At 59.0% G+C, this 89,579-nt stretch carries 68 protein-coding genes, 1 pseudogene, 1 riboswitch and 1 other annotated feature; of the genes and pseudogenes, 41 read left to right on the forward strand and 28 right to left on the reverse strand.

Features of this window, described 5'->3' with window-relative positions; genetic code table 11:
* Nucleotides 1-126 precede the first annotated feature (126 nt).
* The 4 genes from EKD03_RS06295 to ileS form a co-directional block, all read right to left on the reverse strand.
* Nucleotides 127-3,495, reverse strand: a complete 3,369-nt coding sequence (locus tag EKD03_RS06295; protein ID WP_129628725.1) for a CHAT domain-containing protein — start codon at nucleotides 3,493-3,495, stop codon at nucleotides 127-129.
* Complete coding sequence (locus EKD03_RS06300; RefSeq protein WP_129628727.1) at nucleotides 3,492-5,876, reverse strand: NACHT domain-containing protein; 2,385 nt, start codon at nucleotides 5,874-5,876, stop codon at nucleotides 3,492-3,494. The genes EKD03_RS06295 and EKD03_RS06300 overlap by 4 nt, the downstream gene beginning before the upstream one ends.
* Nucleotides 5,877-6,437: 561 nt before the next feature.
* Complete coding sequence (locus EKD03_RS06305; protein ID WP_129628729.1) at nucleotides 6,438-7,199, reverse strand: hypothetical protein; 762 nt, start codon at nucleotides 7,197-7,199, stop codon at nucleotides 6,438-6,440.
* Between the two features lie 385 nt (nucleotides 7,200-7,584).
* A complete protein-coding gene (ileS, locus tag EKD03_RS06310) occupies nucleotides 7,585-10,791 on the reverse strand; it encodes an isoleucine--tRNA ligase (RefSeq protein ID WP_129628731.1) in 3,207 nt (1,068 codons plus the stop codon).
* Between the two features lie 69 nt (nucleotides 10,792-10,860).
* Nucleotides 10,861-11,125 (reverse strand) — a binding site (T-box leader).
* 352 nt (nucleotides 11,126-11,477) lie between these two features.
* On the opposite strand from ileS, the gene EKD03_RS06315 reads away from it, so the two are divergent.
* The 16 genes from EKD03_RS06315 to EKD03_RS06390 all read left to right on the forward strand — a co-directional run bounded on the left by EKD03_RS06315 (nucleotide 11,478) and on the right by EKD03_RS06390 (nucleotide 27,239).
* The gene (locus EKD03_RS06315; RefSeq protein WP_129628733.1) at nucleotides 11,478-12,239 is read left to right on the forward strand and encodes a glycosyltransferase family 2 protein; all 762 of its coding nucleotides are present in this window, start codon (nucleotides 11,478-11,480) and stop codon (nucleotides 12,237-12,239) included.
* A complete protein-coding gene (locus tag EKD03_RS06320) occupies nucleotides 12,239-13,174 on the forward strand; it encodes a hypothetical protein (RefSeq protein ID WP_129628735.1) in 936 nt (311 codons plus the stop codon). The genes EKD03_RS06315 and EKD03_RS06320 overlap by 1 nt, the downstream gene beginning before the upstream one ends.
* A 60-nt stretch (nucleotides 13,175-13,234) precedes the next feature.
* Nucleotides 13,235-13,783 (forward strand): TrmH family RNA methyltransferase, encoded by a 549-nt coding sequence (locus EKD03_RS06325; protein WP_129628737.1) that lies wholly within the window; start codon nucleotides 13,235-13,237, stop codon nucleotides 13,781-13,783.
* Nucleotides 13,764-14,444 carry a tetratricopeptide repeat protein gene (locus tag EKD03_RS06330; RefSeq protein WP_129628739.1) on the forward strand — a complete coding sequence of 227 codons (681 nt, stop codon included), beginning with the start codon at nucleotides 13,764-13,766 and terminating at the stop codon, nucleotides 14,442-14,444. Before EKD03_RS06325 ends, EKD03_RS06330 begins: the two co-directional genes overlap by 20 nt.
* Nucleotides 14,445-14,486: 42 nt before the next feature.
* Entirely contained in the window at nucleotides 14,487-15,197 is a 711-nt protein-coding gene (locus EKD03_RS06335) for a DUF3800 domain-containing protein (RefSeq protein ID WP_129628741.1), read from the forward strand.
* A complete protein-coding gene (locus tag EKD03_RS06340) occupies nucleotides 15,194-15,685 on the forward strand; it encodes a hypothetical protein (RefSeq protein ID WP_129628743.1) in 492 nt (163 codons plus the stop codon). The genes EKD03_RS06335 and EKD03_RS06340 overlap by 4 nt, the downstream gene beginning before the upstream one ends.
* Nucleotides 15,686-15,784: 99 nt before the next feature.
* Nucleotides 15,785-18,073, forward strand: coding sequence for a formylglycine-generating enzyme family protein (locus EKD03_RS06345; protein ID WP_129628745.1), 2,289 nt, complete (start codon nucleotides 15,785-15,787; stop codon nucleotides 18,071-18,073).
* Between the two features lie 3 nt (nucleotides 18,074-18,076).
* Nucleotides 18,077-19,879 (forward strand): ATP-binding protein, encoded by a 1,803-nt coding sequence (locus EKD03_RS06350; RefSeq protein WP_129628747.1) that lies wholly within the window; start codon nucleotides 18,077-18,079, stop codon nucleotides 19,877-19,879.
* Nucleotides 19,880-20,035: 156 nt separating this feature from the next.
* The gene (locus tag EKD03_RS06355; protein ID WP_202976770.1) at nucleotides 20,036-20,431 is read left to right on the forward strand and encodes a GxxExxY protein; all 396 of its coding nucleotides are present in this window, start codon (nucleotides 20,036-20,038) and stop codon (nucleotides 20,429-20,431) included.
* Between the two features lie 133 nt (nucleotides 20,432-20,564).
* Nucleotides 20,565-21,758, forward strand: a complete 1,194-nt coding sequence (locus EKD03_RS06360; protein WP_129628751.1) for an AAA family ATPase — start codon at nucleotides 20,565-20,567, stop codon at nucleotides 21,756-21,758.
* The gene (locus tag EKD03_RS06365; RefSeq protein ID WP_129628753.1) at nucleotides 21,758-23,452 is read left to right on the forward strand and encodes a hypothetical protein; all 1,695 of its coding nucleotides are present in this window, start codon (nucleotides 21,758-21,760) and stop codon (nucleotides 23,450-23,452) included. Before EKD03_RS06360 ends, EKD03_RS06365 begins: the two co-directional genes overlap by 1 nt.
* Before the next feature lie 159 nt (nucleotides 23,453-23,611).
* Nucleotides 23,612-24,247, forward strand: a complete 636-nt coding sequence (locus tag EKD03_RS06370) for a biotin transporter BioY (RefSeq protein WP_129628755.1) — start codon at nucleotides 23,612-23,614, stop codon at nucleotides 24,245-24,247.
* 159 nt (nucleotides 24,248-24,406) lie between these two features.
* Nucleotides 24,407-25,360 (forward strand): ABC transporter ATP-binding protein, encoded by a 954-nt coding sequence (locus EKD03_RS06375; protein WP_129628757.1) that lies wholly within the window; start codon nucleotides 24,407-24,409, stop codon nucleotides 25,358-25,360.
* 1 nt (nucleotide 25,361) lies between these two features.
* Complete coding sequence (locus tag EKD03_RS06380; RefSeq protein WP_129628759.1) at nucleotides 25,362-25,982, forward strand: ABC transporter permease; 621 nt, start codon at nucleotides 25,362-25,364, stop codon at nucleotides 25,980-25,982.
* A 2-nt stretch (nucleotides 25,983-25,984) separates the two neighbouring features.
* Entirely contained in the window at nucleotides 25,985-26,419 is a 435-nt protein-coding gene (locus tag EKD03_RS06385; protein WP_129628761.1) for an arsenate reductase/protein-tyrosine-phosphatase family protein, read from the forward strand.
* Between the two features lie 82 nt (nucleotides 26,420-26,501).
* Nucleotides 26,502-27,239 carry an FkbM family methyltransferase gene (locus EKD03_RS06390; RefSeq protein WP_129628763.1) on the forward strand — a complete coding sequence of 246 codons (738 nt, stop codon included), beginning with the start codon at nucleotides 26,502-26,504 and terminating at the stop codon, nucleotides 27,237-27,239.
* Nucleotides 27,240-27,481: 242 nt separating this feature from the next.
* Here the strand turns inward: EKD03_RS06390 and crcB are convergent, their stop codons facing one another.
* The 5 genes from crcB to EKD03_RS06415 all read right to left on the reverse strand — a co-directional run bounded on the left by crcB (nucleotide 27,482) and on the right by EKD03_RS06415 (nucleotide 32,717).
* Entirely contained in the window at nucleotides 27,482-27,856 is a 375-nt protein-coding gene (gene crcB, locus EKD03_RS06395; protein ID WP_129628765.1) for a fluoride efflux transporter CrcB, read from the reverse strand.
* A gap of 9 nt (nucleotides 27,857-27,865) precedes the next feature.
* Nucleotides 27,866-28,303: a hypothetical protein gene (locus tag EKD03_RS06400; protein ID WP_129628767.1), complete on the reverse strand. Its 438-nt coding sequence runs from the start codon at nucleotides 28,301-28,303 to the stop codon at nucleotides 27,866-27,868.
* A gap of 229 nt (nucleotides 28,304-28,532) precedes the next feature.
* Nucleotides 28,533-29,741 (reverse strand): tRNA guanosine(34) transglycosylase Tgt, encoded by a 1,209-nt coding sequence (gene tgt, locus EKD03_RS06405; protein WP_129628769.1) that lies wholly within the window; start codon nucleotides 29,739-29,741, stop codon nucleotides 28,533-28,535.
* 10 nt (nucleotides 29,742-29,751) lie between these two features.
* On the reverse strand, nucleotides 29,752-31,461 hold the full coding sequence (locus tag EKD03_RS06410; protein WP_129628771.1) for an McrB family protein: 1,710 nt from the start codon (nucleotides 31,459-31,461) through the stop codon (nucleotides 29,752-29,754).
* Nucleotides 31,462-31,577: 116 nt separating this feature from the next.
* Nucleotides 31,578-32,717 (reverse strand): acyl-CoA dehydrogenase, encoded by a 1,140-nt coding sequence (locus EKD03_RS06415; RefSeq protein WP_129628773.1) that lies wholly within the window; start codon nucleotides 32,715-32,717, stop codon nucleotides 31,578-31,580.
* Nucleotides 32,718-33,281: 564 nt separating this feature from the next.
* On the opposite strand from EKD03_RS06415, the gene EKD03_RS06420 reads away from it, so the two are divergent.
* Nucleotides 33,282-34,127 (forward strand): GNAT family N-acetyltransferase, encoded by an 846-nt coding sequence (locus EKD03_RS06420; RefSeq protein ID WP_129628775.1) that lies wholly within the window; start codon nucleotides 33,282-33,284, stop codon nucleotides 34,125-34,127.
* A gap of 70 nt (nucleotides 34,128-34,197) precedes the next feature.
* Here EKD03_RS06420 and EKD03_RS06425 read toward each other — a convergent pair whose 3' ends face one another.
* Nucleotides 34,198-34,383, reverse strand: coding sequence for a toxin-antitoxin system HicB family antitoxin (locus EKD03_RS06425; protein WP_129628777.1), 186 nt, complete (start codon nucleotides 34,381-34,383; stop codon nucleotides 34,198-34,200).
* Between the two features lie 58 nt (nucleotides 34,384-34,441).
* Between EKD03_RS06425 and EKD03_RS18780 the strand changes: the two genes are divergently transcribed.
* A complete protein-coding gene (locus EKD03_RS18780; RefSeq protein ID WP_238613418.1) occupies nucleotides 34,442-34,612 on the forward strand; it encodes a helix-turn-helix domain-containing protein in 171 nt (56 codons plus the stop codon).
* A 30-nt stretch (nucleotides 34,613-34,642) separates the two neighbouring features.
* Nucleotides 34,643-35,572 (forward strand): annotated as a pseudogene (locus tag EKD03_RS06430) (RNA-guided endonuclease InsQ/TnpB family protein); the annotation flags it as partial.
* A gap of 107 nt (nucleotides 35,573-35,679) precedes the next feature.
* Here the strand turns inward: EKD03_RS06430 and EKD03_RS18365 are convergent.
* The 5 genes from EKD03_RS18365 to EKD03_RS06455 all read right to left on the reverse strand — a co-directional run bounded on the left by EKD03_RS18365 (nucleotide 35,680) and on the right by EKD03_RS06455 (nucleotide 41,729).
* Nucleotides 35,680-37,893 (reverse strand): tetratricopeptide repeat protein, encoded by a 2,214-nt coding sequence (locus EKD03_RS18365; RefSeq protein ID WP_161569195.1) that lies wholly within the window; start codon nucleotides 37,891-37,893, stop codon nucleotides 35,680-35,682.
* A gap of 9 nt (nucleotides 37,894-37,902) precedes the next feature.
* On the reverse strand, nucleotides 37,903-38,697 hold the full coding sequence (locus EKD03_RS06440) for a cation efflux transmembrane domain-containing protein (RefSeq protein WP_129628779.1): 795 nt from the start codon (nucleotides 38,695-38,697) through the stop codon (nucleotides 37,903-37,905).
* A 95-nt stretch (nucleotides 38,698-38,792) separates the two neighbouring features.
* Complete coding sequence (locus EKD03_RS06445) at nucleotides 38,793-39,620, reverse strand: metal ABC transporter permease (protein ID WP_129628781.1); 828 nt, start codon at nucleotides 39,618-39,620, stop codon at nucleotides 38,793-38,795.
* Nucleotides 39,617-40,357, reverse strand: coding sequence for a metal ABC transporter ATP-binding protein (locus EKD03_RS06450; RefSeq protein ID WP_129628783.1), 741 nt, complete (start codon nucleotides 40,355-40,357; stop codon nucleotides 39,617-39,619). The genes EKD03_RS06445 and EKD03_RS06450 overlap by 4 nt, the downstream gene beginning before the upstream one ends.
* Nucleotides 40,358-40,364: 7 nt before the next feature.
* Nucleotides 40,365-41,729 carry a metal ABC transporter solute-binding protein, Zn/Mn family gene (locus EKD03_RS06455; RefSeq protein WP_129628785.1) on the reverse strand — a complete coding sequence of 455 codons (1,365 nt, stop codon included), beginning with the start codon at nucleotides 41,727-41,729 and terminating at the stop codon, nucleotides 40,365-40,367.
* Nucleotides 41,730-41,961: 232 nt separating this feature from the next.
* On the opposite strand from EKD03_RS06455, the gene EKD03_RS06460 reads away from it, so the two are divergent.
* Nucleotides 41,962-42,429 carry a Fur family transcriptional regulator gene (locus tag EKD03_RS06460; protein ID WP_129628787.1) on the forward strand — a complete coding sequence of 156 codons (468 nt, stop codon included), beginning with the start codon at nucleotides 41,962-41,964 and terminating at the stop codon, nucleotides 42,427-42,429.
* A gap of 70 nt (nucleotides 42,430-42,499) precedes the next feature.
* On the opposite strand, the gene EKD03_RS06465 is transcribed toward EKD03_RS06460, so the two are convergent.
* Nucleotides 42,500-43,300 (reverse strand): SDR family NAD(P)-dependent oxidoreductase, encoded by an 801-nt coding sequence (locus tag EKD03_RS06465; protein ID WP_129628790.1) that lies wholly within the window; start codon nucleotides 43,298-43,300, stop codon nucleotides 42,500-42,502.
* Nucleotides 43,301-43,415: 115 nt separating this feature from the next.
* Between EKD03_RS06465 and EKD03_RS06470 the strand changes: the two genes are divergently transcribed.
* Nucleotides 43,416-44,327 (forward strand): hypothetical protein, encoded by a 912-nt coding sequence (locus EKD03_RS06470; RefSeq protein WP_129628792.1) that lies wholly within the window; start codon nucleotides 43,416-43,418, stop codon nucleotides 44,325-44,327.
* A gap of 6 nt (nucleotides 44,328-44,333) precedes the next feature.
* Here the strand turns inward: EKD03_RS06470 and EKD03_RS06475 are convergent, their stop codons facing one another.
* Nucleotides 44,334-45,884: a P-loop NTPase family protein gene (locus tag EKD03_RS06475; protein WP_129628794.1), complete on the reverse strand. Its 1,551-nt coding sequence runs from the start codon at nucleotides 45,882-45,884 to the stop codon at nucleotides 44,334-44,336.
* Between the two features lie 47 nt (nucleotides 45,885-45,931).
* On the reverse strand, nucleotides 45,932-48,085 hold the full coding sequence (locus tag EKD03_RS06480; protein WP_129628796.1) for a clostripain-related cysteine peptidase: 2,154 nt from the start codon (nucleotides 48,083-48,085) through the stop codon (nucleotides 45,932-45,934).
* Nucleotides 48,086-48,501: 416 nt separating this feature from the next.
* Here EKD03_RS06480 and EKD03_RS06485 point away from each other — a divergent pair, with 416 nt between their 5' ends.
* The gene (locus tag EKD03_RS06485; RefSeq protein WP_129628798.1) at nucleotides 48,502-48,750 is read left to right on the forward strand and encodes a hypothetical protein; all 249 of its coding nucleotides are present in this window, start codon (nucleotides 48,502-48,504) and stop codon (nucleotides 48,748-48,750) included.
* A 270-nt stretch (nucleotides 48,751-49,020) separates the two neighbouring features.
* Here EKD03_RS06485 and EKD03_RS06490 read toward each other — a convergent pair whose 3' ends face one another.
* Genes EKD03_RS06490 through hoxE form a run of 5 tightly spaced genes read right to left on the reverse strand, consistent with a single transcriptional unit; the run spans nucleotide 49,021 to nucleotide 53,858 of the window.
* Complete coding sequence (locus tag EKD03_RS06490) at nucleotides 49,021-50,442, reverse strand: Ni/Fe hydrogenase subunit alpha (protein ID WP_129628800.1); 1,422 nt, start codon at nucleotides 50,440-50,442, stop codon at nucleotides 49,021-49,023.
* Nucleotides 50,443-50,457: 15 nt separating this feature from the next.
* Nucleotides 50,458-51,009 (reverse strand): NADH-quinone oxidoreductase subunit B family protein, encoded by a 552-nt coding sequence (locus tag EKD03_RS06495; protein WP_238613420.1) that lies wholly within the window; start codon nucleotides 51,007-51,009, stop codon nucleotides 50,458-50,460.
* A gap of 9 nt (nucleotides 51,010-51,018) precedes the next feature.
* Nucleotides 51,019-51,720, reverse strand: a complete 702-nt coding sequence (hoxU, locus tag EKD03_RS06500; RefSeq protein ID WP_129628802.1) for a bidirectional hydrogenase complex protein HoxU — start codon at nucleotides 51,718-51,720, stop codon at nucleotides 51,019-51,021.
* 8 nt (nucleotides 51,721-51,728) lie between these two features.
* Nucleotides 51,729-53,318, reverse strand: coding sequence for an NADH-quinone oxidoreductase subunit NuoF (nuoF, locus tag EKD03_RS06505; RefSeq protein WP_129628804.1), 1,590 nt, complete (start codon nucleotides 53,316-53,318; stop codon nucleotides 51,729-51,731).
* Nucleotides 53,319-53,333: 15 nt separating this feature from the next.
* Nucleotides 53,334-53,858 carry a bidirectional hydrogenase complex protein HoxE gene (hoxE, locus tag EKD03_RS06510; RefSeq protein WP_129628806.1) on the reverse strand — a complete coding sequence of 175 codons (525 nt, stop codon included), beginning with the start codon at nucleotides 53,856-53,858 and terminating at the stop codon, nucleotides 53,334-53,336.
* 303 nt (nucleotides 53,859-54,161) lie between these two features.
* Between hoxE and EKD03_RS06515 the strand changes: the two genes are divergently transcribed.
* The 18 genes from EKD03_RS06515 (at nucleotide 54,162) to EKD03_RS06600 (ending at nucleotide 78,794) form a co-directional block, all read left to right on the forward strand.
* Nucleotides 54,162-55,871 carry an AMP-binding protein gene (locus EKD03_RS06515; RefSeq protein WP_129628808.1) on the forward strand — a complete coding sequence of 570 codons (1,710 nt, stop codon included), beginning with the start codon at nucleotides 54,162-54,164 and terminating at the stop codon, nucleotides 55,869-55,871.
* A gap of 207 nt (nucleotides 55,872-56,078) precedes the next feature.
* Nucleotides 56,079-56,819, forward strand: a complete 741-nt coding sequence (locus tag EKD03_RS06520; RefSeq protein WP_161569196.1) for a GGDEF domain-containing protein — start codon at nucleotides 56,079-56,081, stop codon at nucleotides 56,817-56,819.
* A 91-nt stretch (nucleotides 56,820-56,910) separates the two neighbouring features.
* Nucleotides 56,911-57,061, forward strand: a riboswitch (cobalamin riboswitch).
* A 156-nt stretch (nucleotides 57,062-57,217) separates the two neighbouring features.
* On the forward strand, nucleotides 57,218-57,421 hold the full coding sequence (locus EKD03_RS06525) for a hypothetical protein (RefSeq protein ID WP_129628812.1): 204 nt from the start codon (nucleotides 57,218-57,220) through the stop codon (nucleotides 57,419-57,421).
* A gap of 115 nt (nucleotides 57,422-57,536) precedes the next feature.
* On the forward strand, nucleotides 57,537-58,802 hold the full coding sequence (locus EKD03_RS06530; protein WP_129628814.1) for an ABC transporter substrate-binding protein: 1,266 nt from the start codon (nucleotides 57,537-57,539) through the stop codon (nucleotides 58,800-58,802).
* 38 nt (nucleotides 58,803-58,840) lie between these two features.
* Nucleotides 58,841-59,926 (forward strand): iron ABC transporter permease, encoded by a 1,086-nt coding sequence (locus EKD03_RS06535; protein WP_129628817.1) that lies wholly within the window; start codon nucleotides 58,841-58,843, stop codon nucleotides 59,924-59,926.
* Nucleotides 59,923-60,942, forward strand: a complete 1,020-nt coding sequence (locus EKD03_RS06540) for an ABC transporter ATP-binding protein (RefSeq protein WP_129628819.1) — start codon at nucleotides 59,923-59,925, stop codon at nucleotides 60,940-60,942. Before EKD03_RS06535 ends, EKD03_RS06540 begins: the two co-directional genes overlap by 4 nt.
* Nucleotides 60,939-62,816: a VWA domain-containing protein gene (locus EKD03_RS06545; RefSeq protein WP_129628821.1), complete on the forward strand. Its 1,878-nt coding sequence runs from the start codon at nucleotides 60,939-60,941 to the stop codon at nucleotides 62,814-62,816. The genes EKD03_RS06540 and EKD03_RS06545 overlap by 4 nt, the downstream gene beginning before the upstream one ends.
* 2 nt (nucleotides 62,817-62,818) lie before the next feature.
* Complete coding sequence (locus EKD03_RS06550; RefSeq protein WP_129628823.1) at nucleotides 62,819-63,793, forward strand: magnesium chelatase ATPase subunit I; 975 nt, start codon at nucleotides 62,819-62,821, stop codon at nucleotides 63,791-63,793.
* Entirely contained in the window at nucleotides 63,790-67,515 is a 3,726-nt protein-coding gene (cobN, locus tag EKD03_RS06555; RefSeq protein WP_129628825.1) for a cobaltochelatase subunit CobN, read from the forward strand. The genes EKD03_RS06550 and cobN overlap by 4 nt, the downstream gene beginning before the upstream one ends.
* 51 nt (nucleotides 67,516-67,566) lie before the next feature.
* Nucleotides 67,567-68,712 carry an adenosylcobinamide amidohydrolase gene (locus tag EKD03_RS06560; protein ID WP_129628827.1) on the forward strand — a complete coding sequence of 382 codons (1,146 nt, stop codon included), beginning with the start codon at nucleotides 67,567-67,569 and terminating at the stop codon, nucleotides 68,710-68,712.
* Between the two features lie 8 nt (nucleotides 68,713-68,720).
* The gene (locus EKD03_RS06565) at nucleotides 68,721-70,040 is read left to right on the forward strand and encodes an MFS transporter (RefSeq protein ID WP_129628829.1); all 1,320 of its coding nucleotides are present in this window, start codon (nucleotides 68,721-68,723) and stop codon (nucleotides 70,038-70,040) included.
* A 383-nt stretch (nucleotides 70,041-70,423) separates the two neighbouring features.
* Complete coding sequence (locus EKD03_RS06570; RefSeq protein WP_129628831.1) at nucleotides 70,424-71,341, forward strand: hypothetical protein; 918 nt, start codon at nucleotides 70,424-70,426, stop codon at nucleotides 71,339-71,341.
* A 101-nt stretch (nucleotides 71,342-71,442) separates the two neighbouring features.
* The gene (locus EKD03_RS06575; RefSeq protein ID WP_129628833.1) at nucleotides 71,443-72,891 is read left to right on the forward strand and encodes a serine/threonine-protein kinase; all 1,449 of its coding nucleotides are present in this window, start codon (nucleotides 71,443-71,445) and stop codon (nucleotides 72,889-72,891) included.
* Nucleotides 72,892-72,905: 14 nt separating this feature from the next.
* Nucleotides 72,906-73,874, forward strand: a complete 969-nt coding sequence (locus tag EKD03_RS06580) for a serine/threonine-protein kinase (RefSeq protein WP_129628835.1) — start codon at nucleotides 72,906-72,908, stop codon at nucleotides 73,872-73,874.
* Between the two features lie 72 nt (nucleotides 73,875-73,946).
* Complete coding sequence (locus tag EKD03_RS06585) at nucleotides 73,947-77,351, forward strand: tetratricopeptide repeat protein (RefSeq protein ID WP_129628837.1); 3,405 nt, start codon at nucleotides 73,947-73,949, stop codon at nucleotides 77,349-77,351.
* A 2-nt stretch (nucleotides 77,352-77,353) separates the two neighbouring features.
* Complete coding sequence (locus tag EKD03_RS06590; protein ID WP_129628839.1) at nucleotides 77,354-77,743, forward strand: nuclear transport factor 2 family protein; 390 nt, start codon at nucleotides 77,354-77,356, stop codon at nucleotides 77,741-77,743.
* A gap of 241 nt (nucleotides 77,744-77,984) precedes the next feature.
* Nucleotides 77,985-78,338 (forward strand): rhodanese-like domain-containing protein, encoded by a 354-nt coding sequence (locus EKD03_RS06595; RefSeq protein WP_129628842.1) that lies wholly within the window; start codon nucleotides 77,985-77,987, stop codon nucleotides 78,336-78,338.
* A gap of 21 nt (nucleotides 78,339-78,359) precedes the next feature.
* Nucleotides 78,360-78,794 (forward strand): rhodanese-like domain-containing protein, encoded by a 435-nt coding sequence (locus EKD03_RS06600; RefSeq protein ID WP_174842823.1) that lies wholly within the window; start codon nucleotides 78,360-78,362, stop codon nucleotides 78,792-78,794.
* Nucleotides 78,795-78,863: 69 nt separating this feature from the next.
* Here the strand turns inward: EKD03_RS06600 and EKD03_RS06605 are convergent, their stop codons facing one another.
* Entirely contained in the window at nucleotides 78,864-80,504 is a 1,641-nt protein-coding gene (locus tag EKD03_RS06605; protein ID WP_129628844.1) for an aspartate:alanine exchanger family transporter, read from the reverse strand.
* Nucleotides 80,505-80,721: 217 nt separating this feature from the next.
* On the opposite strand from EKD03_RS06605, the gene EKD03_RS06610 reads away from it, so the two are divergent.
* The gene (locus tag EKD03_RS06610; protein WP_129628846.1) at nucleotides 80,722-81,039 is read left to right on the forward strand and encodes a metal-sulfur cluster assembly factor; all 318 of its coding nucleotides are present in this window, start codon (nucleotides 80,722-80,724) and stop codon (nucleotides 81,037-81,039) included.
* A gap of 336 nt (nucleotides 81,040-81,375) precedes the next feature.
* Here EKD03_RS06610 and EKD03_RS06615 read toward each other — a convergent pair whose 3' ends face one another.
* From EKD03_RS06615 to EKD03_RS18370, 4 genes are read right to left on the reverse strand one after another with little or no spacing between them, the layout of a single operon-like run.
* A complete protein-coding gene (locus tag EKD03_RS06615) occupies nucleotides 81,376-85,479 on the reverse strand; it encodes an AAA domain-containing protein (protein WP_129628848.1) in 4,104 nt (1,367 codons plus the stop codon).
* 41 nt (nucleotides 85,480-85,520) lie between these two features.
* Complete coding sequence (locus EKD03_RS06620; RefSeq protein ID WP_129628850.1) at nucleotides 85,521-85,862, reverse strand: M48 metallopeptidase family protein; 342 nt, start codon at nucleotides 85,860-85,862, stop codon at nucleotides 85,521-85,523.
* Nucleotides 85,859-88,729, reverse strand: a complete 2,871-nt coding sequence (locus EKD03_RS06625) for a type I restriction endonuclease subunit R (RefSeq protein WP_129628852.1) — start codon at nucleotides 88,727-88,729, stop codon at nucleotides 85,859-85,861. Before EKD03_RS06625 ends, EKD03_RS06620 begins: the two co-directional genes overlap by 4 nt.
* Complete coding sequence (locus EKD03_RS18370; RefSeq protein ID WP_161569197.1) at nucleotides 88,726-89,100, reverse strand: 3'-5' exonuclease; 375 nt, start codon at nucleotides 89,098-89,100, stop codon at nucleotides 88,726-88,728. The genes EKD03_RS06625 and EKD03_RS18370 overlap by 4 nt, the downstream gene beginning before the upstream one ends.
* Between the last annotated feature and the right edge of the window lie 479 nt (nucleotides 89,101-89,579).

Consider the following 89,579-nt stretch of genomic DNA (forward strand, 5'->3'; position numbering starts at 1 on the left):
GGTGAGGTGCTGTTTTTTCATGCCACCAGTCTAAGTGACGTGGCGATAGAACACAAGAGGTCTTAATTTACGGACTAATAATCTGCGTAATCTGCGTAATCTGCGGATACATACCTGCGGACACCCCTACCCCCCCACCAACTCCCACCACGCCTGGCGCAGCGCCACGGGCCACGAGGTGATCGCCGGGGGCGGCGTGCCGTCGCCGGTTACCCCTAGCCAGACCAGGGTCTGGATGGCGAGGCGGCGTAGGGTGGCAACCATGGGCACCTCGGCGCTGATGGGGGTTTCGATCATGTGGCGGGCGGCCTGTTCGAGTTGGCTGCGCAGGGCGTCGTCTTGTGGGCCAGGGTTGCTCACGGCGCGTGCCAGCGCCATCTGGGCGAGGCTGGCCACCAAGGGGATGCGCGGTTTCTGGCTGCGCTCGGCGAGCCAGGTGCGTAGGGCGGGGCGGTGTCCGGCGCAGGCTCCGACGATGTTGAGCATGAGGATCTCGGTGCGCAGATCGAGATCGGCTTGGGCGAGCAGGGCCGGTTCGAGCAGATCGGCGAGGCGCTCGTCGGCCTCTAGGATGAGCGCGTCGGCGATGGCCGCCTGGGTGGCCTGCCACTCCTTCTTGGCCCCTTCCCCCTCGCCGTGGAGCAGCAGATCGAGCAGGCGCTCCTGCACTCCCGGTTGGTCGCTCATGTCGCTCAGGGCGAAGGCCGCCAAGGCGCGTTCATCGCTCTGGTAGTCGGGGGCGGTGAGGGCGGTGACGAGCGCTTCGTGCTGGGTGCGTCGCCACGCTTGCAGCAGACTTGTGAAGTGGCCGTTCTCCTCGCTACTCCCCGGCATGTCGCGTAGCGCCCGCGCCGCAGCGGCGCGCACCAGGGGGCGATCATACTGCCATGCATCATCCACGAGCAGGACGCGCTCCGCCAGTTGCCTCCGCAGGGCGCTGCGTACCTGCGGGTAGGCAAGTTGCCCCAACGCCTCAGCCAGCATCGCCCGCAGCGCCGCGCTGGGTTCAAAACGCGGATCGAGTTGGATGAGCAGCCGATCAATCAGGCTGTTCAGGTGGCGCTCTTCAGCGGCGCTGGGACGCCGCACCAGCAGGCTCGAACTTTGCCGCTGCGCCTGGAAGAAGGCTCCGATACAGCGGGCGGCCACGACTGCTTGTGCGCCACTCAATTCTTGGGCGATGGCCGTCCAGATGGGCGTGAGCAGATCGAGGCGCTCGCTGCGCTGGGCCAACCCGATCAATACCGGGTTCCACCAGTCCATCCGTTGCGGCAACCCGGCCTGCACCATGATCTCGGTCAACTGGGTGGCCAGATCGGCCCGTTCTTGCAGCGCCAAGGCAGCGGCGTAGCTCTGAAGGGCCAGGTGGGGCATCTGCACCAGCGCCCCCCCGATTTCAACCAGCGCTCCGGCTTGACACAGTGCGGTGTAGAGATCCGCCTCCGGCTCATACTCGCGCAAGAGCGCACGGGCCACAGTGATCGTCATACTGCTACGCAGACTGCTATGCAGTGCCCAGGCCAGCGCGAGCATTCCCGCCCGCGCCCCCGCACGAGTGACACCGGCACTGGCTGCCCGTTCCACCAACCGATCAAGCAGTCCACTCAGCAACTCATCGCGGGTGAGCGTGCGGCTGCGCGTATCCTCAATCAGCCGCTCGGCAATCGCCGTGAGCATCTGCGGGTCATTCGCCAGATCACGCAACCCGCCGCGCATAATCGCCCGCAGGTGTGAGAGGGCACGTGGGGGATCGCGGTAGCGCAGGTAGGCGCGGATCTGGCGTTCGCTGAGCGGAGTCAGGAGTAGCCAGAAGGTGTCGGACTGGCGTAACAGATCGGGGGCTTCGGCCTCTTCCACACTGATAACGATGCGCTGTGCGGGCCAGCGGCGGGCCAGGGTGGCGAGCAGTTCGGCCAACAGCATGCGGCGGGAAGGTTCGAGGCTCTCCAGGCCATCAATCAGCAGCACAAAACGCGCTGCACCGCCATCCTTGCCCTCGGCCAGCAGATTCATCAGCGCTACCCCGTGGGCCGGATCGAGCAGACTGGCGGCTTCGATCAAACGATCCTCAATGCGCATTCCGGCTTGCAGGTGGCGATCCTCGGCTAACGCAAGGTAGACCGCGACCATCTGCGCAGTCGTATCCCGATTCTGCTTCCAGGCCCACTGCTGGAGTAGGAGCGAACGGCTAATCCGCGAACCACCACTCACCACCAGCGGCGCGGGGGTGGTCTGGCTCTGCCCCAGGGCGAGCAGATCATCGAGCAAGAGCCGCGCCTCACGCGGGTTGGGCTGTTCATCGGGGGTGGTTTTGAGCAGATTGAGGCGCGCTCCGGCGGGTGCGGCGATGGCGGCGGGGCTAATCTGGGGGTCGTTACTGAGCAGACGGGCAAATTCGAGTTGGGCATTGGGAACAAAGAGCCGCCCATCGCGGCTGCGCAGATAGAGTACCGGGGTCGTCCAGTTGGCGCTCTGCGGGTCAAAGACTTGGCGGCGCGCAGCGACCATCGCACGGTCAATCATGCCATAGCGCAGCAGATAATCGCACAGGTACTGGGTGAAGGCGCGTGCCAGATCAATCTCGACCAGATCGCGCATGGCCACGACCGCCGGTACACCGCCATCACGCACGATCTGGATGCCCAGGTTGTCGAGAGCCGGATCGGCGCGCTGGGGGGCCGTATTGCATGAGATGAGCACAAAGAGGGCCGGGCGGGTACCATTACGTCGCAGCGCGGCCACCAGATCATTGCCCGATAGCAACTGCCCCGCCCCATCAGCACGTTGCAGCATCAGGCTGGTACCGAGGCGTGGCGTATAGAGGCCATGGCCATAGAAGATGACCATCTGGTATCCATCCTCCATAGCTCGCAGCAGCGCCTCCGGGGTGGCGGGTTGTAAGAAACGGTACTCGATCTGGCCAGCGCTACTCACGGCATCCAACACCGCCGCGAGGCGGGATCGTTCCTCCACGAAATCCACCGGGGTCAAGCCGCCCCAGCGTGTTGCTAGGTCGTTGGGCGCACCAATCGCGATCAGCACCCGCAGCGGCCAGCGTTCCAGTGGAGCCACAAACGGGTTCGGGCTATCCACATAGCGTGAGAAGGCCACCAGCGGGTTCGCGGCGAGTGGCACCGGAGCGCCGGTCGCTTCCTGCACATAGAGCATCTCCCAGGGGATCGTCTGAAGTTCGGGGGCGTTACTCTTGATCCAGAGTTGCAGATGCAGCACACCGCGCCCGCGCTGGGCGGCGATCCAGGCTTGGCGAAAGAGCGCCAAGAGTGAGTCGGGGAAGAGGCGTTCAAAGAGCAACAGCCCGTAGGCCGCCAAATCACTGCCCCGCGCACGCGGCGCGGGCGGTGGGGGCAGATCAGCGAGAATCAGCCAATCACTTGCGGCACTGCCATCGGCCAACGTCAGCCGTAAGGGAAAGGCATGGCGCATGGAGTCACGGTCGGCGATCTCAAGCACCAGGAGATTGAGGGGTTCGGTCATGATTTGTCTCCCAACGCCCGTCGCAGATCGAGCGGCCAAGTGGGGGCTTCAGCCGCTATGTCACTAAGATCGGCATCCTGAGCGAGCCAACGTAGCGCTTCGAGGGCCGTGCGGCGCAGATAGAGCCACCCAGTATCATCGGTGGGGAGATGGTGCAGTGTGAGGGCGGCGAGCGGCGTGGGCAGGTTGAGGTCGCTCCGTAGGCCGCGCCCAATCGCCAGGGCTGCCGCCAGCAAGGCCGGAGCAAGCGGCAGATCGCGGTGGGTACCCACAATCCACGCCAGCGAACGCAGCGCCTTGGCCTTGATCAGCGGATCGGGGTGCGCGACCAACTGCTGCACCAGCCAGTCCACACTGACCGGATCGTGCGTCCGTACCCGCCCGGCCAAATAGATCACCTGCCCCGCAGCCTCAGTACTGAGTTGCGGGCGACGACGAAGGATCGCGGTGATCAGGGTAGCGACGCTGGCAGCATCGGCGAGGGTGAGCGCGTCAGCGGCAGTGCGCGCCATCGCCGCATAGTCGTTGGGGTTGCCTAGCGGTGCCACGAGGATCATGCGCAACAGGAAGAAGAGATCGTGGGTACTGCTTGCCAGATCGGCCAGCGCGACCAGCGCCAGCATGCGCGCCTCAATCGGTGTACTCGCATCGTTACTGTATTGGCGCAGGCTGGCCTGATCACCCTCGCCTGCCGCCACCCATGCCCGCAGCACCGCAATACTGCGCGGCTCTTGGTTAACCCACAGCGCCGCCCCGGCGCTGTGGGTAGGTGGGCGGAAGAGCATCAGGTTGCGCAACCCCAGCGCTGCATGCAGGCGCACACTCGTATACTCATAATCGAGCCGCTGCCCCACCGCTGGGCGCACGCGCTCAGTAGCGAGACGCAGCAACGCCCGCACACTCGTCGGGTCGGGCAGGCAACCGAGAGCATCAGCAATCTGAGCGCGGCGGGCCGCCGACGGCTCGCGGGCGGGGTCGGCCCAAGCCGCGCAGGCATCAAGCAGCGCTCCGCGTGTCGTGGGTGGCAGCGATTCAAACCGGTCGCCGGGCAATGCCTGAAGACAACGCGCCAGCAGGAGCATATAGAGGCCGTTATTACTCTGCAAGGCAGATCGGCGAATGGGGGCGAGGAGATCGGTGCTACGCTCCAGCATCCCGGCCAGACTGATCAACACCGTCGCCCAGCGCTCGTGGCGATCCGTCACCCCACACTGGGGTAGCAGATCGGCCAGGGTGGTCATCTGATCACTACGCTGCATCAACGCTAGGGCCGCGCAGTAGGCACGCTGTCCAGGGCGTTGGAAGGCGGTGCGCCAACGATCCACATCGTGCAGCATTCCCACCACACAGAGCTGATCATACAACTCTTCAAGGCTATAACTGCGCTCGCCACGTACCGCATTGAGCAACTGAAACGCCCGTTGTAGATCGAGCGCCTCATCGGGCTGCCAACTCATCTCCCAGGCTAGTGCGATCAGGCTCTGGCGGGCGACATCGCCGCGTTTGAGGTGGGTGGGCAGCGCGGAAATCTGAGCCTCCAGGCCATCCTGCAAAAGCTGATTACGGCTCAAACCCTCGGCATAACGCCCCTCCAAGCGGCGCAACATATCGGCGAGGAGCGGCGGCAGCGCAGCCAGATCGAGCAGGTGCGTCTCAAGGATCTGGGCAAAGCGCGTATTGGCCTGAGCCAGACTGCCCCGCCGCTGGCGTAGGTAGGCCAGCACCTCGCGCCCACTGAGGTACTGGAGCAAAAAGCGCTGCGCCAAGCCCTCTAAGTTAGCGGGCATAGCCTCACGGCGGCAACTGAGGATAAAACGTTGCGCTGTCAAACGACGATCTAGCACCAACTGGCGCAGTTCACGGCTCAGATCGGGACGCAGTTCCAACTGCACCGCCTCCAAGCCATCCAGAATGATCACCAACCGAGTGGGGGAGGGGGCTGTGCGCACCAAGATCTCCGCCACCTCCTCGGCAAACTCGGGCACATAGCCCCCCGCCGCCTCAGCAATCGTCGCCACTAAACGGCGCACCCCACCGGGTTGAGTTGCATAACGCGCCAGATCAACCAAGATCGGCACCGTCTGAGCAGGTTGATCGGCCAACTGCCACGCCAAGCGGCGCAGCGCACTCGTCTGGCCAATGAAGGCCGGGCCAAGCACCGCCACTAAGCGCTGCTCTGCCTGATTCAGCGCCGCACTCAGCGCCGCCACCACCTCCACATCGGGTGGTGCAGCGTCAATCTGATCCAACACGGCATCCCATGCCAGCCCCGGTGCCAACCGCAGCGCTCGCAACGGGACATAGTCGCTCGTGCCCCAACGGGCAAACGCGGGATCAGCACGGAGGGCGTGGCAGTGGCGCAACGCGAGATCTGTGGGCATGGAGTCTTCTCCACAAGCAGGATCTGGGAGGTATTATAACCCGTGTTGGCGTCATTCCCCGATTATCAAGCCCCACTTCCGTGCTGCATCCGCACTGGTTGGCATAGGGGTCAAAGCTCAGCCCGAATGTAACTGTTCACACTTCTCCTAGCTTCCGGTTTTTGACGCAAAGACGCAGAGGCGCAAAGCCTGCAATAAAACCTTTGCGTCCTTGCGCCTTTGCGTCAATACGAGATTTCTTTTACCCCAAGTGTGAATAGTTACGCCCGAATGGCATTTTGCGCTCCGTGAAAGACGATGATGAGTGGCAGGGGGGAGGCACTGACGGCGGGTGGGACGTGCAGAATATAGGTGCGTCCCATATTGTACGATAATCTAGCGAATAGTAATCCCATGCAGCGCATTGGTAATCAGTGGTGTCTGGTTTGGATGTGGAACGACACCAAAGTTGGCGGACGCAATCCGTGGCCATGGCTCATCCTGACGTTGGCCACAGGCTCCATCGGAGCATTGATATACCTGATGAAGTACAAAAATGCCCGTAGGGGCGATGCGTTGCCCCTACCCGAACGATAGATCGCTCGTCTCCAACCACTGCTCCTCTGGCGCATCCAACAAGCCCCAACCAAAACGGCCCTGCGGCGTCACCACCAGATACTGGTTGTCTACCCAGGCCACAAAGCAGAGCGGCCCACGAGGTGAGGGTACCTGATCAAGTACCGCAACTCCATCCACCAAGAGGCTGCTGACCCGTTCACCCCACACGATTTCATAGTCGTGCCAGTCGGTCATGCTGCTGTGGAGTTGTGCCTCCTGTACCCCCACGCAGCGCTGGATTCCCGGCCAGAGCATGCGGTAGCCCGCGTAGCTGCGCATAAGCGGCACGGCCAGTGGTGCGAACGGGAGCAGCGTCAGTGCTTGGGGCCGCCCGGTATCCATCGTCGCGGCCTTCCAGCCATGCCCCGGCACCCCTAGCGCCAGCTCCATCGCGGCGGGTGGCGAGGCGAAGAAGAACCAGAGTGTCTGGGGGAGCACCGGATGGGTCAGGTTGGGGTAGTTCCACAACCCGAACCCGGCTGTGCCACGCAGTGCGTGGGCCGGGTGCGAGAAGCGCGCCCGCAGGCTGATGCGCAGCGGCGGCCTGCGCGGGAGGTGCAGCCCGCGCAGGCGATAGTCGTGGATCTGGGCGTCGCTGTAGCAACGCGCTGTGACGTTGCGGGTGGTCATGCGCAGCCCCGCCGCGCTGGCCGCCACCCGCCCCTCTCCCGCCTCGTAGATGCCCCAGGGGGCTTGGCGGTCTAAGATGTCACGGATCGTACTCATCTTCGCATCCCGGTTTTGACGCCAAGACGCCAAGGCGCAAAGCGTTCAATAAACCCTTTGCGCTTTGGCGTCAAGAAGAACATTCTGCCTTCTCCTGGCATCCCAGTTTTGACGCCAAGACGCAGAGGCGCAAAGCGTTCAATAAACCCTTTGCGTCTTTGCGCCTTTGCGTCAAGAAGAACATTTTGTTTCCTCCAACCCTTTGCGTCTTTGCGCCTTTGCGTCAACACGAGATTTCTTTTACCCCAAGGGTGAATAGTTACCTGGCATCCCAGATTTTGACGCTAAGACGCAGAGGCGCAAAGCGTTCAATAAACCCTTTGCGTCTTTGCGCCTTTGCGTCAAGAAGAACATTTTGTTTCCTCCAACCCTTTGCGTCTTTGCGTCAACATTCGGCGCGCACGATACCCATCTGCACCGTCCCTTCACCCAACTCCACCGCCTCCACATGCGCCTCGGCGGGCATCGCCCCCACCACCAGGCTGGTGGCGAGTGTCTCGCTACCCACATACTCACCCCACACCGCCAGGGTCTGGCTGAGCATTTCGGCGGTGGCCGCGTCGCTCGCCTCCAGACTCAGGCTGATCCGATCCGAGATCGCCAACCCGGCCTGTTTGCGCGCATCCTGCACGCTGCGCACCAGATCGCGCGCCGCCCCTTCCATGCGCAACTCATCCGTCACGCTGGTATTGAGTGCCACCAACATACCATCCGCATCGGCGACCGCGTAGCCCTCTGGGGCGCTGCTCTCAACGAGCAACTCTTCGGGGAGGATGCTCAACTCCTGGCCCTCCACGTTCAGCACCACTGGCTGCCCGGCTTCGACTGCATGCGCGGCTGCGCGTGCCGCCACACCATCCAGTGCCTTGAGTGCGGCGGTAAGCGCGGGTACCTGCTTGCCGTACTTCTTGCCCACTAGGCGCAGGTTGGGCTTGAAGCGGTATTCGACAATCTCCGATCCGGCTTCCAGGTAGCGCACCGCCTTGACGTTCAGTTCATCACGCAGATCCGACTCGAAGCGCCGCACGCCCTCGGTGGCTGCCGGGGTCTGGCCGCGCACCCACAGTTCGCTCAGTGGCTGGCGCACCTTCAGGTTGGCATTCTTGCGTGCCGCTCGTCCCAGCGAGACCGCCGCCAGGAGCGCTTCGGTATCGGCGACGAGTTGGTCATCAAGGAGCGCCGCATCCACCTGCGGCCACGCCGCCAAGTGGACGCTCTCGGCAGCATCGGGCTGGCCGCTGCTCAGGTTGCGGTAGATCGCCTCGGCCATGAAGGGCGCGAAGGGCGACATCAGTTTGGAGACGGTGAGTAGCGCGGTGTAGAGCGTCTGGTAGGCGGCCTGCTTATCCGCATCGGTCTCGCTCTTCCAGAAGCGCCGCCGGTTGCGCCGCACATACCAGTTGGAGAGTTCGTCTACAAAATGCTCAATGGCACGCCCTGCCGGGTAGACCTCATACTCCTCCAAACTCGCGGTGACATCGCGCACCAGGCCATTGAGCCGCGCCAAAGCCCAGCGGTCAATCGGCTGGAGCGCCGCACTCTCCGCCATCCCCGGCTTCCAATCATCCAGATTGGCATAGGTGACAAAGAAGCTATAGGTATTCCAGAGCGTCAGCATGAACTTGCGCAGACTCTCATTCACCAGCGCCCCACTGAAGCGGCGCGGGTTGCCGGGAGGGGCAGCGGTGAAGAGATACCAGCGCAGCGCATCTACCCCGTACTGCGTGATCACCTCCTGGGGCGTGATCACATTGCCCCGGCTCTTACTCATCTTCAAGCCCTGCTCATCCAGAATATGACCCAGACAGATCACATTATTGAAGGCCGGGCGGTCGAAGAGCAGCGTACTCACCGCGTGCAGCGTATAGAACCACCCTCGCGTCTGATCCACCGCCTCGCAGATATAGTCGGCGGGGTGTGCGGCCTCAAAGACCTCCTGGTTCTCGAAGGGGTAGTGCCACTGCGCTACCGGCATTGAGCCACTATCGTACCAACAGTCGGCCACATCGGAGATGCGGCGCATGGTGCCGTGCTGTGGGTGCTCCCAGGTCAGATCATCCACGTATGGGCGGTGCAGATCGAGATCCTGGAGCGAGCGCCCCACCTTCTGCTCCAACTCTTCGAGCGAGCCGATACACTCCATGTGGTTGCCATCGGCACTGACCCAGATCGGCAGCGGGGTGCCCCAGTAGCGCTCACGGCTGATTGCCCAGTCAATGTTATTCTCCAGCCAATTGCCGAAGCGACCATCACGGATATGCTCCGGCACCCAGTGGATCTGCTGGTTATTCGCAACCAGATCGGGCTTAAAGGCGGTCGTCTTGATGTACCACGAACGCTTGGCATAGAAGAGCAGCGGCGAGTCACAGCGCCAGCAGAAGGGGTAGTAGTGGCGCACGCGCCCACTCTTCAGCAGCAGCCCGCGCTCGCGCAGGTTGCGCGTGATGTCGGGATCGGCCTGCTTGAAGAACTTACCCGCAAAGCCCAACTCGGCAAACTCCGGCATCACCATGCCATTCAGATCAACCGAGAAGAGCGTCGGTAGGCCGTGCTTCTTCCCCACCTCCAAGTCGCCATAGGCCGGGGCGATATGCACAATCCCGGTACCATCATCGAGCGACACCATCTCATCGGCGATGACGCGGTAGGCCGTCTCCAGATCGACCGTATCCCCCGCACCGGGCACACCCGTAAAGAGCTTCTCGTAGCGCAACCCCACCAGATCATTGCCGTTGAAGGTGCGCAGAACGGTATACTCCTCACCCAAGACCGCATGTAGCAGCGCCTCGGCCAGCACCAGCCGCTCGCCCTGATACTCGACCTCTGCGTAGGTTGCCTCGTGCTTCACCGCTAGGGCCACATTTGCCGGGAGCGTCCAGGGTGTCGTCGTCCAGGCCACGAGGAACGCCCCGACTAGCGTCTCCCCATTCGCGCCAGCGCGAGGCACCCCATCGCCACAGACGCGAAACTTAATAAAGACACTCGGATCATCCACATCGTCACGCGCGCCCAGACTGACCTCGTGGTCACTCAGGCCGGTGCCACAGCGCGGACAGTGCATCGTCACCTTATAGTCACGGAAGAGCAGCCCGCGATCCCAGAGTTGGCGGAAGATCCACCAGAGCGACTCGATATACTTATTGTCGTAGGTATAGTAGCCATCATCGCTCACCCAGTAGGCAATGCGCTTGGTGAAGGTCTGCCACTCCTGGATATACTCCCAGACACTCTCGCGGCAGCGGGCATTAAACTCGGCAATCCCATACTTTTCAATATCGGGTTTCCCACTAAATCCGAGCTTCTTCTCAACCTCAATCTCCACCGGCAGACCGTGGGTATCCCAACCCTCACGGCGGCCCACGATCTTATAGCCCTGCATCGCCCGGTAGCGGCAGATCACATCCTTAAAGATACGGCTGATAACATGGTGCAACCCTGGCCGCCCGTTAGCGGTCGGTGGCCCCTCATAGAAGACAAACGGCTTAGTACCCGACGCGAGCGACTTGGCGACAATCTCATTCTTCTCCCACCACTCCAGGATCTGATCCTCAAGCTGGGGAAACGAGACATGCGTACCAACCGGAGTAAACATCAGCGCAACCCTCCTTGAACCACAACAACAAAAAACCCCGCCCCACTGTGGTGGCCAACGGCCAACCAGACAGGGGACGAGGCGACATATGCCCCGTGGTACCACCCCGGTTCAATGTGTGATCGTGATCACGACACTGCACTCAGCGAACGTCCAATAACGCTCTGTGCCGCTAACGGGGCACAACACCGGGCGCAACTACTCACAGGTGTGGCCTGCTTTCACCTACCAGCTCAGGGGTGATCTTCACCATACGCCCGACCGCCCGGCTCACACCATCCCGGACTCGCTGGAGGGGTTGCGTAGGGTTACTCGTCCCCGTCATCGCTATTGGTTAGGAAGTATAGCAATGCTTGGAGTGGGAGTCAAGTAGAAGACGGAACGTAACTGTTCACACTTGGGGTAAAAGAAATCTTGTATTGACGCAAAGGCGCAAGGACGCAAAGGTTTTGTTGCAGGCTTTGCGCCTCTGCGTCTTTGCGTCAAAAACTGGAAGCTAGGAGAAGTGTGAACAGTTACGACGGAACTGTTCACGATTGGGTCAGGGCATGTACAACGTTGTTGTCGCCTGCACTTCATCCTATATGGCCGGGTGGGTGCTGCTTTGCCCCTAGCGAATGATCGAAGAGCCACACCTCATATGTTAGAATACCCCAGTGGAGACGGCAACAAGTATACATAAGCGTATGATGCATGGGCTTTCGGTTGCGATTATTGCGCGTGATGAGGCTCGGCATATCGAGGGATGTCTGGCCAGCCTGCTCGGCCTTGCCGATGAGGTGGTGGTGCTGGTTGATGCACGTACCCGCGATACCACCGCATCGCTCTGTGCGGCGTATGGCGCTCGCGTCTTTATTGAGCCGTGGCGCGGCTTTCCCGCCCAGCGTAACCGCGCCCTCGATCTCTGCCGTTACCCGTGGGTACTCTTCATTGACGCGGATGAGCGCGTTGAACCCGATCTGGCGGCTGAGATTCGTGCGCTCTTGTCGGCCACGCCGCTGGCGGTGGGGTACTGGATTCCGCGTCATAATCGTTTCTTTGGCCAGACGTTGCGCGGTGGTGGGTGGTACCCGGATTGCCAACTGCGTCTGTTGCGCCGCGATGTAGCACGCTATGACGAGGCGCGCTTGGTGCATGAGTTTGCCGATCTGCATGGCGAGTTGGCGACGCTGCGGGGCCACTTTACCCACGAGAATATCGAGACGCTGGGCGAGTTTTGGGCTAAACAGACGAGCTACGCCTTAGCGCAGGCGCGCACCTTGGCGTCCGAGGGGCGGCGCACCCGCCTGCGCAACTTCTTCGGGGCACCGGCGCGTGAGTTTGTGCGCCGCTACATCCAGTTGGGTGGCTGGCGCGATGGTGCGCTGGGTCTCTTCTTGTGTGGCGCGTTGGCTTGGTTTGAGTTGGTGGCGTATGCCTTTCTGCTGCATATTCAAGCGAAAAAGTAATGAGTGATCTGCACAGCTATGCAACATTCCTGCAACGTCTGTTGCTTGATCAGGTGGTAGTCGCGGCTCCACTCACTGATCTGGCTCGGTTGGAACACATGCTGACTCAGCCTGCCTTTGCTTTCCCCTATCTATTTACAGCGCATGTGGATGCGCTGCTAGAGACATGGCCAGATGGGGCGACGCTACGCCCGGAGAGTATTCCCCCCACACCGCTCTGGCTGGGAGCGGTACTCTATCAGATCGCGTGGTTGCATGATCATCCCGATGAGGATTTGATCACCTTCACCGAGCGCATGATTGCGGCTCTACCAGTGGCCGAGGATCTGCCTACCCAGATCGGCTACCATTGCCTGATATGGGCATGGATGCGGGCGCAACGGGGCATCATTGCCGACCACCTGCAACCATTGCTGCGCGATCTGCTGGCGCGTAGCCCGCTCAGTGCGGTATGGTTCCTGCATCTAGAGGTATTGCCATCCCCACAGATGCTCAGTTCTCTACTTGTCTATACGCCGGTGCGGGCGGCACTGCGTGACCATTGGCTCAATCTGGGCTTGCGCCCCGCTGAGGTGCGACGCGGGCTGCGTCCGGAGCGCGTGGCGGCGAGTGCGGCGGTGGGGACGCTGCTGGGCCAGTTGTTGGCGCTGGATGTGGTGTGGCAGCCGTGGGTGTTGGACTTCTATGAGGTGGAGTGTATGCTCTCGCGGCAAGGCAATGATGAGCGCCCGCAGTGGCCACTCTTAGAACAATTGCGCCTCGCCCGCGTGCATGGGGATGCTCGTCAGCGCCGCTTGGTTGAGCGGGCTATGAAGCGTTACCGTCCCCTGCACACTATTATGAAGTCCGAAGCGGCCAGTTTGCGCCCATACATCTATTTGGATGTCCGCTTTCTCGAACAGATAGCGCGTCTGTATGCCAAATCTACCCCGTGAGTACCATAGCCGATATCGGATTATCAGATCGATTCAGTATATAATTGCGAGATAAAAAACATGGAGCGACCTACTCAACAATTAGAGGGTCAAGAACTGTATGAGCGCCAAAAGCAATTGCGCTCACAAATGCTTTACCCGCCAGCGCCCCGTATTATTGCTGCAAATCTCCAAATTCCTGATAACTTGGGGAGTGTTCTTCGGCTTGCGGATGCGGCTGGAAGTAGTTCTGTCATATTCATTGGTGCTATCGAAATTGATCATAAGCGTATACATAAGATAGCCAGGAACTGTGATTCTTTAATACCTTGGGAGGTCTATGATAGTGATCGATTCTTTGAGGAGATTCACCTATTCCGTCCGCTGGTGGCTCTTGAAATAACATCTTGTTCAAGTGATATATTCTCAACAAATATGCCCGATAACTGCACATTTGTTATTGGGAATGAGCGTCATGGTATACCAGAAAAGATATTATCTGAATGTGACTTTTCAGTGCATATTCCTATGTACGGAACAAATGGTTCAATGAATGTAACGCATGCCTTAGCGATAGCACTATTTGAATGGAGAAGACAAAAATTGCATTATGCCAAATCTACCCCGTGAGTACCATCTGCGCCGGGCGGTGCAGTCTTATGAGCAGTGTGGTGAATACCGGGCGGCGGCGGAGTTACTCGCGGCGTTCGGGACCCCCACGGCGAGTGCTGAGGCGGCGCGGCGGCTGCTGATCCTTGATGATCTCCCGGCGGCGGGCGAGGCGTTTCTGGCGGCCCAACAGCCGCGTGCGGCGCTCGAATGTTTCCGCCGCGCCGGGATGCCCGCCCGCGAGTTGGCGTGCCTCCAGGCACTCGGCGATGATCTGGCGGTGGGAACGCTGCTCTTAGATCTGGGGCGCGTGGCCGAGGCGGTGGCGCCGCTGCAACGTGCGCTGGCCCAAGCCGAAGATCGGGTGATTCAGGCGCGTCTGCACCTCCAGGTGGCGCACGCCCTGGGCGACCCGGCTGGTCAGGCGGATTACCGGGCGGGCTTGGCGCTGCTGCCGCTGCTGCCCCACAGCGCCGAGAGCGCCCCGGTCTGGTTGGCGCTGGCCGCCTGGGGCGAGGCGGTCGGGCGGATGGATCGGGTGCAGGAGGGGTATGCCGAGGCGCTACGGTTGCTCGATCATCCCAGTACGGCGGCGGCGCACCAAGCTGCACTGCGGCGCTACCGGGCGGCGGCTGAGCGGATGGGGAATCGGGGGTTAGTGGATAGGTTGGGACAATCTTGAGGAGTGGTGGAGAAGGTTGGCGCTTATAGGAGTGAAACAACTATGAATAATACCTATAACATCTACTGCGATGAGAGTGGACATTTGGAACACGGCACACCATTAGTGATGGTTCTTGGTGCTATCTGGTGTCCTATGGAAAAGACACGCGAGATTACTTGCCGAATACGTGAGATCAGCGAGCGTAATGGCATGTCACCGAATTTCGAGATCAAGTGGGGAAAGGTATCCTCGGCAAAAACGCAATTCTATCTCGACTTAGTTGATTATTTCTTCGATGATGATGACTTGCATTTTCGTGCACTCGTTATTCCAGATAAAACACAACTTCAACATGAAAGATTTAAGCAAAAACATGATGAATGGTACTATAAAATGTATTTTACTATGTTAAATGTGATTATTGATCCAGGATTGCATTACCGTATTTATCTTGACATCAAAGATACACGTAGTACAGATAAAGTACAACATCTCCACACAGTACTTAGTAATAAAAATTACGATTTTAGTCGTACAATTATTGAGCGTATTCAAAACGTCCGTTCAAATGAAGTGAAAATTCTACAAGTGGCAGATCTCTTTATCGGCGCTGTAAGTTATGCTAATCGTCATTTGTCAGATAATGCAGGTAAAGTGGCAATCGTTGAGCGTATCCGTGAGCGATCTAAATATACACTTACCCGATCTACGTTTCCTCGTGAGAATAAGGTCAATATCTTTATTTGGAAGCCTAACAGGGGGAATGTATGACATTACCTGATTGGCTTCCTCCAATGCTCGATCTAAGCGGAGACTGGAATGATATCCTTCATCAGCTTTATACCGTATTTACCCGTGATTTCAAAACGGGGTCGTTGTTTCTGGCTGGTGAGCCGATCTGGCATGACCGTCGTATCTTACCGGGTGAAGCTTACGAGGAGAGTTTCTGGCATCTTGTGACGCGCAAAGATAACAAGAGTGGCGACCGCTTGCCAGATTTTCGTCGTGCTGAACGGCTGCCATGGTGTGCCCCCATTCTGCGCAATATCAATGATCCTGCGATCAAATTTTGGCACTATCGGGAGGGGAATCAGCGTTTGCGCATGTATGCTTGGTTAGAAGCCGGGGATTATGTGGTCATACTTGAGCATAAGCCGAAACGCATTGGACAGGTGGCGTTTCTCATAACTGCATACCACCTTGATGGGGAATCGATGCGAAGGAGTATGCGTAAACGATACGAGCGGAGAGAATTATAAATGCAACTGCCGCAGCCTTACAGCTACGGCAGAAGATCTCTTTCTACACCTGGCAGATGAGTCTAACGTTATTATACCACACATAATGGTTAAAAATCAATGACATTAAAAGTAAGTTTAGCACATGCTACCGGCCGCGCCCATTCTTGGCAGCAGCGTGCCGCCAGCCTCGCCCCGGCGTTGCCGTTGGGTCTCGTGGCCGATCTGGGGATGCTGCTGGTTGCCGAACAGCCGCTGCCCACTAGCGATGATGCGTATGCCCGCTTTCTGTGCGCGGTGGCTCAGTTGCCGGTGGTGGCCACCGCCCGCAGCCTCAGTCTGAATGATCTGGCCGTGGCTGCTATTCTGGCCCATCTTGCGGCTGGGGTACCCGCCACTGATGATCTGCCAGTGCTGCTTGCCCACCTCGGCACCCGGCTGCGCACCTTGGCCCCGGCGGATGTGCGCTTCCTGCACGCGGTGGCCACGCAGACGCCGGGGGTGGCCGAGGTGTCCGATCTGCGCGGGTTGCGCGAATTGTTGGGGGTGGCCGATTTTCAGCATGCGCTCTTCGATGAGGTGCTGGCCTTCACTCCGGCGCTGGCCGATGTTGACCCCGGTGCGGGTATGCAGACCTATACCGCCGATGGTTATGGCGGTCTGGCGCGTACCGGTTCGCTCGATGCGATTGTGCCGAGTGAGTGGGCTTTGCCGAGTGAGTTGGTGGCGTACCGTTTTCTGAATGGCGAGTTGCTCTACTATGGCCACGAACGCCCCCCAGAGCGCCGCCCGCGTCTGTTGGTGCTGCTGGTGCAGTTGGGCGATGCGATGGCGGGTGATCTGGAGGTGCTGGCGAAGGCGGGGGCTTTGGCGCTGGCGCGTTCGGGTTTGGCGCATGGCATGGCGGTGCAGGTGATCAGCTTTGACCACCTGATTCATCCTCCCCAAGGTTTGGCGCGTCCCGCCGAGGTGGCGGCGCTGGTGCGGCGCAGCGGCCAGGGGCGGCCCGATCTGGGGCGGGTGGTGGGGCATGTGGCGACGCATCTGCGTGCTCAGGCCAGTACCTACAGCCAGATTGAGGTGTGTTGGTTTGTGCATAGCCAACTTGGCCTTGATGAGCGCGAGGATCTAGCCCGAATTAGTCCCGATCTGCGCCGTCAGGCGCGTAGCCGGGCGCTCTTCCTCAGCCCCGGTGCGCCGATCCCTCAGCCGGGGTTGGCCGATCTGCTGGCTGACCAGTGGGTGAGTGTGGGGAGTGCGGCGCTCTACGATGCGGAAGAACAGGCACGGGCGATCCAGGCGCTGCGCGATCTGGCGCAGCCGCGCCGCCGGGTGCAGCCCAAGGAGGCTGCGCCATCCCCGCAGCGGCGGGTGGTGGTGGCGACGCCACGGGGTGATCCGGCGCAGCCGCTGTTGGAACAGGGAGCCTGGGATGCCGCCTTCGATCTGCTTGAACCCCGCGCCCGTAGCGGGGATGCGACGGCGCGGCGTTGGTTGGCCGTGCTGGTCGAGGGTGAACGGGGCGCAACGACCTTCCCGCCGTTGGGCTTGCGTCTGCGTGCGGCGGGTCTGGTGGGGGCGTTGGGTGATCCCCGGCTGCTTGATCCGCAGCGTGGCGATGCGCCGCTGGGCGGTTATTGGTGCCACCTCCCGGCGGGGAGTTTCTGGTTTGGTGATGCGCAGGTGGGTCAGTTGGAGCGCCAGAGTCTGCCCTACGCCTTCAGTATTGGGCGTTATTTGGTGACGAACACCGAATATCGGCGCTTCTTGCAGGCGGGGGGCTACCAGCAGCGTGAGTGGTGGAGCGCCAATGGTTGGCCCTTCTTGCAGGCGAGTGAGAGCCGCTTTAAGTCGAATGGACGCCAAATCACCCATCCCTGGTATTGGGCCGACCCGGAGTATAACCAGCCCAACCAGCCAGTGGTGGGCATCAGTTGGTGGGAGGCGGCGGCCTACTGTGCATGGCTGACGGCGCAGGGGCGGGCGGCGGGTTGGCTGGAGGCGAACGATCTGATTCGTCTGCCCACCGCGCTGGAGTGGGAGCATGCGGCGCGCGGTGAGCAGCCCCGGCGCTATCCGTGGGGTGATGCGGCTCCGAGTGCGGCACATGCCAATTTTGATCAGACCCGGATCGGGCGCACGACGCCGGTGGGGTGTTTCCCGCAGGGTGCGGCGGCATGTAGCGCCCTCGATCTGGCCGGGAATGTGATGGAGTGGCTGGCGACCCCAGAAGGTGAACCGAGCCACCCAACGCCCCTCAGTGACGTAGATCCGGATGCCCAGGTCTTACTTTCTCACGCCGCCTTTGATGATGATGCGAGTGCGCTACGCTGTGGGGCGCACAGTGAGAGTGGCCCGTTTGCGCGCTATTTGGATCGTGGATTTAGAATGGTGCTCATCCGGGAGTAACCGATGTACGAACTGCGCCTCGATTTTGCCGAACATAAGACCGCCGCCTTGATCGAGGCTGGGCGTACCCCGACCTTGCTCCTGCGCGACTTCTTGCAGCGTTTTCCGGCTCGTGCGGCGGCTCCCATTCCTCCGGCTTGGCTTGATCTGCCCTTGAGTTCGTTTCGGCTCATTCCGGTGAGCCTTGGCCCGCTTGCGGTGCAGGCACTCAGTGCGCAGCCACAAGCAGTTCCCGTACCTCCCAAGCCTGCGGGAACGCCTGCCTACGCTCCGCAGGCGTTCCCGACCACGCTCACCGATAGCGAGGCGGTGGCACGCGCCTATGCGGGTGAGATTAGTAAGATCGGGCGCTACCTGAGCAATGATCTCTCGGTGTTGGTCGTCTGCGACAAGGTGCTGGCCGAATATATCTACCGCCACGCGGTGGCCCAATCCAACAAACGCCCCTTGTTAGAGAGCGACAGCGAGAATAGTGATCAGTTGCTCCTTCAGCGCGATATGCTTACCCCGGCGGTGCGGATTGCCGGTTTGAGCCGCCTGCTCGCCGGGATCAAGAGCGATCAGGTCTTGGTGGTGCGCCACCTCGATACCCTAGCTGGAAGTGGCGAAGGCCCGCTGAGTACCGATGCGCGTATGCTGACCGAGGTACTTTACCGCAGCCAGGAGAGCATCCCGACCATCCTTGGCTTCATTGATCCGTCGCTCGGTCTGCCCAAGGTGATTGTGGATCGCTTTGCGGTGCGGGTGGAATTGGCCGGTCTGAGCCGCGATGCCATCCCCTACCTGCTCACCCGTGCCGAGCGTGAGCGGTTTGCCCATTTTGAAGCCGAGACGCTCTTTAAGAATGTGTCGGGCTACAATGCCATCCAACTGCGCAATGTGATGCGCTACCTGCTCGCCAACAGCCAACCCACCACGCCCACCCCACGGCTCATGGCGCTCATCCGCGAGTTTAAGCGCGGCAGCGGCGATGATGTCGAGATCCCCGATGTCACCTTCGCCGACATCGGTGGCTACGAGGAGGTCAAGACCGAGCTCTTCGAGGCTATCGAGCTGATCACCGGCAAGCGCCCGCCCTTTAGCCTAGAGGGCGAACCCGAACCTACCGAGCATCTCCCGCCACCCGCCGAGAGCGACGCCGAACGCACCCGGCGGCGCAAACTCGCTCCGCGTGGCTTCATCTTCCACGGGCCGCCCGGTACGGGCAAGACGCTCTTTGCCAAGGCGATTGCCAACGCCATGAACGCGACGATTCAGGTGGTGAGTGGCCCCGAAATTATGGATATGTGGGTCGGTAAGAGCGAGAGCAATCTGCGTCGTCTCTTCAGTATTGCGCGCCGCAACGCCCCGGCGGTCATCTTCTTTGATGAGTTTGATAGCATCGCCACCCAGCGCAGCGGGCTAGGCGAGGGCGGCAGCCGGGCCTCGAATGCCGTCGTAGCACAGTTGTTAAGTGAAATTGACGGCTTCCGCCCCGATCAGGATCTGCTGGTGATCGGTACCACCAACCGGCTCGATATTATTGACGAGGCGTTGCTGCGGCCCTCGCGGCTGCAACCCATCCACATTGCCCTGCCCGACCAAGCCACGCGGCGCAAGATTGCCGCGATCCATGCGCGGGGGTTCGAAGCTCCACTCCTCAGCCCCGATCTGCTCGATCTGATCGCGGCGCAGAGCGAGGGCTTCAATGGCGACGAGATCCGCGCCATTTTTCAGGAGATCGCCCGCCAGATCCGGCGCGGGGTGACGATTACCACCGAGGTTTATACGCAGCAGATCGAGGCCATCCGGCGGAGAAGACGGTAGATGTTATCCGCAGATTACGCAGATTACGCAGATTATTTAAAATCATAAAAATCTGCCTTAAAAAATCTGCGTAATCTGCGTAATCTGCGGACAAATATGCATAATCTGCGGACAAATATGCATAATTTGCGGATACATCAAAGGGGTTTTATGGTTATGGATCATAACGTACAGCGCGACCCCCAGACCTATGCCATTATTGGTGCCGCTATGGCTGTCCACCGCGAATTGGGGCATGGCTTTCTTGAATCGGTCTACCAGGAAGCATTAGAGATTGAGCTTACGAAGCAAGGCATCCCCTTCTTGCGCGAAGTTTCTATTCCGATATACTACAAAGAGACGTTGCTCAAAACAACATATCGCCCAGATTTTATTTGCTTTGATGCAGTGATTGTCGAACTGAAAGCAATAGATACGCTTAGCAGTAAGGAAGAAGCTCAATTATTAAACTATCTGAAGGCGACTAAAAAACAAAGAGGCTTATTGCTTAATTTTGGCAACAAAAGCCTTCAGCATAAGCGAATGGTTCTAAATTTAAATGAAACTAGCTAAAAAATCTGCGTAATCTGCGTAATCTGCGGATGAAACTAGCTAAAAAAATCTGCGTAATCTGCGTAATCTGCGGATGAAACTAGCTAAAAAATCTGCGTAATCTGCGTAATCTGCGGATGAAAAAGGAGCAAGCATGTCCCTCAGCGATCTCATCAGCCTGTTGCGCTTTAATGTCAGCGACCGGCTGAAGCAGGATTTTGTCGGCAAGGATCAGGTCATTGATCTGATGCTGATTAGCGCGATTGCCCGCGAACATCTCTTGTTGGTTGGCCCACCCGGTACGGCCAAATCCGAGTTGGTGAAACGCTTTGTGTTGCTCCTGGGCGCACGCAAAGAGGCCGGGGATCTCTTTGAGTATCTGCTGACCCGCTTTACCGAGCCGAACGAGATCTTTGGCCCGGTCAACATCCGTGAGTTCCAGCAGGGCACCTTCACTCGTACCATCGAGCGCGCCTTACCGCAGGCCAAGATCGCCTTTCTGGATGAGGTCTTTAAGGCCAATAGCGCCATCCTGAATGCGCTGCTCACCATCCTCAACGAGCGCTTCTTCTATAACGGCTTGGAACAGGTGGCCGTCCCGCTGATCAGCCTCTACGGGGCTACCAACGAGGTTCCCGAAGGTGATGAACTGGGCGCGATCTTCGACCGCTTCCTGTTGCGGGTACGCACCGACCATGTGGACGAGCGCTACTTCCCCGATCTGTTGGCGAAGGGCTGGAGCCTGGAACGCGAACGCATCCGCCTGGGACGCACTGAATCGCTCGTTCCAGTCCTCGATAGCCTCGATCAGCTCCAGATCGCCTACGACGCCCTCGAACAGATCGCGCTGGCCCCGATCTTCGATGACTACCGCGAGGTCGTGCGCCAAATCCGCGCCGAGGGCATCACCCTGAGTGACCGGCGGGCGGTCAAGTTGCTCAAGCTGATCGCCGCCGCTGCGCTGCTGCGTGGCTCCAATACCGCCAGCCCGGCCGATTTCTGGGTCTTGCTGCATGTCTGGAACCGCCCCGAACAGATCTCGGCACTCCAGGCGATTGTCGGCCCGCTGATCGAGCGTGCCGGTGGCCCGGCATCCACCGCTGAGCGCGATCTGGAGACGCTGGTTCAGGAGGTGGCGCGGTTGGCGTCGCGGGTGCATGATCAGAGCGAGGGGCGCGCCTATACCCCCACCTACTTCGGTACGCTGCTGCACGATCTCGAACGGCTGCGCCAGGAGATCCTCGGCCATAGTGCCGGGCGCAATACGGCAACCCACGCCCGCTGGGACGAACTGCTGGCCGAGGTGGAGCGTCTGATTGATGCCGCTCTGGATCGCTTGGAGGCGTGATGCAGCAGCACAACTACCGCCCACTTGGCCCCGATGAGCCGCCAACCTGTGCGGCGCTGTGGCGCGATGCACGCGGCATGCTGGTGGGTGCGCAGGGCTACATCCGTGTGCAGGCTCCCCAGCGGCTGACGGCGCTCCTTGCGGCACTGGCGCAGCGTTTCGATCTGAGCCGTGGCGTGGCTGTGGAGGCGCTGGAAGATGGCACGATCCTGGTGCGCATCCAGCCCGCTGCTGCGGCTGATGTACCGCTCTCGCTGCACTATGACGCGGTGCAGTCGGCGCTGGGGGCGGCGCACCTCAGCACTTTGGCGCGCCTCTTCGTAGGTGACGGAGAGATCGGGGTACCCTACGCCGATGCGCATGCCCCCCACGGCTATGATCTGGAGGGATCGGGAGCGCCGTGGCCCGCCGGTACGCCGCTGGCGCTGCGCGAGTATGTGTTGGGTGCCACCCCCGCGCTGCTACCCCCCGCCACTCATTCCCTCACCCTGACCCTGCTTACCGAGCGGCGCTTGGCGAGTCTCATTGCCGACTATGCGCAGCGCCATGGCTTGGCCTACGCGGTACGCTTTTTGCACTGGGAAGTGGCCGGAGCGCGGCGTGAAGCGGCGCTCTTCGATCTGGTGCATGCCGCAGAAGTGCGCCCGATTCCCGGTTTTGTCTGTGACTTCCTGCGCCGTCTGCCGCGTACCACACTGCTAGAAGATCTGCTCGGCAGTGTTGATCTCGACCAGGAGCCAGCGCGGCGCATGCTGGTGCCGTGGGGCTACCGTCCCCAAGCCTACCCGCCCCACATCCAGCATCTCTTTCCAGACCAGAGCATCGTGGTGCTGGGTGGGAGTGCCTGGGGAGCAGCGGTACTGACGGCTCCGCCACCACGTAGCCGGATGCAGGATCTCACCCTGGTTGCACTGCCCGATCTGGCCCAGGTGGCGGCGAGTAGCCCACCCGCAGCGCCGCTCCAGATCCAGATCGAACTGGTTCCCACGGAGAGAACCACTGGCTCGATCCATGCCCTGCTGCTCGATGCACCCGCCCTGGCCCGCCTGCAACGCATCGTGCGCCACCTCCCCGCACCCTTCTTCGCCACGGCGCGGATCGCGCTGGGCGAGGGTGTGGCACTGATCATTGCCGCCGACCACGGCGAGGTAACGGGCCTGCCCCTTGGGTTAGCGCTGACCCGCAGCGAGCCGCCGCATCTGTTCCTGCCACGCGGCATCTCTATACGCCCCAGCCTGCCCCAAGATCTGCTAGTCGAGGCACTCAACCTGCAACCCGACACCCTCACCGTCTTGGGGCCACATGGGCGGCTGGATGTGCCATTGGCGGCCTTCAAACCGCTCACCAGCCTCTTGGCGCTCGCCATACCTACACAGAAGATTGCGCTGCGCCCGACGGCCCTGCCAACGCTCGATCTGCGCGAGTTGGCCCCAACCCCCACCAAGCCTCCCGCCGCTCCTGTAGCGCCTGTGGCCTCCCCTAGTGAGCCGGAGCAGCGCGGGATCTTCCAGCGCCTGATTGGCGGCAAGCCCGCCCCAGGTGGGAGTGGTGTGCCCTTCGATCAGGAACTGCGCCAGCGTGCCACTGCCCTAGAGCAGCGTGGCGACTATGAGTTGGCGGCGGCCTTCTACACCTACCTGGGCGATAGTAAACGTGCTGCGGCATGTTATCGGCGTATTGCTGAGATGCGTTAGGTTACTGGTGGCTTCGACAGGCTCAACCACCGCCCCGCTGGCTGAGCTTGTCGAAGCCACCGTACTAGAGATGCGCTAACCTGTAACTCGATCACAACCGGGACGTGTTACAATCTTCAATACCAATTTGGATGTGATCTGTTAAGAAGGAGCTATGGTATGACCCTCTCCCCCATCGGCACCATGGCCGACCGGCTTGTCCCTGCGCGTGGCCCTTTGGCCAGCGCCGTCGTTCGTGATGGCCTGCTCGTTGTTGCTGGTACGATCTTCATGGCGCTGCTGGCGCGGATTAGCCTGCCGCTGCCCTTCACCCCGGTTCCGATCACCGGGCAGACGCTGGGGGTAATCCTGATCGGTGCCCTGTATGGGCCGCGTCTGGGTGCGTTGACGATGCTGGCCTATCTGTTGGAAGGTCTGATGGGCATGCCGGTCTTCTCGATGGGCGCAAGCGCCTGGAGCCCCAGCCGCTTCCCCGGTCTACCGCTGATCTTCGGCCCCACCGCTGGCTACCTGATTGCCTTCCCCTTCGCCGCTTGGCTGGTGGGGCGCTTGGCCAGCCAGGGCTGGGATCGCCATCTCGCCACCGCCATCCCGGCCATGCTGGTGGGTGAGTTGGTCATTCTGGCGGTTGGCTTTAGCTGGTTGCTGGCGGCCACGGCCCTGCTGACTGGCAGCGCCAATCTAGGGCTGCTCTTCACTGCTGCGGTGCTGCCCTTCCTGCCCGGCACCGCGCTCAAGATCGCTCTGGCGGCCATGGCTCTGCCGGGTGGCTGGCAGTTGATTGGTAAGCGGTAGCGATAGATTGTAGGGGCGCATCGCGATGCGCTCCTACGCGCTGCGATACCCGATCATCGCGTAGGGGCGAAGCATCGCCCACCATGTGCTCTGGGTAACACGAACTGGCTTGCAGGGCGATGCTTCGCCCCTACTCTGCCCCTACCCCAAAGGCTGCCTATGAGTATGATCGTCGCGGAGCGCCTCACCAAACAATTTGCGGGTGAGGCGCGGATGGCCGTCGATCAGGTCAGTTTCCAGGTTGAACCCGGTGAGTTAGTGGTGCTGCTTGGCCCTTCGGGCTGTGGCAAGACGACACTCCTCAAGTTGATCAATCGCCTCTATGAGCCAACGAGCGGTACGCTCTTGATCGAGGGGGTTGATGTGCGTAGTATGCCCGCCACAACACTGCGGCGGCGGATTGGCTATGCCATTCAGCAGACTGGCCTCTTCCCCCATTTGCGGATCGAACAGAATATCGCGGTGGTACCGCGCCTGTTGGGTTGGGATCGGCAGCGCATCGAGGCGCGTATTAATGAACTCCTCGATCTGGTTGGCTTGCCCCACAGCTACCGCCGTCGCTACCCGCGCCAACTCTCCGGCGGTGAACAGCAGCGCATCGGGTTGGCGCGTGCCCTCGCCGCCGACCCGGCGATCATGCTGATGGACGAGCCATTCGGGGCACTCGATGCCCTCACCCGCACGCGACTCCAGGATGAGTTGCTGGCGATTCAGCGCCAATTGCGCAAGACGATCCTCTTTGTTACCCATGATGTCGAGGAGGCGTTGCGCCTTGCCGACCGCATTATTGTGATGCGCGACGGACATATCGTGCAGTTCGATACCCCGTTGCATCTACTCACCCGCCCCAGTGATGCCTTTGTGCGCCAATTGACTGGCGCAGATGATCTCTTGCGCCACCTTAGCCTGATGACGGTGGCAATGGCGCTGACACCGGGTGCGCCGCCTGCGAGTATCGCCAACTTACCGCCATTAGCGCCCCAAGACAATCTGCGCACGGCGTTGGTGCGCCTCTTGGCCACCAACGTCGAGGGCTTGCCGGTCGGGAACAACGGCCATGCCGAGGGCTGGCTTAGTTTGGCGGTGCTGCGCCAAATGATGGTGCAGATCTAACATGCGCTACCTCATCGCCAATTGGCCCTACGTCGGCGAGTTGTTCCTCGAACACCTCTGGCTGACGCTGTCGGCGCTGCTGATTGCTACCGCCATCGCCTTGCCGGTGGGCGTCATTCTGAGCCGCCTGCCACGCCTGCGCGGGCCGGTGCTGGGCATCTTGGGGGTGATCTATACCATCCCCAGCCTCTCGCTGCTGGTGCTCCTCATCCCCTTTTTGCGCCTGGGCTACCGGCCCGCCGTGGTGACACTGATCGCCTATGCGCAACTGGTACTCGTGCGCAGTGTGGTGGTCGGAATCAACGGGATTGAACCCGCCATCATCGAAGCCGCTAAGGGGATGGGCATGAATAGCTGGCAACGCCTCATCCAGGTTGAACTCCCCCTGGCGCTGCCGGTGATGATCGCCGGATTGCGCGTCGCCACCCTCTCAACCATCGCGATTGCCACCATTGCTGCCTTCGTCAATGCGGGCGGCTTGGGGACACTGCTCTTCGATGGGGTGCGGAGCAGTAATAGTGAGAAGATCATTGTTGGGGCACTCAGCGTCTCGGTACTGGCCATCGGGGCTAACATCCTCTTTCGCCGCGCCGAGATCTGGGCCACCCGCAGCCGAGGATAGCTATGCAACAGCGCACGATCCTGCTCATCTGTACCGGCAACTACTATCGCAGCCGCTATGCTGAACTGCTCTTTAACGCGCAGGTTCCGGCGCACCTCGCCTGGCGCGCCGACTCGCGGGGCTTTGCGCCTGGCCCCTGGAACCATGGCCCGGTGGCCCCGATTGTCTTGGATCGCCTGCGGGCGGCTGAGTTACCCATCCCCGAACCATTGCGTGAGCCGCTGCGCCTCACCCATGCCGACCTCGAAGCTGCCGATCTGCTGATCGCACTTGATGAACGGGAACACCGGCCCTATGTGGAGGGTCTCGGACGGGTATGGGCAGCACGCTTCACCTATTGGCAAGTCCCCGACCTGCACGAATGGCCCGCGCATCGCGCACTCGACGCGATTGAGAATGCGGTAGCGGGGTTGATCGCACAGATCAGTCAAGCTTGACGCTAATGCTTCACTCTTTTTGGTTGATGTCCGTCTTTGTTTCAGCGACCACCAACTGTTATGACATAAAGGGAATATCGTTATGGGCTTTAAAAGCAAGCTTAAGGGACTGCTTGAGCATCTGACAGGCACACATATATATCGTATACTGCCGCGTGGCTTCGATGTGGCTTCTGATATTGCGCATGCCTTGCCAATGTACCATGCTCAGGTTATTTTTGATGTTGGTGCTAATGTTGGACAATCTGCTCACGTATTTCGATCTAATTTTCCAAATTCGTGTATCTATTGTTTTGAACCTGTAACTAATACATACCGTCAACTTCAACGTAATGTACGAAAATATAAGCATGTTCATTGTTATCAGTTAGCATTGGGTTCTACCCAAAAAGATGGACAGATGGTACTTCAAGGTTCATCTGATATGTTTTTTTTACTAGGTCAATCAAGAGAGCAATCTCATAAAGACGTACAAACCGAATCAGTACATGTTGATACATTAGATAATTTTTGTCATACGAATGGTATTAATTATATCAGTTACCTTAAAATAGACACAGAAGGAGGTGATATGGATGTCTTGGAAGGTGCTGTGAAGATGCTTGTCAAACAGAATATCGATATTATCCAGGTTGAGACCGGGATGAATCCGACCAATAGCAGACATGTATCATTTGAATCTGTAAAACAGTTCCTTGAATCTTACCACTATTACTTATTTGGGATCTATGAACAAGTAAATGAATGGCCTACTGGAAAACCTCATTTACGACGAACAAATCCCATATTTATCTCTCAAAAACTTATCGAAAAGAAGTAATGAGGCTCTATCTAACAACCCGGATTAAACTATTCTTTTCTCTTCAACATAATTTCCCATCCCGGTGGCCAGATCTGGATTTTGTTCTCGGGATCTTGACGCCATTCAGCAACTTCATGGCGCCATTTGGGCCAAATAGTATTGCAAGAATGGCTATGAAAAATGCAAACCAAACGAGTAGAGTTTGGTTTTGTTTAAAAGACATCAGGAAATACTCCTTAATAGAAGTAAGAAGCCAATTATTACCACATCCGCCCCAACTCTACCCCCACAAAGACCGCGATCAGCCCGACGATCATGCTCGTGCTGGCATAAATAATTGCGGCCAGCCAGTTGCCACTGTTGATCAGGTTGTAGGTCTCGTAGCCAAAACTGGAGAAGGTAGTGAAGCCGCCGAGTAAGCCAGTGACAAGGAGTAGTCGGGTGGTTTCGCTCAGTTGGATGCGCGCATTGGCGAGGCTGAGTAGTAGCCCGATGAGCAGGCACCCCAGGAGGTTGATCATCAGCGTGCCGTAGGGGAAGCTGGCTCCTAAGTGGCGAGTGGCCCACACGGAGATGGCGTAACGTAGATTGGCACCGACTGCCGCACCAATGGCGATGGCGATGATGTTGTGCATGCGCTCTTCCTACTGCGGAAAAATCGAGAGATCATGGAGTAGGCTCAGGCTTTGCCGTAGCGGCATGAGTTCCTCCAGGGGGATCTCCAACGCGCTGATCATACGGGCGATCAGGGGATGTGTTTCGGGGCGCTCGTCGCCCGCCGCCATGCGCCGGTGGCACATGTTGAGTAGCAGGCTCAACTTCTGCCTCCGGTTCAGGCGTTGGGTTGCCTCCTGCGCAAAGGTGTCCACTTCGACATGCTTCAGGTAATGCTCGATGCGCCCCAACAGATCCGGCTCGTAGGCGATGCCGCGCCGGGGTAGGAAGTCGGCTAAGGCTCCGCTCTGCCCGTTGGCGTAGATGCTGCTGGCCCCGGCGAGATGTCCGAGTGCGACCAGTAGGGCGCTGGCGGGGGTGAGTACCCCTGGCGGGTAGGTGGCGTCAAATTCGGTCCATGAGCCCATATCCTTCTCCTCGCATTGTAACTGTTCACACTTCTCCTAGCTTCCAGGTTTTGACACCAAGACGCAGAGGCGCAAAGCCGGCAACAAAACCTTTGCGTCCTTGCGCCTTTGCGTCAACACGAGGTTTCTTTTACCCCAAGTGTGAACAGTTACCTCGCATCTCGGTTTTGACACCAAGACGCCAAGACGCCAAGGCGCTAACAAATCTTTGCGTCTTCGCGTCTTGGTGTCAAAGCGGCTTCCCCAACCAATCGGCATACATCTCTCCGAAGCGCCCGGCGATGATTGCCGCCCGTACCTCGCGCATCAGGTTGAGCAGGAAGGCGATGTTGTGCAGGCTGACCAGCCGGATACCCAGGATTTCGTTGGCTTTGAAGAGGTGGTGAATGTAGGCGCGGGAGTAGGTGCGGCAGGTTTCGCAGGTGCAGCCCGGTTGTAGTGGGTTGCGATCATCACGCATACTCGCATTCAGTACGTTCAGTTTCCAGCGCCGCGATCCCTGTTCCTCATCGCGGCGTACCAGTGCGGTGGCGTGGCGGCCTAGCCGCGTTGGGCTGACACAGTCGAACATGTCAATCCCGCGCGCCACCCCTTCGAGCAGATCGTCTATGTCGCCCACGCCCAACAGGTGGCGCGCCATCCCGTCGGGCATGTGCGGGACGGTCATGTCCACCACGTCATACATCTGGGGTTTGTCGCCGCCCAGCGAACCACCGATACAGAAGCCGTCGAAGCCCATGGTGGCCAGATACTCGGCACTGGCTCGGCGCAGATCGGGGAAGACGCCGCCATGCACGATCCCGAACAGCGACTGACCGGGGTTGGGGAGTTGCTCGGTGTCGCGTTCGCGGTGCGCCGTCAGGCAGCGCACCGCCCAGCGGTGGGTGCGATCCATACTCTGGCGGGTATATTTGTAGGTGGCGTGGAAGGGCGGCAGTTCATCGAAACAGACAATGATGTCGGCCCCCAGGCCATGCTGGATCTGGATCGAGCGTTCGGGGGTGAAGGTGTGGCGCGATCCATCCAGGTAGGACTTGAAGATCACCGCGTCCTCGGTCACTTTGACCATACCCTGCATCGGGTTGGCGCGCTGGGGGCGGCGGCCCTTGATCTCGTTGGAGATACCGCCATAGATGAGCGAGAAGACCTGAAAGCCGCCGCTATCGGTAAGCATCGGGCCATCCCAACTGGCAAACCCGTGTAACCCACCGTGGCGGGCGATCAGTTCGTGGCCGGGTTGCAGGTAGAGGTGGTAGGTATTGCCGAGAATGATCGTCGCGCCATGTTCGCGCAACTCACGCGGGCTGAGCGATTTGACGGTGCCGCGTGTGCCCACCGGCATAAAGACCGGGGTCGGAACGTCGCCGTGGGGTGTGCGCACAACCCCGGCGCGAGCGCGACTGTGGGGGTCTGTGGCGGTGATGGTGAAGATGCTCATTGGTATCTGCTTAATAGAAATCGGTGAAGCCGTCTTGATCGAGACGCTCCAACATGCGTTGCAGTTTGGCCGCACTCTCCGGGTAGGGCGCGGCGGCGAGTTGGGCGGTAGTGAGGCTGCTGGCCTTCTGCCGCACCTCAAGGCCCAAGGTCAGGCTGAGCAGGCCAGTCAGGGCGCGCCGCAAGCGTGGGCTATCCTCGCCGCGCAGCCGGGGCAACACCTTCTGCTTGATCTGAAGATCGAGCGCCGCTGTCGGGCTGAGTGTTCCGGCGGCATGTTCCACAAAACGCAACATCTCGCTGATGGTGCGGTAGCCAAACGGGTGGCCGCCTGCGGCACTCAGCGGCTGCAACTCGGTCAGCGTGGCCCAGACTGTCGGATCAATTGTACCCCGATACTGGGCGCGGAATGCAGCCAGATCAACCTCGGTCAACTCAATCAGATTGGCGCGGTCGAGCAGCTTATCGCTCAGGGCGAAGGTGCTCTCGTCCACATTTACCGTCCCGATCAGGCGCAGATTGATCGGCAAACGCAGCGGATTACTGATCGTCCCGCCGCCCACCAGCAGCGTCTCGGCACTGGGCGTCCCGATGTCAATCTGGCTCTCTAGGGTCTCCATCGCCGAGAGGATGGGAGCCAGAAAATACTCCGGGCGCGCCAGATTCATCTCATCCAGACAGACATAGTAGGTCTGGTGCGGATCGGCGGCCGCTTGGAGCAGAAAGCGGGTGAAGGCACTTGCATGGTAGGTGCCGGTGAGCGCATTGTAGTAACCGAGCAGATCGCGGGCGCTGTGCCAATCGGGTTGCACCGCCACCAACAGGTAGAAGGGATTCTCGCGGCCAGCAGCAATACTATGCACCGCATCGGCATAGAGCCGGGTTAAACGGGTCTTGCCGGTGCCACTAATCCCCGGCAGAATCACCAGCGGCTTGGTCTGGAGTGCCAGGTGGTAGCTGCGCAGCAGCAGATCAGCAAGATGAAATCCGCGCTCGCGGATTCGTTCGGCGATCACCTCAATCGGCGGAGTCTCCGTCTGATAGTTGGGGCGCACCTCGCGCAAGCGTGCCGGGCCGGAGCGATCATCATGCTCGGCCTGCTCCATAAGCGCCTCGTTCAGCGGCAGCAGGGCCAGCACATCCGCAACCAGGCGCGTAGCCAGATCGGTAGGCAGATCGTCCCAGGGATAGACGAAGCCAGCCCAGAGGTAATTGGCGTTGCGGGTCGCCAAATAGCGATCAATCCAGAACGGGCCAGACGGCGCATGCTCATCGGGGTGGCGAGTGCTAAAGCGGGTCGTCCCGTGCTGCTCAATCTGCGCGATCAGCGGCAACCAGACCGGGCGCGCCCCACCCCAGAGCGAAGCCAGGGCATCCTTACGCACGCGCCAGAGTTGCAGACCCACCAGAATCGCCCGTTCGGCCCCACTCACCGCGATCAGCACCCCCGCCCCACGCGGAGCGCGGTCAAAGGCGACCCAGTAGTCCTCAATGGGGTCGCGCACGCCATGGCCGCGATTGAGGTAGCGCTGGGCCTTGAAACTCAGTTCATACAGCGGCCAACTCTGCGGGAACTGCACCGCTGCACGCTGCCGTACCTCCTCGGCCACCCCAACCAAGATGGGGTGCAGGTGTTCCTGCACCGCCGCCCAACGCTCAGCCACCCCCGGCACCAGCAGGGAGTTGAGGGCTACGGCTGGGAAGAGGGGAGGAGGAGGCATGGTGGTATCTTCGGATGGTGGCAATGGTGTTATGATGGTGCGGTTGGCCGCTTTGCGGCCAACCGCACCATCATAACACCATGTTTCGTGGGGGCCGCAGGCCCCAAGACCTACCCCTACTTCGTAATCTCACGCGAGATCACGAGGCGCTGGATCTCGCTCGTACCCTCATAGATCTCGGTAATCTTAGCATCGCGGAAGAAGCGCTCGATGGGGTACTCCTTCGAGTAGCCGTTGGAGCCGTGCAACTGTAGCGCCTTGGTCGCCGTCCACATGGCCGTCTCGGAGGCGAAGACCTTGGCCATCGCGGCGTCCTTACCATAATCGAGACCCTGATCCTTGCGCCAGGCCGCCTCGTAGGTGAGCAGGCGTGCCGCCTTAATGCGCGTCGCCATATCGGCTAGGGCGAAGCCCACCGCCTGGAACTCGTGGATCGGCTTGCCGAACTGCTCGCGTATCTTCGTATAGGCCAGCGCTTCCTCGTAGGCCCCCTGCGCAATACCGAGCGCCTGCGCAGCAATCCCGATGCGCCCCGCATTGAGGATGGTCATGGCGATCTTAAAGCCCTGGCCCTCCTCGCCCAGCAAGCGCGAAGCCGGAACGCGGAAGTCATCATAGGCCATCTGCGAGCTATGGGCGCTGCGAATACCCAGTTTGTTCTCGACCTTGACCACGCGGCAACCCGGCTCCTTGGTGTCAATCAGGAAGGCACTAATGCCCTTGACACCCTTGGAGGGATCGGTTATCGCCATGAGGATGATCATATCGGCGTGGTCGCCATTGGTGACCCAGTTCTTCACGCCATTGATGACATAATGATCGCCATCACGTACCGCAGTGGTCTTCTGGGCGGCGGCATCCGAGCCAGCGCCGGGTTCAGAGAGCGAGAAGGCACCCAGCATTTTGCCAGAAGCGAGCGGGATGAGAAATTCCTGCTTCTGTTGCTCGCTACCGAACTTCTCGATCCCATAGCAGACCAGCGAGTTATTGACCGAAGCAATCACACCCAACGAGGGATCAACCCGGCTGAGCTCCTCAATCACAATCGCATAGGAGATATAATCGAGGCCCGCGCCACCATACTCCTCGCGCACCGCCACGCCAAGCAGGCCCAGTTCGCCCATCTTCTGCACAAGTTCTGTGGGCCAGATCGCGTGCTCATCGCGCTCGGCAGTGGTGGGCTTGGCCTCTTTCTCAACAAACTGGCGCACCATATCGCGCAACATCTGCTGATCTTCGTTGAGCTGAAACTCCATTGTCTTCTCTCCTTGGTGATGTCTTGACATGTCTTGAGTGGACGATGAACGCGCTCCATTCTACGTCAGAATGGGATCTGCGGCAAGGAGGGGAGCAACGGTAACTATTCACACTTGGGGTAAAAGAAACCTCGTTTTGACGTAAAGGCGCGAAGACGCAAAGGGTTGTTGCAGGCTTTGCGTCTTTGCGTCAAAACCTGGAGGCTAGGTAACTGTTCACACTTGGGGTAAAAGAAATCTCGTATTGACGCAAAGGCGCAAGGACGCAAAGGTTTTGTTGCAGGCTTTGCGCCTCTGCGTCTTTGCGTCAAAAACTGGAAGCTAGGAGAAGTGTGAACAGTTCCGAGGCTAGGAGAAGTGTGAACAGTTCCGAGCAACGTTGCCGGGTGCCCCGATCATTGCGTAGGGGTGACGCATCGCTCTCCAACTTTGTCTGGGTTTGCCTGCTCCATGAAATGCGATGCGTCGCCCCATGTCCCCACATAGATCCCCACTGGCTGGTACAATAGGTAGGCCGATGCATTGATGCGTCGGTCTATCTGATTCTGTTGAGGATATGGTCTCGTGAGCCTGAAGATCTTTACTCTTGCTGTGCTTGATGATCCAACATTTGTTCTTCTCACCGATCTGGTGGCGCGTTGTAATCAGGCCGAAAATCTTGATCTGCCCATTTCGGCTGACTTGGGTAGTGCAGCTAGGTTGCTCGTCGCCGATCTGGATGGTGAATTGGTTGGGCTGGCAACGATCAGTCTTGGGCGTGAAGCAGAGATCTGTCTGTGTGTTGATCCCCGGCGGCGGCGGCGGGGGATTGGGCGTGCCCTTGCCGTTGCTTCAGCAATGCGTGCTATCGCCGAAGGTTGCTCTGAACCGGTCTTTGTGGTTGATCTGGCGGCAGATTCGGGATGTATCTTTGTCGTCCAGTTGGGTGCCCGATTCAGTCTTGCCGAACATCGCATGGATCTGGATCTGAGTCTCATTCCGCCCGCCCCCACACCGATCCATGGCCTCTGCATTCGCCCGGTGCGCTTTGATGATGCCCCTGCGATGAGTCAGATTCTCACGCTGGCTTTTGATGATCCGCCCGAATTGGTGGGCCATTTTGTCACAGAACGCCTCGCCAGCCGCTTCCACCGCTTCTTACTAGCAGAATTTGATGGTCAACCGGTGGGTACACTGCGTCTGATCCAAGAAGATGGCTGGGTTTATATCACCACCTTTGGGGTTACTCCGCAGTATCAGGGCCGGGGTATCGGGCGCCAGATGTTGCTCTCTGTGATCACGATGCTGCGCCACGAAGGCCAGCGGGCTATTCGTATTGAGGTCGAAACTCACAATAGCGCAGCTTTGTCACTCTATGAATCTTGTGGCTTCCGGCGGCGACGTACCTTCGCCTACTATTGCTTGGCATAATCGTCCCGGTGTGCGTGATGCGCCCTGACCGATTAAACCCGCCGCAAGCCGCCATGCTTTAGCCGAGCGGTTAGGCGGGTTTCTCGCTGGCTTTAGCCAGAACAGTGGAAGCCTCGCTATCCGCGTTCTGGCGGGCAATCTTCTCTTGTAGGGCATCTCGGATGAACTGATTCATGCTGATACCGGCTTGCGCTGCCGCAACCTTCATCGCACGATGTTCGGTTTCGGTGAACTGAAGCGGGAAGCGTTTGATCATATGTGCTGCCTATGGTATAATTATTACTAATATAATAATTATACCATAGGTCACGGTCATGGCACGGAAAGCCTTTCACTATCGTCTCTATCCGAGCCGCCCCCAGGCACGCCTGCTGGATGCGACCCTGGAGACCTGCCGCTTGTTCTACAACGACTGTCTTGCCGAACGCAAGGCGGCCTACCAGGAGCGGGGCGAAACGATAGGCAAGTACGAGCAACTGCGCTAGGTCAAGGAGCGCAAGGCGACAAACCCGTGGGCGAAACACGTGCATAGCCACGTCTTGCAGACGGTGGTACAGGATCTCGACAAGGCGTTTGATGCCTTCTTTCGGCGCGTCAAGGCAGGCGAGAAGCCCGGTTATCCGCGCTTCAAGGGGCGCAACCGTTGGCATTCGATGGGCTTCAAGGAGTACGGGAACGGCTTTCGGGTAGACGGGCGGCGGCTCAAGCTGTCGGGCATCGGGCGGGTCGCGGTGCGCTGGCATCGTCCGACCGAAGGCCAGATCAAGACGCTCCGCATCAGCAAGAAGGCTGGGAAGTGGTTCGCCAGCTTCTCGTGTGTGGTGGATGAGCCGACGCCGCTCCCCGCCACCGGCAAAGACGTAGGGATTGATGTGGGGCTGGCAAGTCTGATCACCACGAGTACCGGTGATCGGGTAGCGCATCCCCGTTTCTACCGCAAGGCGCAGCGCCGCTTGCGGGTGGCACAGCGCCGGGTGGCACGCCGCACCAAGGGTGGGAAGAACCGACGCAAGGCTATCGTGATGCTGCAACGGCAGCACGAGCGCATTGGGAACCAGCGCAAGGACTACCTCAACAAGCTGGCACGCACGCTGGTGGAGCAACACGACCGCATTGCCCTCGAAGACCTCACGATCACACGCATGGTGCATGGCAACCTCGCAACGAGCATTCTGGACGCCGGATGGGGCTACTTGGTTCAGCGACTCACGGACAAGGCTGCAAGTGCCGGTCGTGTGGTTGTCCTGGTAGACCCGCGAAACACGTCAAAAACCTGCTCTGGGTGTGGGCGACTATTCGAGGGGCTTACCCTCAAAGACCGTTGGGTTGATTGCGCCTGTGGCCTGTCGCTTGATCGTGATCACAACGCCGCAATCAACATACTCAACCGGGGCGGACAGCTCCGTTGGTCGTCAAGCTCGCCACTAGGCGGGTTGGGCCAATAAGCCGCGCCACGTTAGTGGCTGCGGAGTGTCACCAACACGGGCGGCGATCCGGTGGTTGAGCTATAGACCAACTTTGGTGGTGGGAAGACCCATTCGATGTTGGCGTTCTACCATCCTGCCCAATCAACCATCACCCCCAACTCGCGCCCATCGGGGGCGCTGAAGGTGGGGCTGCGTAGCTCAACCGGGCTACGCGGCGCAGCGGGGAGCAGGATCTGGATGGTCTGCCAGGCTCCGCCGATGCTCACGCTGTAACACGCGGCAGCGGCACAGATTTGGATCGGCACGGGTTGCCCGTCTGGGCGGGGGGCGGCGAGGCGCAACCGCAGGATGACCGGGCCTACTGCGGGGTTGCTCAGGCGCAACCATGCCCGCCCGCGTGTCCAGCGCAGGCTCGTGTCGCCCTGGGTTTCGGCGGGGTAGACGCCACCCACCCAGCCGTAGTCGAGTCCGTTACCGAGATCGATCTGGGTGGTGGGGGGCGACGGTCGCATACGGTCGCTCCAGTCTACGAGGTGTTGCAGATCGAGGTAGCGCCCCAGGTAGGCCGTGCGGGCGGCTTCGTCCTGGCCCATGTCGCGCAGCAGGCTGCCCCAGGCGACGCTGGCACCCACGTAGGGTGGGCGGAGGGCGTGGGCGCGCCGGTAGGAATCCAGGGCGGCCTCGTTATCCCCAACGTGGCGCTGGAGATCGCCAAGGGCGATCCAGCCATCCGGGGTGGGGCTGGCCGCAAGGGCGTGGCGGTAGGCGTCTTCCGCTGCTTCATACGCAGCACGGCCCAGCAGGTGATCGCCGTAGGCGCGGTAGAGGCTGCGCACCACCCCGCTACTGGCCCAGTCCCACGGGTAGTAGCGCAAGGCAGGGATGAGGGCGAGGAGGAGGGCGCTGAGGAGGAGGATGGTCACGGCCCTCACCCCCAGCCCCTCTCCCGCATGCGGGAGAGGGGGGATTCTGCATCCCGGTGCGTTCGATCCCCCCTCTCCCACGCAGTGGGAGAGGGGGTTAGGGGGTGAGGGCCGATACACACATGCCGCCAGCGGGATGAGCACCAGAAAGAGGAAGTGGCGGTAGCGCCCTTCGGCGTGGGTGACGAGTGTGGCCGCACAGAAGGTGGCGATCCATAAGACGAAGAGCCACGCCAGCGGCTGGCGGCGCACCACGAGCAGACCCAACGGGGCGGCAACGAGGATGAGCAGGTAGAGCAGATCATCAAGGAGCAGTGCTGAGATGAAGAGCGCCGGGGGCGGATCGCTATAGTAGTCGGCCATGAGGAAGCGATCTTCGATGGGGTTGACTGCCCAGATGCGCCGCCATTCGGCGGGGATCTTGCGCAGGATGATACTGGGATCTTCCTGTAGCCGCGCCATTCCGCGTGCGTTGGCCAGATCGGCGCGTTCCGCCGGATTAGCGACGGCTTCGAGGGCTTGGTTGATCGCCTCGATGCTCTCATGCGGCTCGTAAAAGGCCCACATATTGTAGGAACCACCGGTCTCGATCAGGATGCAGTGGCCATACGCCTGACAGTTGCGCAGCGTCCATGGGGCGATGACGGCACCGGCACCGAGGGCGAGGAGGATGAGGGGTAAGAAACCTTTTATTGACGCCGAACGGCCCTCACCCCCAGCCCCTCTCCCGTGGGCTTCGCCCACAGGCGAGGGGGGCACATGGCTGAGGTATCTCGGATCGTATCCCCCCCTCTCCTGTTCGCGCAGCGAACGGGAGAGGGGGGCTAGGGGGGTGAGGGCCATACCCACCCCCACCATCCACACTGCCACCAGGGGCAGCACCACCAACCCCGCCGAGCGCGTCAGGCAGGCGAGGCCGAAGAGTAGCCCGGCGAGCAGCGCCAGCAGCGGGCTGCGCTGGCGCTGCCAGTGGTGCGTCGCCAACAGGCCCAGGCCGAAGAGCAGGCTAAAGAGCGTCTCGCTCATGGAGAGGCTGGCGAAGGTGGCGTAGGTCTGGAGGAGGGCGGCAATACTGGCGGCCAGTAGGGGTGGGCCGGGGCGTTCGGTCAGGGCGCGGGTGAGCGCATACACCACCACCACCACACCCAGGCTGAGGGCGATGTTGGGCAACGCGGCCAGATGCAGGTCGCCGCCGCTGAGCCAGAGTGACCCGGCGAGGAAGAGCGGGTAGAGCGGGGCGCGCAGCCAGCGCCACGACTCATAGTAGACCCAGCCGCGCCCAGCCAGCAGATCGCGCGCCACCTGGATGTACTCCTGCTCATCGTTGGCGGGCAGGTGCAGTGGCTGCGCCCAGAGCAGCAGCCGCCACACGAGGGCGAGGAGCAGGATGAGGAGCAGTGGCAGGTGTTTACGCATCGGATCATTTTACCGCGCCATACGCAAGATCCGAAATGCCCCATAGCCGACCATCCCAAACACGAATGCTCCGATCAGCAGATCGGGGATCTTGGAGCCGGTGACAAAGACGAGGATGCCCGCAATGATCACCCCGATGTTGACCAGCACGTCGTTGGTGGTGAAGATCCAACTGGCCTTCATGTGGACTTCTTGGCTGCGGGCGCGTTGCAACACCACCAGTGAGGCGGCGTTCCCACTCAGAGCCAACAGTGAGATGCCGATCATCAGCATGAAGCCCGGTTCATCTCCGGCACCGAGGAATCGCCGTACCACTTCGGCCATACCGAGGATACCCAGGCAGAGTTGGAAGTAGCCGCTGATCTTGGCGACCTGTTGCTTGTGGCTGGCGGCGCGCCCAACCGCGTAGAGGCTCAGCGCATACACAATCGCGTCGGCCAGCATGTCGAGGCTGTCGGCGACGAGGCCCATAGACTGGGCGATCAGGCCGGTGATGAGTTCGATCACGAACAGGGCCGCGTTGATCGCCAGCACCGTGATCAGCACCCGGCGTTGCAGATCGCCCTCGTCGGTAGCCTCGATGGCGGCCACCTCTGTGCGGGCCACCAGCACTGCCCCCAGGTTCAACGCGATCAACAGCCGTTCAATCAGCGCCGCATCATCGCTGTGGGTGATCACCAGCGTGCGACCGGGCAGATCAAACGTCATGCGCCTGATCCCCGTGCGCTCGGCCAACTGCATACGGATCAACTGCTCCTCAGCGGGGCAGTCCATGTGGGGCACGTGAAAGGTTAACTGTTCCATAGTTGCTCACGCGAAGCCGCGAAGGCGCGAAGGTTTTAGGTAGGCTATCAAAACTTTGCGCCTTGGCGTCTTTGCGTCAAAACCTTGGACATCATTCACACCCTACTCTGGCGGGTACGTAGCGTATTGTACCCCCATGCTACCCCAAAACATGCCGTACATGTCAGCACAATTGCGGCCCCCGATGCGACATCAGCATAGTACGAGGCGTACAGCCCGACCAGCGCTGAAGCGACCGCGATCACTGCGGCGATGAACATCATCCGGGGCAGGCGGTTGGTGAGCAGGGCAGCGGCAGCCGCCGGGGTGACGAGTAGTGCTGAGGTGAGGATGACTCCCACGACCTGGATACATGTGACCACGGTGAGGGCAAGCAGGACGAGCAGCAGCATGCGCATGCGGTCGGCCTTGATGCCGATCACCTCGGCATAGGTGGGGTCATAGCTGGTGAGTTCGAGTTCTTTATGCAGCAGCCAGAGGGTGATCAGCACCCCCGCCGAGATAATACTAATCTGGATCAGATCTTCGGGGCGCACGCCCAGGATGTTGCCGAAGAGGATGTGGCTCAGATCGCGGAAACTGCGCACCTTACTCATGAGCAGGATACCGAGGGCAAACATGGCGGTAAAGATGACCCCAATGGCGGTATCCTCACGTACCGCACCGCGCCGCGAGACCCAGCCGATGCCGAGGGCGGTGAGTAATCCGGCGATGATCGCGCCACCAAAGAGGCTCCAGCCCCCCAGATAGGCGACGACCAATCCTGGTAGCACCGTGTGGGATAGCGCATCGCCAATGAAGGCCATGCGGCGCAATACCACATAAGCCCCCAAGACCGCACAGGTGATCCCGACCAGAGTCGCAGCAACGAGGCCAGTCTGCATAAAACTGTAGCGGAATGGAGCCAAGAGCCAGTCAATCATGCCACCTCCAGGCTGGCATAAAGGTTTTGTACCTGGGTTAATTCACCCTGTTCCATGCCAAAGACCTGATCAAACTCATCTTCGAGACGATCAAGATGATGGGTGGCAACCAGCGCCGTCTTGCCCTGTTGGCCGAGGCGCTCCAAAACCGTCGCAATGATCTCGCGGCTGGCGGCATCAACTGCGCTGAGTGGTTCATCAAGGAGCAGCAGATCAGCTTCTTGCACGAGGGCGCGGGCGAGCAGGGTGCGTTGCTGCTGGCCGCCGGAGAGTTGGCTGATCTGACGTTGGGCGAGATCGGCCAATCCCAACTGCTCAAGCACTGCCAACACCTGATGCTGATCGCTCTGCTTGGGGCTGCGCAGCCACCCCAGGTGGACATAACGCCCGGCCATCACCATGCGCTCCACCGTCACCGGGAAGCGCCAGTCAATCTCACCGCGCTGGGGCAGGTAGGCGACGCGATGGTGGCAAGCTCCGACCGGGCGCCCGTAGATGCGGATACTCCCGGCGTGGGGATGCAACAACCCGGCGACTGCCTTGAGTAGGGTGGATTTGCCGGAGCCATTCGCCCCCACCAGCGCTGCCCGGCGACCAGTAGCGATACTCAGGCTGACCTCGCGTACAGCAGGCCGCGAGGCACCGGGATAGATGACCGTAAGCCCTTCCAAGGCAAGGGCGGGAGCGTGAGCTTGGGCGGGGGTAAAGCCCCGCCCACTATAGGCAATGGTGATCATAGACCGACTAACTTGCTAACGACTGAACAATCGTTGTGACATTGTACCGCATCATCTCGATGTAGCTCGCACCAGGGCTACCCGGTTCGCCGAGTGCATCGGTGTAGAGGGTGGGAGCCAGGATCACCCCCGCCTCACGCGAGATGGTCTCCATCAGGGTGGTGTTGGCCACATTCTCGGCGAAGATGGCGCGCACCCCAGCGGCGCGAATGGCCTCGACCAGTTCCGCAATCTCGCCTGCGGATGGATCGGCTGTCTCGGTCGTGACGCCGAGCGCGGTGCCGATCACCGTGAACCCATAGGCTTTGGCAAAGTAGCCGAAGGTGTCGTGGGTCGTGACGAGTTTGCGCTGATCTGCGGGCAGTTTGGCAACTTCAGCCTGAATGAAGGCATCGAGTTCCTTCAGTTCCGCCAGATAGCTTTCGGCATTGGCGGTATAGGCCGCCGCATTGGCCGGATCAGCCGCCACCAGTGCATCACGTATCGCCGCGACCATCAGTTGGGCATTGTTGGGGTCGTGCCAGATATGCGGATCATACTCACCGTGGTTGTGAGTATCCTCGGCGTGAGCATCCTCGGTGTGGGTGTGGCCTTCAGCCATCTCCCAAACCAACAGCAGTTGGGTGGCATCACTCGGCCCAACCTGAAGCGTATACGCACCCGGCGCGAGGTCGTATGTATAGACCACCTTGATCGCGTCACAACCACTAGTCACCTGCTGCATCGCCTCCGGCTCCAGCGTAGTCTCGCCCTGAAGGAGGCTCACCGGCAGATCGGCACCCAGGTAGAGGCTGACTTCGGCATCGGTATCACGGCTCAGTGTAACCGTACCAGCCCCAGCATTCAGTTCGAGGGCATAGAGCGTATGGTCATCAGGAATGACCGCCGTGGCACTTGCATCAGCCACAACCGAGGTGGGCGTATCGCCAAAGTGCTTGCAGGGATGTGCGAGCGGATCATCAGCATGATCGGTATGGACGTGGCCCTCCGGCGCGGGCAAGGGCGTGATCTGATCGCTCACCGCGACACGGGTAGCGTGTGAACCCGCTGCGGTATAGAGATCATCAATCCAGCTCTCAAACTGCAACCCATTCTCAAACACCAGGGACGCCTCAGCCAACGCCGCACTATCACGCGGGGTTGGCTCGTAGGTGTGGGCATCCCCACCGGGGCCAACCAAGGTTGTCAGGGCAACATGCTCACCGCCGACATGCTGCACAAACTCACCCAGAATGCTGTAGGTTGCCACCACCTTGAGCGGCGCGGTGACGGGCGTAGGCGTGGTGGGCTGTGCAACTGGCGTAGTGCCACACGCCCCCAAGAGGCTCACGAGTGCAAGAAACGCGAAGAAACGGGCGAACAAATGACGCATTGAAGAGACTCCTGATTCTGTTGTAGGGGCGCGTCGCGACGCGCCCCCCGGCGCGAAGATCGCGGCACCATACGGCGTGGGGACGCCTAGGGCGCGTCGCGACGCGCCCCTACAATTTCCTATTTGATATAGACTATCATTAAATAAGAATCTTGTCAATAATTGCGAGAAGCTATCAATATAGGTATGGTAAAATGTAGAGATAGGTTTTGTGTTGTTATGGAGATGCCCGATGAGCCGCTACCTGGATGCCCGCCGCGAAACCCTCCCCCCTGCTGTCACTGATCTCGCCGAGCAATTGGCCCAAGCGGGCTACAAAGTGACCGGCCCGCGCCTCGCGGTGCTACGCGCCGCCACCGCGCATAGCGGGGCTTTCAGTGTGCAGGAGATCGAACAGTGGCTGGTGGCACGCGGCGAATCGCCGGGGATTGCCAGCATCTTCCGTACCATCCGGCTACTCTGCGATCTGAACATGATGCAGCGCATCCACGGCTTGGATGAGTGCCACCGCTATAGCCTCGGTGATGGCCACGGGCATCACCTTGTCTGTACGCGGTGTGGCGCGATGGTGCAGTTTGATGAGTGTGGGTTGCAGCCGCTGCTGCGCGAACTAGAGGCACGTACCGGGTTTCGGATCAGTGCGCATCTGGTGGAGTTGTTTGGGTTGTGTCCGGGGTGTTCTGCCGCAGGGGTGGGGTGATCCGCCCCGGACGAGTGTCCGCAGATTACGCAGATTACGCAGATTACGCAGATGTTGTTGTTAGGGCTTACTACCGCGTCACCCAGCGCGCCAGGTGCGGCAGCACCCCCGGTATGAAGCGCCCCGCCAGCGCGTAGGCTTGGGCGCGCCAACTGGGGTAGATGTGGCGTCGCCGCTGGGCCAGATCGCCGAGGATGCGTTGCACCACCGGCTCGGCCTCGTCCACCAGCCAGTTCGGGACATGCACATGGGTGCCGCCGTAGCGCGGTGCGGCGTGCAGCATCTCCGTGCGGGTGAACGAGGGATAGACCACCGACACCTCGACACCCGTGCGGTGCAGATCTTCGGCGAGCGCCTCGCCCAACCCGCGCAACCCGAACTTGGTGCTGGCGTAGACACTCACGCCGGGTAGTCCGCGCTGCCCAAAGATGGACGAGATCAGCACGATGTGGCCGGATTTGCGGGCGATCATGGTGGGGAGGAAGCGCGTGGTGAGGCGCAATGGGGCCAGGAGGTTGATCTGCACCATCTGTTCCCAGGCATGTTGGGGGACGCTGTGCAGCGGGCCGTAGCTGGCAACCCCGGCGTTATTGATCAGCATATCCACCGGGTGGGGGAGTTCTTCGCATGCGCGGTGCAGTTCGGCGCAGCCCGCGTCGCTACTCAGATCTGCCGGAACGAGCTTGATGATCCGCCCCGGCCCACCCCCTGCCATCGCCTCGGCGGCGGCTTGTTCGAGTTTGTGCGGCTGGCGGCTGCTCAGGATGAGGTGTGCCCCCTGCTGGATGAGTTGGCGTGCCAGAGCTGAACCGAGTCCCCCACCTGCTCCGGTCAGCACGACCACCCGGCCCTCAAAATGGTTGGTTGCCATAGAATCTTGCTCCTTCGGGCGTAACTTTTTGGCCTGCTCTAACGGTTTATTGTAGCAGGGGAGACGCAAAATCTTGCGTCTCTACTCCTCCTGCTACAACATCCGAGGAGCCGCCATGCCCCATCGCCCCGCCCCGCCCATCCTCGCCGTCACCCTGGCCCTGCTGGGGCTGGTGTTCAGCCTCGTTCTGCTCGTGGCGGCAGTGGGGTATGCTGCTCCCATCTCTGCCCCGCAGCCCCTCGATGCGTGTCGCACCTCGCCGCAGTTCCTCGCCGCCTTCAATGCTACGCCGGACATGGCCTTGGCCACCGATGGCACGGCTATGGGCTTGGTGCTGCGTAGCAGTACGGGTGATTACCAACTGCCCTCGTGGGACGACGCGGGCTACCTGGGGCCGCTGGCCTATGATCGGCGCGGTGATGTCTATGTCGCACCGACGCCGCGCCTCTCGCTGGCCGATAATCCGCTGGCTGGGGCGGCGACGATCTGGCGCGTCGATTCGGCCAGTGGGCTGATGCACCCCTTCACCACGCTATCCGGCGCGGCCAATGCGCGCAACCCGTTCGGGATTCTGGGGCTGGCTTATGCCTGCGATCTGGATACGCTCTATGCCGGGACGGTGTTGGGTTCCACGCCGAGTAGCGAGCATGGCGGGGTGGTGGCTATTGGCCTTGCTGATCAGAACCAGCAGGTGGTGTTGCCCAACACCGATGTGATGAGTGTTTTGGTGCTGCGCCACGGGGGTGGGTACACGCTCTATGCCGGGTTAGCACGCCGCCCGCTAGTGCTGGCGTTGCCCCTCGATGCCCACGGCCAGCCACGCGGCCCCGCGCAGCCGCTGATTGACCTGAGCCAAGCCGGGGCCACGCCCCAAGAACGGGCACGCAAGTTGCGGCTGGTGGGCGAGCAGTTGCAGATCGATCTGGTGCCGTTTACCTACTCGCTCCAGGCCAACGCCACCGATACGCCCCAGATCCGTACATTAACGTGGCAGTGGGATGCGGTGCATGGGGTGTGGGTGCGGTAGGAGGGGCTATGCTCGAATAACCGTAACCATACGTCCGCTGCCCGTCACCGCCGCCTCTGTCCGGGTGCGCTCGGCAATCGCGGGCTGGCCATGGCGCTGGTCAAAGATGATCAGCCAGCCGGTTGCAAGATTGAGGCGCGCCAGGTAGCCATCAAGCTGCGCCAGTCCATCCGGCAGCGGGTCGGGGCGCTGGTCACGCCAGACCTTCACCTCTATGCCGAAGACATCCGCACCATAACGGAGGCAGAGATCCATCCGGCCACGCCCGATGGCGTACTCACGCTCTATCGTCCCGCCGCCGTTAGCAACGCGGTGTAAAAAGGCCATCAGCACCAGATGCGGTGCAATCTCCGCATAGGGCGATGTGCTGAGCAGGGGTTCACCATGCTGCCGCCAGAATGCCAGGAACGCATCGAGAAGCAGTGCGGCTGCAATCCGCCCCTCGGAGGTGAGCCAAGTGGGGCTGATCTTGGGCAGCGAGGCGATGGTTGTGCTGGCCAGTACCCGTGGCAGTACCTCGTGGTAGATCGGGTTGGCGACAACCAGGCCATCGGTGGGGTCGAGGCGCACGAGGCCCAGATCCTGCACGAAGCGCAGATCATCGGGCGGCACGTTGCCCAAGGATTGCCCCGCCAGCATCGGTTCGATAATCGCCCGTACCCGTGGCTCCCGTAACCGCTCGGCGAGGCTATCCAGGTGCGTATCCTGGCGCATGATCAGGATCTCCTTCGCCTGATCCAGTAGCGTTGGCGTGATGACCTGGGTGCGGTCGGGGGCGAGTTGCTCAACCGTGATCTTGGCCAACGCATTGACCAGCCAGGGGTGGCCCTGGGTGAGCGTGAAGGCATAGGCGCTGGCTTCGGGGGTGAAGATTTGGCCAGTCGCGGCGGTATGTTGGCTATAGAGCGCGGCTACATCGGCCTGATCAAATGTGGCCAGGGTCAGCGAGCGAGTCTTGATGTTGAAGGGACTAGCGGTAACGAGGCGCGGGCTACCGCCAGAGGCGACCTTGTAATCACGCACATCGCGCAACCCAATGAGGGCGAGTGCCCATGGGAATGCCTGTGGACGGCGGGGAAACCCGGCGCGGAGTTGGCGCAACACCGAGATGAGCGTGTGATCCTGAAGCGCATCAATCTCATCGAGGAAGACCACCAAGGGGCGGGGTGAGGCGTTCGCCCAGGCGCGCAGCGCCGATCCGATGCGGGTACCCGGCTCCGCAGCGGGCCAGGGTGGGGGATGCAATGCAGCGGGTAACTGCCATGTCGCAGCATCATGCCAATCATTGAGGATGGCCAACTCGGCCGCACCCAGATCATTCTGAAAGGCCGCGCCGACCTCCATCGTCAACAAGACTGCCGTATAGGTTCCGGCTGCGGTCAACTCCTGCGCCAATGCCAGCATCGCGGTGGTCTTGCCGCTCTGACGCGGGGCGTGCAGGACAAAGTAGCTGCGCTCGGCTACCAGATCGGCAACTTCTGGTAGCCGCGCAGACGCAGGTAGCATGTAGTGAATATCGGGCTGGCATGGCCCGGCAATGTTGAACCAGTGGGGCATTGCACTGACCTCGCAACCGTAAAGGTACGTGGCCTCAGTATAACACCCTACTCATTCACAAACACACTCGTGTAGGTCTCGTAGATGTTGCCGTCCATATCCTCGGCCTGTACACCCAGCACATAATCCCCCGCCGGGGCCAGCATCTCCTCCATGCTGAGCGGCTGTGTGCCAAAGGTGACGCTCGATCCGGGGACGCTGATGTACTCCTCCTCGGCATCCTCGTCATCACTGTGCAGCAGGATGATCTGGTTGTCTACCGTAAAGGTGTCGCCCGCTTGGGGTACGATGACGCTAGGGGCGCTGGCTTCGCCCTGCGGGCTGAAGGTAAGCACCTTGATTAGTTCGTAGTCCTTGAAGAAGAGGTGCGCCGGTCGCGCATTGCCATCGCTGAAGGTGTAGGTGCCACGCACCACATAGGTCGCCACCTCGTCGCCATAGTCCCACGGCTCAAACAGCGCGAAGATGGTCTGGTTGCCGTCGTTGATGCCATAACGCACCGGCTCCCAGTCGTAGCTGAACTCCACCGGGCGCTCTTCACCCCAGTCGGGGTACGAGACCCCATTGATCGTCAGGCTCTCCCCGGCGTCAATGTAGTCTACGTCGGCCACCAGGATGCTGTCATCCTCTGGGTTGTAGAAGCCGGTGAAGAAGTAGATGAAGCCGATCTGCTCGCCATCCACACTGATGTCTACCGTGACCGCCTCGGCTTGGTTGATCTCATCCGCTGAGAGAACGAGCTCGGCAACGGTAAGCTCGCTCGCGCCGGGGGCGACGAGGCTGCGCACATTCGTTGGGCGCGGGTCGCTCATGGCGACGTCGTAGTAGTAGAAATCGAGGTAGTTTTCCCATGCGGCTTCGTCGGCGAAGCGGCTGGCCACCTGCGCATAGACCTTGCGCCCGGCGTCACGCGATTTGTAGAGCTTGGAGGTCGGGAAGTAGATGGAAAGCCCGGTTGCGCCGGGGCGCGCTTCGCCGTGGGTTTCGGCGATCACCACCGCTTGCAGGGCATCCAGCAGTTGATCGGCAGCGGCCTGCACATCCTCGTCATCGCTCTTCTGCTTGAGCAGCGCCACGAAGTTGCCCAGATCAATATAGGGCGAGGGGCCATCGCCAAAGGTGTTCTCGAAGCGCTGTGCGTAGGTACGCGCCGAGGCTATCGGTTTCTTCTCGCTCTCGCTCATCGCGAGCGCGAGTTCATCCAGCGCACTGAGCAGATCGGGCAGTGCAGCCGTGTCGTAGGCAGCCAGCGTGACATCCAGGCTCATATCGGCGGCCACTTCTTCGGCACTCAGCTTGGCGCGGGTGTCGAAGTTCTCTTCCACAAACATGGCGCGCGCCCGATCATCCACGATGCGCTCATCCTGATGGATGTAGCTGTCTACGATCAGGGTCGACAGAGTGGCTCCGTCCATGCCGGGATCGGCCACCAACTCGCCCAAAAAGCTGGCGTAGGCCCAGCCCAGCGCCGGTTCAAGTTCTTCTGAGGCCACCACATAGTTGGCATGCGGGGCCATCGCCGTCACCACCTCGATCTGACCCATGAGGCAGGCATCGAAGCCGATCACCTCAAAGGCGGCGATGCCGGTCTGGCTGCGGATCTCATCGAGAGCGGCGTCAATCTCGTCGAGCAGTAAGAGATCGCCATTTTCGGTTAGCCCTAGCCCATCGGGGCCGGGATCGGTGTGCGATTCATCACTCCAGCCACCCGGCCAGCCCATACCGTGGTCGGAGAGAATGAGGACGTGGTGATCGGCGGGGTAGGTCTCGGTCGCCCAGACCACAAAGTCAATCAGGGTCTGGCCATCGGCCATGTTGACTTCGCCCAGATCTTCAACCACATGCGAATTGAGTTGATCGAGATCATCATCCTGCTGAATCTCGATCCGGCGCGTCGAGTGCCAGTTGTCATCGCCCTTGAACCCACCGCGATAGCGATCTACCTGCGCTACAATCGTCACCTGATCGGACGAACCGGCGCGCTCGGCTTCGTTCAGGTCAATCACCATGTCCTGCTCCAGCACCTGATCATCGGCATCGGAGTAGAGCATCACCAGCCATGTATCAGCGGAAGAAGAGGTTGAGGCTGGAGGCGGACGACTAGGCGCGGACGTGGGGCTTAACGCCTCTTCCTCATCGGTGCAGGCGGTGAGGAGGAGGGCCAGGATGAGGAAGATCGCGAGAATGCGGAGGCGTGACATAGATGTGTCCTTATAGGGGCTACAATACACGATGTGATGTGCGTAGGGGCGCGTCGCGACGCGCCCCTACGGGATGATTGGGGGAGATAAGATCGCCTTATCAACCGACATGCCACCGGCACAGCGTGGCGTGTCACAGATGAGAGCGGCGCACCCAAACTAAAATCGCGTGCCGGTAATGTTACCAGATACGCCCGTGGGGTGCGCGCATAGAGTACATGAGCCAGGGCGAGCAGGGCGCTGGGTTCACTTAGGTGCATGTTGATGTCAGCCTGGGAGCGAGCAGCACATGTGTAACGTCCCTTGCCCGGCCCGTAAACGGGCGGGCTATGTTTACGAAGCCCGCCTACGCGGGCTGACCCTAGGCCGCGTAGGCGGCCTTTGCCAGGGTAGCCCGCCCGTTTACGGGCTGGGTGATGGTATGCCGACGAATTTGGGACGCCCTCACTCCCAGAAAGGGCCACCCAACGCACCCCGCCCCGCCCGACCCGTGCATCCACAAAGATCACCCGATCCACCTCGGCGATCATCGTGGCGAGTTCCGGCGTCAGTTGGTGAACCGTCAGCAGCGTGGTACACGCCAAACCCCGTCGGGCGAGCGCGGCGACCACATGGTGGCCCGCCGCGTCATCGCCCAGCAGGGAGTTGCCATACCCAATCACTAAATTCGTGTAACTGTTCACAGTTCTCCTAGCATTCCGGTTTTGACGCCAAGACGCCAAGGCGCAAAGCCTTCAATAAAACCTTTGCGTCTTCGCGCCTTTGCGTCAACACGAGGTTTCTTTTACCCCAAGTATGAACAGTTACCTAGCATTCCGGTTTTGACGCCAAGGCGCAAAGCCTTCAATAAAACCTTTGCGTCTTCGCGCCTTTGCGTCAATCAGAAGCTTCCTTTACCCCAAGTGTGAACAGTTACAAATTCGTATTCACGCGCCTCATCGTACTACTCGATCCAATTCCGCACCATCCGGGCCGATCAGTCGCACATCGAGCGCCATCTGTCCGGCGGCGTGGGTCGAACAACTCAGACAGGGATCGAAGGCGCGGATGCCCGCTTCAACCCGGTTGAGCATGCCTTCGGGAATGTTCGTACCGCGCACAAAGCGGCGCGCAATCTGAGCGACGGTACGGTTCATCGCCAGGTTGTTCTGTCCCGTGGCGATGATCAGGTTGACGCGGGTGATCAGGCCGTGTTCATCCACCTGGTAGTGGTGAATGAGTGAACCACGCGGCGCCTCGCTGATGCCCACCGACTCCAGGCGGTTGACACCCGCATCGGCGCGTAGGCGCCGCGAGGCGAGATCGGGGTCATCGAGCAGGATGGCGATGCGTTCCAGCGCCCCCAGGATCTCGACCAGCCGCGCATAGTGGTAGAAGAAACTGGCCTTGATGATCGCCCCACCGCGCTGGCGCAACTCGATCAGTTCATCATCGGCCTGGGGCGTGCCGAACGAGCGGCAGACATTGAGGCGCGCCAACGGCCCGACGCGGTACATCCCGTCGGGGTAGCCACGCGGCAGATAGTAGGGGAACTTGAGGTAGCTCCACGGCTCCACCGCCTCGCCGATGATCTCGGCGTAGCGGCGCGCCTCGACGTGATCCTCCAGAATGGCCCCGGTGGCATCCACCACACGCAACGCACCGCCATAATGTTCCCACGTCCCATCTTCGGCCACCAACCCCATAAAAAGACTCTCGAAGGTACCAAAACTGGCCGCCTCATCGCGGTAGGTTTCGAGGAACGTCTTAAAGTGGCCAATCGCCGCACGCGCAATCGAGAAGGCTTCGGGCAACTTCTCGCGGATGGCGTGGCGCGCCTGATCGGGCAAGCCGGAGCGCACCCCACCCGGCACCGACCATGCGGGGTGGATCTTGCGCCCCCCCAGATGCTCGATCACCTCTTGGCCAAACTGGCGCAGCCGGATTCCGCTGCGCGCCAGTTCGGGGTTGGCCGCAATCAGCCCGAAGACATTGCGCGTCGCCGGGTCGCTATCGAAACCGAGGATGAAGTCGGGGCCACTCAGGTGGAAGAAACTGAGCGCGTGCGACTGCACGATCTGGGCCAGGTTCATCATGCGGCGCAACTTATCGGCGGCGGGCGGAATATCCACCGCCAGAATGCCATCACCCGCCTTGGCCGAGGCCAACAGGTGGCTCACCGGGCAGATGCCACAGATGCGTGCCGTAATCGCGGGCATCTCCCAGAAGGGTCGCCCCTCACAAAAACGCTCAAAGCCGCGAAACTCGGTGACATGGAAGCGGGCGTCACTCACCTCGCCCAGCGCATCCAGGTAGATACTTATCTTGGCGTGGCCCTCAATGCGGGTCACGGGATCAATCACAATCCGTTGGCTCATAATCAGTCCTCTAGCTCACCCGAAGCGCAACATCTCAGGCCCCTGCGCATCGGGGGTACGACCCTCCAACAGCGCCTCCAGCAACGCCCGAATGCGCGGCGCAGGCGGGGGGCAACCGGGCAAGAAGTGATCCACCGGCACCACCGCATGCACCGGCACCACCGTATCGAGCAGCACCGGCACAATCCCCGGCTCTGCGGGGATGATTCCCCGTGGATCACCATGGTCAACATAGATCTGCTGAAGGGTGGGGGCGGCTGCGCCCAGCGGGTTGCGCAACGCGGTAACATTCCCCGTCACCGCGCAGTCACCCAACGAGACCAGGATGCGGCTCTGTTTGCGGATGGTATGCACCAGTTCCAGATGCTCATCATTCGCGATAGCCCCTTCCACCAGTGCCAGATCAACCCCAGCCGGGAAGATCTTGGTATCGGCGATAGGGCTATAGACGAGATCAACATGCGCGGCGAGGTCAATCAGCCACTCATCAAGATCGAGCAGCGACATGTGACAGCCGGAGCATCCACCCAGCCAGACCGTTGCGAGGCGTAGTTTGGGATTCATCATTCTGTCCCTCTAGCCGCGCACCCGGCGCGACTCGACAATCATGGCGATGCGGGCCGGGGAATGCTCCATCTCGGCCACCGTTGCCCCGCGCTTGAAGAGCGCGCCGGTGGGGCAGGCCAGCAGGCACTTACCACAGGCGGTGCAGGTCTCCGATTCGCCCCAGGGCTGGTTCATATCGGTGATTACCCGTGCCGAGGTGCCGCGTCCAGCGACATCCCAGGTATGCACGCCCTCCACCTCATCGCAGGCACGCACACAGCGGCTACACAGGATGCAGCGGTTATGGTCAAGCCCGAAGCGCTCGTGGCTAATATCCACCGTACAGGTCGGCGCGAGGTACTCGTAGCGCACATGATCCATCCCCAGCGCCACCGCCATATCCTGTAGCTCACAGTGGCCACTCGCCACACACACGGCACAGACGTGGCCGCGTTCGGCAAAGAGCAACTCGATGATCTGGCGTCGGTACGCCTTGAGCGCATCGGTATGCGTGCGTATATCCATCCCTTCGCTGACGGTGGTGGTACATGCTGGGCGCAAGCGTCCGCCCACTTCTACCAGACACAGGCGGCACGCGCCCACATCCGATAGGCCATCGAGATGGCACAGGGTGGGGATCTTCACCCCCGCATCGCGGGCGGCCTCCAGGATCGTCTCGTCCTCACGGGCGCTGACCATGGTGCCGTTAATGAGTAAGGTTTTTGCGGCCATGGGTGATCCTATCGTTCAATTAGGCGCTCATACTCTTCAGTAAAGTACTTGAGCGTGCTCATCACCGGATTGGGTGCCGATTGCCCCAGACCACAGAGGCTGGTGTCGCGGAGAAGTTGACATAACTCACGGAGTTGATCAAGATCAGCCGGGCTCCCCTTGCCACTCGTGAGCTTATCGAGCAGGTGATGGATCTGCACCGTCCCGACGCGGCAAGGCACACACTTACCGCACGATTCGTCCTTGCAGAACTCCATATAGAACTTGGCCAGTTCGACCATATTGGTCGAGTTATCCATCACCACCATACCGCCGGAACCCATAATCGAACCCACCCGGGCCAGCGACTCATAATCCACGGGGGTATCAAAGAGACTGGCCGGGATGCAGCCCCCCGAAGGGCCACCCGTCTGCACCGCCTTGACCTCGCTGCCACTATGGCCGCCACCACCCAACTGATGCACAATCTCGCGCAGGGTGATGCCCATCGGCACCTCGATCAGGCCCGTGTTATGGATCTTGCCGGTGAGGGCAAAGACCTTGGTTCCACGACTCGACTCAGTTCCGATACTGGCATACCAATCCGGGCCATGCTCAATGATTGCGGCAATATTGGCGAAGGTCTCGACATTGTTGATCAGCGTCGGTTTGCCCCACAGGCCGCTCTCGGCGGGGTAGGGCGGGCGCGGGCGCGGCTGACCGCGACGGCCCTCGATACTCGCGAGCAGGGCGGTCTCTTCACCACACACAAACGCCCCGGCCCCGACGCGAATATCCACGCGGAAGTCGAAGGTACTATCGAAGATCTGGCTACCGAGCAAGCCAAACTTCTTAGCCTGATTGATCGCCTTTTGGAGCCGCTGGATGGCAAAGGGGTACTCGCCACGCACATAGATATAGCCCTGATCGGCCCCGACGGCATAAGCAGCGATGCACATGCCTTCGAGTACTAGATGCGGATCGCTCTCCAGTACACTGCGATCCATAAAGGCACCCGGATCGCCCTCATCGCCATTACAGACCACATACTTACGGTCGCCACGACTCTTGGCTACAGTAGACCACTTGAGGCCAGTGGGGTAGCCTGCGCCGCCGCGCCCACGCAGCCCACTCTGGGTAATCTCATCAATCACCTCGGCGGGGCTCATCTCGTTAATGGCGCGGTAGAGCGAACGGTAGCCACCAGCGGCGATATACTCCTCGATGCGTTCGGGATCGATCTTACCGGCATTCTTGCGCACAATCGGAAACTGGCGCGTAAAGAAGGGGCGCAGCGGATCGCCGCGTTGCACCGAACATTCGCCGCCATTAATAGCGGCTACAATCGCCTCGGCATCTTCGGGGCGCACATACTCATAGAGCGTACCCTCAGGGGCAATCTCGACCATCGGGCCTTGGCCACAACTACCGATACAGCCCACCCCAACTACCTCGACCTCGCCCTCCAACCCGGCCTCAGCGACGGCAGCTTCGAGGCGTTTTTGGATTTCCAGCCCTTGTGAGGCCAGACATCCTGAAGAGGTACAGCAATGAATACGGATACGCCGCCGCCGCTCACGTTCGCGGCGGGCGATCAGTTGCAGATCGTGGAGTTCCATAGATTCACCTTATGTTCAGCTTCCGAGAAGCTCAGGTGCGGATAACAGGGCAGCAACCTGGGCTGCGACATCATCAGACGTCATGTGGCCGGTCACATTGCCATCTATGACCACCGCCGGGGCGATGCCGCATGCACCGATACAACGCACACTCGCCAGTGAAAGCTTTCCATCGGGTGTGGTATGACCAGCCGCAATGCCAGCCACGTCTTCGGCACGCGCTATCAACTCAGACGCTCCGCGCACATAGCAGGCCGTACCGAGGCAGATCGTACAGGTATGCGCACCCTGGGGCACTAATGAGAAGAAGTGGTAAAAGGTGGCGACACCATAGACGCGGCTGGGCGGCAAATGTAGGCTGCGGGCAATCCGCACGAGCAGATCGGGCGACAGGAAACCGTAGATCTCCTGGGCCTTATGCAGCACCTCGATCAGGGCATCCGGGCGGTACTGGTTGCGCTTCATCGTGGCCTCAAGAATCTTGAGGCGGGTATCCCCCGCTGCCGCCGCAGCGTCGCGGGTGGGGTGTGGGGTAGCCATCGCCGCTCCTCCCTCCAACAAGGCAGGTCATCGGGTGTCATGGTAACATCCGCAGCTTGTGTTTGGGGGCGCACAGAGGTAAGGTTTGGCCATTCTAGGTTAATATTGTGACAAAGTTCACGGTTTGGCGGCTTCGCCGCCAACATACGCGAAAAAAGCGGATCTGGGGGCGCAGCCCCAAACCCCAGTTTTGGAGGAAATGGGACGGCTTTGCCGCCACATTTCCCCAAACATTGTACAATAGCGCCGTCTCAGGTTCCGATGCCGACCTGAATCGATACTGCTGTCGAAAGGATAGACTCTATGCCCAACGATGTCGTGGCACCCGTTACCGAGCGCTTCCGGGCCATGCGTGACTTCTTGATCGCGCAGCGCGAAGATTATGCAACGGCGTTACGCGATTTTACCTGGCCCCAGTTTGAGCAGTTTAACTGGGCACTCGATTGGTTCGATGTGATCGCCCAGGGCAATGATCGTCTGGCGCTCTGGATTGTTGAAGAGGATGGGCACGAAACCCGCCGCACCTATGCCGAGATGTCCGCCCAGACCAACCGCGTGGCCAATTGGCTCCGCCAACTCGGTGTGCGCCGGGGCGACCGCATGATTCTGATGCTGGGCAACCAAGTTGAGTTGTGGGAGACCGTCCTCGCCGCGATGAAGCTCGGTGCGGTGATCATTCCCTCGGCCACCCTGCTGGCCTCCGCCGACCTGCAAGATCGCGTCGAGCGCGGGGCGGTGCGCCATGTGGTGGCACGGGCGGTAGATGCGCCCAAGTTTGCCGAGGTACCCGGCGACTATACCCGCATCGCGGTTGGTGAGCTGGTTGAGGGTTGGCACAACTTTAGCGACGCCTATAGTGCTGCGCCCGACTTCACGCCGGATGGGGTGACGCAAGGGAGTGATCCGCTCCTCCTCTACTTCACCTCTGGCACTACTGCTCGCCCCAAGTTGGTGCAGCACACCTACACCTCCTACCCGGTCGGGCATCTCTCGACCATGTACTGGATCGGGTTGCAGCCGGGTGACATCCACCTGAATATCTCCTCGCCCGGTTGGGCCAAGCATGCCTGGAGCAACATCTTTGCACCCTGGAATGCCGAGGCGACGGTCTTTATTTATAACTACAGCCGCTTTAACGCACCTGCACTCTTGGAGCAACTGGTACGCTGCCAAGTGACCACCTTCTGCGCCCCGCCAACTGTCTGGCGCATGCTGATCCAAGAGGATCTGAGCGGCTGGAAGGTGGCGATGCGCGAGTTGGTGGGTGCGGGCGAACCACTCAACCCGGAGGTGATCGAGCAGGTGCAGCGCAGTTGGGGTCTCACCATCCGTGATGGCTTCGGCCAGACCGAGACCACCGCCCAGATCGGGAATCCGCCCGGCCAGCCGATCAAGGCCGGTTCGATGGGCCGCCCGCTGCCGGGCTACAAGATCGCCCTGATTGACCCGCTCTCCGAAGCGGTGGGTGACGAGGGCGAAATCTGCCTCGATCTCTCGGCGCGCCCCTTGGGCCTGATGGTCGGCTACTTGGACGACAACATGCGCACCAGCAGCGCCATGCGCAACGGCTACTACCACACCGGCGATATTGCTTCGCGGGATGCTGATGGCTACATCACCTTCATCGGGCGCACCGATGATGTCTTCAAAGCCTCGGACTACCGTATTTCGCCGTTCGAGTTGGAGAGTGTGCTGCTCGAACATGAGGCGGTGGCCGAAGCGGCGGTGGTGCCCTCACCCGACCCGATCCGCCTCGCGGTACCCAAGGCGTATGTGGTGTTGGCGGCGGGCTGGGAGCCGAACGCGGCTACTGCCGAGGCCATTCTGCGCTTCTGCCGGGATCGGCTTGCGCCCTACAAGCGCATCCGCCGCATCGAGTTTGGCGAACTTCCCAAGACTATCTCCGGCAAGATCCGCCGCGTTGAGCTACGCGCCCACGAGGAGGAGATTCATGGCGGGGTTAAGCCAAATACCGAGTTCTCTGAGGAGGATTTTCCTGATCTGAAAAAATAATCCTCACATGCGTTTCATGTCTTGCAGTCTCAACCTGGGCAGAGTCATCAACGATTCTAAGCCAAGGTTCACCTGAGCTTGAGACTGCGCAGTAAAGGTAGCGCCAGCTTCCAGCCGGTTAGGACACCCCACCGCCGGGAAGCTGGCGCTACCTTCCGATTACACTGATTCGCCCCTTTTGAAACCATATCCATAAGGATGTTTGTAATGATTAAATTGATTGAAAAAATAGGTATATTTTATGCTTCATTGATTATTACCGTTCTTTCAATATTGTTATCACAAATGATAACTCATATGATTTACATAATAACACAAGATTCAATGTCAACCAGTGGAAAAATTGCTTCGCTTCTCTCTCCGTTGATTATTGCTCCGTTCTTTTCTTGGTGGTTCATGGGGATGCTTTTACGTATTCATGCGCTCGAACGTAAAATGCGCTTCCTTGCAACCTACGACGTATTAACCGGCGTGTATAATAGGAATTCTTTTTTTATTTATGCGATTGATTTACTAAATTTGATACAACAAGAACAGCATGAATTGACTGTACTCTATATTGATATAGATAATTTCAAAAATATTAATGATGTATACGGTCATGATATTGGTGATTCTGTACTTAAAAATTTTGGTTTATATTTACGATTAAATGTTCGCGATAGTGATCTTATCGGAAGAATTGGTGGTGAGGAATTTGTAATTGCATTACCCAAAACCAGCCTTCTTCATGGACAAATGGTTGCAGAGGATTTACGTCAAGGATTAGAATATAAAGAAATGGCTTTATCAAGATCTGATTCGATCAATATAACAATAAGTATTGGTATATCAAATTCTAATCATAAAAATTATCGAAATATTGATCAACTCATTAAGATGAGCGATACTGCTCTCTATGAGGCAAAGAAGAGTGGCAGAAATAGAATTGTTGTGAGCCGGGAATAATGAGCAAGAAGGATGGCGGAGAGTTGCGAATCATAGAACATATCCCCACAAGTAGTATTATGTGGTATAATCCAAGCCACATGTACATTCTATAACTTCATATCATCGCGGTATCCCGCTAGCCCGGATGCTAGGGTGTAAAGGTGGAAGCTGGTGAAAGTCCAGCGCTGTGCCGCAACTGTAACCGGGTGCTCGTTTTGAGCACCGGAAGCCAGGATGCCTACCGCGATGTTGTTGTTCATTCCTTCTCGAGACAAGGAGGCCGAACATGACGGATAGTTAGTCATGGATACTATCTGGCACGTTTATCACCCCGACTCTCGTATGAGAGCCGGGGTTTTTTGTTTGCCATTCGGAGTTTCTATGAGGTGTAACGATGGTATCTGAGGAGGTTCTCGATGTCCATTCCACAGAATATGCATATTCATAATGCCCTCGCTGAATGTGAAGCGCGTATTATGGCATATGAACGTGAACTCGAATTAATGACTTGGTTGCCTAGCGGATTCTATGTGATGGCGCTGGATCGTCTCGGCAATGAACGAGAACGCAAGAAGCGTCTCTTGCAACTCTTGTGGGAGAGAGCAATCCAGCCAAGATAGCTGGAGCCGCATACCAATTCCGCGCTTGGCTATCATTAACGTTAATGATATATACTATCATCTAAGAATGAGCTGCGCCACAATGCCAGCTCGTCATCCTGAAAGGATCGTTCCCATGGCTCGCGTGTGCCGCATCGCATTGTTGCTGATCCTCCTCGTTCTCAGCGCATGTACTGCGCAACCCACCGCTCAAACCGCAACCGAGGTACCAGTTAGCCCTCCCCAGGGTGTCACAGCGTCACCAGGTTTCCCCCCCCTTGCTCCAACCAATATCACCACTGGCTGCGTGACCGACTATGATCCCACCCGCGACTACTTCCCCCAGAAGATCACGCTGACTGAGGCCGAGGGCTTTCACGTCGAATACTTCAATCACTACAAGGTCGTTACCGTTGATGCACCCTGGCCAGGAGCCGATCAGCCGATCCGCTATGTGCTAGTGCAGTGTGGTACTCCGGCCCCATCCGATCCAACTCTTGCGGATGTTCCGATCATTGAGGTTCCAATCAAGAGCATTGTCACAATGTCTACAACCGAACTTGTCCCGCTTATCCAGGTGAATGCCCTTGATCGGCTGGTGGGGGTATCGAGTTTTAACTCCGTTAGCTCGGCTGAGGTGCGCGAACTCATCAATGCGAATAAGTTGATCGAAGTCGGGAATGGCAGTGAGGTGAATGTCGAGTTGCTGATCAATCTTCAACCTGATGTGGTGATGACCTCAGCAAGCGGCAATGCCGATCATGACGCGCATCCTAAGCTGAGCGAGGCAGGCATCCACGTCGTGTTCGATTCGGCATGGCTAGAGACTACTCCGCTTGGTCGTGCGGAGTGGATCAAGTATATGGGCCTCTTTGTCAATCAGGAGACGGCGGCTGAGCATACCTTTGCCGAGATGGTGGATCGTTATACCGCAATGGCGGCGAAGGCGCGCGCTGTTACCGATAAGCCAACGGTGTTGGTTGGGTTTACCTATGATGGCACGTGGTATGTTTCGGGTGGCAAGGGGTATGCGGCTCAGTTGCTCGCCGACGCCGGAGCCAATTACCTTTGGGCCAATGATGACTCGCTGGGAAGCCTCCAACTAAGTTTCGAGACGGTCTTTGATCGGGCACACGATGCTGACTTCTGGGTCAATGCGAGTGCCTACTGGTTCAGCCTCGCTGATGTGCGCAACGAGGACGAGCGCTATACCCAGTTTGCGGCCTTCCAAAACGGTACGATCTATAACTACACTGCGCGGGTGAATGAGCATGGCGGCAATGATTACTGGGAGAGTGGGGTTGCCCATCCCGATGTGGTCTTGGCCGATCTGATCAAGATCTTCCACCCCGATCTCGTCCCCGATCACGAACTCTACTACTACCAGCGCCTTGAACCGTAGATGCGAACGACTAGGGGTGTTAAACCCACAGGAGGTGTATGTCGAACACCATATCTATCCCCATCGAGAATCCCTGGCCCCGGCTCGGCCTGCGCCCGCTTGCCCTTGCTGTGATGCTGCTGGTGCTGATCGCTACCTTCTTTCTCAGTTTGAGCCTGGGGTCGGTACGTATCCCTTTTGATCAGGTGCTCACGATTATGCTGGGCGGAACGCCTACCCGCGCAACGTGGGCCACGATCATCTACGATTTTCGGCTGCCCAAGGCGCTCACGGCCTCATTGGCCGGTGCGGCTCTGGCGGTGAGTGGCCTCCAGATGCAGACACTCTTTCGGAATCCTTTGGCCGACCCCTATGTCTTAGGAGTCAGTTCGGGAGCGAGTTTGGGGGTGGCACTGGTGGTACTGACGGTGGGCGCGGCCCAAACCACGCTGCTCTCGGTGGTGGGTGTGATGGGCAATCTGAGTATGGTCGTAGCGGCCTGCATCGGGGCGGCTGGCGTTTTGTTGCTCGTCCTCGCTTTGGCCCAGCACGTGCAGAGTAGTGTCACGCTGCTCATCTTGGGCCTGATGATTGGCTACCTGACCAGCGCAATCGTGAGTCTGTTGCTCTACTTCAGTATCGCCGAACGCATTCATGCCTATATCGCCTGGAGTTTTGGGAGTTTTGGTGGTGTGACATGGAACCAGTTGCAGGTTTTGGCTCCAGTTGTGCTGGTGGGGCTTGTCATGGCCTTCATCCTCACCAAGCCGCTCAATGCCCTGCTGCTCGGTGAATCCTACGCGCAGACGCTGGGCTTGCCCATCCGCCACGCCCGTATGGCGGTTGTGGTGGGTAGTGCTCTTTTGGCCGGTGCCGTGACCGCCTTTTGTGGCCCGGTCGGGTTTCTGGGGATTGCGGTGCCCCACTTGTGCCGCGCTCTGCTGCGCAGTGGCGATCATCGGGTTCTGGTGCCGGCATGTACGCTCCTGGGGGCCACGATTGCCTTGCTGGCCGACATCGCGGCTCAGGCTCCCGGTAGTGATGTGGTGCTGCCACTGAATGCGGTGACGGCCCTGATTGGTGCGCCGGTGGTGGTGTGGATGATGTTGCGGCGGGGGATGGGACGGGAGGCATTTGGCGTATGAAGGATGTCATTCTTGAAGCTAAGCAGGTAACCATTGGCTATACCGCACGCGGGCTTCCCACTCGCGTGGTGGCCTCCGATCTCAACCTGCACCTGCATACGGGCGAGGTGATCTGTCTGCTTGGCCCCAATGGGGTGGGGAAATCAACCCTCCTCCGTACTCTGGTGGGCATGCAAGCCCCACTGGCAGGCCATGTATTGCTTGGTGGGGCTGATCTCTTCACGCTGCCCCCCCGTGAACGTGCCCGACGTTTGAGTGTCGTGCTGACCGAGCGGGTTGAATTGGGCCAACTCTCGGTCTATGCCTTGGTGACGTTGGGGCGACATCCGCATACCGATTGGATGGGTCGCCTGAGTGCGCATGATGAGCAGGTGGCGCGTTGGGCATTGGAGGCGGTGGGTGCAACTAACTTGGCGCAACGCCAGGTGCATCAGTTGAGCGATGGTGAGCGCCAGCGGGTGATGGTGGCGCGTGCGTTGGCGCAAGAGCCATTGCTGATGGTGCTTGATGAACCAACCGCATTTCTCGATCTGCCCCGTCGGGTCGAGATGATGCACCTGCTACGCCGCTTGGCCCGTGAGACGAAGCGTGCCTTGTTGCTCTCAACCCACGATCTCGATTTGGCACTCCGTACCGCCGATGTACTCTGGCTCTTAGCTCCGGGTGGCACCATATTCAGCGGGGCACCTGAAGATCTGGTGCTGACGGGAGCCTTCGAGGCAACCTTCGCTACTACTGGCATCGGGTTTGATCGTCACCACGGCAGTTTCCGGGTGCATCCGCCGGCCCAACGTCGGGTGGCTCTGGTTGGTGATGGACTGGTGGGAGCTTGGACGGCACGCGCACTCGAACGGGTTGGCTGTCAATTGGCCACCGACGATGAATCTCCTTCACTGCGAGTGGTGGTTGGCGGTGATCCCCATGCCCCCCGCTGGGAAGTGGCCTTTAATGGTGGCCCACCGCAACAGGCTGCCTCGTTGCACGCTCTGGCAGCATTGGTATGTGAGCATGTATGAATAGTGATACCGACACTCCTTTGCAAGCCCTCCGTCCACGCTATCCATTCTCGGCTATCGCTGGTCAGCCCACGATGAAGTTGGCGCTCCAGTTGTTGCTGATAAACCCCGCGATTGGTGGGGTCTTAATCCGGGGTGCGAAGGGCACCGCCAAGTCTACCGCCGTGCGCGCACTGCATGGCCTCTTGCCCGAACTTCCCCTGGTAGACCTGCCGCTCAATGCTACCGAGGAGATGCTGTTGGGTGGCCTCGATTGGGGCGCGGCGCTTCAGTCTGGGCAGCGCCAGATCCAGACGGGTCTCCTGGCGCGTGCCCACGGCGGCATGCTCTATGTTGATGAGATCAACCTGCTTGATGATCACCTGATTGATGTGCTCCTTGATACCGTCGCTGGGGGTCGCCACATTGTTGAGCGCGAGGGGGTTTCGGCATGCCACGCGGCACGGGTGGCCCTGGTGGGCACGATGAATCCCGAAGAGGGTGAGTTGCGCCCGCAGTTGCTCGACCGTTTCGGGCTGTGTGTGGAGATCTCGGCTGAGGATGATCTGGCGGTGCGTCTGGAGGTGTTGGAGCGCCGCGAGCAGTTTGACGACAACCCACAGATCTTTCAGCGCCAGTTCCGTGCGCAGGAGGCGGTGTTGCGTGGGTGTCTCTTGGCGGCACGCGAACGGGTTGCAGCGGTGCGTGTGCCTGCCAATCTGCGCAGTTTTATTGCTGAGTTGTGTACCCAGCATCAGGTGGCAGGCCACCGTGCCGATCTGGTTATTCAGCATGCGGCTGCGGCCTTGGCAGCTTATGAGGGGCGCTATCAGGTGACGTTGGCCGATATTGAAGTGGTAGCACCGCTCGCACTGCGCCATCGCCAGCGCGATGCCCTCCCCGATCCACCACCTCCGCCGCCACCACCTCCGCCGCCACCTGATCCCCCGCCTGATCCACCTTCTCAAAGCGAGACGCCCCCGCCCGATCTTCCCGCTGAGTCACCGCCACCGGCTCCGGGTGAGACGCCCCCGCCGCCGGTCGGGGAAGACGAGCAGGTCTTTACGATTGGCAACAGTTTTGTCGTGCGACGGATCGAGGCGCGCAAGGATCGTGCTACCCGGCGTGGATCGGGGCGGCGCTCGCGTACCCGCACCATGCGCGCTGGGCGCTACATTCAGGCGCTGCCCAACCGTGGTGGGCGCGATATTGCCCTTGATGCGACGATTCGTGCGGCGGCTCCCGAACAGGCCCGCCGTCAGCCCCCGCCGGGCATGATGATCGCGATCTGTTCCGAAGATCTCCGTGAGCGTCTGCGCGAACGCCGGATCGGGAACTTTCTGCTCTTCCTGGTTGATGCGAGTGGCTCGATGGGGGTGCAGGCGCGCATGGTGGCCACCAAGGGCGCGATTATGGCCCTGCTCTCCGATGCCTACCAGAAGCGTGACCGGGTTGCCCTGATTACCTTCCGCCGCCAGCAGGCCACCCTCGCACTCGCCCCGACCGCCTCGATTGAGTTGGCGGCGCGGCAGCTCCAGCAATTGCCGGTGGGTGGGCGCACGCCGCTCTCCGCCGGTCTCTTGGAGGCGCAGCGGGTCATCCAATACCAACTCGCTAAAGAGCCGACCTTGCGCCCCATCCTCATCGTTATCACCGATGGTAAGGCGAACGCTGCCTTAACCCCCGGTGCCGATCCATGGGGCGAGGCGCTCCATATCGCTGGGCTGTTGGCCAATCATCCGCGATTGACCACGCTGGTGGTAGATACCGAGGTGCCGGGCATGCTCCGTTTTGGCTTGGCTCGCCCGTTAGCCCAGGCGCTAGGGGCCACCTATTACCCGATTGACGACTTGAAGGCACGCGATCTGATCGCTCTTGTACAGCAAAGGTTCTAATCATGCAATTCACTCCCTACCCATTTGCCGCGATTGTGGGCCAGGAACAGATGAAACTGGCCCTCATCTTGAATGTCATCAACCCGCAGATCTCGGGTGTGCTGATCCGTGGTGAAAAGGGTACTGCGAAATCAACGGCGGTGCGCGCGCTCGCCGACATCCTGCCCGAAATCGAAGTTGTGGCTGGTGATCCCTTCCAGACGGCACCCGGCGATACATGGCGTGGATCTCACGAACCTCCGGGGCCAAGTATTCAACGTAAGGTGCGGGTGGTGGAACTGCCGGTTGGGGCTACCGAAGATCGTCTGGTTGGAACGCTCGATCTTGAGTACGCCCTTAAGCATGGCGAGAAGCGCTTTGAGCCAGGTCTCTTGGCGGCTGCACACCGAGGCATGCTCTATGTTGATGAGGTCAATTTGCTTGATGATCACTTGGTGGATGTCTTGCTGGATGCGGCTGCCATGGGCGTGAATACCGTCGAACGCGAAGGAGTTTCGTTTGCCCACCCGGCGCGCTTTACGCTGGTGGGAACGATGAACCCCGAAGAGGGTGAGTTGCGCCCGCAACTCCTTGATCGCTTCGGGCTGTGTGTTACGGTGGCGGGGATTAGCGGCACTGCCGAGCGAGTCGAGATTATGGAGCGCCGTTTGGCCTACGAGGCCGACCCGCACGCTTTTGCGCACCAGTGGGCCGCTGCCTCGCAGCAGATCCGTGAACGTATCGCGGCGGCGATTGCGTTGCACCCCCAGGTGCTGGCGGAGCGCCACCATCTGCTCACTATCGCAACCCAATGCCAGGAGTTGGGAGTGGATGGCCATCGCGCCGATATTATTACCCTCAAGACGGCCAAGGCACTGGCGGCATGGCATGGCCGTACTCAGGTTGAAACTGATGATCTGCGTCTGGCGGGTGAGTTATCACTGCCTCACCGTATGCGCCGCTTGCCTTTTGAGGCGGTGGGGGAGGTGCGCCGATGAACATCGTTCTGATTAGTGCTACCGGGAATGGCATTCCGGCTGCGCGCCAAGCTCTGCTGCAACTTGAACCGCACGCCCCTGGTCAGTGGTGCATCCAGGCCCGTGCCGCGAGTAGCCTCGCCGATAAGGAAGTTGCCGCGCAGTTCTGTGCGCAGTATGTCCGTGATGCCGATGTCCTCATTGTCATCTTGCACGGCGGGGCAGCTTCGTGCCCGCACCTCGATCTGGTATTAGCGGCATTTAGCGCTGGGGGTGGCTATTGCTATATTCACCCCTCGGATGAGGATGCTACGGCTATCTCACAGATCAGTTCAACCGATTTTGGTAGTGCCTTTTTTGTTCAGGTGCAACACTATGTGCAGTATGACGGTGCCGCAAACTGGTGCAATCTGCTCTGCCTATTGGCGAGTCGTCAGGGGTTGAATCTGGCCTATGATCCGCCACATCCCCAACCCACCGAGGCGCTCTACCACCCCGATACCGGCATTGCTGCGACGCTGGAGGAACACCTGATCGCACGCGGCACTAGTAGCGCCGCGCTGCGCCAGAGCCATCGCCCGGTGGTGGGGATCTGTTTCTACCCCAGTTTCTATGACGATGACAATATGGCTTGGGCAAATGCGCTGATCCGCGAGATTGAGCATCAGGGCGGCTTCCCGCTGGCCTGTTTCTACATGCGCATGCCCGATCCCATCCGCAACAATCGGATCTCGGATTGGGTGGTCGAGAACTATTTTATGCACGCCGGTGCGCCGCTGATCCATGTGCTGATCAATACCATGCACTTTTCGATCCGACTCGCGACCCCCCAGGTGGCCGATGCCTATGCCCGGCTGGGGGTGCCGGTGCTCCAGACGATGTTGCTCTACCTCGCGCATGATGAGTGGCGCACGAGTATGCAGGGCACCACCATTATGGAGGTGGCCAGCAGCGCCGCTCAGCCGGAGTTTGATGGGGCCTTGATCACGATCCCGATTGCAACCCGCGAGATCCTGCCCGCCGATGATCTGACTGGGGCTAGTCTGCATGCCCACCTGCCCATTCCTGAGCGTGTGGCGGCGTTGGTGCGCCTCGCCCATCGCTGGGCCTCGCTCCGCCTGATGCCCAATGCCCACAAGCGGGTGGCGATCATCTTGCATAACTATCCGGCTACCAATGAACGTATCGGCTGTGCGACGGGCCTCGATTCACTCGAAAGTGTGGTCAATATTGTTCAGATGTTGGCCGCTGAGGGCTATGCGGTTGATCACTGCTACGCTTCGGGCGAGGAGTTGATCGCCGCGCTGCTGGCGCATGCCACCAACGATGAGCGTTGGCAGACCCCTGATGTTCTGGCCGCCCGTGCGATTGATCTGCTCTCGGTGCGCAATTACCTCCCCTGGATGCAGGATCTTCCCGCCGACCGCCGTGCCGAGATCGAGCGTGATTGGGGGGCGGCTCCTGGCCCGATCTTGGCCCATGATGGTCGGGTGATCATCACCGGCCTAACGAATGGGAACCTCTATATTGGCCTCCAGCCACCGCGTGGCTTTGCCCATGATGCCGATAAGGTTCACGATCCGCTCTTGCCGCCGCCACCCGCCTATCTGCTCAGCTACCGCTGGATACGCGACATCTTTCAGGCTGATGCGGTCATTCATGTTGGAACCCACGGTACGCTGGAGTGGATGCCGGGTAAGGCGCTGGCGCTCTCGGAGCAGTGCTACCCCGATCTGGCGATCATGGATCTGCCCAATCTCTATCCGTATATTATCAACAATCCCGGTGAGGGCGTGCAGGCCAAGCGCCGTTCGTATGCCTGCGTGGTTGATTATCTCATCCCGGCCATGACCAGTGCCGACCGCTATGAGCATCTGGAGACACTCGATACGCGGTTGTTGGAATATATGCAGATGGCGGCGATGAATCCCGCGCAGTTGCCTATTCTGGCGCGTGCGATTTGGGAACTGACCACTACCTGCCACCTGGATCGGGATATGGAGGTTGATGAGGCCACTGCCTTCGCCGACTTTGATGCCTTTGTCCATCGCCTGCATGCCTATGTGTGTGAACTGGCGGACGCCGCGATCAGCGATGGCCTGCATACACTTGGCGAACCACCTGAGGGTCAGCGCTTGATCCAGTTTCTGGCCCAACTTGTGCGCTTGCCCAATGGCGATGTGCCCTCGTTGCGTGAAGGTATCGCCACGCTGTGGGGCTATAACTACGACACACTGCTGCGTCACCGGGGTGACGTTGATCCCACTGGGCGCTTCCCAAGCTATGGGGTGGCGCTTGAAGCCATCCACACCGAGGCGTTGCGTCTGCTCCAGGCGCTCTATGCTGGTGACGCACATGTCTGTGATGATGGCCCGCTGGCACCAACCCTGAGCTATGTGCGTGACGCACTCATTCCGCGTCTCCAACAGACAAAGGATGAACTGGAGTCCATTCGTTTGGGCCTCGCCGGAGAGCATGTGCTTCCCGGTGGCAGTGGCGCACCCACCCGTGGTATGGCCGATGTGCTGCCGAGTGGGCGCAATTTCTATACCGTCGATCCGCAGAAACTCCCCTCGCTGGCCGCTTGGGAGGTCGGCGTTGCCCTGGGTGATGCGATGGTCGAACGCTACCGCACCGAGACAGGCAGCCTACCCGACACCATCGGGATGGTGGTTTGGTCTACGCCAACGATGCGTACCATGGGCGAGGATATTGCCCAGATCCTCTATCTGATGGGGGTGCGCCCGCGTTGGCACACCACCAGTGGGCGCGTCGAGGGCGTCGAACCCATCCCGCTGAACGAACTCAGGTTCCCGCGTATTGATGTCACTCTCCGCATCTCTGGCCTCTTCCGCGACACCTTCCCTAATCTCATGGCACTGATTGATGATGCGGTGCAGATGGTGGCCATGCTCAACGAGACGCCTGAGCAGAATGCGCTGCGGCGCAACGTGCTCCGTGACCGTGACGAGTTGATTCAGCGTGGGATTGACCCCGAAGCTGCATTGCGTGACGCAAGTTTCCGCATCTTCACCGAGCCACCGGGTGGCTATGGCAGCGGGATCGGGGAGATGATCGAGGCTCAGGCATGGCAGGAACGTGCCGATCTGGCCGAGACCTTCATCAGTTGGGGCGGCTATGCCTATGGGCGCGGCGTCTATGGTGTGGCCCGCCACACAACCTTCCGCCAACGCCTGGCTGGTATTCAACTCGTGGTCAAGAATGAGGATACCCGCGAGTATGATCTCTACTCCGACGACGACTGGGCCGGTTACCTGGGCGGCTTTGGGTTGGCGGTCCAGACGGTCGCCGGACATACGCCACTCGCCTACAGCGGTGACGCCTCCGATCCCCAACGCCTCGTCTACTGCGACAGCCAACAGGAGAGTCGCCGTATCTTCCGCACCCGCATTCTCAACCCCAAGTGGATCGCTGGCTTGCAACGCCACGGTTTTAAGGGGGCTGGCGATATGGCCCATACGATTGATAATGCCTTCATCTGGAGCGCCGTTGGTGCTGTGGTTGAGGATTGGATGTACGAGGGTATGGCCGAGCGCTACACCCTTGACCCGGCCATGCAACAATGGATGCGCGAGGTCAACCCGCACGCCCTTCAGAGCATCCTGGCTCGCCTGCTTGAGGCGATCAAGCGCGGGATGTGGCAGGCTGACGAAGCAATGCAGCAGCGCCTGAGCCAACTCTACCTGGAAGTTGAGGGCGATATTGAGGAGCATGCTGAATAGGCTGCGCTACCCCGAACGTCCACCAGAGGTCACTTTGTTATAAAGGATTCTATGCTCCTAGCCACCTACTACGATGGTGTCGAGATCCATCGTGCTGAGAAGATCATCTACGCCCGCTTCCTCACCCCACATCGGGTTATTTCGACCTGCCGTAGTAGTGCGGGAGGCATCCACGATCATCTCGACTACCTCTACAACCACCAATCATGTGAACCAGGCGGTCATCACCTGAGCAGCGACCTGCACCGCTTAGCGGTTCATGAACCCGACGCCTACCGTGCCGCTATCGCCAACCGCCACGACCTGCCTCCAGAATGCTGCGCCACCATGGGAACAGCCGCCAATATGCAGGCTGCTGCGATTGCCCACGAGGTCTTCCGCGATCTCGAAGTGGTTGCCGTGTGTACCGGTGGTGTTGAGAGCAACGCGGGGCGCGCCGGTGATCCGGCGAGTTATCACGAGGAGGGCGGTGAATATGTGTTTCTCCCTTCACCCAACGCCGGTACCATCGTGATCATGCTCTGCATCAGCCGCGAATTGGCCCCTGGCACGATGGTCGAGGCGGTTACGATGGCCACCGAGGCCAAAACGGCAGTGCTACAGGAATACAGTATTCCCTCGTGCTATTCGAGCAGGTTAGCGACGGGCACTGGCACCGATCAGATTGGTATTGCGGCACGGCTAGGGGGAAATTCGCTGCGGGGTGCCCAGAAACATACGAAGTTGGGCGAACTGATCGGGCGTGCGGTACAAACGGCGCTTCGCCAAACCCTGGCGCGTCAGAATGGCCTAACTCCGGTAAGCCAGTGCAGCAGCCTCGCCCTGCTACGCCGCCTAGGAACTGATAGTTCGCGTCTCAGTACGGCGATCTGTGATCACCTCAGCCCCGATGATGCCGCGTTACTACGCCGTAATTTGCTGGTGGTACTCAATGATCCGCCGACGGTAGCTGCGGTTGCTGCACTGCTCCATCTCTATGATCAGTTCTGCTGGGGCGTCCTGCCGCTAAGCTGCCTCCCCGATGTTTTGATGCCCTATGTTGCCCAGATCGCCACAGCGGTGGCGGGGCGCTCGCAGCCCAGCGCCGGATACCAGCAGCAGCTTGCCTTCCACCCGGTATCGCTCATTCCCGATACGATCCTCGATCTGGTTGCCCGCGCCTTCGCCCTCGGCTTTAGCGACAAGTGGCCATCCTAGAGAGAGCTATGCACACCACCACACCGCAACCTTCAATGTGCGCCTTTAGTGTTATCTGGTCGGGCCAACTTCTCTCGTTGATCGGCACTGCACTGAGTAGCTTTGCGCTCTCGATCTGGGCCTGGGACATGAGCGGTTCAGCGACCGCACTGGCGCTGGTGAGTTTCTTCGGTTTTGGGGCAACCATCCTCGCCACGCCTTTTGCTGGGCCAATCGTAGATCGAATTCCGCGTAAGCGGGTCTTGATCCTGAGCGATCTGGGGGCTGCCGTCTCCAGTTTCGGCTTGCTCATCTTTTTATTGGTGGGCCAGCTTGAGATCTGGCATCTCTGTGTTGCCAGTGCCATCGCTGGGATTGCGCAGGCATTCCAGTACCCCGCCTACGCGGCAGCGGTGAGCATGCTCTCCCCACCCGCCCATCTGGTACGTGCCGGTGGTATGTTGGCCTTTGCCCAATCCAGCGCCACAACTGCTGCGCCGATCCTCTCTGGTATCCTCTTGGGCGTTGTCGGGCTTCAAGGGGTGCTGATCATCGATCTGCTCACCTTTTGTATGGCGATGGCTACCCTCGCGATGACGGCTATCCCCGAACCTCCATCAACTCAGCCCGCCGACCTCCCTCTTGGCGGGCAACTACGCCAGGAACTCTTTTATGGGTTTCGCTACATCCTCGCTCGGCCCGGCTTGCGCCAACTCCAAATCCTCTTTCTGCTCATCAACCTGACCGGCTCCATGAGCCTCGTGCTGCTCTCACCCCTCATCCTCGCCCGCTCCGGCGGTGATGCGCTGATCCTGGGTTGGGTACGGGTGGCCCTGGGCATCGGTGGTATCTGCGCGGGCCTCGTCCTGACTATCTGGGGCGGCCCACAACGCCGCATCCATGGCGTTCTGCTGGGGTGGGCACTCCTGGGCCTTACCGGTGATCTCCTCTTTGGAGTGGGGCGTTCGGCGATGATCTGGATCGTGGCGGCATTCTGCTCAACCTTCTTCTACCATATTGCGGTCAGCGCGAACCAGGCTATTTGGCAAACCCGCGTTGAACCTGAGGTGCAAGGGCGGGTCTTTGCGGCCCGGCGTCTCTCATCCCAAATCACTGCCCCACTGGGGATGCTCGTGGCTGGCCCGCTTGCCGATGGCCTCCTGGAACCAGCCATGCAACCGGGTGGCAGCCTTGCGGGCCTCTTTGGTTGGCTGGTGGGGGTGGGGCCAGGTGCGGGTTTGGCACTCCTCTTTGTTGTCACTGGCATACTAGGCACGCTGATCGGTATCGGTGGCTATCTGCTGCCCGCTGCACGCATGATTGAGCCTCCCACCACCGCTTTGCTTTGAGCGTGCGTTACACGATATTTTATCTTCATAGTTTATGTCAGAGCATGGGCAATGTCCTTGGGGCTACGCCCCAAGCCCCATTTTTTGTGGTGTTTTGGCGGCGAAGCCGCCAAAACACCACAAAAAATTTCTGCGGGGGCGGCGCAGCCGCCTCCGCACCCCCACCGGAGGTGACTTTGCACATGCCCTGTAGTTTATGTTGTATTGACCTTCATAAAATACTAAATCGTGGTATTATAAGGCAACCAATGGTCTGTTTTGAATCCCATCCTCGCCCGGTAATTGTGAGATAGCACAATTACCCATCTCCTGTCTGATAAATTCCCATACATGATCTAAAGTATGATCAATTTGTATGTGTAATTGATAGGAGGGCTTCGGTTATGCTACGTCGGACATCCACGCTTGCAAGCCTGTTCGTTGGCCTCATGCTCGTGCTCACCTTCTTCAGCGTCCAGCACGTTACGGCCCAGGATCAGCGCTGTTTTCCAGAGACAAATCAGTGTATCTCTGGCCCTATTCGTACCTATTGGGAGCAGCGGGGCGGGTTACCGATCTTCGGTTTTCCGATTACGGCTCAACGTCTTGAGACAGTCGAGGGACGACAGTTGCAGGTACAATGGTTTGAGCGGGATCGCTTGGAGATCCAGGCCGATGGAACCGTGACCACTGGGCGTTTAGGGGCTGAGTTGCTGGCCTTGCAGGGCCGCCCATGGCAGCAAGGGAATAAGCTCTCGCCCGACTCGGGGTGTATCGCCAACTTCCCCACTGGACACCAGATCTGTGGTGCCTTTGCCAAATTCTGGAATGCAAATGGTGGCCTGGTTCGGCTGGGCTACCCGGTTACGGGCGAGATGCAGGAGACCATCGAGGGTCAGACCTATACGGTGCAGTATTTCGAGCGCCGCCGCTTTGAACTCCACGGTACGCAGGTGATGTTGGGCCTCCTGGGGCGCGAGGTGCTCAACTTTATACCCGCAACTCCACCACCACCTACTGACCTCTGCGATCAGGTTCCGGCAAGTTTGAGTGCCTATATTGATCCGAAATGTGGCCCAGGGGGGACGACCTTTGGGGCGTATGGGACGGGTTTTGCCCCTGGTGAGTGGGTAGGTGTTTATCTCACTGCCCCCGACCAGAGTGTGATCGGGGCACCCTTCCAGGTGCGTGCGGGGCGTGATGGAACTACATCAGGGGTTACATTCCGTAGTCAAACCAATTTCCCTGCGGGGATCTATGCCTTCACCTTTGAGGGTGTGGATAGCCACCATAAGGGTATTGCGTACTTTGGATTGAAGTAAGGGGCAAGCTAAGCCCGTAGCCGGGGTGTGGGGGCCGTAGGCCCCCACGAAAAAGAGTGTTTTGATGGTGCGTTTGGGGCGTAACCCCAAAGGGACTCTTCATGAATAGCCTTCTCGCTGACAATGCGGTTGTGAGTAACCGCTACCAGATTATTCGTCAGATCGGGCGCGGTGGCATGGGGGCAGTCTATGAGACGCTTGATCTTCGTCTCCAGACGACCGTGGCGCTCAAACAGCGCATGACGATTGATGATACCTATCGGAATGCCTTTGAACGAGAAGCACGCATCCTCGCTCGCTTGCGCCATCCCGGTTTGCCGATTGTTAGTGATCACTTCTTTGAGGGTGATGATCAGTTTCTGGTCATGGAGTATGTGTCTGGCCCGAATCTGCAAGATCTGTTGGAAGAACAAAATGGGCCGCTCGATGAGGCCGAATCGCTGCGTATCGCTGATCAAATTTTAGAAATTCTTGTCTATCTCCATAGTCATAATCCACCAATAGTTCATCGTGATATTAAACCGCAAAATATTAAAATTAGTGGTACTCATCGCCGCCCGGTTCTCCTCGATTTTGGCCTCGCTAAGGGCCAAAGTATCAGCGGTAATACTCAGACCCAGGCGAGTATTTTTGGCTATACCCGCAACTATGCGCCACCCGAACAGATTCACAATACCGGTACCGATCAACGCAGTGATATTTATTCGCTAGGGGCAACCCTCTACCACATGCTGACCGGCAAGGCTCCTGCGTCGGCCCAAGATCGCATGCCTGCGGTATTGGAGAAACGTGCCGATCCGCTCCAACCCGCGATCAGCATCAATCCGCGCATCAATCCAGCCGTTAGTGATCTGTGTACGAAGGCATTGGCCTTGGCAGCTTCGGATCGCTTCCAGACGGCTGCGGAGATGCGGGCGGTATTACTGGCGACACCATCGGGACGCCATTTTAGTTCGACGACGCCCCTCGTGAAGGTTGCCGATGCTGAGACGATTGCAATGGGGCGTGCCTCCAATCAGGGATCGCTCCAAGTGGCGCACCCTGATCATGGAGTACCCCAAGCCGCAAGTGCCGATCATTCCTCGCGCCGAACCGTGATGCTGGTTGGCGTGGCGATCCTGCTGTTGGTGTTGCTGGGTGGGGGTAGTGCCGCTTTTGCGCTTATGCAGAATATGGGTGACCCAACTCCTGTTCCGCTCATCGCTTCTTCAGCCGTGAGCGCTACTCCGCTGCTGGCCACGAATACTTCGGCACCCCCGACGGAGACCGCACTGCCGCCGACGGAGACTGCATTACCGCCAAGCAATACCCCGATCCCGCCAAGCAATACTCCGATCCCGCCAAGCAATACTCCGATCCCACCAACCGATACCCCAGAGCCGCCAACTGATACCCCAGAGCCGCCAACCGATACCCCAACTTTGCGGCCATTACCCGTTCGTCCTTCACCAATACCGATTCGCCCAACGATCCGCCCAACGATTCGCCCAATTGTCACCCCCGACATCAATATCGAACCCACCTGGATTCCACCAACCATTGCACCGTAGTGGGGGGGGGATTCATGCACACCATCGAGGCACCGCTGGTCTTCAATCAGCGCTATCAGGTGATCCGTCTGCTCGGAGAAGGTAGCAGCGGTCGGGTGTATGAAGTGCTGGATCGCAGCCTTCAGACCCATGTGGCGCTCAAGCAGTTGGTGCATCTGAGTGAACGACGACGGCGTGCCTTCGAGCGCGAGGCGCGGATCTTGGCCCGCTTGCGCCATCCTGGCCTTCCGGTTGTGCACGACTATTTTAGTGATCCGCACGGCCCATGTCTGGTGATGGATCTGATCGGTGGGCGTGATCTGGCTGCCGTGGTGGCGCAGCGTGGGGCGTTGGATGAACGCGAAGTGGTGCAGATCGCCGATCAGGTGTTGGGGATCTTGGAGTATCTCCATGGCCAGCATCCGCCGGTGCTCCACCGGGCGATCAAGCCCCACGATCTTCGCCTCTGTCCCGACGGACGGGTGATGTTGCTCGATTTTGGCCTCTCAACCGATCAACCCTCTGCACCGGTCGGCCAGACGAGCCTCAATCCCTATAGTCGCTCCTTCTGGTATGCCCCACCCGAACTGCTCTATCGTCGCCCGCTGGATGGGCGTAGCGATCTCTATGCCCTAGGGGCCACGCTCTACCTCCTGGCGAGTGGCCATGCTCCACTAAGTACCGGCCAGCGGGCGGCGGCCCTCGTTGCTACCCAACCCGATCCGCTCGTTTCACCCCATGATCTCAATCCATTGATCAGCCCCGCCCTGGCCCAGGTGATCACTAGCGCAATGGCGCTCAACCCACCAGCACGCTTCGCAGATGCTACCACGATGCGCCATGCGCTCCATCAGACTCACGCCGGACAACAACTCTGGAATCGCATGCCCCCCAGCGATCCCGCCCCCGCCACTCGCCTTGCGCTGGGGCTTGTCGGGGTTGCGTTCCTCCTCGTGCTGATCGTATTCGTTGCGGTGGTGATGGTGTTTGGGCTGTTGGGCTAAACGCACGTCCTTTTCTGTGCGGTATACTATGGTCTGTGTTAGTAAATTCTTCTGTTAGGATGTGAGTAATCTATGCCTCCCGCAATTGCCGATCTGGAACTCAGTATCGCGCCCCTCGGTGAAGGTCTGGGCCTTAGTCTCCGCCTGATGAATCCCGATATTCGCCACGGCCCCTTCCCGATGGCCTGGGATAGTACCTCGCTGTTGGCAGTGTCGAATGATATGCAAGCCTATGGTGCGGCACTGCGCGATATGCTCTTCAACGAGAGCAAGGCGCGGGATGCCTTCTTGGCGATTCGGGCTGCGGGTTTGGGGGCCGGTCGCCGCTTGCGGGTGCGTATGCTGCTCCCGCCGGAGTTGCAGACGGTACGCTGGGAGGCACTGCTTGATCCCCAGAGTGGGCGTGGGCTGGCCCGTGATGGTGATCTGTTGCTCTCGCGCTACCTCAGTGGCGATGACTATACGCCGCTCCAACTGCGCCCCAAAGCCCAGTTGCGGGCCTTGGTGGCGATTGCTTCACCCACCGATGCAGCCGATTATGGCCTGGCTTTGATTGATACCCAGGCCGAAACCGAGCAGATTATGGCCGGTTTGGGTGATCTCAAGCCGACGGTGATTGCGGCCACCTGGGATGCCCTCAGTCAGTCCTTGCGCGAAGGCTATGACATCTGTTATCTGGTGGCCCATGGCATGGTGAAGAGTGGCCAACCCTGGCTCTTTCTGGTTGATGATCAGAACAATGCCGACCGCCGTCGCGGCGGGGCGCTCGCCGATCTGCTGCGCAGCCTTGATGCCAGCCGCCGCCCGCGCCTCATGCTGCTGGCCAGTTGTGAGAGTGCTGGCGATGGTTATGCTGATGCTCTGGCCACGCTTGGCCCGCAACTTGCCCAAGCCGGTGTTCCGGCGGTGCTGGCGATGCAGGGCAAACTGCGTATCGCCACCAATAAGCGGATGGCTCCGGTGCTCTTCACGGAACTACTCCGCGATGGCATGATTGACCGTGCGGTCAATAGCGCCCGCCTCGCAGTGGAAGATGAACCCGATTGGTGGATGCCGGTGCTCTACACCCGGCTGACCCATGGCATGATCTGGGAGGAGCAGGCTCCCGCTCCCGCCCCAGCCGCACCGATCATGCCATTGCGCTCAACCAGCGCCAGCCCCGAAGAGATCAGCACCGCGCAGCAGACCCTCGCCAGCCTGCCCACCACGAGCATGCCCGATCCCGATGACAACGTACCGCCGGGTTCGTGGATGAACCAACTGCGCCGCAACCAGCACTTTGTCGGGCGTGTCCGCGATCTTCAGGCTCTCGCCGGTCTCCTCAAAGGCGGATCGGGTTCGCAAAGCCGCCTCACCTTGCTGAGTGGTATGGGTGGTGTCGGCAAGACCCAACTGGCCATCGAGTTGGCCTACCGCTACGGGCGCTACTTCGCCGGGGTCTTCTGGATCAACTGCGCTCAATCTGCCAACATCCCTAATGAGATCGCTCGCTGTGGTGGGGCTGGACAACTCCAACTCTACACCGAGGCAGCCGGACTGAAGATCGAGGAGCAAGTCAATCTGGTGCGGGCACGCTGGGGTTGCGGCTTGCCCTACCTGCTCATCTTTGATCAGTGTGAAGACCCGGATATTGTGCGTACCTATGATCCGGGGGGAGCCGTGCGTATGCTGATTACCAGCCGTAGCCCGGAGTGGCCGAACGATATTGCACTTCAGCGGCACACCGTGGGCATGCTTGAACGTGCCGAGAGTGTGGCGCTCTTGCGCCAACAAGTCCCCAACCTCGCAGATGCCGATGCAGTTACCTTGGCTACCGAGTTGGGTGATCTGCCATTGGCGCTGCACCTCGCCGCCCGCTTCTTGCAGAAGGTCGGCAAGCAGGTGACGGTCGAGCGTTACCTTGCCGATCTGCGCAGCCCCAAGATTTTTGATCGTATGGCGCTGCGTAGCGATGATGGTAATCTGCCCACTGGACATAATCTGGATGTTGCGCGTACCTTTGCGCTCAGCTACGAACAACTCGACCCCCACGATGCCGAGGATGCCCAGGGCTTGCGGCTGCTGGCGCGTGCCGCCTATCTTGTGCCGGGCGAGGTGGTGCCGGGGAGTCTGTTACGCGCCAGCCTAGAGAACACTACCGATGATCTCGATCTGGTGTTACAGATTGAGACCGGCATTGAACGCCTGATCAGTCTGGGCTTGTTGGAGCAGGTGGGTGATGATGGGTTGCGCATTCATCGTCTGGTGGGCAGCTATGTGCGCCAGGTGAGCCAGGATGCCAGTGCCCAAGCGGCTGTCGAGCGGGCAGTGATTGCGGCTGGCACCCAATTGATGATCGCCCCCAACCGCCCGGCATTGCTCGCCTTCCAGCCCATTCTGCGCGGCATGGCTGATGCCGCCTTGCCGCGTGAGGATGCCGAGGCCGCGACCTTGGCACATTTGTTGGGTGCCAACCTCAACTGGCTGAGCATGTACCACGAGGCCCAGCCCTACCTCGAACGCGCCCTGGCGCTGCGTGAACGTCTGCTTGGCTCCCAGCATCCCGATACTGCCACTAGCCTTAATACCCTCGCTGATATGTTTGAGAGCCAAGGCGACTACCCACAGTCCCGCCAGTTCTATGAGCGATCACTGGCGATCCGCGAACAGGTGCTTGGGCCTAACCATGCCGACACTGCAACCAGCCTCAACAATCTTGGTTGGTTACTGTGCAATCAAGAGGAGTACGAGGTAGCTGTGTCTCTCTTCAAACGTGCCCTGGCGATTCGTGAGCATGTGCTTGGTGCCGATCATCGTGATACTGCTGAGAGCATCAACTGTATTGGCGTGGCCTTTATGGATCAGCAGGAATATGACCAAGCCATGCTCTACTTTGAGCAGGCGCGGGCGATTTGTGAGCGTGCGCTGGAGCGCAACGATCCCTATACCGTTGATGTCCTCAACAATATTGCCGTGGTCTTGCAGAACCAAGGCCAGATTGATGCCGCTCGCCAACTCTATGCCGAGGTGATCGCTATCTCCGAGCAGGTCTACGGCCCTGAGCATCCCGACACAGCGATCAGTATCAATAACCTCGCCGAGATGCTCGATCAGCAGGGCGAGTATGCCCAAGCCCGCCCGCTCTACGAGCGGGTGTTGGCGGTACGCGAGCGCGTATTGGGCGAGCATCCCTATACGGCCTGGAGTCTGAATAATCTTGGTGCGCTGCTCTTGAATATGGAGGAGTATGCCGCCGCATGCCCGCTGCTTGAGCGGGCGCTGGCGATCAACACCAAGCTCTTGGAGCCTACCCATCCCAATCTTGCGATGGTGCTGCACAATCTGGCTATCACCCTCGATAACCTCGAAGAGTATGCAGCGGCATTGCCCTACTATGAGCAGGCGCTCGAAATCTATCAGGCCAATCTTGATCCCGACGACGAGACTTTGGTGGAGGTTGCTGAGCGGATTGAGGAACTACGCGAGTATATGGAGTAGCTATGAGCCCCGCCCGCATGGATCGAGTTGAAGCCGGGATGCGCACGATCATGGCCTTTCACGCGGCCTACAACCGCCACGATCTGGCCGCGATCATGGATCTTGTTAGCGCCGATTGTCGCTTGGAGTGCGCCAGCCCCGCGCCGGATGGCGCACTCTATACCGGTGCTGAAGCCATTGGTCAGTTTTGGCAGCACCACTTTGAGACCATGCCCCAAGCTCGCTTGGAGATCGAGGAGATCTCTGGCTTGGGCAACCGCAGTCTTCTGCGTTGGCGTCTGCACTGGCTCGATGCAAATGGTACACCCCGCCATCTGCGCGGACTAGACATCTTTCAGGTGTACAACGGCCAGATCTCTGAGCAGTTGTCGTATCTGAAGGGTGGGCAGTAGGGCATGTGCAAAGTCCTTGGGGCTGCGCCCCAAACTCCAATTTTTGTTGTTTTTTGGCGGCGAAGCCGCCAAAAAACAACAAAAAAGATCTTCGGGGGCGGTTGCGCCGCCCCCGAACCCCCACCGGAGGTGACTTTGCACATGCCCTGGGGTGGGCAGGGGTAACCTTGCATCGCTACCCATGGCTATGGCATACTCTATACCAATGACACCGCAATGACCGAGGAAGGACAGCCGACCGATGTTCCGCAATCTGTTTCGCAGCAACCCTATCCCCCAGATTAGTGTCCGTGACCTGAAGGCCAAGCTGGATGCCCGCGAGAAGCTGGTGTTGCTGGATGTACGCGATCCCCAAGAGTTTACCGGTGATGGTCATATCGTTGGGGCGCGGTTGATCCCACTCTCTGCGCTGGCGCATCGTTTGGGTGAACTGAACAAGGAAGATCCGATCTACTGCATCTGTTTGTCAGGTAGCCGTAGCCATGTCGCATGCGATCTGCTTCAGCGCCAAGGCTTTACTAGTGTGACCAATGTGGTGGGCGGGATGGGCGCATGGATGCGTTCCGGGTTGTCGGTGAAGCGAGGTTCGAAGTAGATTAAGTGTGGAGACAGAACAATGTTACACGCAATACGCATACTGCTAGTGCTCCTCATCGCCGTGATCCTGGCTGCATGTGGCGCAACAACGTCCACGACCACGATCTCGTCGGCCCCTCCCGCCGCCCAGTCGGGGACATTGACGGAGATTAGTGTCGCTGATCTCAAAGTCAAACTTGACGCCAACGAGTCGCTCTTTTTGGTGGATGTGCGTACTCCAGCCGAGTTTACCCAGGATGGTCATGTCGCCCAGTCCACGCTGATCCCGCTCGATCAACTCACCTCGCGGTTGGCTGAGTTGCCAACGGACACACCGATCTACTGTATCTGTCGTTCGGGGAATCGCAGTACCACCGCGTGTAACGATCTGCGCACACGCGGCTATACGGCGATCAATGTCTCTGGCGGGATGATCGCCTGGAAGGCAGCGGGGTTGCCGGTGGCGATGCCGTAGAATGATACGGTGTGCGGTGTGATGGGTATTGACGTTGTTCTTGGCCATGACGATGTCGTTCTACCGATCTCATCCCAACAGACTCAGCAACATCTGTGCTGCCAGAATCTTCCCAATCGTCGCTGTCGGGTAGACCATCGCATAGCCCACATTCGGCAGATCATTTTCAGCCTGCTCGCTGGCAAAACCGAGCACCGCCGGTTGGGTTTGCAGCCCGGCGAGCATGCCGGTGAGCAGACCAAAGGGGATCTTCAGCACCTTATGGCCAATCACCAGCATGGTAATCGCGGCCACACAGGTGATCATGGCCCCAGCAAAGAGAATGGGCAACCCACCACCCTGCGCCAGGGTATGCACGAAGCTATAGCCAGAGCGCGTACCGACCCCGGCCAAGAAGAGGATCAAACCGAACTGACGCAGGGTGAGATTGGCGCTATAGGGGAGGCTCCAAACAATCGGGCCGGTACGTTCGCGCCACCCCAAGAAGAGTGCCACCAGCAGCGGCCCGCCCGCCGACCCCAGCCGAAAGATGACGCCCCCCGGCAGCGGGATGGGGATCGCGCCGAGTAGTAGCCCCATGGCAACTCCTAGGCCCAGGGAGACCACATCAATCTCGGCGAGCGAACGGTACGAATCGCCAAAGAAGGTTCCCACCGCATCGAGATTCTCACGCCGCGTCACCACACGTACCCGATCTCCCAGTTCCAACACCATATCTCCGTGGGGAAGTAGCTCCACATCACCGCGCCGCACCCGCGTGATCATCGCCCCAAAGCGGCTTGGCAGCCCCAGTTCACGCAGTGGTACCCCAGCAACCTGCGAGTTGGAGACGAAGATGCGTCGGAAATCGAGGATATGCCGATCAAGTTCGAGGTGCTCGCCACTCACCTCGCCCAGCGCCGCCACCACGATATTCACCTCATCTGCATCACCCACCACACTCAACAGATCTCCCAGCGCCAACCGTGTCGTACTGGTGACGAGCGTCACCTCTCCGGCGTGCAACAGCCGCCCAAAGATGACATCGCGCTGGAGTTGTGCTGTAATCTCAGCCACCGTCAACCCGGCCCACTGCGGCTGGGTGATCAGAATCGTCTGGTTCACCAACTTCTCATTATGGGTACCGATCTCTGGATTGGCCCGTATCTCGGAGGCATAATCAATCCGCCAGAAGCGCTGGAGCATATAGATCGCCATGATCATGCCCAGCACCCCCATGGGGTAGGTGATCGAATAACCGACCACTGGCTCGGCCAACACCTGATCGCTCAGGGTTCCCAATGGCGAATGTTTCAGTTGCTCTAGAACCGCTGCCAACGCGGGCGTATTGGTCAGACTCCCGGCGAACATCCCCGCTGTCAGCGGGCCACCCAGATGCAAGACGGCATTTGCGGCCAGTGCGAGGCCCAACGCGAGCAGAATGACCCCCAACACCAACAGGTTATTGCGCAGCCCTTTACGGCGCAACGAAGCGACAAATCCGGGGCCACTACTCAGGCCAATCGTATAGACAAAGAGCACTAACCCCAACAAATAGACAATTTCGGGCAACTTGAGATGCTCATCAAGAGCGCCAAAGGCGAGGCCCACAAAGAGCACTGCCGCAATCCCCAAACTAACCCCGCCAATCTTGACGCGGCCCAGGACATAGCCGATGGCTGCAACCACAAAGAGCAGGAGCAGCGGATTATCAATCAGGATCTGGATCATGAAGAACCTTACTATATGATATGTGCAACGTCACTTCCGGTGAGGGTGCGGGGGCGGCGTAGCCGCTCCCGCAGATCTTTTTTGTTGGTATTTGGCGGCGTAGCCGCCAAATACCAACAAAAATCGGGTTTGGGGCGCATCCCCAAAGACTCCCTCACACAACCACCGTGTATGGTATCATGGGAACATTGTCACAAGGTTATGGAGAAGTTGCATTATGATCACCGAAGAACTGGTTCGCGCAGCTCTGACGAACGTGGTCGATCCTGAGATCGGCCTGGATATTGTTAACCTCGGCTTGATCTATCGCGTGGATATTCTCGAAGATGGTCGCTTGGTTGACATAGACATGACCCTGACCACCCCGGCATGTCCGGCTGCTCCGCAGATGATTGAGCAAGCCCGGCGTGCGGTCTTGAGTCTGGCTGATGTCTATAAGGGGCTGGAGGAGGTGAAGATCAACCTAGTCTGGACACCCTTCTGGAACCCATCATTGATGTCGGAGGATGCCCGCGAGGAGTTGGGGTTTTATTAGGGAGGATTGTTAGATTTTAGTAATTGCGTGAATATCCGTTCAGACAGGGCGGATGTGACACTGGGTGTCATGAAAAATTTTGGCTAGGGAACTACCCAGCGGCTGAAGCCGCAGCCTAGATGGTACAAAGTCAACCATCGAGGGCTAAGACAAGCCGGCATAGGTAGGTGGTTATACCATGTAGTCCGTCCGCTTACATGCAGGGCGAAAGTGTCGTCTGAAATTTTTCGTGACACCCGGTATCACCTTTTGGGTTGCCAGAAATAGGAGGATTAGGCATACTACCGCTATGGACGAGCTGTAACGCTGATTGACCAGATCCATGGGTGTTATTATTTAGTCTATCTGTCGCTGACTACGTCGTTCCATGTCAATTGCTGTTTGGAATTGTTCACGCATGCGTGAACCTATGCGTTTAAACTCCAGATCCTTTCGTAGCTCTTCCATGATCTCCTCATCGGTTCGTAGGATGCCATCAGAGTTGATCCAGCGGACTACTGCAATAAGCTCGGTGCGCACGTAGGAACCAATCGGGAGTCCTCGCAGAATATTCGGTCGCGACGCTCGTGCGGGAGGTGTGGGTTCATTCTCTTCCTCATCCTCAATCTCCCCTACAGAAGGCAGAGGTTCTTGAGCGGGGGCAGGGACGTGCTCTGCTGCATAATAGCGCTTATCAGCTACATGCAGTGCCTTAGCATAGGCTTGCAAAGCTGCCTCAATCGTTTGTTCCCGCCGCTGATACCAATCGAGTGACCAGATGCGGTGATAGCACCAGTTGAGCCTGCGAAGCTGAAGTGGGCGCAACCGATCACGATCAGATGCGGTAGGCGCGGCATAGTAGGCTGGGCCGTCAGTCTCAATAGCGAGGACATACTCATCTGTCCGGTGAGGATGCTTGACCGCGAAGGCTATTCGCGCCTCAGAGGCGCCGAACCGGGGTTGGAGATGAAGACCACGTGCCGTTAGTGTCTCGTAGATGTCGCTCTCAAAGGTATCAAGCGCATCTGCTCCCTGATCGTGGGATGTCTCTAGAAGTACACCATGCGCCGCTACATAGGCTAGGTATTCACGCAATAGCTCGACGCCGCGCGCCTGAGATTTCCCTGGCGACATATCCGTGTGGTCGAACGATGAAACCACGGTTATGCGCTGGCGCGCACGGGTAATCGCGACATTAAGACGACGCTCACCACCAGATTTGAGTAATGGGCCAAACACGCTATAGTTCAGCCGCCCAGAACGATGTTTAGTATACCCCAAGCTGAGGATGATCGCATCGCGTTCATCTCCTTGTACCCGCTCTAGATTTTTAATGAAGAAGGGATCTGGTTTACTCGCGGCAAAAAAATCATCGAGATCCCTGCGCTCCTTGATCGCGGCATCAAGTGCTGACTGAACACGCTGCATATGCGTAATTCCAAGCGTAATAATTCCCAGGCTTACTGTTGGATTCTGTTCTGCATGTTCAAGAATTAATGCCACGACCTTTCTAACCTCAGATGCACTACTGTCTTCATTATCATTTGAAACAGTTTGTACAAGCACATGATTTACTGCCGAGGCGTGGCGGGGTGCAGGGAAAGTGATCAAGTTGTTCTCGTAGATATGCTTATTGGCGAAGGCGATTAGTGACTCGTCGCGACTTCGATAATGCCAAAGAAGTGGCCATGGTTCCAAAAAGGCACTCATAAGATCGATAAGGCTCTCAAATCCTTGTTCGGGTGCGCTTTGATCTTCATCATTGTTATCTGTATTTCCTCCTGCGAAGAAGGAGGTTGGCGGTAGTTGATGCTTATCGCCAGCAACAACGACCGTTGTGCCACGTAGTAAGGCTGCAATGGCATCCTCCGGAACGACCTGACTGGCTTCATCAAAGATAACGACATCGAAGTAGCGTTTATCAGCGGGAATGAACTGGCTAACGGAGAGTGGACTTGCCATCCAACATGGGCAAAGTGTTATCAGGAGATCGCTGGTGCGCTCAACCAGCCTCCGCAATGGAAGATGCCCACGTTTCTTTTGAATCTCCGCTTGGATAAGGATATCCTGATCACGATAGGTATTTCGTGCATCACGCACATGCTCTGCATGCACCCGGCGCACACGTGCTGCAGTCATCTGGATACGATCATGATCGGCCTGTTGGAACTCGTCAACGACCTGCTGATGCTTTTGTCCCTGGAAGGTGATGAGTGCAGGGTCGTCGCGGTGTGCTTGCTCAAGGCAAGAAGTGAGCCAGGCACGCTCAAAGAAAGGCACCCAACTTTCTGGCGCAGGCTGTTGCTCACGAAGTTCGCGAAGGAGCAAGGTTACACCCAGGTGCTGGAGCATGCTACGGATCTCATAGACTCGTGGCATCAGATAGGGCGTTTGCTCATCTGCCCGCAGGTGCGCTAAAAAGGCTTGAAGATGATGAAATCGTGCCGTGTCGAGTTGGTCAGTACGACAATAACGCTGAAGGAGACTCTTCTTGGTAAAGACGTTTGCCAGCAGCATCAGATCATCGTTGGCCTCAGGTGCAGCAGCGCTTTCCAATGCCGCATGCACCGCTTCAAGTTGTGCTTGTTCTGGAACAGATGCATCCTGGCCCAGGGTCGCGAGCCATTGCTCTTGGTAGGGTGCTACTTCGGTAATCGCTTCGTGAATTGTCCATGGCCAGACGAAGCCACGGCGCTTCACATATTTGCTTGTTCGCCGATAGGTACGCAAATACTCGCCATCAATCACCAGATACCAGAGTGCGCGAAACCAACCCTCTCCCGCTGGTGCGAGGCGCTCCACCAGAGTCATGAGATCTTCGTCGTATAAGGATCGTTCATAGTCTGTCAGCGTTGCTGCGATGTAGGGGAGGAGATCGATCAAAATCAAGATCTGAGCGACGGTAGTGGGAGGCGGCAGATCTGCGTGCGCAACGGCTTGTCTGGTAGCCTCTATCATCTGAGGTAGTCGCCTGAGGGCTAGGCGGTCAACAAGTGTGATGGCATTCTCGACTATCGCACGATTGGATAAACGCGCATGTTGCCACGGTGAAGGATGCAGGCCAAGAAACAAAGCACTTATTCCACTCGCCTCGCTGAGGAGTGATCGAACGGTCAGGGCTTTATTGAGGGTGATACTGGCCAGGTCTGCATTGCGCCAACGGGTTTGTGGTGTGCGAGTTGCGGGAATACGCTGTAATGCACCTCGAAGACCGTACACACTTAGCTCTGCTGGTAGGCGGGACGCATGGAGGCAGCGCACATGATCATTCAGATACCCCCGATGCGCTACAAATTGTTGGTGAACATAGCGCGTATCAACCGGGCGAGCCTGCTGCACTTCTGCGAGTGACCGATTGAATTGATCAAGAATCGTGCGGTGCGCTATTGAACCATCATGGATATTCAGGACAAGATGGCTCAACTTGTCTTCGTGTAGCCGACGGCGCACCACTTCCAGAGCGGCCTGCTTTTCGGCCACAAAGAGCACACGCTTTCCGTTGGCTGCCAGGGTGGCAATTAAGTTGGCGATAGTTTGGCTCTTGCCGGTGCCGGGAGGCCCCTGAATAACTCCGCTCTGCCCCGCAAGTACCGCTGCAATTACTCGCTGCTGACTGGAATCGGCATCACGTATCAGGAAGTCGTGATCTGGGGAACGGCGATCAAGGCTGTGGGCATCTATCGGTGTACGTGAATCCTGGATGCACTCTCGTGCTACCGGATCACCGGCAATAGCAGCAATCAGATCATGTGCGGCGAGTTCGTCAGCATGCTTGAGGAGATCATTCACGATCCCCAGTTTCTGAAACGTAAAGTTGCGCAGTACGATTTGAAGTCCGGTCTTCAGTCCTGGGATACCACGGGTGATGGGAGCGAGGCGAAGTATAACTGTTTTCAGGTAGCCTAAAATCGAATCGATCTCTTCTTCACCCTGACTCTGCAATTCTAGCGCTGCGGTACGGCCATGTTCATGCGCAAGCGCATACAGTAGCACATCGTTAATTCGCGGATTGCCTACACACTGCAAATGTGCATCACCTTTACGAGGTGCCATCGTGATCTGTACTGGTTGGAGAATAATAGGGGCGGCAGGAGGACGACCTACAGTTGATGCTTCCCATGTCATAAGACCAATTCCCAGAAACAGTGTTTCGATGCCCTTTTCTTCCTGGCTGGCCTTGGCATACATGCTTATCTGGTTGGCCTTATGAAGTACCTGCTGATGGAGGTTAGTTGGAAAGAGATCACGAAGACTAACACTTTGACCTGATAAAAATGTTTGTAATACATCTTTATCTACATTATTGTTAAATTCAAGTGTACTTGTCTTTAGAGGTTGGTAGTAGAGTAGCGGATTGTTACGTGTCAGATTAATGAGGTTTTTCCGCCAGCGTTCGCGTGCGGCATCAACACACTGCCGACGGTCGGTATCTTGAGACAAAGATGAAACGTGGAATGTCATCCTCAATTCTCCATTATTTTCGGCCAAAATACACAAAATACTTACACTAATCCTTGACCGTTGATTCTTCCTTCGCGCTCTTTCCAATCTGGCAAATATGCCAGCATAAAACTCTTGAAAATTTTACCATGGTTGGGTGCGATTAGGTGAACCAATTCGTGGACGATCACGTATTCGCCAATGTCGCGTGGCATGGTCACTAATGCACGGCTTAAGGTTAGGTTGCCAGCAGTGGACATGGAGGCCCACTTGGTGCGTAGTTCGCGCACCTGGATACGAGCGACCCGCACGCCGATCCGCGCCGCCCACTGGCGCACGGCGCAGCGTAGCTCTTCGGCGTCATGCCATGCCCCCGTAGTCGCCGATCTACTATTCTCACTCATACACGTTGGAGTTTCATCAGTGTAGTTGTCGCCGCAATAAAGTATTGTTGGCCAACTAGCGGCAGCATCGCTTGGTAGAGAGCAGTTCGTAGTGCGCTCTCCTGCTGGTTATCCCAGCCGTAATCCGGGTAGTGCTGGAATATGGCGTTTAGTGTGTTGATCTGCTCACTGGTGATGGTCGCGAGGTAGGGGGTGAGTGTTACATAGATCGCGTAGCCGTTGGCGTCAAGCCCTAGGCGCTGACGTTCAGCCGCTGCCTCGGTCGCTTGCTTTGCCAGCGCCTCAAAGGCGGCTAACGCCTGCTGGGTGGTTAGTTGGCGATCTTCGTAGGCTTGTGCAACACTCTCGGCCTGTTCGCCAATCGAGATCAGGAAGGGCTGACTGGTGGCCTGCTCATCTACCACCTTCGCCAGCGCCCGCCGCAGGTTTAGCACCTTCACTGTATCCGAACTGTCCGACTGCTTGAGTGCCGTCAGTTCCTCCGCCCCCAGACTGTGGATGGTAGTCGGTGGGGTTAGGTTGTAGAGCGTGGTGTGCTCATGCAACAGCGTGCGGGTTTTGTCGGTCAGATCGCGATCAGTATAGGGGCGTGCACTATAAGCAGTACGAATAAGGTGATAGAGGGCAGCTAGCGCCTCGTAGTCGTTCAGATAGGGGCGTAAAAAGGCATCCGGCGAAAGTACATCGTAAACCATCTGGATCTGGCGGTAGAAGGTATAGAACGCTTCGCGTTGTTCTTTGGCCTCGAAGTGTTCGATGGCGCACTCCTTGGCCTTGTCGTCCCATCCACGGGTGAGTGGGAGGTAGTGTGGAGCAGTTTCGTGCATCTGGGTGGCGAAGAGGTTGCGTAACACATCGAGATTCTGGAGTACTGAGGTAACGACATCGGCGTCGAAGGCTAACGCACGCTCTAACTTCTCAAAGATGCCCACGAAGTCCAATACAAAACCATAGGGCTTGACGAGACCATCGTCATCTTCGTAGGGCCGGTTGACACGGGCGATGGCTTGGAGCAACACATGGTCGCGCATGGGCTTATCCAGGTACATTGCGTAGAGGATCGGGGCATCAAAACCGGTAAGTAATTTTTCGGTGACAATCAGAATCTTCAGGGAAGTTCCCTTCTGGGTAAACGCTTTGCGAACATCCTTCTCTTGCTCGGCACTTAGGTAGTGAGCCTTGAGCCGTTCCGGGTCGTTGTGGGCAGGTGAAATGACGACTTGGCTATAGTCTTTGGGTAGTTGGAGATCGAGTGCCTCTTTGTAGCGTACACAGGCATCACGATCCACCGCTACTAAGAATGCCTTGAAGCCCAGTGGCTCAACATTCTCACGGAAATGCTGGGCGACAAAGGCGGCGACCTGTGCAACCCGTTGCGCGGATTTGAGGGCTTCACTGAGCGTCACTGCCTTACGCAAAATCGCGTTCAGTTCCTCGAAGTCACTCACACCTTCAGCATCGGCGAGGTCGAGGAACTCACGCTCCAGCATTTCACGATCCACCCGCAGATCAGAGGGGGCTAGGGCGTAGTTGAGGCGCACGGTGGTGCCATCCTCGACCGACTCGGCAATATTGTATTTGTCGAGGTAGCCTTGGGCATCATGCACACCAAAGACCTTGAATGTGCCCTGGCCCTTAGCCAGTTTGTCAATGGGCGTGCCGGTGAAGCCGATGTAGGTAGCGTTGGGAAGTGCAGCCAGCAGGTAGGTACCGAGATCGCCGCCGGTGGTACGATGGGCTTCATCTACTAGCACCACCACACTATGGCGCAGGTTGAGATTGGCTGGGATGGAGTCGAATTTGTGAATCATCGAAACGATCAAGCCACGATAGTCGTCGGCAAGCAACTTCTGAAGGTCGCGCTTACTCGCGGCCACCTCTAGAGTAGCAATCCCGTAGCCAGTGATGTTCTTAAAGAGTTGAGCCTCTAGTTCATTGCGATCAACAATCATCAGCACGGTAGGCTTTTCGCCATCAGGGGCCTCACGCAGCAACTTGCTGGCAATGGTAATCATCGTCAGGGTCTTACCGCTACCCTGGGTATGCCAGATCAACCCGCGTTGTTTAGTCGGCTCGGCCACGCGCTCCAGCACACGTTCAACCGCACGTGTCTGGTGCTGGCGCAGGATTAGCTTGCTCAATGTATCATCACGGTTGAGGAAGACGATGTAGTCGCGCAGTACCCTGAGCAGTCGGGCACGGTCGAAGAAGGCTTTGACCTTACGCTCGTAGTTCCCCGGCTCTTCCTCTTTCCAGTTGAAGAGACTCTTACGGCTGGTGTTCCAGGTGATACCGTAGAAGAAGTCGAGCAATTGCGTCACCTCGAAGAGTTGCGGGGTGATCAACAATTCAGGAGTCTCGCGGTGGTAACGGCGTACCTGAGCGACACCATCCTCTAGGCCATCCTTTTTAGCAGCGGCCTTGGTCTCGGCCAAGGCAATGGGGATGCCGTTGATCAGGAAGACCACATCGGCCCGATTAGCATAAACGGTGCCACGATACGTCCACTCATCCGTGACCTGGAAGACGTTAGCGTCAGGCTGATCGAAGTCGATCAGGCGCACGTTGCGCTCGCGGCGCTCCTCTGGCACGAAGACCGAGCGCTCGCCACGCAGCCATGCCAAGGCATCGCGGTTGCCCTCGATGGTTGGGTTGAGCAAACTGAGTTGGCGCACAATCTCACTGGCTTGTGTGACATCCACAACTCCAGGATTGAGTGTACGCAACTGAGTAGTTAGTACCTCAGTAAAGATACGCCCCGTTTCACCGCCACGCAGGCGCAGAGCTTCTTCACGCGGCACATACTTCCAACCAATCGCCTCAGCGTAACGGAGCATAGGGTTTTGGACGGCGGTGCGTTCGGTCATTTACCTAACCTCCGTTGCAATTCTAGAACGAGGGGGGATGGTCCCACTAAATGACCACGAGTATTTTCGCCTTCACTGGCACATACGATGTGTATTTCACTCTTAGCGCGGGTAATTCCGACATAAAACAGACGCCGGCTTTCCTTTTGATCTCTTTGATTTACATTCCGACGAGGCAAAACACCTCTATCAATACCCATAAGCACAACACTATCGAACTCGGTACCTTTTGCACCATGGAGTGTAATTAAATTCAAGTGACTAGACGAACTATTCTGTTCAGAAAACATTCGTACCGAGAAGTCCGCAAACCGCTTTTTTGGTTCTGTGAGTGTAAGTAGTTTATTAAAAGCTTCTTGCTCTTCTGCCATCTCACGTTGCTGAGTAAACAACGGGACAAGACAAGTTTGATACAATGAATTAAGCCATACTCGCAAATTACAATCAATGTTTTGATGGTCTAAGAGAAAAAAAGATAGCTGCCTCTCAACAATAATCCTTTGAACTGAGCTATTAGCCCACCGATTCCAGCCTAGCCAAGCACGTACAAGATCATCATATCTGGGTTGAGCATTTTCCCATCCACCATTGCACCAACGCGCGCAGAGTTCGATCCAGCGTGTCAATCGTGTTCGCGGATAACTCGCCCTACTATCAAGGCGAATATATGGCAGATTAAAAGTTTCACATGCCCTAGCCATTTCATCACCATAATATCCTGTGGGATAAAGGATAGCTATATCTCCCAGATTTCGCTTCGGTTTACTTTGTAACTCACCTTACGCAGTACGTATGTACGGATAAAGACGGTCTTTCGTGCCAGATCATGCTCCTTGCGTCGCCCGTAGCG

This window comes from Candidatus Oscillochloris fontis (assembly GCF_004138135.1).
GTDB lineage: Bacteria > Chloroflexota > Chloroflexia > Chloroflexales > Chloroflexaceae > Oscillochloris > Oscillochloris fontis.

Excerpts from the sequence above, each read along its gene's own strand:
- EKD03_RS18365 (WP_161569195.1), bottom strand. The coding sequence starts at position 37,893 with ATGCGTAAACACCTGCCACTGCTCCTCATCCTGCTCCTCGCCCTCGTG.
- hoxE (WP_129628806.1), bottom strand. The coding sequence starts at position 53,858 with ATGGCTACCCCACACCCCACCCGCGACGCTGCGGCGGCAGCGGGGGAT.
- EKD03_RS06315 (WP_129628733.1), top strand. The coding sequence starts at position 11,478 with ATGATGCATGGGCTTTCGGTTGCGATTATTGCGCGTGATGAGGCTCGG.
- EKD03_RS06390 (WP_129628763.1), top strand. The coding sequence starts at position 26,502 with ATGGGCTTTAAAAGCAAGCTTAAGGGACTGCTTGAGCATCTGACAGGC.
- hoxU (WP_129628802.1), bottom strand. The coding sequence starts at position 51,720 with ATGGCCGCAAAAACCTTACTCATTAACGGCACCATGGTCAGCGCCCGT.
- EKD03_RS06470 (WP_129628792.1), top strand. The coding sequence starts at position 43,416 with ATGCCCCATCGCCCCGCCCCGCCCATCCTCGCCGTCACCCTGGCCCTG.
- EKD03_RS06340 (WP_129628743.1), top strand. The coding sequence starts at position 15,194 with ATGACATTACCTGATTGGCTTCCTCCAATGCTCGATCTAAGCGGAGAC.
- EKD03_RS06335 (WP_129628741.1), top strand. The coding sequence starts at position 14,487 with ATGAATAATACCTATAACATCTACTGCGATGAGAGTGGACATTTGGAA.
- EKD03_RS06300 (WP_129628727.1), bottom strand. The coding sequence starts at position 5,876 with ATGCCCACAGATCTCGCGTTGCGCCACTGCCACGCCCTCCGTGCTGAT.
- EKD03_RS06450 (WP_129628783.1), bottom strand. The coding sequence starts at position 40,357 with ATGATCACCATTGCCTATAGTGGGCGGGGCTTTACCCCCGCCCAAGCT.
- EKD03_RS06520 (WP_161569196.1), top strand. The coding sequence starts at position 56,079 with ATGATTAAATTGATTGAAAAAATAGGTATATTTTATGCTTCATTGATT.
- ileS (WP_129628731.1), bottom strand. The coding sequence starts at position 10,791 with ATGTTTACTCCGGTTGGTACGCATGTCTCGTTTCCCCAGCTTGAGGAT.
- EKD03_RS06525 (WP_129628812.1), top strand. The coding sequence starts at position 57,218 with ATGTCCATTCCACAGAATATGCATATTCATAATGCCCTCGCTGAATGT.
- EKD03_RS06575 (WP_129628833.1), top strand. The coding sequence starts at position 71,443 with ATGAATAGCCTTCTCGCTGACAATGCGGTTGTGAGTAACCGCTACCAG.
- EKD03_RS18780 (WP_238613418.1), top strand. The coding sequence starts at position 34,442 with ATGGCACGGAAAGCCTTTCACTATCGTCTCTATCCGAGCCGCCCCCAG.
- EKD03_RS06320 (WP_129628735.1), top strand. The coding sequence starts at position 12,239 with ATGAGTGATCTGCACAGCTATGCAACATTCCTGCAACGTCTGTTGCTT.
- EKD03_RS06495 (WP_238613420.1), bottom strand. The coding sequence starts at position 51,009 with ATGATGAATCCCAAACTACGCCTCGCAACGGTCTGGCTGGGTGGATGC.
- EKD03_RS18370 (WP_161569197.1), bottom strand. The coding sequence starts at position 89,100 with ATGGCAGAAGAGCAAGAAGCTTTTAATAAACTACTTACACTCACAGAA.
- EKD03_RS06490 (WP_129628800.1), bottom strand. The coding sequence starts at position 50,442 with ATGAGCCAACGGATTGTGATTGATCCCGTGACCCGCATTGAGGGCCAC.
- EKD03_RS06610 (WP_129628846.1), top strand. The coding sequence starts at position 80,722 with ATGATCACCGAAGAACTGGTTCGCGCAGCTCTGACGAACGTGGTCGAT.
- EKD03_RS06400 (WP_129628767.1), bottom strand. The coding sequence starts at position 28,303 with ATGGGCTCATGGACCGAATTTGACGCCACCTACCCGCCAGGGGTACTC.
- EKD03_RS06480 (WP_129628796.1), bottom strand. The coding sequence starts at position 48,085 with ATGTCACGCCTCCGCATTCTCGCGATCTTCCTCATCCTGGCCCTCCTC.
- EKD03_RS06620 (WP_129628850.1), bottom strand. The coding sequence starts at position 85,862 with ATGAGTGAGAATAGTAGATCGGCGACTACGGGGGCATGGCATGACGCC.
- EKD03_RS06385 (WP_129628761.1), top strand. The coding sequence starts at position 25,985 with ATGCAACAGCGCACGATCCTGCTCATCTGTACCGGCAACTACTATCGC.
- EKD03_RS06345 (WP_129628745.1), top strand. The coding sequence starts at position 15,785 with ATGACATTAAAAGTAAGTTTAGCACATGCTACCGGCCGCGCCCATTCT.
- EKD03_RS06600 (WP_174842823.1), top strand. The coding sequence starts at position 78,360 with ATGTTACACGCAATACGCATACTGCTAGTGCTCCTCATCGCCGTGATC.
- EKD03_RS06595 (WP_129628842.1), top strand. The coding sequence starts at position 77,985 with ATGTTCCGCAATCTGTTTCGCAGCAACCCTATCCCCCAGATTAGTGTC.
- EKD03_RS06560 (WP_129628827.1), top strand. The coding sequence starts at position 67,567 with ATGCTCCTAGCCACCTACTACGATGGTGTCGAGATCCATCGTGCTGAG.
- cobN (WP_129628825.1), top strand. The coding sequence starts at position 63,790 with ATGAACATCGTTCTGATTAGTGCTACCGGGAATGGCATTCCGGCTGCG.
- EKD03_RS06425 (WP_129628777.1), bottom strand. The coding sequence starts at position 34,383 with ATGATCAAACGCTTCCCGCTTCAGTTCACCGAAACCGAACATCGTGCG.
- EKD03_RS06590 (WP_129628839.1), top strand. The coding sequence starts at position 77,354 with ATGAGCCCCGCCCGCATGGATCGAGTTGAAGCCGGGATGCGCACGATC.
- EKD03_RS06415 (WP_129628773.1), bottom strand. The coding sequence starts at position 32,717 with ATGGAGTTTCAGCTCAACGAAGATCAGCAGATGTTGCGCGATATGGTG.
- EKD03_RS06295 (WP_129628725.1), bottom strand. The coding sequence starts at position 3,495 with ATGACCGAACCCCTCAATCTCCTGGTGCTTGAGATCGCCGACCGTGAC.
- EKD03_RS06355 (WP_202976770.1), top strand. The coding sequence starts at position 20,036 with ATGGATCATAACGTACAGCGCGACCCCCAGACCTATGCCATTATTGGT.
- crcB (WP_129628765.1), bottom strand. The coding sequence starts at position 27,856 with ATGCACAACATCATCGCCATCGCCATTGGTGCGGCAGTCGGTGCCAAT.
- EKD03_RS06330 (WP_129628739.1), top strand. The coding sequence starts at position 13,764 with ATGCCAAATCTACCCCGTGAGTACCATCTGCGCCGGGCGGTGCAGTCT.
- EKD03_RS06370 (WP_129628755.1), top strand. The coding sequence starts at position 23,612 with ATGACCCTCTCCCCCATCGGCACCATGGCCGACCGGCTTGTCCCTGCG.
- EKD03_RS06350 (WP_129628747.1), top strand. The coding sequence starts at position 18,077 with ATGTACGAACTGCGCCTCGATTTTGCCGAACATAAGACCGCCGCCTTG.
- EKD03_RS06410 (WP_129628771.1), bottom strand. The coding sequence starts at position 31,461 with ATGCCTCCTCCTCCCCTCTTCCCAGCCGTAGCCCTCAACTCCCTGCTG.
- EKD03_RS06565 (WP_129628829.1), top strand. The coding sequence starts at position 68,721 with ATGCACACCACCACACCGCAACCTTCAATGTGCGCCTTTAGTGTTATC.
- EKD03_RS06465 (WP_129628790.1), bottom strand. The coding sequence starts at position 43,300 with ATGGCAACCAACCATTTTGAGGGCCGGGTGGTCGTGCTGACCGGAGCA.
- EKD03_RS06475 (WP_129628794.1), bottom strand. The coding sequence starts at position 45,884 with ATGCCCCACTGGTTCAACATTGCCGGGCCATGCCAGCCCGATATTCAC.
- EKD03_RS06325 (WP_129628737.1), top strand. The coding sequence starts at position 13,235 with ATGGAGCGACCTACTCAACAATTAGAGGGTCAAGAACTGTATGAGCGC.
- EKD03_RS06380 (WP_129628759.1), top strand. The coding sequence starts at position 25,362 with ATGCGCTACCTCATCGCCAATTGGCCCTACGTCGGCGAGTTGTTCCTC.
- EKD03_RS06535 (WP_129628817.1), top strand. The coding sequence starts at position 58,841 with ATGTCGAACACCATATCTATCCCCATCGAGAATCCCTGGCCCCGGCTC.
- EKD03_RS06305 (WP_129628729.1), bottom strand. The coding sequence starts at position 7,199 with ATGAGTACGATCCGTGACATCTTAGACCGCCAAGCCCCCTGGGGCATC.
- EKD03_RS06585 (WP_129628837.1), top strand. The coding sequence starts at position 73,947 with ATGCCTCCCGCAATTGCCGATCTGGAACTCAGTATCGCGCCCCTCGGT.
- EKD03_RS06615 (WP_129628848.1), bottom strand. The coding sequence starts at position 85,479 with ATGACATTCCACGTTTCATCTTTGTCTCAAGATACCGACCGTCGGCAG.
- EKD03_RS06375 (WP_129628757.1), top strand. The coding sequence starts at position 24,407 with ATGAGTATGATCGTCGCGGAGCGCCTCACCAAACAATTTGCGGGTGAG.
- EKD03_RS06570 (WP_129628831.1), top strand. The coding sequence starts at position 70,424 with ATGCTACGTCGGACATCCACGCTTGCAAGCCTGTTCGTTGGCCTCATG.
- EKD03_RS06445 (WP_129628781.1), bottom strand. The coding sequence starts at position 39,620 with ATGATTGACTGGCTCTTGGCTCCATTCCGCTACAGTTTTATGCAGACT.
- EKD03_RS06580 (WP_129628835.1), top strand. The coding sequence starts at position 72,906 with ATGCACACCATCGAGGCACCGCTGGTCTTCAATCAGCGCTATCAGGTG.
- EKD03_RS06540 (WP_129628819.1), top strand. The coding sequence starts at position 59,923 with ATGAAGGATGTCATTCTTGAAGCTAAGCAGGTAACCATTGGCTATACC.
- EKD03_RS06515 (WP_129628808.1), top strand. The coding sequence starts at position 54,162 with ATGCCCAACGATGTCGTGGCACCCGTTACCGAGCGCTTCCGGGCCATG.
- EKD03_RS06625 (WP_129628852.1), bottom strand. The coding sequence starts at position 88,729 with ATGACCGAACGCACCGCCGTCCAAAACCCTATGCTCCGTTACGCTGAG.
- EKD03_RS06605 (WP_129628844.1), bottom strand. The coding sequence starts at position 80,504 with ATGATCCAGATCCTGATTGATAATCCGCTGCTCCTGCTCTTTGTGGTT.
- EKD03_RS06455 (WP_129628785.1), bottom strand. The coding sequence starts at position 41,729 with ATGCGTCATTTGTTCGCCCGTTTCTTCGCGTTTCTTGCACTCGTGAGC.
- EKD03_RS06485 (WP_129628798.1), top strand. The coding sequence starts at position 48,502 with ATGGTATGCCGACGAATTTGGGACGCCCTCACTCCCAGAAAGGGCCAC.
- EKD03_RS06460 (WP_129628787.1), top strand. The coding sequence starts at position 41,962 with ATGAGCCGCTACCTGGATGCCCGCCGCGAAACCCTCCCCCCTGCTGTC.
- EKD03_RS06360 (WP_129628751.1), top strand. The coding sequence starts at position 20,565 with ATGTCCCTCAGCGATCTCATCAGCCTGTTGCGCTTTAATGTCAGCGAC.
- EKD03_RS06545 (WP_129628821.1), top strand. The coding sequence starts at position 60,939 with ATGAATAGTGATACCGACACTCCTTTGCAAGCCCTCCGTCCACGCTAT.
- nuoF (WP_129628804.1), bottom strand. The coding sequence starts at position 53,318 with ATGGAACTCCACGATCTGCAACTGATCGCCCGCCGCGAACGTGAGCGG.
- tgt (WP_129628769.1), bottom strand. The coding sequence starts at position 29,741 with ATGAGCATCTTCACCATCACCGCCACAGACCCCCACAGTCGCGCTCGC.
- EKD03_RS06365 (WP_129628753.1), top strand. The coding sequence starts at position 21,758 with ATGCAGCAGCACAACTACCGCCCACTTGGCCCCGATGAGCCGCCAACC.
- EKD03_RS06530 (WP_129628814.1), top strand. The coding sequence starts at position 57,537 with ATGGCTCGCGTGTGCCGCATCGCATTGTTGCTGATCCTCCTCGTTCTC.
- EKD03_RS06550 (WP_129628823.1), top strand. The coding sequence starts at position 62,819 with ATGCAATTCACTCCCTACCCATTTGCCGCGATTGTGGGCCAGGAACAG.
- EKD03_RS06440 (WP_129628779.1), bottom strand. The coding sequence starts at position 38,697 with ATGGAACAGTTAACCTTTCACGTGCCCCACATGGACTGCCCCGCTGAG.